General features: G+C 67.4%; 106 protein-coding genes and 1 tRNA gene (1 of these 107 only partly in view). 33 read left to right on the top strand and 74 right to left on the bottom strand.

Going from position 1 to position 113,871, the window contains the following annotated elements; genetic code table 11:
- The 5 genes from ACWDPV_RS19725 to ACWDPV_RS19705 all read right to left on the bottom strand — a co-directional run.
- On the bottom strand, positions 1-322 hold the 5' end (the start) of the coding sequence (locus ACWDPV_RS19725) for an arginine deiminase (protein WP_449744292.1). Its footprint begins 923 nt before the window's first position; only the first 322 of its 1,245 coding nucleotides appear in the window; the start codon lies at positions 320-322; its stop codon lies beyond the left edge, outside the window.
- Positions 323-575: 253 nt separating this feature from the next.
- Positions 576-1,790: an MFS transporter gene (locus ACWDPV_RS19720; protein ID WP_449744291.1), complete on the bottom strand. Its 1,215-nt coding sequence runs from the start codon at positions 1,788-1,790 to the stop codon at positions 576-578.
- Positions 1,791-1,833: 43 nt separating this feature from the next.
- Positions 1,834-2,850: a patatin-like phospholipase family protein gene (locus ACWDPV_RS19715; protein ID WP_348809513.1), complete on the bottom strand. Its 1,017-nt coding sequence runs from the start codon at positions 2,848-2,850 to the stop codon at positions 1,834-1,836.
- Between the two features lie 50 nt (positions 2,851-2,900).
- On the bottom strand, positions 2,901-3,347 hold the full coding sequence (soxR, locus tag ACWDPV_RS19710; RefSeq protein WP_348809512.1) for a redox-sensitive transcriptional activator SoxR: 447 nt from the start codon (positions 3,345-3,347) through the stop codon (positions 2,901-2,903).
- A gap of 16 nt (positions 3,348-3,363) precedes the next feature.
- Positions 3,364-4,227: a universal stress protein gene (locus ACWDPV_RS19705; RefSeq protein WP_449744290.1), complete on the bottom strand. Its 864-nt coding sequence runs from the start codon at positions 4,225-4,227 to the stop codon at positions 3,364-3,366.
- A 205-nt stretch (positions 4,228-4,432) separates the two neighbouring features.
- Between ACWDPV_RS19705 and ACWDPV_RS19700 the strand changes: the two genes are divergently transcribed.
- Both ACWDPV_RS19700 and ACWDPV_RS19695 read left to right on the top strand, forming a co-directional pair.
- Positions 4,433-4,747, top strand: a complete 315-nt coding sequence (locus tag ACWDPV_RS19700; RefSeq protein ID WP_449744289.1) for a hypothetical protein — start codon at positions 4,433-4,435, stop codon at positions 4,745-4,747.
- 128 nt (positions 4,748-4,875) lie between these two features.
- The gene (locus ACWDPV_RS19695; protein ID WP_449744288.1) at positions 4,876-6,612 is read left to right on the top strand and encodes a protein kinase domain-containing protein; all 1,737 of its coding nucleotides are present in this window, start codon (positions 4,876-4,878) and stop codon (positions 6,610-6,612) included.
- Between the two features lie 40 nt (positions 6,613-6,652).
- On the opposite strand, the gene ACWDPV_RS19690 is transcribed toward ACWDPV_RS19695, so the two are convergent.
- The 8 genes from ACWDPV_RS19690 to mrf all read right to left on the bottom strand — a co-directional run bounded on the left by ACWDPV_RS19690 (position 6,653) and on the right by mrf (position 15,826).
- On the bottom strand, positions 6,653-7,483 hold the full coding sequence (locus ACWDPV_RS19690) for a protein kinase domain-containing protein (RefSeq protein WP_348802962.1): 831 nt from the start codon (positions 7,481-7,483) through the stop codon (positions 6,653-6,655).
- A 1-nt stretch (position 7,484) separates the two neighbouring features.
- Complete coding sequence (locus ACWDPV_RS19685; protein ID WP_348802963.1) at positions 7,485-9,578, bottom strand: cation:proton antiporter; 2,094 nt, start codon at positions 9,576-9,578, stop codon at positions 7,485-7,487.
- 28 nt (positions 9,579-9,606) lie between these two features.
- A complete protein-coding gene (locus ACWDPV_RS19680) occupies positions 9,607-11,247 on the bottom strand; it encodes an FHA domain-containing protein (RefSeq protein WP_449744287.1) in 1,641 nt (546 codons plus the stop codon).
- A complete protein-coding gene (locus tag ACWDPV_RS19675) occupies positions 11,244-11,684 on the bottom strand; it encodes a hypothetical protein (protein ID WP_348802967.1) in 441 nt (146 codons plus the stop codon). The genes ACWDPV_RS19680 and ACWDPV_RS19675 overlap by 4 nt, the downstream gene beginning before the upstream one ends.
- A gap of 1 nt (position 11,685) precedes the next feature.
- Positions 11,686-13,506, bottom strand: coding sequence for an FAD/NAD(P)-binding protein (locus ACWDPV_RS19670; RefSeq protein ID WP_425476244.1), 1,821 nt, complete (start codon positions 13,504-13,506; stop codon positions 11,686-11,688).
- A complete protein-coding gene (locus tag ACWDPV_RS19665) occupies positions 13,503-14,048 on the bottom strand; it encodes a hypothetical protein (RefSeq protein ID WP_348802968.1) in 546 nt (181 codons plus the stop codon). The genes ACWDPV_RS19670 and ACWDPV_RS19665 overlap by 4 nt, the downstream gene beginning before the upstream one ends.
- A 111-nt stretch (positions 14,049-14,159) precedes the next feature.
- Positions 14,160-14,468, bottom strand: a complete 309-nt coding sequence (locus ACWDPV_RS19660) for a type B 50S ribosomal protein L31 (RefSeq protein WP_348809507.1) — start codon at positions 14,466-14,468, stop codon at positions 14,160-14,162.
- On the bottom strand, positions 14,465-15,826 hold the full coding sequence (mrf, locus tag ACWDPV_RS19655) for a ribosome hibernation factor-recruiting GTPase MRF (RefSeq protein ID WP_449744286.1): 1,362 nt from the start codon (positions 15,824-15,826) through the stop codon (positions 14,465-14,467). The genes ACWDPV_RS19660 and mrf overlap by 4 nt, the downstream gene beginning before the upstream one ends.
- 121 nt (positions 15,827-15,947) lie before the next feature.
- Here mrf and rpmB point away from each other — a divergent pair, with 121 nt between their 5' ends.
- The 4 genes from rpmB to rpsR are packed head-to-tail and all read left to right on the top strand — an operon-like array spanning position 15,948 to position 16,951.
- The gene (gene rpmB, locus ACWDPV_RS19650; RefSeq protein WP_348802972.1) at positions 15,948-16,184 is read left to right on the top strand and encodes a 50S ribosomal protein L28; all 237 of its coding nucleotides are present in this window, start codon (positions 15,948-15,950) and stop codon (positions 16,182-16,184) included.
- Positions 16,184-16,348, top strand: a complete 165-nt coding sequence (gene rpmG / locus ACWDPV_RS19645) for a 50S ribosomal protein L33 (RefSeq protein ID WP_348802973.1) — start codon at positions 16,184-16,186, stop codon at positions 16,346-16,348. The genes rpmB and rpmG overlap by 1 nt, the downstream gene beginning before the upstream one ends.
- Positions 16,348-16,653 carry a 30S ribosomal protein S14 gene (rpsN, locus tag ACWDPV_RS19640; RefSeq protein WP_348809505.1) on the top strand — a complete coding sequence of 102 codons (306 nt, stop codon included), beginning with the start codon at positions 16,348-16,350 and terminating at the stop codon, positions 16,651-16,653. Before rpmG ends, rpsN begins: the two co-directional genes overlap by 1 nt.
- A 43-nt stretch (positions 16,654-16,696) precedes the next feature.
- Positions 16,697-16,951 carry a 30S ribosomal protein S18 gene (gene rpsR / locus ACWDPV_RS19635; RefSeq protein WP_348809504.1) on the top strand — a complete coding sequence of 85 codons (255 nt, stop codon included), beginning with the start codon at positions 16,697-16,699 and terminating at the stop codon, positions 16,949-16,951.
- A 25-nt stretch (positions 16,952-16,976) separates the two neighbouring features.
- Here the strand turns inward: rpsR and ACWDPV_RS19630 are convergent, their stop codons facing one another.
- A complete protein-coding gene (locus ACWDPV_RS19630; protein WP_449744285.1) occupies positions 16,977-18,767 on the bottom strand; it encodes a cation:proton antiporter in 1,791 nt (596 codons plus the stop codon).
- Between the two features lie 211 nt (positions 18,768-18,978).
- On the opposite strand from ACWDPV_RS19630, the gene ACWDPV_RS19625 reads away from it, so the two are divergent.
- The 3 genes from ACWDPV_RS19625 (at position 18,979) to ACWDPV_RS19615 (ending at position 22,522) form a co-directional block, all read left to right on the top strand.
- Positions 18,979-19,980 (top strand): AurF N-oxygenase family protein, encoded by a 1,002-nt coding sequence (locus tag ACWDPV_RS19625; protein WP_348809502.1) that lies wholly within the window; start codon positions 18,979-18,981, stop codon positions 19,978-19,980.
- Between the two features lie 63 nt (positions 19,981-20,043).
- A complete protein-coding gene (locus tag ACWDPV_RS19620) occupies positions 20,044-21,570 on the top strand; it encodes a 4Fe-4S binding protein (protein WP_449744284.1) in 1,527 nt (508 codons plus the stop codon).
- A 130-nt stretch (positions 21,571-21,700) separates the two neighbouring features.
- Positions 21,701-22,522 carry a hypothetical protein gene (locus tag ACWDPV_RS19615; protein ID WP_348802980.1) on the top strand — a complete coding sequence of 274 codons (822 nt, stop codon included), beginning with the start codon at positions 21,701-21,703 and terminating at the stop codon, positions 22,520-22,522.
- Positions 22,523-22,583: 61 nt separating this feature from the next.
- On the opposite strand, the gene ACWDPV_RS19610 is transcribed toward ACWDPV_RS19615, so the two are convergent.
- Positions 22,584-23,168 carry a helix-turn-helix domain-containing protein gene (locus ACWDPV_RS19610; RefSeq protein WP_449744283.1) on the bottom strand — a complete coding sequence of 195 codons (585 nt, stop codon included), beginning with the start codon at positions 23,166-23,168 and terminating at the stop codon, positions 22,584-22,586.
- 19 nt (positions 23,169-23,187) lie between these two features.
- Between ACWDPV_RS19610 and ACWDPV_RS19605 the strand changes: the two genes are divergently transcribed.
- The gene (locus ACWDPV_RS19605; protein WP_449744282.1) at positions 23,188-23,955 is read left to right on the top strand and encodes an AzlC family ABC transporter permease; all 768 of its coding nucleotides are present in this window, start codon (positions 23,188-23,190) and stop codon (positions 23,953-23,955) included.
- On the top strand, positions 23,952-24,275 hold the full coding sequence (locus ACWDPV_RS19600; RefSeq protein WP_449744281.1) for an AzlD domain-containing protein: 324 nt from the start codon (positions 23,952-23,954) through the stop codon (positions 24,273-24,275). Before ACWDPV_RS19605 ends, ACWDPV_RS19600 begins: the two co-directional genes overlap by 4 nt.
- A gap of 16 nt (positions 24,276-24,291) precedes the next feature.
- On the opposite strand, the gene ACWDPV_RS19595 is transcribed toward ACWDPV_RS19600, so the two are convergent.
- Complete coding sequence (locus tag ACWDPV_RS19595; protein ID WP_449744280.1) at positions 24,292-25,242, bottom strand: esterase/lipase family protein; 951 nt, start codon at positions 25,240-25,242, stop codon at positions 24,292-24,294.
- Between the two features lie 86 nt (positions 25,243-25,328).
- The gene (locus ACWDPV_RS19590; RefSeq protein WP_449744279.1) at positions 25,329-26,339 is read right to left on the bottom strand and encodes a GGDEF domain-containing protein; all 1,011 of its coding nucleotides are present in this window, start codon (positions 26,337-26,339) and stop codon (positions 25,329-25,331) included.
- A gap of 797 nt (positions 26,340-27,136) precedes the next feature.
- Between ACWDPV_RS19590 and ACWDPV_RS19585 the strand changes: the two genes are divergently transcribed.
- Positions 27,137-27,961, top strand: coding sequence for a formate/nitrite transporter family protein (locus ACWDPV_RS19585; RefSeq protein WP_449744278.1), 825 nt, complete (start codon positions 27,137-27,139; stop codon positions 27,959-27,961).
- A gap of 98 nt (positions 27,962-28,059) precedes the next feature.
- Here the strand turns inward: ACWDPV_RS19585 and ACWDPV_RS19580 are convergent.
- Positions 28,060-28,132: transfer RNA gene (locus ACWDPV_RS19580), tRNA-Ala, on the bottom strand.
- A gap of 106 nt (positions 28,133-28,238) precedes the next feature.
- Here ACWDPV_RS19580 and ACWDPV_RS19575 point away from each other — a divergent pair.
- Positions 28,239-29,018, top strand: a complete 780-nt coding sequence (locus tag ACWDPV_RS19575) for a hypothetical protein (RefSeq protein ID WP_449744277.1) — start codon at positions 28,239-28,241, stop codon at positions 29,016-29,018.
- On the opposite strand, the gene sepX is transcribed toward ACWDPV_RS19575, so the two are convergent.
- Together sepX and ACWDPV_RS19565 are read right to left on the bottom strand one after the other, a co-directional pair.
- Positions 28,975-30,246: a divisome protein SepX/GlpR gene (gene sepX, locus ACWDPV_RS19570; protein WP_449744276.1), complete on the bottom strand. Its 1,272-nt coding sequence runs from the start codon at positions 30,244-30,246 to the stop codon at positions 28,975-28,977. The genes ACWDPV_RS19575 and sepX overlap by 44 nt on opposite strands.
- Positions 30,247-30,381: 135 nt before the next feature.
- Entirely contained in the window at positions 30,382-31,032 is a 651-nt protein-coding gene (locus ACWDPV_RS19565) for an SIMPL domain-containing protein (RefSeq protein ID WP_449744275.1), read from the bottom strand.
- A gap of 146 nt (positions 31,033-31,178) precedes the next feature.
- Here ACWDPV_RS19565 and ACWDPV_RS19560 point away from each other — a divergent pair, with 146 nt between their 5' ends.
- The gene (locus ACWDPV_RS19560; RefSeq protein WP_449744274.1) at positions 31,179-31,916 is read left to right on the top strand and encodes a hypothetical protein; all 738 of its coding nucleotides are present in this window, start codon (positions 31,179-31,181) and stop codon (positions 31,914-31,916) included.
- Positions 31,917-32,181: 265 nt separating this feature from the next.
- Here the strand turns inward: ACWDPV_RS19560 and ACWDPV_RS19555 are convergent, their stop codons facing one another.
- The 3 genes from ACWDPV_RS19555 to ACWDPV_RS19545 form a co-directional block, all read right to left on the bottom strand.
- Positions 32,182-32,838, bottom strand: coding sequence for a GNAT family N-acetyltransferase (locus ACWDPV_RS19555; protein ID WP_348802993.1), 657 nt, complete (start codon positions 32,836-32,838; stop codon positions 32,182-32,184).
- 60 nt (positions 32,839-32,898) lie between these two features.
- Complete coding sequence (gene glp, locus ACWDPV_RS19550; protein ID WP_348802994.1) at positions 32,899-34,203, bottom strand: molybdotransferase-like divisome protein Glp; 1,305 nt, start codon at positions 34,201-34,203, stop codon at positions 32,899-32,901.
- 128 nt (positions 34,204-34,331) lie between these two features.
- Complete coding sequence (locus tag ACWDPV_RS19545) at positions 34,332-35,285, bottom strand: UTP--glucose-1-phosphate uridylyltransferase (protein WP_449744273.1); 954 nt, start codon at positions 35,283-35,285, stop codon at positions 34,332-34,334.
- Between the two features lie 74 nt (positions 35,286-35,359).
- Between ACWDPV_RS19545 and ACWDPV_RS19540 the strand changes: the two genes are divergently transcribed.
- A complete protein-coding gene (locus ACWDPV_RS19540; protein WP_449744272.1) occupies positions 35,360-35,944 on the top strand; it encodes a 5-formyltetrahydrofolate cyclo-ligase in 585 nt (194 codons plus the stop codon).
- Positions 35,945-35,995: 51 nt separating this feature from the next.
- On the opposite strand, the gene ACWDPV_RS19535 is transcribed toward ACWDPV_RS19540, so the two are convergent.
- From ACWDPV_RS19535 to nhaA, 3 genes are all read right to left on the bottom strand, one after another.
- Positions 35,996-36,448 carry a hypothetical protein gene (locus ACWDPV_RS19535; RefSeq protein WP_449744271.1) on the bottom strand — a complete coding sequence of 151 codons (453 nt, stop codon included), beginning with the start codon at positions 36,446-36,448 and terminating at the stop codon, positions 35,996-35,998.
- A gap of 173 nt (positions 36,449-36,621) precedes the next feature.
- On the bottom strand, positions 36,622-36,960 hold the full coding sequence (locus ACWDPV_RS19530) for an FmdB family zinc ribbon protein (protein WP_449744270.1): 339 nt from the start codon (positions 36,958-36,960) through the stop codon (positions 36,622-36,624).
- Positions 36,961-37,067: 107 nt separating this feature from the next.
- Complete coding sequence (gene nhaA, locus ACWDPV_RS19525) at positions 37,068-38,426, bottom strand: Na+/H+ antiporter NhaA (RefSeq protein ID WP_449744333.1); 1,359 nt, start codon at positions 38,424-38,426, stop codon at positions 37,068-37,070.
- Positions 38,427-38,690: 264 nt separating this feature from the next.
- Here nhaA and ACWDPV_RS19520 point away from each other — a divergent pair, with 264 nt between their 5' ends.
- The 3 genes from ACWDPV_RS19520 (at position 38,691) to ACWDPV_RS19510 (ending at position 40,935) form a co-directional block, all read left to right on the top strand.
- Positions 38,691-39,347 carry an SAF domain-containing protein gene (locus ACWDPV_RS19520; protein WP_449744269.1) on the top strand — a complete coding sequence of 219 codons (657 nt, stop codon included), beginning with the start codon at positions 38,691-38,693 and terminating at the stop codon, positions 39,345-39,347.
- A gap of 166 nt (positions 39,348-39,513) precedes the next feature.
- Positions 39,514-40,359, top strand: coding sequence for a large conductance mechanosensitive channel protein MscL (gene mscL, locus ACWDPV_RS19515; RefSeq protein WP_449744332.1), 846 nt, complete (start codon positions 39,514-39,516; stop codon positions 40,357-40,359).
- A gap of 123 nt (positions 40,360-40,482) precedes the next feature.
- The gene (locus ACWDPV_RS19510) at positions 40,483-40,935 is read left to right on the top strand and encodes a hypothetical protein (protein ID WP_449744268.1); all 453 of its coding nucleotides are present in this window, start codon (positions 40,483-40,485) and stop codon (positions 40,933-40,935) included.
- A gap of 426 nt (positions 40,936-41,361) precedes the next feature.
- Here the strand turns inward: ACWDPV_RS19510 and ACWDPV_RS19505 are convergent, their stop codons facing one another.
- The 9 genes from ACWDPV_RS19505 to ACWDPV_RS19465 all read right to left on the bottom strand — a co-directional run bounded on the left by ACWDPV_RS19505 (position 41,362) and on the right by ACWDPV_RS19465 (position 51,158).
- Positions 41,362-42,033, bottom strand: a complete 672-nt coding sequence (locus tag ACWDPV_RS19505; protein WP_449744267.1) for an MspA family porin — start codon at positions 42,031-42,033, stop codon at positions 41,362-41,364.
- Between the two features lie 67 nt (positions 42,034-42,100).
- A complete protein-coding gene (locus ACWDPV_RS19500; RefSeq protein WP_449744266.1) occupies positions 42,101-42,760 on the bottom strand; it encodes an MspA family porin in 660 nt (219 codons plus the stop codon).
- A gap of 639 nt (positions 42,761-43,399) precedes the next feature.
- Positions 43,400-44,029, bottom strand: a complete 630-nt coding sequence (locus ACWDPV_RS19495; RefSeq protein WP_449744265.1) for a MogA/MoaB family molybdenum cofactor biosynthesis protein — start codon at positions 44,027-44,029, stop codon at positions 43,400-43,402.
- An 87-nt stretch (positions 44,030-44,116) separates the two neighbouring features.
- Positions 44,117-45,697 carry a S1C family serine protease gene (locus ACWDPV_RS19490; RefSeq protein ID WP_449744264.1) on the bottom strand — a complete coding sequence of 527 codons (1,581 nt, stop codon included), beginning with the start codon at positions 45,695-45,697 and terminating at the stop codon, positions 44,117-44,119.
- Positions 45,698-45,850: 153 nt separating this feature from the next.
- A complete protein-coding gene (locus tag ACWDPV_RS19485) occupies positions 45,851-47,269 on the bottom strand; it encodes a HAMP domain-containing sensor histidine kinase (protein WP_449744331.1) in 1,419 nt (472 codons plus the stop codon).
- 179 nt (positions 47,270-47,448) lie between these two features.
- Positions 47,449-48,135 carry a response regulator transcription factor gene (locus ACWDPV_RS19480; RefSeq protein ID WP_449744263.1) on the bottom strand — a complete coding sequence of 229 codons (687 nt, stop codon included), beginning with the start codon at positions 48,133-48,135 and terminating at the stop codon, positions 47,449-47,451.
- A 103-nt stretch (positions 48,136-48,238) separates the two neighbouring features.
- On the bottom strand, positions 48,239-48,616 hold the full coding sequence (locus tag ACWDPV_RS19475) for a DUF2834 domain-containing protein (protein ID WP_449744262.1): 378 nt from the start codon (positions 48,614-48,616) through the stop codon (positions 48,239-48,241).
- Entirely contained in the window at positions 48,613-50,196 is a 1,584-nt protein-coding gene (locus tag ACWDPV_RS19470) for a 4Fe-4S binding protein (RefSeq protein ID WP_449744261.1), read from the bottom strand. The genes ACWDPV_RS19475 and ACWDPV_RS19470 overlap by 4 nt, the downstream gene beginning before the upstream one ends.
- A complete protein-coding gene (locus ACWDPV_RS19465) occupies positions 50,196-51,158 on the bottom strand; it encodes an AurF N-oxygenase family protein (RefSeq protein ID WP_449744260.1) in 963 nt (320 codons plus the stop codon). Before ACWDPV_RS19465 ends, ACWDPV_RS19470 begins: the two co-directional genes overlap by 1 nt.
- A gap of 167 nt (positions 51,159-51,325) precedes the next feature.
- Here ACWDPV_RS19465 and ACWDPV_RS19460 point away from each other — a divergent pair, with 167 nt between their 5' ends.
- Positions 51,326-52,096 carry an SDR family oxidoreductase gene (locus tag ACWDPV_RS19460; RefSeq protein ID WP_449744259.1) on the top strand — a complete coding sequence of 257 codons (771 nt, stop codon included), beginning with the start codon at positions 51,326-51,328 and terminating at the stop codon, positions 52,094-52,096.
- A gap of 503 nt (positions 52,097-52,599) precedes the next feature.
- On the opposite strand, the gene ACWDPV_RS19455 is transcribed toward ACWDPV_RS19460, so the two are convergent.
- From ACWDPV_RS19455 to ACWDPV_RS19445, 3 genes are all read right to left on the bottom strand, one after another.
- A complete protein-coding gene (locus ACWDPV_RS19455; protein WP_348803011.1) occupies positions 52,600-53,238 on the bottom strand; it encodes a trimeric intracellular cation channel family protein in 639 nt (212 codons plus the stop codon).
- 84 nt (positions 53,239-53,322) lie between these two features.
- Positions 53,323-53,496 (bottom strand): 50S ribosomal protein L32, encoded by a 174-nt coding sequence (gene rpmF, locus ACWDPV_RS19450; RefSeq protein ID WP_449744330.1) that lies wholly within the window; start codon positions 53,494-53,496, stop codon positions 53,323-53,325.
- Between the two features lie 150 nt (positions 53,497-53,646).
- Positions 53,647-54,315 carry a DUF4190 domain-containing protein gene (locus ACWDPV_RS19445; RefSeq protein ID WP_449744258.1) on the bottom strand — a complete coding sequence of 223 codons (669 nt, stop codon included), beginning with the start codon at positions 54,313-54,315 and terminating at the stop codon, positions 53,647-53,649.
- A 148-nt stretch (positions 54,316-54,463) separates the two neighbouring features.
- Here ACWDPV_RS19445 and ACWDPV_RS19440 point away from each other — a divergent pair, with 148 nt between their 5' ends.
- The gene (locus ACWDPV_RS19440; protein ID WP_449744257.1) at positions 54,464-55,396 is read left to right on the top strand and encodes an AEC family transporter; all 933 of its coding nucleotides are present in this window, start codon (positions 54,464-54,466) and stop codon (positions 55,394-55,396) included.
- A 38-nt stretch (positions 55,397-55,434) separates the two neighbouring features.
- On the opposite strand, the gene ACWDPV_RS19435 is transcribed toward ACWDPV_RS19440, so the two are convergent.
- Positions 55,435-56,940, bottom strand: coding sequence for an MFS transporter (locus ACWDPV_RS19435; protein ID WP_449744256.1), 1,506 nt, complete (start codon positions 56,938-56,940; stop codon positions 55,435-55,437).
- 84 nt (positions 56,941-57,024) lie between these two features.
- Between ACWDPV_RS19435 and ACWDPV_RS19430 the strand changes: the two genes are divergently transcribed.
- Entirely contained in the window at positions 57,025-57,669 is a 645-nt protein-coding gene (locus ACWDPV_RS19430) for a TetR/AcrR family transcriptional regulator (protein ID WP_449744255.1), read from the top strand.
- A gap of 9 nt (positions 57,670-57,678) precedes the next feature.
- Here ACWDPV_RS19430 and ACWDPV_RS19425 read toward each other — a convergent pair whose 3' ends face one another.
- A complete protein-coding gene (locus ACWDPV_RS19425; RefSeq protein ID WP_449744329.1) occupies positions 57,679-58,287 on the bottom strand; it encodes a DUF1707 SHOCT-like domain-containing protein in 609 nt (202 codons plus the stop codon).
- A gap of 144 nt (positions 58,288-58,431) precedes the next feature.
- On the opposite strand from ACWDPV_RS19425, the gene ACWDPV_RS19420 reads away from it, so the two are divergent.
- Positions 58,432-59,007, top strand: coding sequence for a hypothetical protein (locus ACWDPV_RS19420; protein ID WP_449744254.1), 576 nt, complete (start codon positions 58,432-58,434; stop codon positions 59,005-59,007).
- Positions 59,008-59,040: 33 nt separating this feature from the next.
- On the opposite strand, the gene ACWDPV_RS19415 is transcribed toward ACWDPV_RS19420, so the two are convergent.
- Both ACWDPV_RS19415 and ACWDPV_RS19410 read right to left on the bottom strand, forming a co-directional pair.
- Positions 59,041-61,026 carry a vWA domain-containing protein gene (locus ACWDPV_RS19415; protein ID WP_348803019.1) on the bottom strand — a complete coding sequence of 662 codons (1,986 nt, stop codon included), beginning with the start codon at positions 61,024-61,026 and terminating at the stop codon, positions 59,041-59,043.
- A gap of 12 nt (positions 61,027-61,038) precedes the next feature.
- Complete coding sequence (locus ACWDPV_RS19410) at positions 61,039-62,484, bottom strand: sigma 54-interacting transcriptional regulator (protein WP_449744253.1); 1,446 nt, start codon at positions 62,482-62,484, stop codon at positions 61,039-61,041.
- 196 nt (positions 62,485-62,680) lie between these two features.
- Between ACWDPV_RS19410 and ACWDPV_RS19405 the strand changes: the two genes are divergently transcribed.
- Positions 62,681-63,157, top strand: a complete 477-nt coding sequence (locus ACWDPV_RS19405; RefSeq protein ID WP_449744252.1) for an OsmC family protein — start codon at positions 62,681-62,683, stop codon at positions 63,155-63,157.
- Between the two features lie 5 nt (positions 63,158-63,162).
- On the opposite strand, the gene ACWDPV_RS19400 is transcribed toward ACWDPV_RS19405, so the two are convergent.
- The 3 genes from ACWDPV_RS19400 to ACWDPV_RS19390 are packed head-to-tail and all read right to left on the bottom strand — an operon-like array spanning position 63,163 to position 64,600.
- Positions 63,163-63,747, bottom strand: coding sequence for a TIGR03086 family metal-binding protein (locus tag ACWDPV_RS19400; RefSeq protein ID WP_348803022.1), 585 nt, complete (start codon positions 63,745-63,747; stop codon positions 63,163-63,165).
- A complete protein-coding gene (locus tag ACWDPV_RS19395; RefSeq protein ID WP_449744328.1) occupies positions 63,744-64,238 on the bottom strand; it encodes an SRPBCC domain-containing protein in 495 nt (164 codons plus the stop codon). Before ACWDPV_RS19395 ends, ACWDPV_RS19400 begins: the two co-directional genes overlap by 4 nt.
- A complete protein-coding gene (locus ACWDPV_RS19390; protein ID WP_348803023.1) occupies positions 64,232-64,600 on the bottom strand; it encodes an ArsR/SmtB family transcription factor in 369 nt (122 codons plus the stop codon). Before ACWDPV_RS19390 ends, ACWDPV_RS19395 begins: the two co-directional genes overlap by 7 nt.
- Before the next feature lie 273 nt (positions 64,601-64,873).
- On the opposite strand from ACWDPV_RS19390, the gene ACWDPV_RS19385 reads away from it, so the two are divergent.
- The gene (locus tag ACWDPV_RS19385) at positions 64,874-65,695 is read left to right on the top strand and encodes a type IV toxin-antitoxin system AbiEi family antitoxin domain-containing protein (protein ID WP_449744251.1); all 822 of its coding nucleotides are present in this window, start codon (positions 64,874-64,876) and stop codon (positions 65,693-65,695) included.
- Between the two features lie 87 nt (positions 65,696-65,782).
- Here ACWDPV_RS19385 and ACWDPV_RS19380 read toward each other — a convergent pair whose 3' ends face one another.
- The 13 genes from ACWDPV_RS19380 to ACWDPV_RS19320 all read right to left on the bottom strand — a co-directional run bounded on the left by ACWDPV_RS19380 (position 65,783) and on the right by ACWDPV_RS19320 (position 83,859).
- Complete coding sequence (locus tag ACWDPV_RS19380) at positions 65,783-66,760, bottom strand: TauD/TfdA dioxygenase family protein (protein ID WP_449744250.1); 978 nt, start codon at positions 66,758-66,760, stop codon at positions 65,783-65,785.
- Between the two features lie 321 nt (positions 66,761-67,081).
- Positions 67,082-67,828 carry a sulfite exporter TauE/SafE family protein gene (locus ACWDPV_RS19375; protein ID WP_449744249.1) on the bottom strand — a complete coding sequence of 249 codons (747 nt, stop codon included), beginning with the start codon at positions 67,826-67,828 and terminating at the stop codon, positions 67,082-67,084.
- 96 nt (positions 67,829-67,924) lie between these two features.
- The gene (gene purH / locus ACWDPV_RS19370) at positions 67,925-69,502 is read right to left on the bottom strand and encodes a bifunctional phosphoribosylaminoimidazolecarboxamide formyltransferase/IMP cyclohydrolase (RefSeq protein WP_449744248.1); all 1,578 of its coding nucleotides are present in this window, start codon (positions 69,500-69,502) and stop codon (positions 67,925-67,927) included.
- Positions 69,499-70,080, bottom strand: a complete 582-nt coding sequence (gene purN, locus ACWDPV_RS19365; protein ID WP_449744327.1) for a phosphoribosylglycinamide formyltransferase — start codon at positions 70,078-70,080, stop codon at positions 69,499-69,501. The genes purH and purN overlap by 4 nt, the downstream gene beginning before the upstream one ends.
- Positions 70,081-70,197: 117 nt before the next feature.
- Complete coding sequence (locus tag ACWDPV_RS19360) at positions 70,198-71,826, bottom strand: cell division protein PerM (RefSeq protein ID WP_449744247.1); 1,629 nt, start codon at positions 71,824-71,826, stop codon at positions 70,198-70,200.
- A gap of 147 nt (positions 71,827-71,973) precedes the next feature.
- Positions 71,974-73,233 (bottom strand): DUF5336 domain-containing protein, encoded by a 1,260-nt coding sequence (locus tag ACWDPV_RS19355; protein WP_449744246.1) that lies wholly within the window; start codon positions 73,231-73,233, stop codon positions 71,974-71,976.
- A gap of 555 nt (positions 73,234-73,788) precedes the next feature.
- Positions 73,789-75,792, bottom strand: a complete 2,004-nt coding sequence (locus ACWDPV_RS19350) for an acetoacetate--CoA ligase (protein ID WP_449744245.1) — start codon at positions 75,790-75,792, stop codon at positions 73,789-73,791.
- A complete protein-coding gene (locus tag ACWDPV_RS19345) occupies positions 75,789-77,438 on the bottom strand; it encodes an AMP-binding protein (RefSeq protein ID WP_449744244.1) in 1,650 nt (549 codons plus the stop codon). The genes ACWDPV_RS19350 and ACWDPV_RS19345 overlap by 4 nt, the downstream gene beginning before the upstream one ends.
- Before the next feature lie 4 nt (positions 77,439-77,442).
- Positions 77,443-78,321 (bottom strand): HpcH/HpaI aldolase/citrate lyase family protein, encoded by an 879-nt coding sequence (locus ACWDPV_RS19340; RefSeq protein WP_449744243.1) that lies wholly within the window; start codon positions 78,319-78,321, stop codon positions 77,443-77,445.
- Between the two features lie 58 nt (positions 78,322-78,379).
- Entirely contained in the window at positions 78,380-78,874 is a 495-nt protein-coding gene (locus ACWDPV_RS19335) for a MaoC family dehydratase (RefSeq protein WP_348803036.1), read from the bottom strand.
- Complete coding sequence (locus ACWDPV_RS19330) at positions 78,871-80,016, bottom strand: acyl-CoA dehydrogenase family protein (protein ID WP_449744242.1); 1,146 nt, start codon at positions 80,014-80,016, stop codon at positions 78,871-78,873. The genes ACWDPV_RS19335 and ACWDPV_RS19330 overlap by 4 nt, the downstream gene beginning before the upstream one ends.
- 61 nt (positions 80,017-80,077) lie before the next feature.
- Positions 80,078-82,213, bottom strand: a complete 2,136-nt coding sequence (locus ACWDPV_RS19325; protein WP_449744326.1) for an acetyl/propionyl/methylcrotonyl-CoA carboxylase subunit alpha — start codon at positions 82,211-82,213, stop codon at positions 80,078-80,080.
- A gap of 50 nt (positions 82,214-82,263) precedes the next feature.
- Positions 82,264-83,859, bottom strand: coding sequence for a carboxyl transferase domain-containing protein (locus tag ACWDPV_RS19320; protein WP_449744241.1), 1,596 nt, complete (start codon positions 83,857-83,859; stop codon positions 82,264-82,266).
- 245 nt (positions 83,860-84,104) lie between these two features.
- On the opposite strand from ACWDPV_RS19320, the gene ACWDPV_RS19315 reads away from it, so the two are divergent.
- Positions 84,105-87,641, top strand: coding sequence for an indolepyruvate ferredoxin oxidoreductase family protein (locus tag ACWDPV_RS19315; protein WP_449744240.1), 3,537 nt, complete (start codon positions 84,105-84,107; stop codon positions 87,639-87,641).
- A gap of 181 nt (positions 87,642-87,822) precedes the next feature.
- On the opposite strand, the gene ACWDPV_RS19310 is transcribed toward ACWDPV_RS19315, so the two are convergent.
- Entirely contained in the window at positions 87,823-88,545 is a 723-nt protein-coding gene (locus ACWDPV_RS19310; RefSeq protein ID WP_449744239.1) for a DUF5336 domain-containing protein, read from the bottom strand.
- 231 nt (positions 88,546-88,776) lie between these two features.
- On the opposite strand from ACWDPV_RS19310, the gene ACWDPV_RS19305 reads away from it, so the two are divergent.
- Positions 88,777-90,270, top strand: a complete 1,494-nt coding sequence (locus tag ACWDPV_RS19305) for a protein kinase domain-containing protein (RefSeq protein ID WP_449744238.1) — start codon at positions 88,777-88,779, stop codon at positions 90,268-90,270.
- Between the two features lie 8 nt (positions 90,271-90,278).
- On the opposite strand, the gene ACWDPV_RS19300 is transcribed toward ACWDPV_RS19305, so the two are convergent.
- The 7 genes from ACWDPV_RS19300 to ACWDPV_RS19270 all read right to left on the bottom strand — a co-directional run bounded on the left by ACWDPV_RS19300 (position 90,279) and on the right by ACWDPV_RS19270 (position 96,023).
- Positions 90,279-90,935 carry a hypothetical protein gene (locus ACWDPV_RS19300; protein ID WP_449744237.1) on the bottom strand — a complete coding sequence of 219 codons (657 nt, stop codon included), beginning with the start codon at positions 90,933-90,935 and terminating at the stop codon, positions 90,279-90,281.
- On the bottom strand, positions 90,932-91,591 hold the full coding sequence (locus ACWDPV_RS19295; protein WP_449744236.1) for a TetR/AcrR family transcriptional regulator: 660 nt from the start codon (positions 91,589-91,591) through the stop codon (positions 90,932-90,934). Before ACWDPV_RS19295 ends, ACWDPV_RS19300 begins: the two co-directional genes overlap by 4 nt.
- Positions 91,592-91,649: 58 nt before the next feature.
- Entirely contained in the window at positions 91,650-92,270 is a 621-nt protein-coding gene (locus ACWDPV_RS19290) for a nitroreductase family protein (protein WP_348809385.1), read from the bottom strand.
- 86 nt (positions 92,271-92,356) lie between these two features.
- On the bottom strand, positions 92,357-92,767 hold the full coding sequence (locus ACWDPV_RS19285) for a hypothetical protein (RefSeq protein ID WP_449744235.1): 411 nt from the start codon (positions 92,765-92,767) through the stop codon (positions 92,357-92,359).
- A 55-nt stretch (positions 92,768-92,822) separates the two neighbouring features.
- Positions 92,823-94,673, bottom strand: coding sequence for a carboxyl transferase domain-containing protein (locus ACWDPV_RS19280; RefSeq protein ID WP_449744234.1), 1,851 nt, complete (start codon positions 94,671-94,673; stop codon positions 92,823-92,825).
- The gene (locus ACWDPV_RS19275; RefSeq protein WP_348809388.1) at positions 94,670-95,269 is read right to left on the bottom strand and encodes an RDD family protein; all 600 of its coding nucleotides are present in this window, start codon (positions 95,267-95,269) and stop codon (positions 94,670-94,672) included. The genes ACWDPV_RS19280 and ACWDPV_RS19275 overlap by 4 nt, the downstream gene beginning before the upstream one ends.
- Positions 95,262-96,023: a hypothetical protein gene (locus tag ACWDPV_RS19270; RefSeq protein WP_348809389.1), complete on the bottom strand. Its 762-nt coding sequence runs from the start codon at positions 96,021-96,023 to the stop codon at positions 95,262-95,264. Before ACWDPV_RS19270 ends, ACWDPV_RS19275 begins: the two co-directional genes overlap by 8 nt.
- Before the next feature lie 111 nt (positions 96,024-96,134).
- Here ACWDPV_RS19270 and ACWDPV_RS19265 point away from each other — a divergent pair, with 111 nt between their 5' ends.
- A complete protein-coding gene (locus tag ACWDPV_RS19265; protein WP_348809390.1) occupies positions 96,135-96,605 on the top strand; it encodes an SRPBCC family protein in 471 nt (156 codons plus the stop codon).
- A gap of 79 nt (positions 96,606-96,684) precedes the next feature.
- Here ACWDPV_RS19265 and sucD read toward each other — a convergent pair whose 3' ends face one another.
- Both sucD and sucC read right to left on the bottom strand, forming a co-directional pair.
- Positions 96,685-97,587 (bottom strand): succinate--CoA ligase subunit alpha, encoded by a 903-nt coding sequence (gene sucD / locus ACWDPV_RS19260; protein ID WP_348803052.1) that lies wholly within the window; start codon positions 97,585-97,587, stop codon positions 96,685-96,687.
- Positions 97,588-97,600: 13 nt separating this feature from the next.
- Positions 97,601-98,764: an ADP-forming succinate--CoA ligase subunit beta gene (sucC, locus tag ACWDPV_RS19255; protein ID WP_348803053.1), complete on the bottom strand. Its 1,164-nt coding sequence runs from the start codon at positions 98,762-98,764 to the stop codon at positions 97,601-97,603.
- Between the two features lie 362 nt (positions 98,765-99,126).
- Between sucC and ACWDPV_RS19250 the strand changes: the two genes are divergently transcribed.
- On the top strand, positions 99,127-100,242 hold the full coding sequence (locus tag ACWDPV_RS19250) for a M23 family metallopeptidase (protein WP_425476229.1): 1,116 nt from the start codon (positions 99,127-99,129) through the stop codon (positions 100,240-100,242).
- A 348-nt stretch (positions 100,243-100,590) separates the two neighbouring features.
- On the opposite strand, the gene ACWDPV_RS19245 is transcribed toward ACWDPV_RS19250, so the two are convergent.
- The gene (locus ACWDPV_RS19245; RefSeq protein ID WP_449744233.1) at positions 100,591-103,071 is read right to left on the bottom strand and encodes a UvrD-helicase domain-containing protein; all 2,481 of its coding nucleotides are present in this window, start codon (positions 103,069-103,071) and stop codon (positions 100,591-100,593) included.
- A gap of 343 nt (positions 103,072-103,414) precedes the next feature.
- Between ACWDPV_RS19245 and ACWDPV_RS19240 the strand changes: the two genes are divergently transcribed.
- On the top strand, positions 103,415-104,998 hold the full coding sequence (locus ACWDPV_RS19240; protein ID WP_449744232.1) for a hypothetical protein: 1,584 nt from the start codon (positions 103,415-103,417) through the stop codon (positions 104,996-104,998).
- A gap of 9 nt (positions 104,999-105,007) precedes the next feature.
- Here ACWDPV_RS19240 and ACWDPV_RS19235 read toward each other — a convergent pair whose 3' ends face one another.
- Positions 105,008-106,996 carry a hypothetical protein gene (locus tag ACWDPV_RS19235; protein WP_449744231.1) on the bottom strand — a complete coding sequence of 663 codons (1,989 nt, stop codon included), beginning with the start codon at positions 106,994-106,996 and terminating at the stop codon, positions 105,008-105,010.
- A 47-nt stretch (positions 106,997-107,043) separates the two neighbouring features.
- Between ACWDPV_RS19235 and ACWDPV_RS19230 the strand changes: the two genes are divergently transcribed.
- A complete protein-coding gene (locus tag ACWDPV_RS19230) occupies positions 107,044-107,418 on the top strand; it encodes a chorismate mutase (RefSeq protein ID WP_449744230.1) in 375 nt (124 codons plus the stop codon).
- A gap of 56 nt (positions 107,419-107,474) precedes the next feature.
- A complete protein-coding gene (gene pgi, locus ACWDPV_RS19225) occupies positions 107,475-109,148 on the top strand; it encodes a glucose-6-phosphate isomerase (protein ID WP_449744229.1) in 1,674 nt (557 codons plus the stop codon).
- 21 nt (positions 109,149-109,169) lie between these two features.
- Here the strand turns inward: pgi and ACWDPV_RS19220 are convergent, their stop codons facing one another.
- Entirely contained in the window at positions 109,170-109,706 is a 537-nt protein-coding gene (locus ACWDPV_RS19220) for a hypothetical protein (protein ID WP_449744228.1), read from the bottom strand.
- Positions 109,707-109,724: 18 nt separating this feature from the next.
- Between ACWDPV_RS19220 and ACWDPV_RS19215 the strand changes: the two genes are divergently transcribed.
- Complete coding sequence (locus ACWDPV_RS19215; protein WP_449744227.1) at positions 109,725-110,405, top strand: hypothetical protein; 681 nt, start codon at positions 109,725-109,727, stop codon at positions 110,403-110,405.
- Between the two features lie 150 nt (positions 110,406-110,555).
- Here ACWDPV_RS19215 and ACWDPV_RS19210 read toward each other — a convergent pair whose 3' ends face one another.
- From ACWDPV_RS19210 to ACWDPV_RS19200, 3 genes are read right to left on the bottom strand one after another with little or no spacing between them, the layout of a single operon-like run.
- A complete protein-coding gene (locus ACWDPV_RS19210; protein ID WP_449744226.1) occupies positions 110,556-111,299 on the bottom strand; it encodes an SDR family oxidoreductase in 744 nt (247 codons plus the stop codon).
- A 17-nt stretch (positions 111,300-111,316) separates the two neighbouring features.
- The gene (locus ACWDPV_RS19205) at positions 111,317-112,087 is read right to left on the bottom strand and encodes an SAM-dependent methyltransferase (protein WP_449744225.1); all 771 of its coding nucleotides are present in this window, start codon (positions 112,085-112,087) and stop codon (positions 111,317-111,319) included.
- A gap of 14 nt (positions 112,088-112,101) precedes the next feature.
- Complete coding sequence (locus tag ACWDPV_RS19200; protein ID WP_449744224.1) at positions 112,102-113,004, bottom strand: DNA-formamidopyrimidine glycosylase family protein; 903 nt, start codon at positions 113,002-113,004, stop codon at positions 112,102-112,104.
- A 25-nt stretch (positions 113,005-113,029) separates the two neighbouring features.
- Here ACWDPV_RS19200 and ACWDPV_RS19195 point away from each other — a divergent pair, with 25 nt between their 5' ends.
- Complete coding sequence (locus tag ACWDPV_RS19195; protein WP_449744223.1) at positions 113,030-113,773, top strand: 3'(2'),5'-bisphosphate nucleotidase CysQ; 744 nt, start codon at positions 113,030-113,032, stop codon at positions 113,771-113,773.
- Positions 113,774-113,871: the final 98 nt, after the last annotated feature.

The following is a 113,871-nucleotide window of genomic DNA, read 5'->3' as shown; positions in this document are numbered from 1 at the left end:
CGAGACGGCCCACGTGCACCGCCGAGGCGATGCCCTGTATCCGCGCCGCGCCGCTATGGGCAATCGCCTCGACGAGCAGATCGCCGAGCAGCAAGACCTCGACTCCGCGGTCACGGAGTGCGGCGGTGAACGCGTCGTGTTCGTCACGGGCCCGGGCCGGGTCGGGAACACCGGCGAACAGGAAGCCCGCCGCGTTGGCCGGGGTGAGCCGATCGAGTTCGGGTCCGGGGCGATGGACCATCACCGCGCGCAGCACACCCACCTCGGAGTCGACCCCGAACGAGGCAGGTTGCGTATGGGAGGAGACCGCCGCTGTCACCATGGGTCAACCGTAGGCCATGTCGCGCACCTCCACCGCGAGGGATGAACGACCGGTGAGCGCTGTCAACGTTCAGGTGAGCGCTGTCAACGGGGAGGTGAGCGCTGTCAACGTTCAGGTGAGCGCTGTCAACGGGGAGGTGAGCGCTGTCAACGTTCAGGTGAGCGCTGTCAACGTTCAGGTGAGCGCTGTCACCGGGGTCGGGATGGTCGCGGAGCGTGCGGCCCCGCGTCGGGTCTCCGGTCGGCGCCAACCGTCAGCGGGCGTCCGGATCGGAGAGTTTGGCGGGAGTGCCGACCACTTCGGGGGCGGTTTCGCGCGCCGCGATCCACATCACGAACGCGGCGGCGGCCACAGCGGAGGTGAGGACGAAGGCCGGGCCGAAACCTAAACGGTCGGCGACGAATCCGACGATCAGCGGACCGCCGATGGCGCCGAGATCCGAGGACATGCCGTAGGCGGCCAACGCCGAACCGCCCTGCCGTCGTGCACCCAGGACATCGGCGAGGGCGGCCTGATGGGTCGGCGCGAACAGTCCGGAACCGACTCCGGCGAACATCGACAGTGCCAGCGCAATCACCAGATTCGGCGAGAACCCCAGCAGCGCCGTGGACACCGCCATGATCGCCAACCCGGGCAGCATCACCCGTCGGCGACCATACCGATCCGAGAATCGCCCCGCCGCCACGATCGCCGCCACATTGCCCACGGCGTAGACCGCCAGCACGACACCGGCCATCGCCGGTTGCTCGCCGAGTCCGTCGGTGATGAACAGCGGAACCACCGCCACCCGAACACCCATCGACGCCCAGCCCTGGGTGAAGTTGGACGCCAGGATCGCCCGATATGCACTGTCGCGCAATGCGGCCCGTAAGGACATCACGCCGGGCTTCTCGCCGGCGGTATCGGCATCGGCGGCGCCGGCGTCGCGGAGTTGCGTGGCCACCACGACCGACGCGATCACCAGCGCGATCGCGTAGACGATGAACGGCATACGCAGACCGAAACCGACCAGGGCCGCACCGACGAGCGGCCCGGTGATGTTGCCGATGAGGAATCCGGCCGAGAAGAACCCCGCGATACGACCGCGGATCTCGTTGGGCGACATGCGGATCAGCAACGCCATCGCCGAAATGGTGAACATCGTCGAACCGATGCCACCGAGCCCGCGGAAGATCAGCAACTGCACGTAGTTCTGCGCGAAGGCGCACGCGAATGTGCTGGCGGCGACGATCAGCAAGCCGCTCAGGTAGATTCGTCGTTCGCCGAGCTTGGTCACCAGCCGCCCGGCGGTGGGGGCGAACAGGAGACGCATCACCGCGAACGCCGACACCACCGCCGAGGTGGCGGTGTAGCCGACGTCGAAGCTGCGCGCGAAGCTCGGCAACGCGGGTGCGATCAGACCGAAGCCGAGTGCGATCACCACGTTCGCGCTCAGCAGCACCCAGATGCCGCGGGGGATCTGCCTCATGATCGGTCGCCCGTCTCGCCGTCCCGCACGCCTCGCGGCCCGCTCACGAGGTTTCGGGCAACTGGTCGAGCGCCTCGGCAGTGAGCGTCCGACCGAGTTCGATCATCTCCGAAGCCTTGTGAAAGTCGAGGGTGCGCACCGCTTTTCGCGGCACCCGGATGAGGATGTCCGGCGGGTAGCCGGCAATCTGATGCCGGGTCAGAGCGATCGACATGATGTCCAACGACCGGGTCAGCACCTCGATACGCCCCATGGACGGGGTGGGTGCCATCAGTTCGGCGTCCGCCACGTCATCGGCCCCGGCTGCGGCCACGTCGTCGGCCGGCGTGGACACGTCCGGGTCGAGCGCCTCTGTGCCGAGGGCGTCGGGATCGGGTGCACCCGACGCATCCAGACCCAGCCGATCACGCATGGACCGGACGAAATCACTGGAGAGGATCGGTTCGACGTTGCGGCGGATGATCCCCTTGGTGGTCGGCTGCCGCGCCGCGCCTTCGGCCAGGCCGTCACCGTCGAGAACCACACCGATCGTGACGTCACTGAGGACGGCGGCGGTGGGTGCCACCGGCAGCGGATCGAGAATGCCGCCGTCGGCGAAGAGGTGACCGTCGTGCTGATACGGGGTGATGACCCCGGGTATCGCTATCGATGCCCGGATGGCGTCGACAAGCTTGCCGCGTTGAAACCAGACCGAGCGGCCGGAGATCAGGTCGGTGGCGACCGCGGTGAACGGGATTGCCAGGTCCTCGATCACCGCGTCGCCCAGGATGTCCCCGACGCGGGCGATGATGCGCTCGGCCTTGATCACACCGCCCGGCTTGCTCAGGGAGACGTCGAGCAGTCGCATCACGTCGAGTTGACCGAGGTCGGTGATCCACTCCTCGTACGCGTCGAGTCCGCCGCCGCAGTACAGCCCGCCCACCAGCGCGCCAATCGACGAGCCTGCGATGCTGACCAGCGAAAACCCCCGCGCCTCGAGTTCGGCGATGACCCCGATGTGCGCGTATCCGCGGGCTCCGCCGCTCCCGAGGGCGAGCGCGACGCGTGATCCACCGGCCATGGATCACACCCTATCGCCACCGGCACCGAGCGGTTCCGGCGCCGGTCCGCTCAATCCGGCATCAGCCGACGCGCCCCCGAGCCCTGCCGGTGGAGTTCGTCGCCGGGATTGAGCAGGTGACACGCGTTCAGGGACAGACACCCGCAGCCGACGCACGAACCGATCATGTCCCGCATCTTCTGCAGCAGCGCGATGCGTTGATCGAGATCATCGATCCACCGCTGCGACGCCGCCTCCCACATCTGGGTCGACGGCGACTCGGTGTCACCGAGTTCACCGAGGACGTCGGCGATGACGGCGAGCGGAATCCCCGCGGTCTGCGAGGCCTTGATGAATGCCACCCGGCGCAGCATCGCGCGGTGATACCGACGTTGGTTGCCCGCGGTGCGGCGGGCGAAGATCAGTCCCTGGTCTTCGTAGTACCGCACGGCGGAGGGAGCGATCCCGGCTCGCTGGGCAAGCTCACCAACCGACAACTCGAGCTTTCGCAGGCCCATGCGAGCGCGCAGCGCCTCAGCTGCGGACGACCATCACCGGCAGCGTCGCGTGATGCAGGATCTTCTGGCTGGTCGAGCCCAGCAGCAGACCCTTGAAGCCACCACGTCCACGGCTACCGACGACGACGAGTCCGGCGTCGTACTTCGCGGCGGCCTCGAGCACGGCCTTGGCCGGCTCCTCCGGCAGCACCTCGCGCACCACCTCGACGTCCGGGTAGTCCGCGCCGTAGCCGGCGAGACGTTCGGCGACGGCGGCGACCGCATCCTCCGACATCCGTTCGACCTCGTCGGGGTCGATGCCGTAGCCGTGCAGGGCGTCGGCGTCGAGAGGGGTCCAGGTGTGCACGGCGATGAGCTTGGTGTTGCGCAGGGATGCCTGGGCGTAGGCCTCCTTGATCGCGCCGTCGCTCACCTTGGAGTCGTCGACGCCGACCACGACCGGCCCGTCCTTGGACGGACCAGCGACCACCACGACGCGGCCGTGCGAATGTGCGGCGACGTTGGTGGACACCGATCCGAGGAACAGTCCCTTGACACCGCCGAGCCCACGGGTCCCGAGAACGATCGCCGAGGCGTCCTTGCCGAGTTCGAGCAGCACGCGGCTGGCGTCACCGTCGACGATCGAGCAGTGCACGGTCAGCCCCGGTGCCGCCTCTTCGGCGACCTTGGCGGCGGCGTGCACGGCGTCGGTGGCGTCCTGACGGATGGCGTCGATGACGTCCTGCGGAATGATGAGGCCCGGCGCGTAATCACTGGTGCTGGCGTCGTAGACACCGACCAGCTTGAGTTCGTCGCCTTCGAGTTGAGCTGTCTTCGCGGCCCAATCGACCGCGGCCGTCGATGCTTCCGATCCGTCAACGCCGACGAGAATCGCGCTCATGTGTTCGTCATCTCCCTCTCGGTGGAAATCCCAATGACACAGCTCTGACGTCTCTATCCTGCCCTCGACGCCGCCGAACAGCAATGAGTCAAAGGTCCCCGGCCAACCGGTCCGGCGACGCGGTGTACCCTGGAATCCACAGTCGTTGGCGCCCAACCCAATTCCGTGATCGTCAACGTCATAATCGACCCCACCCCCGCATGTCATGAGCCCCGATACCACTTCCCCATCACCACGCGGCCCCTCCGCATTCCGACGCGCGGTCATCTACGACGCGGTGATCATCGGACTGGGCATCGCGACCCTCGTCGTGGCGATGGCATCGGCCGACGGCCTGCGCACCGTGCTGGTGATCGCCGCCCCGGTGATCGTCGGCGGCGGCGCGATCGGAGCGCTGTGGCGCGCCTACACCGAATGGCGGGCCGGCGGGCAGTGGCAGGTGTGGCAGGGCGCCGCATGGTTTCTCTTGGCACTGTTTCTGGTGTTCCTCTTCTCCACCGCCCCCTACCTGCTGGAATGACCCCGGTATCCCACCGGCGGTGCGCCGAACGTGGGACATGGCCTCGTCCGGGCCATCCGGTCACCGGCTACACTCGAGGCGGCAATGATGGAGGGACCAACGCCAGGGAATCGGCCGGGAGTGACAACGTGACGCAGGGCGAGGACACTGGCACCCCGACGGGGCCGGCATCGGCCTCCGGACAACTGGCGCCGGGCACCGTGTTCGCCGGCTATCGCATCGATCGGGTTCTCGGTCGCGGCGGCATGGGTACCGTGTACGTGGCGACCCACCCCCGCCTCCCCCGTCTCGACGTCCTCAAACTCCTCAACGCGTCGTTCACCGACGACCCGAATTTCCGCGCCCGCTTCGAGCGCGAGGCGGATCTGGCGGGCAGCCTCGATCATCGCAACATCGTGTCGGTCTATGACCGCGGCGCCGAGAACGGGCAGTTGTGGATCGCGATGCGCTACGTTCGCGGCTACGACGCGTCCTCGCTCATCCGCAGTTGCCCGTCCGGGGTCGATCCCGCTTTCGCCGTCCACATCATCGGCGAGATCGCCACCGCACTCGATCACGCCCACCGCCGCGGCATGGTGCACCGTGACGTCAAACCGGCCAATATCCTGATCGAATCCGACGACGACGGCGGCACCGGCGCAATCATGCTGACCGACTTCGGTATTGCCCGCGCCGTCGACGACGCGATGCACCTGACCGACACCGGACTGACCGTGGCATCGGTTCCGTACGCCTCACCCGAGCAACTGCACGGCCACGAGCTCGACGGGCGTGCCGACCAGTACGCACTCGCGTGCACCTTCGTCGAATTACTCACCGGCGCACCACCATTCCCCCGCGACAATCGCCTGGCCGCGATGAGTGCCCACCTGCACGACGTCCCGCCGTCGGTGCGCGAACGGGTACCGGGCCTACCGGCCGAGGTGGACGCGGTCGTGGCCCGGGCGCTGTCCAAGGAACCCGCCCAGCGCTATGCCTCCTGTGCCGAATTCGCCTACGCCGCAGCCATTGCCGTCGGACTCGCCCCGGCACCCCCGTCGGGACTGTCCGGCGGGATGCGCACCCCGTTCCCCACCGGTCCGGGCCATGTCTCCTATCCCGGTCAGGGCCAGACCTTCCCGCCCGGCCGGCCATGGGCAACCGGCACCGAGAACACCTCCCTGATCGGGCCACGCCGCACGCCGACCTCGGTGGCGTCTGACCCGCGCCTGTCGGATCCGCAGACCGTAGCGAACTCCGGACGCGTGTTCTCCCCGACCGGAAACCCGGACACGGCAACACAATTGGTGAACACAGGGCGGCGCGCCACGTCCGACCGCCCACCCGCCACGCCGGGCACGGCGACGCAGAGCCGCCGGACCACGACCCTGATCTCGGTGGCGACGGTGCTGGCGCTGATCGGCATCATCGCCGGCGTGCTGGCGTTCCTCAACCGCCCCGACGACCCCGGAACCTGGTCGGCCGCACAGCAACCCATCGCCACCCGGTTCTCGCAGCTCCTCCCGGAGGGTCCCAACGCCGACGGGTGGGGTGATGCCGAGTGCGCACCGGCGGCATCGAACGGGATCGACGGGATCACCTGCGTCACCAACTCCGGGGCCGACTCCGGTGTCCGCTACACGGTGTGGCATACCCCGACGACGCAGCAACGCGAGCAGATCGACGCCACCCTGGGCAATCAGCCCGGTACACCTCGAGGGTGGGCCGACGGGCCGGTGCGGGTGTCGGCGGACGCCGTGCGCGACGGCTGGGTGATCACCAACTTCACCGACGCCGCGCGCGCCCCGTACACCATCGTTGCCACCTGGACCGGGCACACCGGCCAGCAGATCCTCGACGAGTGGTGGCGCGACGCGCCGTTCTGACGTCCGGGCGGCCCGGGTTCCGATCAGCCCGGGTTCTCGGTCAGCGGGCGAGCCGACCGATCCGTTCGGCCACCTCACCGGCGGTGGTGGGTCGTTCCCCGGACAGGGCAAGGCAATTGGCGATCAGGGTGCGTTCCTCGCGACTGAGATTCTCCGACAGCGCCGGCGGCGTGGACAGCGCCGCCCGGATCGCCAGGAGAGGTTGCGCATCCGGCACGTCGCCGTAGACCCCGCTGCCGGTGAGCGCCCGGTGCAGCACCGCACCGAGCGACCAGATGTCGGTGGCCCGCGACGGCACGTCACCGGCCAGCAGGGCCGGATCCATGTACTGCACCGCGCCGGGTTGGGCGAAGCTGGTGATCGGCTCGTCGGCGGCCAGCACCCGGGCCAGCCCGAGATCGGAGATCTTTCCGCCCGGGCGGTGTGTGCCGTCGGCGCTCTCGGTGATCATGACGCTCGACGGAGTGATGTTGGCGTGCGCGATCCCGGCCTCGTGCAGCGCGTCGACGCCGCGGGCGGCGTCGGCGAGCGCACCCAGCGCGACCTCACGGGTCAGCGGGCTCGTGGGCGCCTGCAGCGAACCGAGCGGAAAGTACTCCATCGCATACATGAACTGCCCCTGCAGCACCGCGTCGTAGAGTGACGCCAGATATGGCGAGCGCACCGCGGCGAAGGCCCGCAGTTCGCGGACCCCGCGGCGGTAGGCGTCGTCGCTGCAGACCCCGCTGAACACCTTGAGCACCACGCGATCGGTCGACAGGCCGAGGCGGGCGGGCGGCACCGCGACGTAGAAGGTGCCGTTGCCGCCCTCGCCCAGTTTGCTCAAGACGGTGAAGTCCGCGAGTTGTTGCGGGACATCGACTGTGGCCATCTCAGTGCCTCTCGGGTGATGCGACGGTGGTGGTTTCGGTGACCGGTGGTTGGCCGGCGAAGCGTTCCTCGATGCGTTCGGACAATGATCGTTCCGACGTTCCCGTCCGGTCGATGACGGTGTATGCGGCGGGGACCGTGGTCATCTCGGCGTCGTCGGGAACCAGCACCAGCGTGCCCGGCATGATCAGCGCATCGGTGCGGTCGGTGACCGTGACCCGCACGCCGAGATCGGACAGCGCGGACAGATCCGCGGACATGCGGCGACGCGATGATCCGGTGACGACGGTGAGGTCCGAACCACCGCCGTACGCCAGCGACGCGGCCACCACGACGGCGGTGCGCCCGGCGCGACTGTCCGCGGCGACACACACCAGCGCGGCGGTCGACGACGGACCACGCCCGGCCGCCGGCGTCTCGTCGATGACGAGAATCGGTGCGCTGGTAAGCGATTCGACCATCGGCAGCGCACCGGTGTCGACGATGACGACGTCGGCGCCGCTGTTGGCGGCCATCTCCTCGAGATCGGTGGCGGGATCGGCGCTGAACCGGCACAGCACCGACACCGATCCGGCGCCGGGCAGGCGGGTCCCGAGAGCGGTGAGTTTCTCCACCGCCGAGGCCATCGCGGAGAGGTCGGGTACCAGCGGCACACCCAGTTCGAGGCGTTGATCCCGTCCGGGGGTGGCCAGGACCCCGGCCAGCACGACGTCGGTACCCGCACCGGCGGCGAAGGCACGCCGGTGCCGGGTGAGCAGGTCGTCGAGATCCGCGTCGAGGTCGGTGAGCACGATCATGGTGCGTGAGGCGCTGCCGGTGGCCAGGGCCCGGCGTTCGGCGGCCGCGATGTCGCGGGCGACCACCGAATCCGGGTAGACCACCCGCAGCAGCGGTTCGGTGAGCACGGTGGTGACCAGCGCCATCACCACCATCATCGCGAACAGTTCGTCGGAGAGGACGCCCAGTTCCTTTCCGGCCGTGAGGATCACCAGTTCGGTGAGACCACGCGTGTTCATCAGCACGGCGATCGCCGACGCCTGACGGTTGGGTATCGCCGACAGTCGCGCACCCAGGAACGCGCCGGAGAACTTCCCGACGATGGCCACCGCGAGGACCAGCAGCAGTTGCCACCATCCGCCTGCACCGATGTCGGCGAGATTGACGCTCAGTCCGGTGACGACGAAGAACATCGGGAGCAGCAACAGGACGCTGACCTGCTCGAGTCGCTCCAGGATCTCGCGGGTGAGCGCCTCACCGCCCACCTTGGGCATGATGGCCCCGAAGACGAACGCACCGAAGATCTGGTGGATGCCGATGACGTCGGTGGCCGCCGCGGACAGGAACAGGCCGACGAGGATCACCGCGAGGATGTCGGGTGTCATGCGTCCGGCGGCGTCGCGCCAGGTGATCAGCCGCCGCAGCAGTGGCCGGACGATCCCGAACATCACGGCCACGTACACCACGGTCAGGCCGACGATCTTGGCGACCTCGGACATGCTGCCGCCGGAGATGATCGCGATGACGAAAGCCAGTGCGGTCCAGGCGATGATGTCGTCGACGGCGGCGGCGGCGAGGCTGAACACCCCCGGCGGGGTGCGTTGCATGTTGCGGTCGGTGAGGATGCGGGCCAGCACCGGGAACGCGGTGATCGACATCGCGATACCGAGGAACAGTGCCATGCCGAGCAGGCCGATCTGTTCGCCACCGACGACGTCGTGCGTCGGGTAGAGGACCACCGCGAGTCCGACTCCGAGGGCGAACGGCACCACGATCGAACACAGGGAGATGGTGGCGGCGGCCCGTTCGCGGCCGGCGATGAGCCGCATGTCGAGTTCGAGCCCGACGATGAACATGAACAGCACCAGCCCGATCTGGGCGAGTGCACCCAGCAGGGGCCGGACGTCGCTGGGAAACAGCGCTTCGGTCGGATCGCCGGGCAGCAGACCGAGCAGGCTGGGGCCAAGGGCGATTCCGGCGGCGATCTCACCGACCACCGCGGGCTGGCGGCAGGCGGCCGCGATGCGGCCACCGATCCGCGCCGCCACGATGATCACCGCGACGTCGAGGAGCAGGAAGGCCACCAGGTGTTTGTCCATCAGCACACGCCCATGGGGTTCTCGTCCGTCACGTCCGGGCGTGGGGGGATTCGAAGATGAAGTGGCGGCCGCCGATTCGCACATGCGAACCGGGCGAGAGGATGTGCGGCTGACGCGGAGCCAACCGGATCTCGCGGGTGCCCATCGCGGGGTCGCTGACGAAGGTGCCGTTGGCCGAGCCGAGGTCGATCAGGTGCACGTCCCACTCGACCAGCCGGAGCTCGATGTGCCGGCGGGAGAGTTGCCCGGACTCGTCTTGCACGCGAATGGGTTTCGGGTTGGACCTGCCGCGGCCACCACTGGTTCCGGGTTCCCGGCCGATCACCAGGTCCTCGTCGAGCAGGTAGGTGGAACCGTTGTCGAGCAGCAACCAGCCCAGCGGTGGGCGCTCGCCTTCGACGAGGATGCCGGTCAGCTGATCCATCCGGATGCCGCACACCCCGCACAGCCAGGAGCGGGGATGATTGAGATGTCCTCGCGAACATCGGATTCCGTGGACGTGCGCCCGCGATTCGGGCAGTTTGACGACCTCGGTGGCCGACTTCTGCTTGACCTGGACCGGCAGCGGGTCACGCTGTTCGGGCAGGACGTCCTGCAGGGAGTCGACCTTGAAGTCGATCGGCGGCTCTGGCGCCGGTGGGGCGGGTGGCGGGGGCGGGGTCGGCGCCGGGGGTGGCGTCGCCGGCCAGGGCTGGTGGGGCGTCTGCGGCGCCTGCTGTTGCGGCGCCGGCGGATGCGGCGGTTCGGGGTGGGTGGGCTCCGGGTCGGCACCGAGTGCGCTCGACTGGAACGCCCGCGGCTCGGGTGCGGCCGGTTCGGGTGCGGGCGGCTCGGGCGCATGGGGTTCGGGCGCAGGCGGCTTGGACATCAGTGGGGTGGAACGGAATTCGGGGGCCGGCTCGGGTTCGGGGTTCGGCTCGGACTCCGGGGCCGGGGCCGGCTCGGACTCCGGGGCCGGCGGTGCGGTGCGCGGAGGCGCGGACCGCATCGCGTCGTCGGCGCGATCGCCCACCTCGTGCATCTGATCGGCGTGCATCTGATCGTCGTGCATGTGATCGGCGATATCGGCATGGTCGTGATCGCCGTGATCGTGATCGCCGTGATCGTGATCGGCATGGTCGTCGGCCGTCCCGGCACGAGAGCTGAGGTCGTAGACCTCGGTGCCGCGCATCCCCAGCGGGGTGTGCAGCAGGGCGCCGGCGGCGGGCACGTGACCCTCGACGAGGTCGTAGGTCTCCTCGCCGGGCTCGGCGGGCACCGCACCGGCGAGGTAGAGCCCGAGTCCCTCGTACGGCCATGGGATGGCCCGGTCGAACGGTTCGCCGGTCGCGCCCGACTGCAGCCGACGCCCGTCGGCCTCACCGAACACCGATCCACTGAGGTAGATGGCGATCCCGACGCTGTCGGGGGCGGCGAAGCCGATGTCGGCGGGCTGATCCAGATCGGCGGTCGCGACCAGTTGGGCGAGGGCGCGTACCACGTGCCGGCCGCGGCGCGGCATGCGGTCGGGGGTGGCCACGGAGGTCTCGATGGCCAGGATGTCGGGGAGCAGGACGCGTGAGGACTCCCCGAGTACGCACAGGAATGCGGGTTTGCGGATCACGATGCCCGATCCGGGCACCAACGTCACCGTCGGGGTCACACTCGGACTGGGTGCGGGCGCGCTCAAAAGAACCGACCTCCTTGGAATCTCCAGTGCGGGAAGATCGCTCGCAGCGGGCCGTTGAGGATGATCCACACGACCAGCCAGGTCGTCCCGAACTGGATGGCGAACACCCCGGGCGACGGGGGTCCGGTGCCCTCGGGAAAGATCGGCGCGTACGTCACCACGAACCAGGTGGCGATGCCCTCGTTGATGCCGGTGAGCAGACCGAACAGGGTGGGCCAGTCCTTCTCCCACCGGAACTGCTGCAGGAAGTGGTAGATGAACTCCCAGGCGACGCCGAGCACGATGACCGTGGCGAGCACGATGAACGCGCCGATGTAGGTCTTGTCGATGGGTGCACCGTCGGGCAGGAACGGCCCGATGATGAGCGTCCAGATCCCACCGACGATGCCCAGCACCAGGATTCGCGTCTGGATGCGGCCCCACAGGGTTGGCAGCATGTCAGTCGACTCCCTTCCCACGCGCCCATCGCCACCATTGTCGGGTCGACCGCCATGGTGAGAGTTTCTTGCAGAACCCTTGGTCGGCCAGGTCGTCGACGATCTCCAGCGCCGCGATCTGCAACCCGAGGAAGGTGTCGACGCCGGGGAAATAGCCACCGAGGGTGGCCGATCCCGAGGCGTAGATCCTGCCGTTGCCGTTGCGGGTACCGATCAGCTCGAAGTTGCGTTCCACGTCCATCCGGCCCACCGGGTTGATGCCGGCACCGGTGTGATCGAGCAGGTCGGCGAGCAGACGATGTTCGCGCACATCGGCTTCCAGCCCGGTGCAGTCGATGACGTAGTCGGCGTAGAGCTCGAACGTCCCGTCCGGGCCGGCCTCCTGTTTGATCGATGCGTGCGGGTCGACCTTCACCGTCGCCACCACGCCCTGGCCACCGGGTGCCGGGACGAGGGATTGCGCCTTGCCGACCGCCACCCGATACCAGCCCTCCTTGCGGCCGCGTTTGAGTTGTTCCTGCCAGTCGTTGCGGACCGGGGTGTTGGTGCCGCCCATCTGCTTGTAGGCCTCGGCGCGGTCGTGGCCCTCGAGTTTGCGCATCCGGGCCTTGAGCTGACCACCCCACACCGACTTCGGGTAGTTGAACCCCTGATAGGCCCAGCCGTCTTTCCCCTTGCGGCGCATGAAGATATGCGGTCCGTGCGCCTTGTCGACGTAGGTGCGGAACAGGTGCACCACCTGGGTCTGCAGGCCGTAGGCGTCGCGGTCGTCGACGAGTCGTTGCAGCACCCGGGAGGCGACGATGCCCGCGCCGCGGATCATCACGATGCCGGGTCGTCGCCGTAGCGCCTGATAGATGTGCTCATGTGGCTCATAGGCATTGACCACCTTGCTGGCGTCCCGGTAGGTCTCCCGGAAGGCCTGCAGATCGGGCAGCAGCTTGATGCCCGGGTAGCCGATGGCCACGTGCACCCACTGACTGCGGAACGCGACCCGCTTGGTCGGCGAAGTACCCTGCGGCGGTGTGAGGATCGTGAAATATCCGCCGCCGGCGCGGCGTCGGATCATCCGCACCTGCCCCTGCCGCAGGCATTGCAGGTAGCCGATCCGGTTGCACTCCTTCTCCATCGACTCGAACGCATGCCCGGCCTTGGGCGTGTAGTAGTTCGCGAAGATCGGTTCCACCGCCACGTTCCACAGTGGCTTGATCGATTTGGTGGCCCACGCCTCGCGGGTGGCGTACGACGGGAAACCCCAGATGTTGTCGGGTGTCGACGCCGAGTCGGAGCGCAGTCGTTCACCACGCGGGATCTGTGAGACGCGGGTCAGATACTCGTAGGAGTGCCACGGCACGTCCTGGGGGCCGAGCACCGCGATGCGGTCCAGCGGCACACCGCAGATGCGCAGGTAGTCGACGGTCACGAAGGAGCCGATGCCCGATCCGACGGTCACGAACGGGACATCGATCAACGGGATTCCGGCCTGCTCGACCATGGCGTCGGTCCACACGTCGGTGTCGACCAACTCGGGGGTGAGATCGCCGGTCCCCCGGGGACGTCCGATGTGGGCGGTCGCGAAGTCGCCGGGTTCGGGCGCCGGGACCGACGAGGGCCCCGGACCGGGTCCGGGCGGGCCTGCCGGGGGTGGTCCCGGGCGGCGCGGCGGACCGGGCGGATACTGCCCCGGTCGGGGTCCGGGTCCGGGTGGACCCGGGTGCCCGGGACGTTGCGGCGGTGGGTACTGCGGCGCCCCCGGATGGCCGGGGCGGGGCTGACGGGGTTGGGGCTGACCGGGTTGAGGCACCGGGCCCCGGGTGGTCATCGCCGGCTCCGCATCTTGGTGATCAGCAGATAGCCGAGAATGCCTGCGGCGCCGCCGATTCCGATGACCGCGACGACGATGTAGGCGATATTCGACGAGGTCGGCGTCGATTGCGCCACCGGGACGACGTTCTTGCTGAGCGTCGCCGTGGTCGGGGCGGAGGTCCGCGGCGTGGTGCTGCTGGTGGCTTCGGGGATCGGCTGCGTGTAGGTGGGCGCCGCCGTGGTCGGGACGGTCCGCGGGGTCACCGTCGTCGTGGACACCGGCGGCGGTGTGGTCGTGACCGGCGGTGGCTCCTCGGTGGTGGTCACCTCCGGCGTGGTCACCTCCGGCTGGGTGGTCACCTCACTGCCACCACCCGGGTCCGGGGGCACCTCGGTGTCCACCTGGCCGGGTTCACCGGTGTCGACGACGGGCGGCGCCGGTGGGGCCGTCGTCTCGGCGAGCGCCGGGCCGCCGAGCGCGAGCAGAGCGCCGACCATGACCGCGACCAGTACGGCGAGTCGCACCAGATGGCGGTGGCTCGGGACGCGCGGACGCATGTTCCCTCCAGTGAGGTCGAGTGCGGGACGGGTGTAACTCTAACCCGTCCGCGCACTCGGCCGACCGCCAACCAGCCGAACGTACTACACCAAGTCCTTGCTGGTGAAGGCCTATTCGGGCCGGTCTGTGGGCTTCTGCGTGGGCGTCGGGGAACCACCGCGGGGCGCGTGTCGGGGAATGTCGGCGTACCGACGCCGGAACCGCTCGACACGTCCGGCGGTGTCGACGAGACGGGCGGCCCCGGTCCAGAACGGATGGGAATCGCTGGTCACGTCGACGACGACCAATGGGTAGGTGTTGCCGTCACTCCACTCGACCGAGATGTCCGATTCGATGGTGGAGCGGGTGAGGAACTGCTTTCCGGTCGAGGCGTCCCGGAACACGACGGGATGGTAGTCGGGGTGGATGCCTGGTTTCATTGCTGATCCTTTCGGTCGGTATCGGTATCGGTGATGCTGTCGGCGGTGGGCGCTCGCCGATCGGTTTGCTCGAGGTCGTCGCAGGGATCGGAGTGGGCCACGCCGAAGGGATCGGGATAGGCCATCCACAGGGTCTGCCCGTCGGCCATCTCGGCGTCGGTGAGCACGGCCTCCGACAGGGTGCCGGTGATGGTGTCCGGGTCGGCGCGGTGCGCGAGAATCACCAGCGCGCTGTGGCGGTCCCCGTGTTCGGGGTCCCATCGCAGGGCGGCCATCGCCCGGCGTTCGGGGTCCTCGAACTCGCGCTCTTGCACCGACATCGCCGCCAGCCACGGACCGCCGATCGCCACCCGCAGGCCTTCGCCGGCGGATTCGACCCAGAAGGCGTCGTCGGGCCGGTTGGCCAACCACATCCGTCCCCGGGTGCAGACGACACCGTCGAGCAGCACGTCGAGGGCGGCGTGGAGTCGCTGCGGATGGAAGGGCCGTTCGGCGGTGAACTCGACGACGCGGACCCCGCACTCCTCCTCCAGCGGCGGCTGATCACGAAGCAGCGGGTCGTGCGGACCGTCGATGCGACCGCGGCGTGCGCCCTCGGGGATGGCCCGCAACAACTGCACCGCGATGAGCGGGCGGATGGGGCGCTGCGGCAGTTCCATCACCATGGGCGCCCGGGGCGCCAGTCGTCGCAGGACCGCCATCGTCCGTGCCGATGTCCACTGGTCACGCATCGACGGGTCCGCCGCGGCGACCACCAGCGCATCGGCGAATCCGACCTGGGCGACGGCCACCTGGGCGAGGGTGCGGTCCTCATCCTCACCGCTGCCGCCGTCATCAGCGTCGCCGCCGAGGGTCTCGTCCCCGGTCGCGGCCTCGAGCCAGTCCAACTCCGAGACGCAGGCGATGGTCGCGTCGATCACGACGTCGCTGCCGGCCGGTGCGTCGATGAATCCGGGCATGTCGGTGACGACGACCTCGTCGATCGCCCACGCGACGGCCTCGGGTTCGAGTGCCGAATCCAGTTGGATGACAATGTTTTCCACGGAGCTTCGCCGGTGCAGCCGGCGCAACAGCGGCAGCAGGTCCAGTCGCAGGGTGCACGAGACGCATCCGTGCGCCAGGTTGACCTCGGTGACCTGGGTGATCTCGTTGCCGTCGAGGTCGACGGCCCGCACGGTGCGGACCACTCGTCCCGACCCGACCGCGTCGAGGTCGTGATGGACGAGGGTGGTGCCGGCCACCACGAGCGCGTCGGCGGTCCGGGCGACCGCCTCGGGATCCAGCCCCGTCACCAGGACGACCGGCGTGCGGGGCGGCATCAGGTCACCGGATGTCGCCGTCGACTCGAACTCCACCATGACTCCTTGTTGGTAACAATTTCCATTTGGTGATGCCCCACGGTAGCCTGCTCGACGACGTTAATGCCAATCGTTACCAATAAGACGGTTCGCATGGATCGCAAACAGCAAGGAGGTGGGCATGTCTGCCCATTGTCAGGTGACCGGACGCACTCCGGGATTCGGCAAGAAGGTGTCGCACTCACATCGGCGCACCTCGCGCCGGTTCAACCCCAACATCCAGCGCCGGCGCTATTACCTGCGCGCCGAGGACCGCTACATCACCCTCACGGTGAGCGCGAAGGGCATCAAGACCATCGACCGCCGCGGCATTGAAGCCGTGGTCGCCGAGATCCGGGCGCGTGGGGAGAAGATCTGATGGCGCGCAACGAGATCCGGCCGATCATCAAACTCAGGTCGACGGCCGGAACCGGCTACACCTACGTCACCCGCAAGAACCGGCGCAACGACCCCGACCGGATGGTGCTGCGCAAGTACGACCCGATCGCCCGACGCCACGTCGACTTCAAGGAGGACCGCTGATGGCCAAGAAATCGAAGATCATCGCCAACGAGCGGCGCAAGGCCACCGTCGCGCGCTACGCCGAACGGCGTGCCGCATACAAGCAGACGATCGCCGACGCGTCGTCGAGCCCGGAGGAGCGGGCCGAGGCGATGCGGCGGCTGCAGGCACTCCCCCGGGACGCGAGCGCCATCCGAATCCGCAACCGCGACAGCGTCGATGGACGGCCCCGCGGCTACATCGGCAAGGCCGGCCTCTCGCGTGTGCGATTCCGCGAGTTGGCCCACCGCGGTGAACTGCCCGGCATCCACAAGTCGAGCTGGTGACATCACCGGACCCCCATCCCCACATCTGACACCGAGGAAGATCATGCCCAAACCAGCACGACGTCGTTCGCGCGAACTCGCCACACCCGCCCGCCCACGCAACCGGCTGCGGGCGCTCAAGGCCGCCGACGGCGGCCCGGTCACGGTGGACTACAAGGACGTCGCAACCCTGCGCCACTTCATCTCCGATCGCGGGCGCATCCGGTCGCGACGGGTCACCGGCCTGACCCCACAACACCAACGGCAGGTGGCCACCGCCATCCGCAACGCGCGCGAGATGGCGCTGCTCCCGTACTGACGGACCGCCTCACCGAAGGACGGCGTCAGCCCGCCTGGATGTCGAGGCTGATCTCCTCGGCGTCGAGCTGACTCAGCATGCGCGACAACGCCTCCGACGAGTAGCTGCCCTCGCTGCGCAGGCGCAGCAGGCGGCGTCGTTGGGCGGCGATGATCTCGCGGCGGACCACCCGCATCTGTACCCGTTCGGACTGGCTGAGGCCGCTCGTCACGCCGGATCCGGGTCCGTCCTCGGAGTTCTCGGCCTCCCGGGTCGCCTGCTCGATACGGTCACGCATCCACGGGATCGCCCGGATCTTCTCCGACTCGGTCATCGCCTTCTGCATGGCCTCGTCCATCTCACGGCGGAGCCGGACCCGCTCGGCCCGATCGTCGGCGGTGGTGTCGGGCAGTCGGAGCGTGCGGATCAGCCAGCCGAGGGTGCCGCCCTGGATCAACAGTGACGCGGCCGCGACGACGAAGGCCGTCAGCACCAGCAACGAGCGGGCCGGGGTGTCGGTGGGCAGGGTCTGCGCGGCGGCCACCGTGACGACGCCACGCAGGCCCGCCCACACCATGATGACGCCCTCCTTGGGGCCGACCGGGGTGTCGTCGTAGTAATCGATGTCGGCCAGCGCCCGGGTGACGCGGGCGTTGATCCGCCCCGCGGTCTCCGGGGACACGTAGGACAGGTCGGCGAGGTCGGGGTCCTTGTGGCGCCGGAACCGGGCCCGCCAACGCCACCTCGAGAGCCGACGGATCACCACCCCCTCCCCGTCCGGTGGGGAGGTCGGCGACGGTGTCGCGGTGAAACCCTCCAGCACCGGCCGGATTCGGTCGCCGCGGCGGCGTCGTCGTTCCAGCCACCACACCGTGGGCACGACATAGATCGCCCGGATCACCAGCGCCACACCGAGAGCCGCCAGACCGAGCCAGATCGCGTGGGTGACACCGGTGTGCTCCTGCTGCACATCGCGCATCAGCGCGAACAGTTCCAGCCCCATCAGGAAGAACACGCCGCCCTCGGCGAGCATCTCGACCATCCGCCAGTTCTGGGTGTCGGAGATGCGGTGGCTCGGCGTCAGGAATCGGGCCGCGCCGGCGCCGGTGATCAGGCCCGCGGTCACCGCGGCGACGAGCCCGGACGCACCGAGCTGTTCGGCGGGCAGATAGGCCAGATACGGCACGGTGAACGAGATGGCCGTGTTGACCGCGGGATCGTTGACCCGGGCCCGGACGCGCAGGTTGAGCACCCCGACGAGGGCACCGATCGTCACTGCCACGACGACCGCCCAGACGAAGTTGACGACGACCCCGCCGAAGGAGATCGTCGTCGCGATCGCCGCGACGGCCGCCCGCAGCAGCACCAGGGCGGTCGCGTCGTTGAGCATGCTCTCGCCCTCGAGCACCGCGGTGACCCGCGAGGGCACCCCGAGTTTCTTGGCGATCGAGGTGGCCACCGCGTCGGTGGGGCTGACGATGGTGCCCAGCGCGATGCCGGTGGCGATGCCGATCTCGGGCACCACGGCCCAGAAGAAGAGGCCGAGCAGAACCGAGCTGATCAGGACCAGCACCACCGACAACGCGCTGATCGCGCCGAAGTCACGGCGGAACTCCATCGTCGGCATCTGGACCGCCGCCGAGTACAGCAGCGGCGGCAGCACGCCCACGAGAATCCATTCGGGGTCGAGATGCACCTCGGGAACGATCGGCAGGATGCCGATGACCGCGCCGATCACCACCAGCGCCAGCGCGGACGGGACCCGCACCCGGGGGCTGATCTCGATGACGGCGACGATGAGCAGGATGGCGCCGACGACGATCAGGATCTTGTCCATGGGTCACATGTTCTCTCGGATGGTCGCGCCGCGGCCACCGGGTGCGGTGTCGTCCGAACCCGAGAACATGAGGACACCTTCCACACCTGCGACTGTGCCATTGACTGTTGACACACAGGTCGGCTTCCGCCTACCGTCGTGACAACGTTTGTTGTCGAATCGCTGCGGCCGTCACCCACCTGCGCCGCCATCGAAAACAGGAGCATCAGCCATGACCGACGTACTGCGCTACGTGCCCGAGCACGACAAGGCCACCACCGACGGCGACTACCAGCAGGTCCTCGAGGATCTGTCGGCCGCGTCGGTGCACCGTAACTTCGATCCGTACCTCGACATCGACTGGGACGCACCCGAGATGGCGGTCGTCCCCCACGACCGACGCTGGATCCTGTCCTACGACGTCGACCCCATCGGGCGCAGTGCCTGGTATCAGGCGCAGCCGGAGGACACCCAGATCGCCATCGGCATGTGGCGTCAGGCCAACGTCGCCAAGGTGGGTCTGCAGTTCGAGTCGATCCTGATCCGCGGACTCATGCAATACAGCTTCAAGCTCGACAACGGCGACAAGCAGTTCCGCTACACCACGCACGAATCCAAGGAGGAGTGCAACCACACCCTGATGTTCCAGGAGCTGGTCAACCGCATCGGGATGGACGTTCCCGGCGCGAACAAGTTCTACCGCCGCATCTCGATGTTCGTGCCGCTGGCCTCGACGATCTTCCCGACTGTCTTCTTCTTCGGCGTGCTCGGTGGCGAGGAGCCGATCGATCACCTGCAGAAGGACTTCCTGCGCACCACCGACGATCTGCATCCGGCGATGTCGGCGGTGATGCAGCTGCACGTCGCCGAGGAGGCCCGCCACATCTCCTTCGCGCACCATCACCTGCGGGAGACCGTGCCGCAGAAGGGGCCGGTCCAGCGGTTCATCCTGTCGCTGATGCTGCCGCTGACGATGCGCATCCTGCTCGGGGCGATCATGGTGCCGCCGCGTTCCTTCCGCCGCGAATTCGACATCCCCGATTCGGTGATGCGCGACATCTTCTGGCGTTCAAAGGAATCCAAGCGAGTCCGGCGCAATGTCTTCGGTGACGTCCGGATGCTCGGCGATCAGTGCGGGCTGATGAATCCGGTCTCGCGGGTGCTGTGGCGTGCGTTGGGCATCTCCGGCCGGTCGTCGCGGTTCCGCAGCGAGCCGATCTACACCGCTCCCTGAGGCGCGACCGCCGACGATCCCACTGCCGACGATCCACCGACTGAGAAGAAGCACACCTCCCTCATGCCTCATGTCGTCACACAGGCCTGCTGCGGGGACGCGTCCTGCGTCTACGCCTGCCCGGTGAACTGCATACATCCCACCCCGGACGAGCCCGACTTCGGCATCGCCGAGATGCTCTACATCGATCCGAACACCTGCGTCGACTGCGGCGCCTGCGTGACCGCGTGCCCGGTCGGCGCGATCAGCGCCGGGCATCGCCTCACCGAGGGGCAGGAACGGTTCATCGACATCAACGCGAGCATGTACGGCATGACCCGGTCGGGGGCCGCCGGACCCGACATCGGGCTCACCGAGGCCCGCTTCCCGGTAGATCCGGGCCGCCGGCTGCCGCTGGCCCCCATCGCGCATCCCGACGCCCTCGACGTCGACGGCGCGGTGTCGGTCGGCATCGTCGGCTCCGGGCCGTCGGCGATGTATGCCGCCGACGATCTGCTGCGCTATCCGCAGGTGAGCGTCACCATGTACGAACGCCTCGACCGCCCGTTCGGCCTGTCCCGGTTCGGGGTCGCCCCCGACCATCAGTCCACCCGCTCGGTGATGCGGCTGTTCGACGACATCGCCCGCAACCCGCGCCTGGAGATCCGACTGAACACCGAGGTGGGGCGCGACGTCACCCTCGATGAGCTGCGCCGACGTCACACCGCGGTGATCTGGGCCGGCGGTGCGCCGACCGACAAACCCCTGCCGATCGACGGCGCGGATGCCGACGGCGTCACCAGTGCGACCTCGTTCGTCGGCTGGTACAACGATCACCCGGATTTCGCCGATCTCGACGTCGACCTGTCGGGTCGCGAGGTCGTGGTGATCGGCACCGGCAACGTCGCCCTCGACGTGGCCCGCATCCTGGTGCGTGACCCCGACGATCTGGCCGACACCTCGATCTCGGCCACCGCACTCTCCGCGCTGCGCACGTCCGGGGTCCGACGGGTCACCGTCCTCGGCCGCCGCGGCGCCGAACATGCGGCGTTCACGTTGCCCGAGCTGGTCGGCCTCGTCGACGGCGGCATCCCGGTCACCGTCGACGCGCAGGATCTGCCGTCGCCGGGGTCGACGACAGATCCGACGTCACGGACCAAGCTCGAGGTGCTCGCCGAGATCGCGGCCCGGCCGGTACCGACCGGGCCGCACATCCGGTTCGCCTTCGGCCGTGCACCGCGTGAGATCACGGTCGTCGACGGTCGGGCACGTGGGGTCGTCGTCGACCGGCCCGACGGGTTCCAGGAACTCCTGGATGCGGGTCTGGTGCTCACCTCGATCGGCTATCGCGGCCGTCCGGTCCCCGGCCTGCCGTTCGACGCCGATCGCGGCGTCATCCCGCACGACGCCGGGCGGGTTCGCGACGAGTCGGGTCCGGTTCCGGGGATGTATGTGACCGGCTGGATCAAACGCGGACCGTCCGGATTCATCGGCACCAACAAGACCGACTCCGGTGAGACGGTGGCCTCCCTCGTCGACGATCTGGAATCCGGTCGTCTGCCGGTCCGGGCCTCCTCGCGGCGCTCGTTGCTGCGCGTCGGACGACGCTGATCGGCCCGCCGGGTCGCCTCCCCTGCCCCCGGCATCACCCCGATCACAATTCAGACTCAGGTCTGGTTTCCACCGGTGCGATTTGGGCCGGGCACGAGTAACGTTCAGGCGCGATGAGGGGGTGCGCCTGATGAGCGAGACGATTTCTCGCTTCGACTACATTGATGCGGCACGCGGTCTCGGCAGCCAGTTCGCCGAGATGGTGCGTGACGTCGACTCCCCGGATGTGCGTGTGGAATCGCATCGCAACTGGTCGTTGGCCGACTGCGTCGGACACATCGCTTGTGAACCGGGCAGGTATCTCGATCTCGCCCACGGCGTCGACGAATGGCCACGCCACCCGCGGGAACTCGCCGACATCTACGCCAAACAGATCGCGAACCTGACGACCCGGGACACCGGGACGCTCGCCGAGCAGTTCCTCTCCGATCTCGACGAACTCCTCGACACCGTCGGACACTTCGGCGCCCGGGTACCGATGATGCTGATGGATGGGCGCCGGCTCGTCCGCTCCGACACCGCGCTCGGCATTCTGATCGGCGAGATCGCCGTGCGTGGCCGGGACATCGCGCGAGTCCTCGGGGCGCGCTGGACCATCGACCCGTCAATCGCCCCCCTGGTCACCCGCGGCGGTCATCAACTGCTGCGCCCGTGGGCCGACGATCATCTGTGCGGCGGCCACACGGCCACCTACCAGATCCGCATCCGTGGCACCCGCGAGCGGATCGTCTACGAATTCACCGACGGCTACCTCGACATCGATCCGGCCGAGCCGCGTCGGCCCGACGTGATCATCAGCGTAGATCCGGTGTCAGTGGTCCTGGCCGCCCACGGCCGCTTCTCGGCGATGTCGGCGGTGCTGGGTGGACGCGCCGTCTGCTGGGGTTCGCGCCCGTGGCTGGCCTTCGGACTCAACCGCAGACTCGCCGCGGCACGCAGCCACACCTGCTGACACCACCCGGTATCGGCGCCGGACAGTTGCTACGTCGCCTCAGTCCTACATCGCCTCAGTCCTACATCGCCTCACTGATCATCACCGCGACCGTGCCCGGTTCGCGTGCGTCGAAGATGTGCGCGACGTCGCCGGGGTAGCAGATGTAGTCGCCGGGACCGATCTCGACCGGCTCGTCCTGCGGGCCGACGAGCGCGCGTCCCGCACTGAGCACCACGTGTTCGACGACGCCTCGTGCGTGCGGTTCGGATCGGCGCGGGGCACCCGGTTCGGCCCGGATCAGGTACAGGTCGCGGCGCGCGCCGGGTGGCGCCGCCGACAGCAAGGTGGTGAGGTAATCGGCGTCGGCGGCGGCGATCACCGAGCCCTGACCCGCGCGGATCACCTCGACACGACGTTCCGGCGCGTCGAGCAGCGTCGAGAATTGAATTCCCAGTGCGGTACTCAGCGCCCACATCGTCTCCACGCTGGGGTTGCCCTCACCCGACTCGAGCTGCGACAACGTCGACTTGCCGACCCCGGCCAGCCGCGCGAGCTCCCCCAGCGATAGCCCGGCGCGGGCCCGCTCGCGCTTGATACCCGCGGCAACGAGTTTCTTGGGGTCCGGTTCATCGAACGATCGTCCTTCTTGGCGAACATTGACCATAAGGTTCATCATAGCGGCCATGCGTTCATCAGACAGAACGAATGCCGACCGGTGGCGTCCGTGGCGCACACTCGACGCGCCCACTGTGCGTGCCGTCGCGGTGATGTGCCTGTCGGTGTTGGTGATCGGGATGTCCTACGGGGTGTCCGGCCACGGCGCCGGCCTGACCTGGTGGCAGTTGACGATCATCGCGACCGTCGTGCTCGCCGGATCGTCGGAGTTCGTGTTCGTCGCGGTCCTGGCCGCCGGCGGCGCACCACTGCTCGGCGCGGCCGCCGGGTTGCTCGTCAACACCCGCAACCTCGGATACGGCCTGGCGGTGGGTCGGCACCTCGATCGGGGCGTACCGATGCTGCTCGGCGCGCATCTCATCAACGACGAGACCGCCGCCCTGGCCACCGCCGAATCCGATCGGCGACGCGGGCGGGCCGTCTTCTTCCTCTGCGGCACAGGCATTTTGGTGTGCTGGCCGGCCGGGGCGGCACTCGGGTCGGTGATCGGCGACGTGGTCGCCCGACCCGGATCCCTCGGACTCGACGCCGCGTTCCCGGCGTTGTTGGCGGCGTTGGCGATTCCCGCGTTGCGTGATCGCGCCGTCGTCGGCGCCGCCGCCATCGGCGGTGCGGCCGCACTGGCGGCCACGCCGTTCGTGCCGGCCGGCGTCCCCGTCCTCATCGCCTTGGTCGGCGTCGCCGCCACGGCGCGGTACCGGATTCACGATGAGCCGGAGAACTTCTCGGCCGCAAATGATTTCGACCACGAAGTCCCGATGGAGGTGCCGCGATGAGCCACTCGGTGGCCCTGACCGTCGGCGTGGCGGTCCTCGCCGTGGGCACCTACCTACTGCGGATCGCCGGGCCCGCATTGCGGAGTCGGGTGCGGGTCTCCGCAGCCGCGGCCGCACTGCTGGATCGGGCGGCGGTGGTGCTGCTGGTGGCCGTCGCCCTCACCGGGGCGATCTACAGCGGTCACGACGTCGCCGGGTGGGCCCGACCGACCGGTGTGGCCGTGGGAGTGCTTGCCGCACTGTGCAAGGCACCGATCGTCGTGGTCGTCGTACTCGCCGCCGCCACCGCCGCCGGATTGCGGGCGGTCGGGGTGGCGTGAGCTCAGATCGACTGCGTCAGAACGCACTTCCGGTGATCGGTGCGGCCCGGTCACAGGGAACCTGACGAGGATGCGCCGGATCCAGGGCGTTGAGCACGAAATACGCACCGCGCCGCGATCCGGCCAGACCGGCATGCTCGGTGTAGTCGACCGGGCATCCGTCCTGCACGACGATGTTGTGCACGTTGGCGCCACCGGGTTGCTGTCCCGAGGTGTAGGGGACCACCAGTTCGTCGTAGCGGGTGGAGATGTTGGTGTAGGTGATGTTCGGCAGGTAGATCCCGCCGTCGCGCAGCTTGGTCATGAACGGCGACGCCGCGTCGAACTGACCGCAGGCGTTGCAGATCGGAAATCCGTCGGCCGGCACACCCAGTTGCCGGACGAGCGGCAGGATCAGATCGGTTCCGGCCAGCGTGGTCCCGTTCCACAGCGGCGCGAGTGAGACATACTTGTCGATTTTTCCCTGCCCACCATGGTATTTCGCGTAGTAGTCCGGGATCACGGTGCCCTGCGAGTGGCCGACGATGTCCACCTTCTGCGCCCCGGTCGCGTCCAGCACCCGAGCGATGAAGCGCCCCAACTCTGCGGCGCTGTCCTGCATCGGCGCCATGCCTCCGATCGCGGTGAACGGGAACGGCAGCCCGTCGATGGTGCCGTAGGTCAACGCGAAGACACAGTAGCCCTCGTTCTTCAGCAGCGGCGCATACGTTCCCCAGTTGGTCTGTTGCGCCCCACCCGTACCATGCACCAGCACAACGGGATTGGGATGTGCCGCGGACGGCGTGCAGGTGAAATCGTTGGACCCGGGCAGCGATCCACCGGGGTGGGCGAGCTCCGACGGGATGCCGCCGAGAAAGTTGTAGGACACCGGAAGCGCCGCCCGCGCGACACCCCCACCCGGTCCGAGCGCACACACCACGGCGGCAACGATGACGGAAACGGCGACGACGATACCCCTCGACCTCATACCGCCAACCTAACAAGTGCTTGGTCCAGTTGTGGACGAACCAGCCGACCGGCAGATCTCGTCGGCGCGGATCGCAACGATGCCGATCAGAACCCGGGATTCGACCGTTTCATGGACAGCATCGTCAGGTCCGACTCGGCGATGAGCGATTCCAGGGTGCCGGAGTACCCCGGCTCGTGGTGCACCCAGCCGACCGTCACCGGGTGACCGTTCTCCCGAAGCCCCTGCTCGAGACGGGTTTGCAGGGCGCGGACGGTGTCGGCGTCGTCGGCGGCCATCAGCACCGCGAACTCGTCGCCGCCGATGCGTGCGGCCACATCTCCGTCGTCGAGGACCCAGTGCAGCGATCCACCGACCGCGGTGATTATCACGTCGCCGGCCGCATGCCCCTGCGAGTCGTTGATCTGTTTCAGTCCGTCGATGTCCACGAAAGCGAGCAGCAGGTGCCGGCCACGGTGTTCGGCGTCGTTCAGATATCGGCCCCCACGTTCGATGAATCCGCGGCGGTTGAGCAGATCGGTCATGTCGTCGGTCACCGCCATCTGCCGGATCGTCTCGTTGGCGTCGCGCAACCGGCGTTCGGTGCGTCGCCACGTGACGGCGATGATCACCGCGAGCAGGTCGGCCTTGAGCAGTTGCATGGCGACCAGACCGACCGACGCCGCCTGCGGGTAGCGGATCGCGCACAGCACCGCGATCACATTGAGGGTGAGGATCAGCGCCGCGGCGACGCGTGGATAGGGCACGAGGGCACCGATACCCACGATCAAGAGAAGAGTGCCGATCGACGGATAGGCGATTCCGGTGCAGAACGTGTACACCACCGGGTTCGCACCCACCACGATCGCGGTAAATGTCACCGCCCACACCGCATTCCGCGGGGTGATGACGCCCGGCCGGCGCCACAGCACCAGCGTCACCACGCCGAGGACACCGGCGGTGGCCAGCGCAAATATCGACGCGGGGACCGCACCGCGAGTGTGATCGACCGACAGTCGACTCAGCCCGACGCCGAGAAAGAGCAGACAACCGACCAGCACCGTGATGACGAGCCGGTCATCGACGAGTGCATCGTCGTTCCGAGCGGTCCCCTGCACAACAATCCTCGCCCGTGGTCCTGACAGTCTTCGGCCTGGCCGTGGTGCGCACGCCGATCCCAACCCCTTCGTCCATCATGCAACCCGGTTACGGACCGGGCAAACCCTGCCCGGCCTCGGTAGCGCCTGTCCGGTCACATCTCACCGAGATTGCACAACCGGACACAATCCGCTTCGCGGTCGAGTTCACTGAGGGTCAAGTTTCATTGAGGCGCCCGAGTTCACTGGGACCCAGCCGATATCGATCCTTGACAGTCGTCACACGATGAACGCAGCACCCATGTCCATCACCGTGAAGATGGCGGAAATGCCAGCGGCACAGCAACAGTCACCGGGAAAGCGACGCCATCGACGGCGAGATGCTCAGCGGTGACGGCGGCAACGGCGGTTCCGCATCGGGCGGGACCGCGACGCCGGGATCTGGCGGAGCCGGTGGCGCCGGGGGCATCGGCAGGCGCAGACGGGCTGTGAGTGTGGGGACGTGGCCGAGCACGCGGCACTTGTCCGACCGGCCGCTCACACCGTGGCACGACCCGAACTGTCCATTTTCGATGTGATGATTCTCGAGGTGGAAGCTCACTCAGGCTGCGACGAACTCTGGACCGAACGACCTCACGATGGAAGTACTCTCCGTGTGCACCCAGCCAATCCTTCACGGCGTGTTGGGATTTGTTCCGGCGATTCGCCGTCGGTGTCTTCTACGATCGACCTGTGACGTCCGAGAGGAATTGCCGACGATGGCACAACCGGTGTCGACGACGGCGCTGCGGACTCCGGTCGTCGGCGCGTAGGCAACGATGAGTGACGATGCGAAGCGCCGACGGATCGGCCCCAACGACGGACCCGTCGAAGACGAACTCGAACGCAGCTTTGAAGCGGTGGTCACCGAAGGTGCCGAACGCCTGCACCGCACCGGACGCGCCGTCCTTGTCACCGGCCTGTTCGGCGGGATCGAGGTGTCGGTCGGCATCATGGCGATGCTTGCCGTGCTCCACCAGACCGGAAATCACCTTCTCGCCGGCGTGGCGTTCGCCATCGGACTCATCGCCATCTACCTCGCACACAGCGAGTTGTTCACCGAAGACTTCTTGATGCCGATCGCAGCAGTCGTATCACGCGACGGCAGGCTGCGTGACCTCGGCAAGCTGTGGATCGGCACCCTGGCGGCCAATCTGGTCGGTGGTGCGATCATGATGTGGATCGTGACCCGCGCGTTTCCCGAATGGAGTGCGACGCTGGCCGAGTCGGCCGAACACTTCGTCCACGCGCCCCTCAACCTGCAATCCATCTGCCTGGCGGTGCTCGGCGGGAGCACCATGACCCTACTGACGCGGATGCAACAGGGCACCGATTCGCCCGTCGCCCGGATAGTGGCGTGCGTCGGTGCGGCGTTTCTCCTTGCCGGCCTCCAACTGTTCCACTCTGTTCTCGACTCGCTGTTGATCTTCGGCGGGATCTTCTCGGGTGCCGACGTCAGCATCGTCGATTGGCTCCGATGGTTCTGGTACGCGGTGCTGTTCAACATCGTCGGCGGAGTCGTACTCGTGACATCACTGCGGCTCCTGCGGACCAAGGAACTGGTCGAAGAAGAGCGCAGGCACGGCAACTACAGCCGCGGATGAGCACGACCGTGGTCGGCGACGATGCTCCGGAGGGCGTCGGAGAGCAGAAACGGCCCCTCCCGAAATCCGGGAGAGGCCGTCTGAGCTGGTGAGTTCTGTGGAGCTAAGGGGAATCGAACCCCTGACCTACTCGATGCGAACGAGTCGCGCTACCAACTGCGCCATAGCCCCGTGCCGGTCTCGCGACCAGCCTCAGACACTCTAGCAGCACGCGGCACAGTCCTCACAAACAGCTGGTCACGGTACTGACACCGACCCGTTCGCTACGCTCGCAGACGTGGCCTCCATGACCGACAAACAACTCGCGACCGCACTGGACAAGGCGATCGGCGTCATCGATCCGCTCCTGGATCTGCTCGCCGAGCGCGACCCGTTGCACCTCAAGGAACACACCTTCGCGCACGACCCCGAACCCCATGGGCCGGTCGCGAGGGTGCAGCACGCACTGGCCACCGCTCTCGACGTCGCCGACTGGCCGGGCACCCAGGGCTGGACGCAACTGTCCATGAATGAACGTGCCGACTGGTGGATCAGCCGCATCGGCACGATCAACACCATCGCGCTCGCCTACCCCGGGGTGCTTGGTGCGTGGGTGAAGTTCCTGCCCATCGCCACCCCGCTCGGATTCGCCAATCAGGCGATCGTCCTGGTCGCCGTCGCCCGGGAGTACGGGGTCACCGACCGCGCCTGGCAGACACGGCTTCTCGCGTCGGTGCTGTGCGGCCGCGACCTTCCCGATGAGGCATTGCCGTCGGCGATCTCACCGGTGGGACCCGATTCGGCTCCCCGCCAGGGGCGTTCACCGATCCGGATGCTCTGGAACACCGGACAGATCCTCCGGAAGGTCGACGACGAGATGGGCCGCCGACCGCAACCGCGTCGACCCTTTTCGACGTTGTCGTGGATTCCGCTGATCGGCGCCCCGTCACTGTATGTCGGTGAGCGCCTTGCCCTGTGCCGCGCCGTGAAGGCCGGGCGCACGTGGATTGCCGAGCACCCGGAGTCGGTCGACGTCAGCCCGCCGCAGCCTGCCGGAAGTCCGGGTCTTCGCGCATGACCCGACGCCGCTGGAACGGCGGCAGATGATCGAATACCGGGTCCTCGTCGTCGATCTCGAGGACCACCGCACCGCCGGGACGTCGTAGCCGAGCCGGGGCGGGGGTCGCGGCGAACTCCGGTGTCTGCTCCTCACGACGCCGACGCTCATCGTCCTCACGGGCCGCGCGACGGGCCCGGGCGATGCGCTGGGCCCGAATCTGCTGCTCCGCCTTCACCGTTCGACGCAGATAGAACATGTAGGCCAGGAACACGACACCGGTGACGCCGGTGGCGACCCAGCCGTACAGGCCGAACACCACACCGCTCACGACGGCGGCGATGACGAGCACCATCAGTGTGAGGGTGACCCGCTGTCGTTCCTTGTACCGCAGGGCATCTCCCTGCGTGTCGATCGAGTATGCGGCGCGTCGACGAGACTTCCTGTCCGGCTTGATCTCTGGGGCGGGTTCGGTTGCCCGGTCGGCCTTCTTGGCGGCCGGCCGGACCTCCACCTCGTCGAGGTCGTCGTGCGGGTCGTCGAGGTCGACGTCGTCGTCGGCGTACTCGTCCTCGAGATCGTCGTCATACTCGGCGTCATCCTCGTAGTCGTCGTCCTCGTACTCGTCGTCGAGATCGTCCTCGTACTCGTCGTCCTCGCAGTCGTCGTACTCATCGTCGGCGTCGTACTCATCGTCGGCGTCATACTCGTCGTCGGCGTCCTCAACGAGATCGATCTCCTCGATCTCCACCTCGACGACGTCGATTTCGACACGCGTCACCGTCACCGCGGCAGGTGCGTCGGTGTCGGCCGTCGTCGCCGCTTCGGTCTCGACCTCGCCGGTGAGCACGTCACCCTCGGTGTCGTCCTCGTCGGTGTCGGAATCCTGTTCTGCGACTGCGTCGGTGGCGTCGACGGTCACGTCATCGGTGGCGTCGACAGCGGCTACCGCGCTGTCGGTGGCGGTTTCATCGTCGACGTCCTCGTCGGAATCGTCGTCGGCGTCCAGTACTGCGGTGGCCGAGCGGCGACTCGACATGCGCTCGGACTTCCACGACGGGTCATGCGGATGTGCGCCCGATGCACGACGCCGGGCGGTACGAGTGCGGGTGCCGCCGCGGTGCAGCAGGCGGGTCGCCCTGGCCGCATCGGTGGACTTCTTCATCTGCGGGCGGCCCTTGATGACCATCGGAACCAGCACGAAGAGCCACACTGCGACGAGGCAGACCCATAAGACGGAGGTGGGCATGGCTCTCCCTTTCTGTCACTCTGGTTACACGAGGCCACTCCACAATCTAGGGTGATCCGACCTCGACGCTGCGTAGACGCGCCGACGCACACCGAGATTGAGGAGATTCTCAGGTGCGTCCGCTGAGCGAGGAGATCATTCGGCCACGAACCGGGCATCCACGGCCACGGTCATCTCGATGTCGCCCGGCCTCAGATCCAGTTCCGCGCCGGAGTCCATCGGAGCGCCGGCCAGGACCATTCCGCGGGCCGTCGGCGTTGGCCCGGAGAGCATGTCGGGGTCGGCGAGTTGGGTGGCCACCACCGGTCCCCGACCGACCGCGTCGGCGTAGGCCTGAGCTTTGGCCACCGCATCGTCGACGACCAGTCGCCGCAGTTCGACCTGATGGCCACGCCGGCTGTCCTCTCCGAGCGCCCATCGCACGCCACCGACATCCACACCGGGCTCGGTGGCCCAGCGATCCACGAAATGGCCCAGTTCATCGAAGTCGACGAAGGTCGCGTCGATGCCGATGTCGGTCGAATACACGGGATCCTGGAGCTTGCCGTACCGGTCGTAGGGGCGGTGGGAACTCACCCACACACTCTGGGAGGTCCACTCCCGCACCGCCGACTGCTCGGCGCGGTGGGCCACCGCGGCGGTCACCCGGGCGTGCACCTCGACGGCTTGCCGATACACGGCATCGCGCTGCTCACCGGACACATTCACCACCAGGCGCACTCGCGCCAGCTCCGGCTCATACACCTCGCGCGCGTTACCCCGAACCACGATCTCCAACGTCGACATGGCCACACGCTACGTCACCCCGCCGCCGATCGGGCACGATGGAGCGACGACGTCGCGGCCCGACACACAGGAGTCCCCCCACCATGACACACCGCTCATCACACCACCGTGCCGGTGAATACCGGCTGCCCACAACGGCTCTCATCGTGACGACAACCATCGTCGGAATCTGCGCATTCGCCGTGCCCGCCGCGATGGTGGCCGGTGGTGACCTGGCGCCGGCCCGCGCGGCGGCGTCGACGAGCGCCGCGGTCGCCGAGTACTGGCAGTCCGGCCGGTCGGCACCGACCCCGGAGCTGGCACACCTGGTGGCCCAGTGGCAGCACTTCCATGCAGCCAAAGCCGTTCTCGCCGCGGTACTTCTCGCGCTGACGCTGATGCTGTCGGTTCGTCTGTACCGTCGATCGCGGTCACAGCGCCCATCCCGGTGGTCGGCCATCGGTTCCGGCGGGGCCGCGCTGGCGGCGTCGCTGACGACGGTGGTGCTGATCGCCAATCTGCAGGGGACGCTGGCCCCGCTGTCGTCAGTGCTGTCCTTCCTGCCCAGCGGCGATGCCGCGGCCCGCCCAGTCGGTGACGCGCTCGGCGCGTATCCGGCCTCGGGTGCCGCGCATCCTGCGCTGGCCGTCCTCGTCGATGACTTCGCGCGCTATCACGTCGTCGTGGCGGTGGCGGGTGCGATCCTGAGCGTTGCGCTCCTGGCCGTCGGTGCGTACCTCATTCGCCGGTCGAGCACGGCATCCCGGTCATCGCGGCTGCGCCGCACCGCCGCCGTCACCGCCTGCCTGCTCGGCGCAGCGGCATGGGGACTGCTGAGCGCGGCGAACCTGAGTTCGGCACTACACCCGGCCGCGGCGCTGACGGGTTTCTTCGTCGGCGGATGAGCGCTGCCGGACCGACGAGCGTCGAGTGGACGCCCCTTCGCGTCGAGTGTGCGCAGTCGCATGGCCGTGAGATCGGCAGGCGTGCCCAAAGAGGCAACCCGGACGCACACTCGACGAAAAAGCACACCCACTCGACGAGAAACGGCGCCCACTCGACGCGAATCGGCGCCCACTCGACGCGAAAGGGCGCCCACTCGACGGAAAACGGCGCCCACTCGACGGAAAAGGGCGCCCACTCGACGGAGATGAGGCCGACACCGTCAGATCAGAGGAAACTGGCCCGCCCGGACCGCACCAGGGCCTCGGCGACGCTGCCCTCGACCTCCTCGACGGTGAACCCGAACAGGTAGTGATCACGCCAGCGCTTGTTGACATCCATGTAGCGTTCCAGCAGGCCCTCGCGCCGGAACCCGAGTTTCATCAGCACGGCCTGCGAGGCCGCGTTCTCCGGCTGCACGGTGGCTTCGAGTCGATGCAGCCCGACGGGGCCGAAGCAATGGTCGACGCCGAGGGCGACGGCTGCGGTGGTGATCCCCTGCCCGGCATGTGCGGCGTCGATCCAGTAGCCGATCCACGCGGTGCGCACCGCGCCGCGCTGGATGTTGCCTACGGTGAGTTGGCCGACGTATCGACCGTCGAGTTCGATGACGAACGGCAGCAGGGTGCCCCGCTTCGCCTCGGATTTGAGAACCGAGAACAGCGGCGGCCACGAACTGACCTGGTGTCGCGACGCCCATGACCCGGTGCCGGACGGTTCCCACGGCAGCAGCGAATTCTGGTTCCGAATCCGCAGGTCACTCCAGTCCTTGCCATCGCGCAGTTTCACCGGGCGCAGACTGACCGCGCCGGCCCGCGTACCGAGCGGACCGAGCGTCGCAGGCCACCCCGGGCTGACCGGATCACCACTCAACCACCTGAACACATCTGGGAGTCTATGCGGTGACGATCACACAGCGGGCGGGTAACCGCCGTGCCGATCGCCTCAGCCCCGCTGGGCCAGGAACGCCACCTCGACCTCATCGCCGATGCCCAGTTCCTCCACGTCGGATTCGACGATGATCAGACAGTTGGCCTCGGCGAGTTCGGCGAGCAGGTGACTCGATCCGGTGGGTGAGGCGCCGAGCACCTGCACCAGGTACTCCCCCGACCGTTCGTCGCGCATCAACTGACCGCGCAGATATCCCTTGCGGCCCTTGACCGATGCGATGGGACCGATGGTGCGGGCAGTGATGACCCGGCGCATCGGTTGTCGCTTGCCCAGCGCGATGCGGATCAGCGGCCGGACCATCACCTCGAAGGACACCAGGGCACTGACCGGGTTGGACGGCAGCAAGAAGGTGGGCACCTCGTCGCGGCCGAGACGTCCGAAGCCCTGCACCGAGCCCGGATGCATCGCCACCCGCACCACCTCGAGGTCACCGAGGTCCGAGAGCGCATCGACCACCGAGCGGCCGGCCTGACCGCCGATCGCCCCGCAGATCACCACGATCTCGGATCGGATGAGTTGCGCCTCAACGACTTCGCGCATGCGGGAACTGTCGCGTTCGGCGATGCCGACGCGGTTGACGTCGGCACCGGCGTCGCGGGCCGCGGCGGCCAGCGCGTAACTGTTGACGTCGAAGATCTGCCCGGGCCCGGGGGTGCGGTCGATGTCGACGAGTTCACTGCCGATCGAGATCACCGACAACCGCGGCCGCGGATGCACCAGCACACGTGAATGTCCCACGGCGGCAAGCAGTCCCACCTGGGCGGGGCCGATGATGGCACCGGCGCGCACCGCCACGTCACCGGGTTGGACGTCGTCACCGATCCGCCGGACGTAGTCACCGCTGTCGACGCCGTGGCCGACCTTGACCTTGGAGTCACCGCCATCGGTCCAGCGCAGCGGCACCACCGCGTCGGCGAGAGTGGGCATGGGCGCACCGGTTTCGACGCGGACGGCCTGCCGTGGCTGCAGTCGGGTGGGGGTGCGGGCTCCGGGTGCGATCTCGCCGACCACCGGCAGCGACACGATCATCGGTTCACCGGCCTCGAGGTCGATCAGGTCGGCGCCACCGGCGTCGAAGTCCTCGAGGTCCTCCGGTGCCGGTTCGCCGGCCAACACGACGTCGACCGCGCGCACCGCGTACCCGTCGACGGCGGCCTGGTCGAATCCGGGCATCGGCGCCTCGGTGAGGACTTCCTCGGCGCACATCAGGCCCTGCGCCTCAGAGATCGCCACCCGCACCGGACGGGGTGCGACCGCAGCGGCCGTCACCAACGTCAGATGATCTTCAACCGAACGCATCTCACCTCACCTACCGCCGGGCCCGGCTCCATCGCATCGAGGTTAGTAGGCCCGCGATGCCCGATGTGTCAGGCGCGCGGGGACCCGACCGAGGTGACCCGATGCGGCGAGTGTGTCGCGGTCGACTGTCAGTCCTCGGCGAGCCGCTGGGTCAGCCACTCACGCAGGTCGGGGCCGTAGTCGTCGCGGTCGAGGGCGAAGTCGACGGCGGCCTTGAGGTAGCCGCCGGGGTTGCCGAGGTCATGACGGGTGCCGTGATGAACCACCACATGCACGGGCTCGCCCTCCTCGATGAGCAGGGCGATCGCGTCGGTCAGCTGCAGTTCGCCGCCGGCGCCGGGTTTGATGCGGCGCAACGCGTCGAAGATCTTGCGGTCGAGGATGTAGCGACCGGCCGCGGCCAGATTGGACGGCGCGTCCCGCGGTTCGGGCTTTTCGACCATGCCCTTGAGGCGTTTGACGTTCGGGTTGTTGGCGTCGGGCAATTCCTCGACGTCGAAGACGCCGTAGGCGCTGATGCGGTCCGGCGGCACCTCGATGGCGCACAGCACCGACCCGCCGCGGCGCTGCCGGGTGCGGGCCATCACCTCGAGGACCCCGCCGGGCAGCACCAGATCGTCGGGCAGCAGCACCGCGATGGCGTCCTCGTCGTCGTCGAGGTAGTTCTCCACGCATCCCACGGCATGACCGAGCCCGAGGGGCTTTTCCTGGACCACCGAGGCCACGTCGAGCAGCGACGGAGCCTTGCGGACCTTGGCGAGCATCGCGGCCTTGCCCCGCTTGGCCAGGGTGTTCTCCAGGACGAGGTCTTCGACGAAGTGCGCGACGACGCCGTCCTTGCCCGGGGAGGTGACGATCAAGAGGCGCTCGGCGCCTGCCGATTTCGCCTCTTCGGCCACGAGTTCGATACCCGGGGTGTCGACGACGGGCAGCAACTCCTTGGGCACGGTCTTCGTCGCAGGCAGGAATCGGGTACCCAGACCGGCCGCCGGGACGACCGCGGTACGCGGGATCGGCGGGGTGTCCGGTACGTCGCTGTACTCGGGGAACTCGGTGGTCGAAGACTTCGTGCTGGCCGTCATGAAACCCACCCTAATGTTGGATGCTGGCAACCAGCCACAGGAGCAGTGTGAGATCACCGGGCGAAAGGTGTGAGGTGGACGCCACCAAGAAGCAGTTGCGGGAGAAGTTCGCCGCGCAGCGGGCGGCGATGTCGGCGGACGAGCGGGAAGAAGCCGCGGCACGGCTGGCTGCGCACATGACGGCCACACCGTTTGGACTGGATGAGCAGACGACCGTCGCGGCGTACGTGCCGGTGGGGACCGAACCGGGGTCGCTCGCCTACCTCGACGCACTCGTCCACACCGGCGCGACCGTGTTGCTGCCGGTCGTGCCGCCGGGAGATCCGCAACCGCTGGACTGGGTGCGGTACGCAGGTCCCGCGTCGTTGGAGCGTCGACGGTGGGGGCTGCTGGAACCGACCGGCCCGCACCTGGGTACCGATGCGATCCGGTCGGCATCGGCGATCTTCGTGCCCGCGCTGGCCGTCTCGAGGTCGGGGGTGCGGCTGGGCCGCGGTGCCGGATATTACGACCGCTCCATCGGAGCAGCGACGGCGGAACTGGTCGCCGTTGTCCACGACCACGAATTCGTCGACGAATTACCTGCCGATGCGTACGACGTCCTGATGAGGTGGGTGCTCACGCCGGGGGGTGGGTTTGTCGAAATCGAATCGCCATGAACAGAAATGCGCCCCCGACGAGAGCCGGGGGCGCATTTCGACAGAGGTCGGTCAGGAGATGACGATGCAGGTGCCGTCACTCAGGTTCTCGTTGGAGATGGCGAAGGTGCCGACCGTGAGCGCGTCGGTACTGGCTTCGCCTGCTCCCTGCTTTGCAGTGATCTTGTACGAACCAGCGCTTGTCGGCGTCCACGTGGTGCTGACGGTGGCACTTCCAACGGTTGGGGTCACGGGGGCGCCAAGAGACGTGGCCGCCGCACCGTTCTTCGAGACCGAGAATGCGACCTTATCCGTTTCAACCTGACTGTCGACCGTTGCCTCGACCGTGTAGCTGCACCCGGGGCCGTAGACACCTGCAGTCGAGCCATAACCCGACGGAGTGGTGACCTCGACCTTCGAAACAGCCGCCGACGCCGGCGCGGCCAAAGAAATTGCCATAACGCCGGCCCCGGCGATGGCTGCGGCCGCCCCTGCGAGGCGAACGCTGCGACGTGTCTTACCCATTGAAAATCTCCTTTGCGGAACTACCTTCCCCGACTGAAAGGGGTCTCGGTAGGAACCTAGCAAAGCACAAATCTGACGCAAGCCAGCTTAGAGTCTTTAGGAACTAACCCATCGACCAGACGACATGGTTCACCTCGACATTCACAACACTGCACGTGGATTTTCGTGAATGTTCACGCAGACGCCGGCGCGGCTGCCTTCTTGTCACCCGAGGACGACTTGTCACTCGAGGACGACTTCGATTCGCTGCTCGACGAACTGCTGCTCGACTCATTCGAGGCACTGGAGCTGCCGGCCGAGTCGCTCGACGAACTGCTCTCCGACGAGCTGGACCCGCCGCGGGAGTCGGTGCGGTAGAAGCCGCTGCCCTTGAAGACGATGCCGACGGAGTTGAACAGCTTGCGCAGGCGACCGGTGCACTGCGGGCACTCGGTGAGGGAGTCCTCGGAGAACGACTGAACGATGTCGAACTTGTTGTCGCACTCCGTGCACGCATACGAGTAAGTGGGCACCGCAAACCTCCGCCGGGAAACGTTATGACTGTCGCATAGTTTAACCGAAGTTGGCACTCCAGCATTCCGAGTGCCAACGTCGGCGTTCTGTGCAGGTCAGCGGCTGATCAGCCGCCGATGACCTCGATGTCGCGATCGGGGATGCCGTCGCGGTTCATGTCCGCGTCGCGGGCCTGCCGCGCATCCCAGCGCAGCAGCAGCGCCGCCACGCCCGCGGCGAGGACCGACCCGATCAGAATCGCCGCCTTCGCGGGTGCGGCGTGGGTGGCGTCGTCCTCGAACGACAGCTCCGCAATGAGGAGCGCGACAGTGAAGCCCACACCGGTGAGCATGCCGACCGGCACCAGGTCACGCAGGCCGATCGCGTCGGGTAGTCGCAGCGGCGTGAACCGCGTCATCACCGCGGTGGCGGTCAGCACGCCGACGATCTTGCCGATCATCAGGCCGGCGACGATGCCGATGGAGACCGGCTGAATCAGACTCCCCTCACCGCCGACGACGGAGACCCCGGCAGCGGCGAAGGCGAACACCGGCAACGCCACCGACGACGACCACGGCCGGATCGACTCCTCGAACAGTTCTGTGCGACTGAGCTTTTCACCACGAATAGGTTTCGCGGGGACCACGAAGCCCAACAGCACACCGGCGACGGTGGCGTGCACACCCGAGGCGTGCATGAATCCCCAGGCCACCAACGCGATCGGCAGCAGCAACCACCAGTGGGTGTGAGGGGCACGGACCGCGATCGCGAACACGACCACCACGATGATCGCGGCTCCGAGCATCAGCAGGTCGATGGTGTCGGTGTAGACGGTGGCGATCACGATGATGCCCAGCAGGTCGTCGACCACCGCGAGCGTCAGCAGGAAGGTGCGCAATGCCAGCGGCAGACCGCGTCCGCAGATCGCGAGGACCGCGAGCGCGAAGGCGATGTCTGTGGCCGTGGGGATCGCCCAGCCGTGCAGCGCCGACGAATCCCCGGACAGTCCGACGATCAGCAGGTAGATCGCGGCGGGGGTCATCATGCCGCCGACGGCAGCGGCGATGGGCACGCCGGCCAGGCGCATGTCACGCAAACTTCCGGCGACAAACTCATGCTTGAGTTCCACGCCGACGACGAAGAAGAAGATCGCCAGCAAACCGTCGGCGGCCCAATGGGCCAGGGACAGATGCAGATGTAGCGCCCCGGGTCCGACCTCAATGGCCAGCAGGTCGTGGTAGGTATCACGCCAGGGGGTGTTGGCCCAGATGACTGCGACAGCGGCGAAGGCGAGCAGCAGGATGCCGCTCGTTGTATCCAGCGCGAGTGTTCGGCGGAAGCGTTCTCGTCGATTCAGAGTGCGCCACCGCGCCTCACCTGTGTTCGGTGTGTCAGAACCGGTGGCGTCGGCGCCGGAATCGGCAGAGTACGGATCTGTCGAATCGGAATCGGGCAGGTCGATCGGTCCGGACCGGGGATTGATCATGGGACCTGTCACGGGCGGCTCCTGGTAGCTGGGATCGCACGCGGTGACGCTGCGATCGGGGTCATCGAGTAATGCATTCCCGCCCCACGTTGTGGGGCGGAGCCGACCAGACTTCCCGGCACACCTGCCACCATTCTCCCAGTTCACTGCATGCCTCGTCCATTCGATCGGGTGACCTGTGCAGATGTCACCGCTTGGTGGCATCTGTCCACAGGCCCCGAGCTCGCTGGTCCGTGGGCACCACGCCGGACCTACCGTGCCCGCATGCGGTTACCTCTGACCCGGACCCCGATGGGTCCTCGACTACGCGATCGGGCTGCCCACGCGATGCGTCCGGGCTGGGCGCGATCGGTGGCGATCCGACGAATGGTGTCCCTGGTGTTGGTCGCTGCGGCTGTCGCGGTGGGGATACAGGGTCAGCGGACCGAGACCCAGACGTCGGTGCTGGTGGCCGCGCATGATCTGGCACCCGGCCGGACGCTCGTCGCGGCCGATCTGCGTCAGCAGTCGGTGCCGGTCGATCTCGTCCCCAAGGGAGCGCTGCGGCTGTCCGCCGACGGTGAGGGGCACACCGTGACCGGACCCATCGGCTCCGGTGAGATCGTCACCGGGTCGAGGTTGTTGTCGCCGCGGTTGCCCGTTCAGCTGACCGGTGTCGCCGACGCGCGGCTGGTTCCCGTTCGGCTCGCCGACGACACGGTGGCGTCGCTGGTGCGGGCCGGCGACGTCGTCGACGTGCTCACCGCGGACACCGATGTGCTGGCCGGTGGTGCGATCGTGGCGGTGGTACCGAACACCGCCGGTGCGTCACCGACGCGTGCGAGTGCCACTCCCCCGATCCTGCTCGCCATGGGCCGCGCCGCCGCACATCGTGTGGCCGGAGCGGGTCTGGATGTGCCGCTCGCGGTGGTGCTGCACTGAATCAACCCGGCGAAACTCCGGTGTCAATCGACGCGCCCGCGATTCAGCCGGGCAGAATGCGTCGTCTCGTTTACGATCCTGGATAGAGTTCTCTCAAGTCCGTGCCCTCGTTGAGCACTACCGGCATGGATGCCCGGCACCAGTGATCAATCAGGAAGGACCGGAAGTGCTCAAGGGTTTCAAGGACTTCATACTCCGGGGCAACGTCGTCGAATTGGCCACCGCGGTCATCGTCGGCGCTGCGTTCACCGGAATTGTCACCGCCTTCACCAGCGGGATCATCAATCCGTTGTTGGCCGCGATTCCAACAGGATCGGATTCCTGCGGACAGACATCGACCGACCCGGATGCTGTCGCTGCTCCGGTGTCGGTATGTGGACTCGGATTCAAGATCACCGACAACGACGCCACATTCGTGGACTTCGGCTCACTGATCGCGGCGATCATCAACTTCCTGATCGTGGCCGCGGTGATCTACTTCATCATCATCGTGCCGTACAACAAGCTCGCGTCGCTGGGCAAGAAGCCCGACGAAGCCGAGGTCACCGAGATCGCGCTGCTCACTGAGATCCGCGACATCCTCGCTCCCGAGGACACCTCGTCGGCCAAGGAGCAGGCCCAGGCGATCTTGCCGCCACACCTTTCCGATCCCGGTGGTCCGCCGACCGGCGGTCTCCCCGAGGGCGTCGGCGACCCGAACAAGACCCAGGTGATCGAGACCAAGCGGGTTACACCGCCGCCGGCCTCGTTCTCGTCGGAGCCTGCACCGTACTCCGATCCTTCTCCGTCGGGTCCGTTGACGCCGCCCGGATCGACTCAGGGTGTGTCCTACCCCGGCGGCTCCGGCACGCCGACTCCGGCCCCAGGCAGTTACCCACCGCCCGGAAACTATCCGCCCACCGGGCAGCCGGGGAGCTACCCGCCGGGAACCTATCCCCCCGGCCAGGGATACCCCGGAGAGGAATTCCCCGGCGACTATCCGCCAGATGCACCCGGACGACACTCCCGCTGACACCAGCCACCCGACAGGCCCGCGTCACCTTGGTGACGCGGGCCTGTCGCTGTCTCCGGGCGTCGCTGTCTCCGGCCGTCATGGCCATCGACCTCATGGCACCGACCTCATGGCACCGATGGGGTGGCCGGCGAGACGGTTCCCGACGGCGTCACCGGGACAGACGGGGTGACCGTGCCCGACGGAGTGACTGGCACGGCGGGGTTGAACGTAGGAGTGACCGGCACAGCCGGGGTGATCGTAGGAGTAACCGGCACAGCTGGAGTGACCGTGGGAGTGACCGGGACTGCGGGGTTGATCGTCGGTCTGACCGGCACCGCAGGAGTTACCGTCCCCGATGGCGTCACGGGGACCGCAGGCGACACTGTGCTCGTCGACGCTGAGCTCGTCGACGCGGGCGCGGTGACCGACGACGTGGGCGTCGCGGCGGCGTGGCCGTGTCCGACCATCGTGACTCCGAACAGCGCGGCGCCGGCAACGGCCACCCCAGCGATGCCGACAAGTATCGCGTTGCGACGGCGGCGGGAGTCCGGAGCGGTGGTGGGTGTCTCGCCGGAGGTGGGCCCCGGGTTCTGATTGCTGGTTGTTGTGATCATGGTGGTCGCTCCTTGCTGGCCGAATCTCTCTGAACACCATTGAGTTTCGTCGCGCAAGGATCGGTTCGGCATCGACCGGCCGGGGGATGCATCAGGGGAATCGACACTCCCCCAATCGGGGGATGCCCACCCCGGCAGCAATCGCACAGGAGGTAGAGACGTTGCCGCAAGGTGCGATTCGTAGCGTCTTTGGTGTCGACCGACTCCCTGTTGGTCGGCGCGGTCACGACGCTCGACCGCATCGTCGACACACGTGCCCTTTCCCTCTCACCTCAACGCGTGTCGACCACGAGAGCCGCCACAGGACACCCCTGCGCCCTGGCGTCGGCAACAGCAAAGGGCGGGAACCTCTTTCGAGGTTCCCGCCCTTCGTGGCGTGGAGGGATCGGTGATCCCCAGACAGCTATCAGCCGAGGCTGAACGGCTTTCCATACAGGGTCACGACGCCCTTGACGGCGTCGGTGTCGACGGTCACAGTGACCTTCGCCTTGGCCTCTGCGAATCCACCGCAGTTGCTGACCTTGAAGGTCTCGTCGCCATAGGCGACACCACCGGTGTTGCCGCTGAAGGTGTAGTCCGTCACCCCGTCATCATCGCTATCGGTGGTCTGGATGATCGGCACGTAACCGGCTTGGCCGGGCCCGAGTGAAAGCGTGGTGGATGCGCCGGCAGACGGTGTCGCGCTCGTGTCGAGTCCACCACTGGTGCTCGGGGCAGCCGAGCCCTCGACTCCACCATCAGCCCCCGCACCGAGGCCGATATTCACCTGGCAACCAACGATGTAACCGGCTGCGATCGTGCCGCCGGCGGCCTCGCCCCCGACGGTGACGCGGACCTTGCCCGACACCCAGACCTCGCGGACCAAGTTGAAGGACTCGACGATCGAGTTCTGGTACTTGGCGCTCTGACCGAACAGCTCGATCTTGACGGGCGTGCCGTCGACGAGATTCTTGACCAGGGTGGTGTTGGGCACCGGAGCTGCGGCAGCGTCACCCGTGCCGGTCGCGGTGATCGCCATCAACGCGGCGCCGGTGACACCGACGCCCGCCGCTACGCGACGTGTGATGATCTTGTTCATGATTCCCCTTCGTGGAAAGTAGATCTGCCCGGAGCAGATAAGTCTTCAGAGTGTGTTATCTGCTCGGTCAGCTGACGAAGAAGGGCTGGCCGTAGAGGGACGACTTGAGGAAGGTGCCCTCACCGGTGACGGTGTCGTCGTCGTCGCTGATGTCATATCCCTTGCCGCCCACGGCCTGTGCGATGGTGCGAGCGGAGGCGTAGCCACCGCAGTTGGGGAACTCGATCTCGAAGTCGGAGAGCTGGACGTAGGCCTTCTTGCCGGACTCGAAATCCTTGCTGACGGAAACAGCCTGCACGGTTGCCTCACCCGGGGCGATGGGGAGGCTGATACCGCCGGAAACCGTCAGCGAAGGCGACGGAAGAATCGACAGCGTTCCACCGGTAGTGCCGGAGAACCCGCTCACGTCGATCTGGCAACCAGCCAGAACATAGATGGTGAGGGTGCCGTTGACACCCTCACTGCCCTCGGCAGAGAAGGTTCCCGACAGCAGGGCGGTGCGGCCAAGTCCGTTGGCGGCGACGCGGGCGACCGAGAACTGCGAGTTGCCTTTGCTGGTGGTCGTGATCTTCTCGCCCTCAAGACCGGTGACGGACTTGGATCCGTTCGCGAGCGGAGCCGCTGCCGCGTTCCCCGTTCCCATGCTTGCCAGACCGATCGCCGCCACGGCGGTGATGGCGCATGCCCCCGCAGCACGGCGCAGCCCAAGCTTGCTGAACTTGCTCATTCGTTCCCTCTCACAGGATTCGGTGTTATCTGAGAGTTGCACCCGCAATTCTCAGGTTGACCATTGGTGACCGACCCGCCGCACTCGTAATCGTTCCCCCCAGAAACACCAGGAGCCATTACATGTGGACGATGTGTGCCACCACAGCGGGCCGCGATCAGGCGCGTTCCGCAGGACTTGAACCGGCACGCCACGTCGGGCACCGGTGTCGTCCACGCGAACGCTATCTGAGAGGTCACGAAGAGGGCAACAGCTGGAATCAGCCGTGTCTCAGCATTGTTATTGGTGATCTCAAACCGGAAGTCGACCACGATGGAATCCGGAAATGTTAACGGAAGGAAAACTGGCTGAACCTGGCGTCGAGACGGGGCCGAACAATTACAGATAATGCGGCGGACGGTCCCTGTCGTACGACGAACGATCGGATTCACTGTGACTCAGATCACGTTCGTCGGAGGTAACGGTGGGCAGGTCGTCGCCGAAGATCGCGTCCAGATCACGACGCCTGCGCGCGGATCGACGCGACCCCCCGGAATTCCGGAGCGCCGACTGTTCCTCTGTCGTTGGCTCGGGATTCGGCTCCGGACCGTCAGATGCGGACACGCCTATATCCTTTCGCCGTTTGCCGACCCTAGCGGATCAGAAGTCGCTGATATTAGAAATTACATATTTTGCCAGCGGCGCGACGGTGGCCATACCGTCGCGCACCGCGGCCCGCGAATCGGCGATGTTGACCACCAGGGTCTGCCCTGAGATTCCCGCCAGGCCGCGCGAAAGCCCACCGTCGGTGGCGCCGGCCGCCAGCCCGGAACTGCGGACCGCTTCCTCGATGCCGCGCAGACGACGATCCAGGAGTGGTTCGGTGGCTTCGGGGGCCACGTCGCGCGCTCCCACGCCGACGCCACCCACCGACACCACCAGATCCACGCCGCCGATCACGGCGGTGTTCAGCGCGTTGCGGATCTCCACTTCGTCACCGGAGACGACGATCGTCGCGTCGACATGAAACCCGGCCTCCGCCAACAACTCGCCCACCAGCGGGCCGAGCGGGCTGTCGACCTCACCATGGGTGGCGCGGTCGTCGACGACAACCACCAGAGCACGCCCCACCTCGTCGCCCGTCGGTTCGTGCTCGGCACGCCCCTCCCGGGCAGCAGACGCACGCGCCGCGGCGTCGGCCGCGACCACGTCGGCGGGATCCAGATCAACGTCCAGATCAGCACCGTCCTCGGCGGGATCGACCACCTGAAAACCGGAGTTGCTCGTCATTGCCCTCGTCCTCTCCGGCGGTCGATAACCGCCCGTGCGCGCTGTGCTCTGCTGTGCTTCGTGCTCTGCTGCTTCGATTGTGCGTGCTCAGTTGGATTGCAGTGTGGCCAGGGTGACCTGTGCCGTCTTCGACTGGCCACCCGCCTGATAGGTGATGGTCACGGTGTCACCGGGGTTGTAGGAGCGCACCGCCGCCACCAGGGCGTCCCCGGAGGTGATGTTGCGGTCGCCGATCTTGGTGACGATCGCACCCTTGGGAATGCCCGCCTTGTCGGCCGGGCCATTCGCGGTCACCTCGGCGATCAGCGCGCCGGGGATGTCCGGGTCGGTACTGGGTCGGACAGTGACGCCGAGCCCGGCATGAGTGGCCTTCCCGGTGTCCCGGAGTTCGTTGGCGACGCGGATCGCCTGATCGATCGGGATCGCGAAGCCCAGACCGATGCTGCCGGTCTGTTGCTCCTGGCTGCCGCCGAGGGTGGCGATCGCGGTGTTGATACCGATCAGCGTGCCCTTCGCATTGACCAGGGCTCCACCCGAGTTACCCGGGTTGATCGCGGCGTCGGTCTGGATGGCGTCGATCACCGAGGTGGTCCCACCTTCCCGGGACGTCGACACCGGGCGATTCAGGGCGGAGATGATGCCGGTGGTCACCGTGCCCTCCAACCCAAGTGGCGCGCCGATGGCGATCACGTCCTGACCGACGGCCAGGTTCTTCGAGGTACCCACGTCGATCGGGGTGAGTCCGTCCTTGTCGACCTTGATGACCGCGATGTCGGAAATGGAGTCGGCGCCGAGAACCTTTGCGGTGGCCCGGGATCCGTCGTTGAAATTCACCACGACGTTGCTGGCGAGGCGGCCGTCGCTGCCACTGACGACGTGATTGTTGGTCATGATGGTGCCGTCATCGTCGAGCACCACACCCGACCCCTCACCCTGCTCGTTGCCGGCGGTGACATCGATGGACACCACCGACGGCAGCGTCTTGGCCGCCACCTCCTGCACCGACCCGGCCGGCGCCGGAGCGGGTTGGGTGTCCTGCGCATTCGGATCGCCGCCGAGCGGTTGCGAATTGGCGGTGTTGCTCGCCGAGTCGTCGCCGACACGTGAACCGACGTATCCGCCGATCCCACCGGCCACCAGCCCGACGACGAGGGCACCGCCGATCAGCCCGGCGACGAGTCCACCTCGCCCCTTCTTCTTCGGCTGGGACGGCTCACCGGCCGGCACCGGATCGCCGAATCCCGTCGGCGGCGGCGGTGTGGGCGGACCGGGTGGGCTCGACGGACCCGAGCCGGTCGTGCCGTACTCCGGCGGCACCCCACCGGAGGGAGGCTGCGCGCCGTAGGGCGAGGACGATCCGTAGCCGGGACCCCCGTAGCCCGAGCCCGGTGCTCCGTAGGTCTGGGTCGGCGGTTCGTAGCCGGGCGCCGACGCGCTCTGTCCGGGGTCGGCGGCCGAGGATGGGTCCGACGCCCGGTACGGGCTCGTCGACGGCGCGAAACCGGCCGTGCGTTCCCACGGCGCTCCCCCGTAGGCCGGGAACTGCCCACTGTCCGTCGCGTCGTCGCCGCCCGCGCCCTGGCCGTGTCGGCCCGACGTCGGCCACCCGGGTCCGCCCGGATTCTGCGCATCGTCGAAGGGTCCGCGCTGCGAACCTCCACCGGTCATCCTCGTCGTCCCCACATCTGCTTGTTCCTTACGTTTCTGCCTCGACGGCCCGGGCTGGACCGTGGGCGCCGCGCGGCCTGATTCGGCAGCGCAAACAACCCTAGGTGATGGGTACCGCGAACCGCCGGTAGAACGGGGTTCGCGTCCACTGATCTAGTGACGAACCACCTGCGGGGAAGGTTCCACCGGCACCGGATGACCGGGCAGGGTCATTCGGATGAGTGCACCGCCGAGGTCGGATTGTTCGGCACGCACCGTGCCGCCGAGCCGGGTCACCACCTGACGCACGATCGCCAGCCCCAGACCCGATCCCGGCATGGATCGCGACTGAGTGGAGCGATAGAACCGCTCGAAGATGAGGTCGCGGTCCTCCTCGGGGATACCCGGGCCGGCGTCGGCGACGGTCAGTTCGGCCGTCGTCACCGTGATCTGGGTGAGGGTGACCACCACGGCGCGCCCGCGGGGCGACCATTTCGCGGCGTTGTCGAGCACGTTGAGCACCGCGCGCGAGAGGCCCTGCGGTTCGCCGAAGACGTACCAGGGGCTGACCTCGGTGGTGAATTCGACGTCGGTGCGGCGACGACGGACCCGTTCGAGAGCATTCTCGATCACCTCGGCGAGATCGATCTCTTCGAGCACCACTTCCGGCGCATCCTCGCGGGCCAGATCGACGAGGTCACCGACGAGTGTGGACAGTTCCTCGATCTGGGCCATCACATCCGACCGCAGTTCCACCATGTCGGCCACCGGCACCGGCGGTGCCCCGGGTTCACTTGCCGCGATCAGCAATTCGAGGTTGGTGCGCAACGAGGTCAGCGGTGTGCGCAGTTCGTGGCCGGCGTCGGCCACCAATCTCGCCTGCTGGACCCGTGATTCGGCCAGGGCCCGCAGCATGGTGTTGAAACTCTCTGTCAGGCGCGCCAATTCATCGTTACCGGTGACCGGTATCGGCGTGAGGTCCTGGGTGCGGGCCACCCGTTCGGTGGCCCTGGTCAATCGGGCCACCGGTCTCAGCCCGGTGCGCCCCACCGTCATCCCGGCCAGCGCGGCCAGCGCGACGCCGCCGCAGCCGACGACGAGCATCACCCACGCCAGGCGTTTGAGGATGCGGTCGGTGTGTAGCAACGACTGCGCCAGCACCAGGGTGTTGCCGTCGTCGAGTTTGCGGGCCAGCACTCGCTGACCGTTCACCGTGCGCAGACTCTGATTGTTGGTGCCCGGGCTGTTGGTCGACTCCGCGATGGCCCGTTCGGTGTCCCCGAACGGGACGATGCCGATCCGCAGCGCCGAGCCGTCGGGCCGGACCAGGGCAATCGAGATGTTGGTGGAGAACACCGTGCCGGTGATCAGCGCGGTCGGGCGCTGATTGAGCGTCCCGAGCTTGGCGAGCAACGTCATGCCGTCGGCGCGGCTTTCCAGACCGGTGTCGATCTCGTTGTACATCGCCCGATAGACGACGAAGTAGGCGGCGCCGGCCATCAGGCTGACGGCGAGCAACACCACCGTCGCCGACAGCAACGTCACCCGGACCCGCAGCGACACGGTGCGGGTGAGGGTGAGCGGATCGCGCATCTCCGCGTCGTCCTTGCCCTTGGCCTTGCCGCCCCGCCGGAATCGACGCGGAGCAGCGGCACTCACACGATGTGCGCCGGTGATCTCCCCCGACGCGGCGGCGTCGGGTGGGGACACGGGCCGCGGCGTGACGCTGGGCGCGTGATCGGTGTTCACCATGGGATCGTCCGGGCCACCCACTACGGCGGGGTCTCTCGCAGAACGTATCCGACCCCGCGCACGGTGTGGATCAGCCGCGACTCGCCCTCGGCCTCGGTCTTGCGCCGCAGGTAGCCGACGTACACCTCAAGGGCGTTGCCCGACGTCGGGAAGTCATAACCCCACACCTCCTCGAGGATCCGGCTGCGGGAGAGCACCCGACGCGGGTTGGCCATCAGCATTTCCAGCAACGCGAACTCGGTGCGGGTGAGACTGATCTGCCGTTCGGCGCGGTAGACGTCACGGGTCACCGGGTCCAGGGACAGATCGGCGAAGGTCAACGTCTCCGAGTCGGCCCCGTCGTCCGGGGCGGCGCGACGCAGCAACGCCCGCAGCCGGGCGAGGAGCTCTTCCATCGCGAACGGTTTGGGGAGGTAGTCATCGGCTCCGGCGTCGAGCCCGGAGACCCGCTCGGACACCGAATCGCGGGCCGTCAGCACCAGGATCGGCAGGTCGTCGCCGGTGGAGCGGAGTCGGCGGCACACCTCGAGTCCGTCCAGACGCGGCATCATCACATCGAGGATGGCGACGTCGGGGCGTTCGGCGACGATCTTCTCCAGCGCCTCGATGCCGTCGCCCGCGGTGTCGACGGTGTATCCGTTGAACGTCAGCGATCGGCGTAACGACTCTCGGACAGCACGATCGTCGTCGACCACGAGTATGCGCATGTGTCTAGTTTTATCCACAACGTCTGAGATGTGGCTGAGCAACACCCCATGTCATCCGTGCAGGGTGTCGGGTACGGCGTCCGCGCCCGGCACCCCGAGGTGCTCAACCTGCCAGCGCCCGTTCTCGCGCCAACAGGAAGAACGGGATGGCCGTGGCGATCCCGACACCGAAGGTCAGTGCCACCGACGCCAGCCACCACCGCAGAATCCCCAACGAGCGTGCCTCGGCAAAGGCCCAGAGGTGGAAACCGATCACCACGAAGGCCAGGTCGACCATGGCGAACCGGCCGGGCGTCGACCGCAGGATGTCGCCGACGAAGAAGTCCTTCACCGATTCCGGGCCGTTCCTCCTGACGTAGGGCACAGCGATGGCGTTCTGAGTGATGAAGGCGGCCACGAACACCACGAGCAACGAACGTCGATACCACCCCGGGTGGACGTCCGGCGTGGTACCTCCTGCCGCACTCCCCGATACGGTCATCCCCGACGCCTGCCCGCCGCCCCGACCATGTCGGGGATGCGGGTGAACTTGACGCGTGGACGGCCTTGTTCTTGTCCTCGGCGACGTTCGATCCGATCGATGGCCCGCATGCCGCGGTACCCGATGACGTGACGCGTCCGGGCCCGCAGCAGTTTGCCGAAGTCACCGGGTTCCCGGGCACTGCGCGGCAGCACACCATTGGCCGCGTCGGAGATGAAGTCCTCCACCGTGTTCTGCGCGCACAACTTGTTCGCGCCGATGCCGCCGCTGGGGCCGCGCTTGGCCCAGCCGACGACGTACGCGCCGGGCATCACCGCACCGTGCTCGTCGAGCATGCGGCCCTCGTCGTTCGGGAAGACACCCCGCGTCTGGTCGAACGGCAATCCGGCGATGGGCACCGAGCGGTACCCGATGGAACGCACGGCGAGGTCGGCGGCAATGCGGTGGTCACGTGTACCGGTGGTGACGTCCACTCCCTCGACACCGGCGGTGCCGAGGATCGCGGTGGGCGCGCTGTGGAACAGGAATACGATGCGTCGCGTCGACGGGTCGGCCGGACCCGACAGATCCGGCAACGGGGCCTCCGGGTCGTCGTGGACGACCACCTCCACTCCCGGAATGGTGGACAGCGCACGGTATTCGGCCGAGGTGTAGGCGGCATGGGCCTGATCACGACGACCCAGCACGACGACCTCGTGAACGTTCTGCTGTTCCAGGATGTGCAGTGCGCGATCGGCGATGTCGGTGGTGGCCAACAACTCCGGCGGCGACACCAGGATGCGGGCGACGTCGAGCGCCACGTTGCCGGTGCCGACGATCACCGCGCGGCCCGATGCCGAGTCGTCGTGGCGGATCGGCGGGGCGACGTCCGCACCGGGCACCGCGTTGTACCACGCGACGAGTTCGGTGGCCGACGTCGAACCGGGCAGGTCTTCACCCGGAATGCCCAGGCGCCGTGACTCACTGGCGCCGACCGCGTAGAAGACGGCGTCGAAGTGCTCGGCGAGTTCGGCCGGCGTGATGTCGTTCGGGCCCTGTCCCACAGAGACATTGGTGGCCATCGTGACCCGCGGATCGCGGTAGAGCAGGTCGAAGCCGTGCAGCACGCCCTTGGTGCCGGGATGGTCGGGGGCGACGCCGGCGCGGACCAGTCCGCCGGGGGTGGGCAGCCGGTCGATGACGGTCACGTCGGCCTCGGTGCGATCGAGCAGAGTGCGCAACGCGTAGCCACCCGACGGCCCGGTCCCGACCAGTGCAACACGCAGTCCCGCAGGCAGTTTCGGGATGTCGGGGTAGGTGACGTCACTCCAGCCCGACGTCACGTCCGGGTTGTTCTTGTAGTAGTCGGCGTTGATGTCGAGGAAGACCTTGTCACGGGTGCCGAGCTTGTCGGCCGGGAAGATCGCGTCGACGGGGCAGGCGTCGGCGCAGGCACCGCAGTCGATGCAGGCCACCGGGTCGATGTGCAGAATGTCGGAGCTGCCGAAGCCGCGCTCTTCGGGGGTCGGGTGGATGCAGTTGACCGGGCAGACCGACACGCACGCCGCGTCGCTGCAGCAGGATTGAGTGATGACAAACATCAGAGCATGTTGGCTTTCCGGTAGTAGTACATCGCCGGACGGGTCAGCAGGCCGACCTCGTCGAGGAACTCCATCAGGTGCGCGCAGCTGCTGCGGATCATCGAGTGGAAGTGCGAGTTGGCGTTCATCTCGGCCACGGCGCGGTCGGCGTCGAGGCCGGCATCAACAAACGCCTGACGCTGAACCAGATTCGACACGATGGTGTAGGCGCCGATAGAGATGTAAAGGGCGCTGAAGGCGCGTCGCGCGCGGCCCACACCCTCGAGGGCGTCACGGACTTCCTGGCGCGCGAACTTCATGTGACGGGACTCTTCGAGGACGTGGATCTCGTTGACGGTCCGGATGAACGGGAGCACCCGATCGTCGCGCATGCACCCGCGCTGGAACACGTCGAGCACCTCTTCGGCCACGAGTATGCCGGCGTAGGCGACCTCATTCTTGGCGGTGGCCTTGAAGAACTTGCCCAGTCGGCCAACGAATTTGGACGGACGGTAGGAGGTGCCGACCATCTTCTCGCTGGCCTTGGCGAACATGATGGAGTGGCGGCATTCGTCGGCGATCTCGGTGAGCGCGAACTGGAACTCGGGGCTGTGGTACTCGCCGAGGTACTGGTCGCGGATGACCATCTCCTGCAGGATCATCTCGAACCAGATGCCGATGTTCATGATCGACGCGAACTCGTGGCGGGTCACCGAGATGCGCTGCTCCTCGGTGAGCTCATCCCAGTACGCGGTGCCGTAGAGCGACGACCATTCCGGGCTGCACCCGTACTTGGTGGGGTCCATCGGGAGGTCCCAGTCAATCTCGGTCATGGCGTTGCGCGAGAGACGGGCGGCCGACGCCAGCAGCCGAGCCGACACCTCATCGGTGTCCTGATCCTGCATGCTCACCACGACCGCATCCTGCTCGTCGCGGTCGCGGTTGTCGTGATCATGTGCGGCGTGTTCCATTGCGGCGGTCATATCGCGTGCCTCCGAATCATTTAAGTTGATGACAACAGACGTTGTCTTATCAACGCTTGTTGTCAAGATAGCAGGGCTGTGTGACGGAGTAAACAGACACGGACATATACTCGTGAGTAAGTTCTGCGGAGCGAAGCATCTATGCAGTTCAGACGCTAGGAGAGCGCATGTCATCGATCTTCATCACCGGCGGTGCGGCCGGTATCGGGCTGGCCACGGCCGAGCGATTTGAGCGGGCCGGCTGGACCGTCGGGATCTACGACGTCAATCAGGACGCCGTCGACAAGGTCAAGGCCAATCACCCCGACTTCATCACCGGGGTGATCGACGTTCGCGAGCCCGAGCAGTGGCAACAGGCATTGGCCGAGTTCACCTCGCACACCGACGGAACCCTCGACGTGCTCGACAACAACGCCGGCGTGCTGGTGGCCGGTCGCCTCGACGAGATCTCCCCCGCCGCGATCCGCGCGCAGATCGACATCGACGCCCTCGGCGTGACCCTCGGTGCACAGGCCGCCTACCCCTACCTCAAGGCCACCCCGGGCGCCCACCTGGTGAACATCGCCTCGGCGTCGGCGATCTACGGCCAGCCGGGCATCGCCACCTACAGTGCCGCGAAGTTCTACGTCGCCGGGCTGACCGAGGCACTCGAGCTGGAGTGGGAGCCCGACGACATCCGCGTCGTCAGTATCTGGCCGCTGTGGGCCAAGACAGCCCTCGCCGACAACGACGCCAAGACCACCAAGACCCTCGGCGTGCACATCACCCCAGAACAGGTGGCCGACAAGGTCTTCGAATCGGTGCATCCCAACCGCGTCGATCGGCTGCTGCATCGCACCAGCTACTCGGTGGGCACCCAGACCCTGGTGCTGGGCAACGCCGCCAAGTTCATCCCGAACGTCGTCAACCGGACCGTCAACAAGTTCCTGGCCCAGTAGTTCTCACCCCTCGTCGCCCTATCCGCCGTTGAACGCACGCCTGCGTGACGCTCCCGGCGCCCGTCCCCACCGACGGCGCGGCGTGCGCCGGGGTCACCGACACGACCGCGATCCCGATCCCCAGCAACAACACGACGACGGCGACATGACGCGGCCCACGACGCCCCGACCCATCTCGCTCGCCATGCATGGCAACGACAGGGAAGGCCGGGAAGCGTGTTGATCGTCCGATTCACTCGCGCAGAATGAAAACCGGCCCCGTTGGCCTCGCTCGCGTCGACGTTGACAGCGCTCACCTCGACGTTGACAGCGTTCAGCTCGACGTTGACAGCGCTCGCCTTCCGTCGGTCGAGCCCGTGGAGACCCCTCCACACGACGCCGTTGGGCCGGAACCAGCAGCTTTACAGGAGGTCTCGAGGCTCGTCGCCGGCGCTCCTCACACCTCGACCAGCGGGTAGTGGGCAGAGCCGGCCGCCGGGCGGGAGCCGGCGAGCGGGCGGTCGTCAGGGCCGGCGGCGCCTCGGCCACCGGACGATGTTGGGGGCGGTGGGCAGTCGCCACCGCCACGCCAGCCCGGCCAGACGCAGGGCGGTGGCGGTGATCGCCGAAACGATGAGGACGAGGTTGTGAAACTGTGGCAGCCATGTCTCGCCGGCCACGTACAGGCACGCGCCCACCAGCGCGGGCACCGCGTAGAGGTCGGCCGGCTGGAGCAGCAGCGGGATCTCGTTGGCGAGAGCGTCACGCAGGACTCCGCCGCCGATCGCGGTCAGCATTCCGACCAGGATCGCCGCGAATACGCTGGCGTCGACGTCGAGTGCAATGCCGGCGCCCGTCGTCGCGAACAGACCCATACCGAAGGCGTCGAGCACCAGGATCGTGCGTCGGAGTTCGGCGAAGGCGGGGTGAAAGAAGAACACGACGAGACTCGCGATGACCGCGGTGAGGATCGGTGGCCAGTTCTGCACGGCCGTCGGCGGGGTGATGCCGAGCAGCACGTCGCGCAGGATGCCACCACCCACGCCGGTGAGCACGCCGACGGTGAGGATGCCCCAGAGGTCGAAATCCTTGCGGACACCGAGGAGTGCGCCCGACGCGGCGAACACCGCGATGCCGGCGATGTTGAGTATCTCGAGAAGCATGGGAAGCCTACGACCAAACAAAACGACCGCCCCGGTTTCCCGGAGCGGTCGTGGTGTCAGTGACCGGTGACCGGTCGGCCCAACTCAGCGGCGGTCGAGATCGATGATCCCGGCCTGCGCGGCCTTGGCGTAGCGGCGCGGGATGCGCTGCGCAACGCCGGCGACCTTCACCTCTTGGAGTGCGGGGTTCTCCGCCTTCCACTGCGAACGACGGGTACGGGTGTTCGCCCGCGACATCCGGCGCTTCGGTACAGCCATGATCGTGCCCTTCTCTACGTGGTCTCGCCGACCATCCGCTCCGCGAAGGGGATGGTTGCTCTTGGTCAGCGCGTCGGCGGCCATGGGGCGCGACACGCAACCCGACCAGACTACAGGCCGGATGGGTCGGGATCCAAAACGGCCGGGACCTCAGTAACCGGAGGACGCGACCAACAGGATCGCGAACACGTACCAGAGCACCGTAACGACCAGCCCGAGCAGGTTGAGTGCACCGATGACGATGCCCGCGATCGCCATCCCGTCACCGTCTTCGGCGCCCTGGGACTCCCGGATCTGTTTGCGGCCGATCAGCCCGAAGATGATGCCCAACCAGCCCAGACACATGAACGCTCCGATGATGGACACCACCAGCGCGGCCGTTGCCATGCCGTTGGTCCTGCGTGCCGGCGCGCCGACGACCAGGGGTGTCACATAGACCGGCTGCCCGTACACGGGAACCCCGATCGGCGGCGGCGCCGACGGTGTGCCGTAGGTGGGCAGCGGCGGTTGCGGCGCGCCGTACACCGGTGGCGGCGTGGCCGCGGCGGGCGGTGGCAGCGGCGGGAGGGCCGGTGGCGCAGGTGGACGGGGCGGCTGCGGCGGCAGCGACGGTGTCGGCGCCGACACCGGATTGAGCCGGGTCGGCTGCCACTGCGACGAGTCAGCACTCGGCGGCGTTGACGATCCGTGCGAGGACGACCCCGGCGACGACTTCTTGGAGAAGTCGATACTCGGCCGCGGCGCGATGGTCGTCTTCTCGCTCTCGGCGAGGTCGAACGGACCCGACCCCGGCACGGGATTGTCGGTCGGTTCGGGCATGGAACGGCCTCCCTGCGTCACTGTCACACGTCGTGTGTGCGCGCCCAGCGTAACCAGCACCCGGCGTCTCGCAAGCGTCGGAACCGTCCGATTCATCCGAACGCACGCGTTGCGTCCGGCCCGGACGGGCGGTCATAGACTCACTCGAGTGTCAGGAGTCGTGTCCGGTTTCACCGCCATCTTCATCATGGTCGGCGTCGGCTTCCTCCTCGGCCGCACCGGCGCGCTGGGCGAGCACGCCCACGAGGTGCTCTCCCGCCTGGTCTTCTTCGTGTCGACTCCGGCGTTGCTGTTCTACTCGCTGGTCACCACCGATCTGTCGACCATCTTCTCGGCAACGCTGGTCATCGCGGGTAGCTCGGCACTCGCGGTGGGCGCGCTGTACGCCGTCATCGCGAAAGTGATCCTGCGGCGCGACACCCCCGACCTGGTGATCGGCGCGCTCGCGTCGTCGTATGTCAACAGCGTGAACCTCGGCGTCCCGATCGCGATCTTCGTGCTCGACGACGCCTCGTTCATCGCGCCCCTGCTGTTGTTCCAGATCCTGATCTACTCGCCGATCGCGCTCGCGGCACTGGACATGACGGCCCTCGAACGCGGCACCGGGCACCCGTTCCGGGACGCGGTGGTGTTGCCGCTGACCAACCCGATCGTCATCGGTGGGCTCGCCGGCGTCGTCATCTCGGCACTCGGATGGCACCTGCCGCAGGCGGTTCTGGAACCGCTCAAGATGCTCGGCAACATGTCGGTGCCGGGTGCGTTGCTGGCGTTCGGTCTGTCGTTGACGGGCGCGGCGATCTTCAGGAAGGGTGAGAGTCCGCGTCGCGACATCGTGCTGGCCACGGTCCTCAAGATGGTGGCGATGCCCCTGCTGGTCTATGTGATCGCCCGCTGGGGTTTCCATCAATCCGGTCACCAGTTGTTCGCCCAGACCGTCATCGCCGCCCTGCCGACCGCACAGAACGTCGTGGTGTACGCCACCCGCTATCGACGAGGCCAGATCCTGGCCCGCGACACCGCGTTGATCACCACTCTGGCGTCGATCCCGGCCATCGCCATCATCGCGTGGCTGTTGGCCTGAACCGCCGGCGCCCGCCGACAGCTCACTGTCAACGCATGTCAGTCGACGTCGACGGACGCGGTCGCGAACTCGCCCGCCGCCCCGAGGGCGATCTCCTCCTCGCGCTGATGGGCCGTGAGTTGATGAGCCGCGTGCCGTGGGATGGCGAATGCCGCCAGCAACGCTGCGAGAGCGAACGCGCCCGCCCCCAGCAGGAACGCCACCCGGTAGGCGTTCTCGGTGGGCAGTGATACCGACACCGGCCCCATCGAGTGGACGGCGACCTCGGCGGCCAGCACCGTGATGATGACGGCACTGCCGACCGCCCCGCCGACGGTCCGCATGATCGAGTTGATCGAGTTGGCGATGCCGGTTTCGTGTGGTTCGACGTTGCCGACCAGCAGCGCGGGCATCGCCGCATACGCCGCCGCGACCGCGACGTTGGCGATCACCAGCCCGACGATCATTTCGCCGGTGTTGGCGTGCAGGAAGGTCAGCAGCAGCATCCCGATGATGCCGACGACCGCGGCGACCAGCAGCACCACGCGCGGACCACGCCGGGCCACCGCCGCACCGGCGACGGGTCCGACCAGGATCGAGACCACCGCGCCGGGAAGCATGAACACCACGCTGGTCGTCAGCACCGACGCACCGAATCCGTATCCGGCGATCGCGTCGGGGGTCTGCACGAAGTAGGTGGCGCCGAGGAACACACTGAACATGGCGAATCCGACGCACAGCGAGGCGGTGTTGGTGGCGAGCACCGCGCGCCGGGTCAGCAGGTCCACCGACACCAGCGGAGAACGCTTGCGCGACTGCAGAATCCAGAAGCCAACCAGGACGACGACGGCCGCGAGGTAGAGGCCGATGACGCGGGCCGAACCCCAGCCCCAATCGTGGCCCTGCGACGTCGGCAGCAGCAGACACACCAGCCCGACGGCCAGGACCAGGGCACCGACGTAGTCGACACTGCCACCGGCGCCTCGACGATCCGGAACCGCGAACACCATCATCACCAGCACGATCGCCGTCATCGCGACGCACAGCCAGAAGATCCGCCGGTAGTCGGCGTCGTCGCGGGTCAGCAGTCCGGTGGCGACCAGCGCCAGACCACTGCCCACCCCGAGTGCCGAGGCGGTGATCGCCATGGCACCGGTGAGGCGTTGGTGGGGTAGTTCGTGCCGGAGCACGCTGATCGCGAGCGGGAACAGGCCGAAGCTCGCGCCCTGCAACACCCGCGCGACGATCAGTACTCCGATCGAATGGGTCAGTGCCGCAAGCAGACTGCCGACCAAGGTGATCACCAGCGCGATCAGGATGATGCGCTTGTGGCCGTAGACGTCACCGAGACGTCCGAGCAGCGGCGTCAGCGCCGACGCCGAGAGCATCGTCGCGGTCGTCACCCATCCGACCGTCGTCAACGAGACGCCGAGTTGCTCTCCGATCTGGGGGAGCACCGGCACCGCGAGGGTCTGGATCATCGCGAGGAGCAGCACCGACGACGCGGCGGCAACGAGGATCAGCGTCGGCGACGACGCCCTCGTGGAGGTCTGAGATGCGGTCATGACGACCACCATAAGGCGGAAGTCGACACTGTGTCGATTCGAGTCGACACCGTGTCTGTTTTGGGTGGGTTCTACGATGATTCCATGGCCAGTAGCACCGCGCGGACCGCCTCCGCCCGTCGCCGGGGTACCCCCTCCAAGGGTGACCAACGCGAGGCGCAGATCCTCACCGCCACCCGGTCACTGCTGGCGCACCGTCCGATGGCCGACGTCACGATCGACGAGATCGCCTCGGCCGCAGGTATTTCACGAACAAGCTTCTACTTCTACTTCCCCTCGAAGCAGGCCGTGCTCGCGACGCTGATGGAGCAGACCTGGGATCAGTTCTCCACGACCCACGAGTGGTTCGACTCCGACGGCCCGCACCCCGATCTGCTCCGCGCCCAACTCGACGCGGTCGCCGACATCTGGCGCGCCAATGGCCCGATCCTGGCATGCGTCGGCCAGTCCCCCCAGGGTTCGGGCTATCCCCCACTCGAGGACTTCATCGATCGTGCGCGGCAACGGTTCATCGAACGACTGGCCACCAAGATCGACCGCGACCGGGCACTCGGGCTGGCGCCGGACGGCCCATCGGCGACCGAACTGGCCACGTTGGTCTACATCGTGCGTGACGGACGTCTCGCCGATCTGACGGCCACCACCACGACGCCGGAGACGTCCTACACCGCCACCCGGAATGCTTTGGCGGAGGCCATCATCCGCATGATCTACGGAATGCTCGACTGACTCACCCGATCAGCCACAACCCCAGAACTTCTTGGGCCCCTCGCCCCGTTCCCTGCGTTTCACCTCGACGCCGCCCATCAAGGCGAATCCGGTGATGTGCACGGTCGGGGCGCCGGGCACTCCCGGTCCTGCGGCCTTGCCACCGAAGCCGCCCATCACCGCCGCACCGCCGATCTCGACGGCGACGTCGGGCGGCACGGTGATGTCGACGCCACCCATGATGGCCACGCACTGGATCGTCAGGTGGGGCTCGGTGAACTCGACCTCACGCAGGTCGATCTCGACGCCACCCATGATGGCCGTCGCCGACAGATGCTCGGCTACGGCCGCCTGCCCCTTGAGTTCACTGCCGGACATGATCGCCAACCGCGACCGCACCGGCTCACGACCACTGTGCGGAGTGACCCGCGACGGATAGGGCGCCCCGGCGGCCGGCAGCCGCACTCCGAGCTGGGTGACCGGCAGATCGTCGGTCAACGCGTCGAGGTCACCGAACGTTTTCGCCGTCAACGCTTTTCCCGCTCGGTCGGAGTACTCCTCGGGAGACAGACTGCCCTGTTCCATCGCCGCCGAGAGGATCTCGTGCACGAGTTCCCGATCGGCGTCGGCGGCACGCATCCGCGCCGCGCGGTCGTCACCGAATGCCGTCGAATCGTCAGAAGTGGTCACGTCCACCAGGTTAGGCGGGTCGGTCCCCGCAACGCATGAGTGATCACCCTGAGATACACCCTGAGTCGGCCGGTTTTCTGGCACGATCGCCTGATGACACGAGTCGGCAAGGTCCTCACCTTTCTGGGCGTCGTGGCGCTGGCCCTCAGCGTCGGTGCCGGAGTGCTCCTCGCGGTCACCGGCATCTCCAAGGTCACCGATCAGACCAACAGCGCCTTCGAGATCCACGGCTCGACCACCAAACATTTCTGGGCCGATGAGAGCCTCGCCCTCTACGCCCCCGGCACCCAGAACGCCTTCGAGGACGCACTGCCGCAGTGCACCATCACCGGACCCGGTGTGCAGAGACAGGCTTCGAACGTCACGTCGTCGTTCACCTACAACCACACCACGGTGCGTTCCTTCGCGCAGTACTCCTTCACCGAGACCGGCGACTACGTCATCGACTGCGGCGACGGCTACGTCGTCGGCGCACCGCCCCTGGCCGTGGGCGGCGTGCTCTCCGGGGTCGGCGGTATCCTGCTGGCCGTCTTCGGCGGACTGTTCGGACTGTTCATCGCCATCGTCGGGATCGTCCTGTGGGTCGTCGGCCGTAATCGCGACCGGCGCACTCCACCACCCCTCGGTCCGCCCGAAGGTCCTGCCGCCCGGCCGGGATTCACGCTCTGACCCCGCTTCACGCTCGTCCCCGCGACTGCCCGCCTAGCCGCGTCGACGACCCCGCCGTGACTTCAGGTAATCGCCGACGACGGCCGCGCCGAGTCCGTCGACATCCGGGGCCACCACTCGCCCACCGATGCGCCGAGCGATCTGATCCATGAAATGCGCGAGACCGGGATCCTCCCCCAACCGGAAGAAGGTGACCTGCGCACCGAACCGGGCGACGTGGTCGAGTTCGCGGACAGTCAGCGCGATCGTCTGCGGATGCGGCGGATAGAAGAAGAACGGTTCGCCGCTGGGATCGAGGTGGGCGGTCGGCTCGCCGTCGGTGACCACCAGCACCACCGGCTGGGCGTTCGGGAATCGCCGCAGATGCCGCTGCGCGAGCAGCAGCGCGTGATGCAGGTTGGTGCCCTGCTCCATACGCGGTTGCAGCCCGGTCAGCTCGGCGATGTCGATGGACCGCGCATACCGCCCGAACGCGATGAGGTGCAGCTCATCGCTGCGGAATCGGGTGGAGATCAGGTGATTCAATGCGATCGCCGTGCGCTTCATCGGCGTCCAGCGACCCTCCATCTCCATCGAGAACGAGGTGTCGACCAGCAGCACCACCGCCGCCTGGGTGCGCGCCTCGGTCTCGGCCACCTCCACGTCGCGGACGTCGATCCGCACCGCCGGCTGCCCGGCGGTGCTCGGCGCGCCTTCGGCCGCCGTCCGCAGCACGGCGTTGGACACCGTCCGCGACACATCCCACGGATCGGTGTCACCGAACGCCCACTCGCGGGTGGCTCCGGTCGGTTCACCGAGCAGCCCACTGTTGCGGGTCTGACGGTCGCCGCGGCTGTGCATCTGATCGGCAATGTCTTTGAAGATCGACTGTCCGAGTTGACGCATCGCCTTGGGGCTCAGGCGAAGTTGGCCGTCGGAGGTGCGGTCGAAGAAACCCTCCTCGCGCAGCGCCTTCTCGAGTTCTTGCAGCGTGCGCGCGTCGACACCGGCCTGCTCCCCGAGCTGACGTTCGAGGGCGTCGATGTCGATGTCATCCATCTGCGCACCGGCATACTGCTGCGAGAGTTGTTCGGACAGCGCCTCGAGTTCGGAGATGTCGCGTAAGGCCGCGGCGCCCTGCCCGAGGCCCATCTGCTGATCCCCCGAGAACTCTTGCGAGCCATCCCAATCCAGCCCGGGACGCGCCTGCCGCAACGCCGAATCCATCTGCGCGAGTTGACTCATCAGCTCCGGTGAACCGAACGCCTGCTGGGCGAGCTGGTCGAGTTCGGCGCGTTGTTCAGGGCTCAGCGAGTTGTAGAACTGCTGCGCCGCCGCGGCCCGCTGCGCCAGCGAATCGATGAGTTCTTCGGTGTTGCCGGGGTTTTCGGGAAAGTGGTCGCCGTGTTTGTCCATGAAGTCGGCGAACTGTTCGGTGGTGTCCTCACCACGGTTGTGGGCGTCGAGGAGTGCGTTGAGATCCGACAGCATCTGCGAGATCTGTTGACGGTCCTGCTCGGTCGCTCCTTCGAGCGCTTCCTTCATGCCGGCGAATCGTTGGTCGAGCAGTTCCCGGCCGAGCAGATCCTTGATCTTCTCGTAGTCCTCGCGGGCCTGCGGGCTGCGCCACCGATAGTCGGCGAGTTCCTCGACGGCCTGCGCGGTGGACGGCGGCAACGACCCGATCTGCATCTCGGCGAAGCGCGCATCGTCGTCGAGGTCGCGGGCGAGTTGTTTGCGCTCCTCGAGTACCGCACGGTCGAGCAGTTCCCGGATCTCGGTGAACGTCCCGTCGAGGTTGCGCTTCTTGAGCAGTTCCTGGCGTCGCCGATTGACCTGCTCACGCAGCTTGTCCAGCCCGGTCATGTTCTGCGACCCGCGGCGCAGGAATTCCCGCAGCGCCCGCTGCGGACTCGCGCCGCTCATCACGTCGTCGCCGATCTCGCTCAGCGCCTCCCGCAGATCCACCGGTGGCGCAAGCGGATCCGGCCCACCGGTGTAGCGCTGATAGCGGGACCGGTGAAAGTTCTTTCCCACCACGGGGTTCTCCCCTCAGCCGTAGATGGTCTGCCCCGACTCATCGGCTTCCTTGCCGATGCGTCGGGCGAGGAACAAGCCCTCCAACGCGAGTTCGACGGCGCTGGCACGTTCACCGTCGGAGGTCGCCTCAAGCCGTTCGGCGATGTCGTCGATGACCTTGCCGGTGGTCTCCGGCGACGGCAATGAGTCGAGGAAGTCCGCGGCGGTGATCCGGTCGCCGGTGACGACGAGGTCACCCGATTCCAGCGCGGACACCAACGGCGCCATGTCGATTCCGCCCAGGTGCGCCCGCACCGTGTCGGCGACCGACTTGCGCATCAGGTGTTCGAGGATCTCCAGTTCGCGGCCTTCCTCACCGGATTCGAATTCGATCTTGCCGCGCAGTACCTCGATCACCGACTCCAGGTCAACGACGCGGGCAACGGGTGTCTCTTCGCCGGCGACCGCGGCGCGATGCAACGCGGCGGCGGCGACGGTCTCGGCGGCCGCGATCGAGAAGCGCGCGGACACACCGGATCGCTGGTCGATCGACGGATGATCGCGGGCGTAGCGGGTGAACCGCGCCAGGATCTCGATCAGGAAGGTCGGCACCGTCGCGGTGAGGTCGGCCTCCTGCTCGATGACGGCGATCTCATCGTCGAGTTCAAGCGGATAGTGCGTGCGGATCTCCGCGCCGAAGCGGTCCTTGAGCGGGGTGATGATGCGCCCGCGGTTGGTGTAGTCCTCCGGGTTCGCACTCGCCATCACCAGGACGTCGAGGGGCAGGCGCAGCGTGTAACCGCGGACCTGGATGTCGCGTTCCTCCATCACGTTGAGCATGGAGACCTGGATACGTTCGGCGAGGTCGGGCAGTTCGTTGATGGCGACGATGCCGCGATGGGCGCGCGGGATCAGCCCGAAGTGGATGGTCTCCGGGTCACCGAGGCTGCGGCCCTCGGCCACCTTCATCGGGTCGATGTCGCCGACGAGGTCGGCCACCGACGTGTCCGGGGTGGCGAGTTTCTCGCTGTAGCGCTCGCTGCGGTGTCGCCATTCGATCGGCAGGTCATCGAGCAGATTGGCGGCCTTGCGGATCGACGCCGGGGTGATCGGCTCGTACGGATGCTCACCGAGTTCGGAGCCGGCGATCACCGGCGTCCACTCGTCGAGCAACCCGACGAGCGTGCGCAGCAGGCGCGTCTTGCCCTGACCGCGTTCGCCGAGCATCACCACGTCGTGACCGGCCAGCAACGCACGTTCGAGCTGCGGCACGACGGTGGCCTCGAAGCCGACGATGCCCGGCCACGGATCGTTCCCCGCCCGCAGCGCGATCAGGAGGTTGTTGCGGATCTCATCGCGCACGCTGCGCTGAATGTGACCGCTCGCGCGGAGTTCGCCCAGCGTCCGGGGTGAGGGGTGGCGGGTTTCGGTTCTCTGAGAGGTGGTGGCGATGGTGTTCTCCTCTGGCACCTTTTCCACGGTACTCCCGTTGCCGAGGCGGGCAGGCGGTTCGCGAGCGGCCCTCCCCTCGGGGTGCGGCGGGCCGCGGAGACGCGGGCGGACCGGACGGCTTGCGCCCAGCACGCGCACAACCCTGGGCGCGCAGCCGCCTCCCCGGGAAACTCGTGACGTAACCGCCACCCACTTGCTACCCCATCGGCCCCGAGGAGCCCATATGACATCAACCATCCGTACGTCCGTCGTCCCGTTCGTGGTGACTGCCACGGGCACCGGGGTCGCCCAGCATCTCGTCGTCGACGGCGACGCCGGCCACGAGTTCGACACCGACGCCTACCCCGCCTTCGGTGGTCGCGACGAGGCGCCGAGCCCGCTGTTCTACGCCCTCGGCGCCCTCACCTCGTGTAATCAGGTGACCGCCGCGCTGGTGGCCAAGGACCTCGGAATCAGGCTGGGCTCATTCAACTTTCGCATTCAGGGCGATCTGGACACCGCGGTGCTGGTCACCGGCGCCGACGGCAACGCGAACTTCGAGGCGGTCACCGTCGAGGCGACCGTGAGCTCCGATGCGTCTCCGGAACAGTTCGACCGCTTCGTCTCCGAGGTGGAGCGTCGGTGCCCGGTGAGTCAGCTGTTCATTCGCAGCGGTCTGCGTTTCACCAATCGTTGGACTCAGGCGCCGCTCGACATTTGAGCGTGTCAGGTGCCCCGACGCCACTGCGGATCGCGGCCGATGAACCCGACGAGACGGGTGACCGGGTCAGCGTCGGGGTCCACCGGCACCGCCGGTCCGTACTGTCCGGATGATCGCAGGATGTCCTCCATCCCGACCATCCCGTCGAGGAGGTGTTCGGCGAAGCGGGCGTCCAGGTCGGGTGTGATGCCGACCGCTGTGGCCAGGTCCCAGGTGTGCATGAAGACGTCGGCGGTGTAGAAGGTGTCGATGGCATCGGCGAGTGGGAACCGCCCCACCATCGGGTGGCTGAAGGTCTGGCGCGCCGACGGCCCGTCGAGCAGGTCCTGCACGGCGGCGGCGTGCGCTCGCCAGGCGGCGACCGGGCGGTCGGCGGGGTGCGGCGTCGGCGGCAGCGTGATACCGCCGCCGGCAAGGAATCCGGGGAACCATTCGACGAGGTGGGCGACGACATCGCGCGCGGTCCATTCCGCCACGGGCGTCGGCGCATCCCAGTCCGAAACGGCGACAACCACATTGGTGAATCCGTCGGCGATGAACCGGTGGCGTTGCGCCGCAGGCAGATCGGTCACCGCCGGTGGCGCGTTCACATCTGTCCCGATTCGATCAGCGACTGGAGGGCGGCGTATCCCTCGTTGACCCCGACCTCCATCCCCGACGCCAGCCAGCCGTCGCGGGCGGCGAACGAGTCGCACAGCGACTGGGCGTGCAGGCGGGTCATCCCGTCGCCGAGGTCTTCGAACCAGAGTGTCTCCAGCGCAACCTGATCGGGCATGCCCTCGAAGGTGAAGGTCTGAACGATCGTGTCGTCGGAGACGGTGTGGAAGCAGCCACGGAAGCCGAACTGCTCACCGTCGCGTTCGGAAATGTAACGCCAGCTGCCGCCGTCGCGGACATCCCAGTCGATGATGCGACTGGAGATCGACGACGGCCCGACCCAGCGCACGAACAGTTCGGGATCGGTGTGGGCGCGCATCAATTGCGCTGGGGTACCGTGGAAATCGCGGGTGATGTGGATGATGGGTACCTCGGCGTCGGCTTCGATGACGGCTTCGGGGTAGCGAGTGGACGTGCTCATGATGCGCGGCCTTTCTGGTGGTGGGGTGATGCGTCGTCGTTCATGTCGTTCATGTCGTCCAGAAGTGCGTCGAGGCGGCGGTAACGCTCCTCGGCGGCATGCTGGTACCGGTCGATCCACGCGGCCATCAGATCGAAGACCTGCGCCTCCAGGTGGACCGGACGTTTCTGTGCCTCACGGGTTCGGGAGACCACCCCGGCGTCCTCGAGCACCTTGAGGTGTTTGGAGACCGCCTGGATGCTGACGTCGTAGGGTTCGGCGAGTTCGCTGACCGTCGCATCGGAGACCGCCAGCCGCGCGACCATGTCGCGTCGCGTCGGATCCGCCAGTGCGGCGAACACTTTCGAGAGCTCGTCGTCGGCCACCGTGTCCTCCTCAACCGTTTGGTTGAATACGACTTTGCGCCGGTACGGCCTGTTTGTCAACCTTTTGGTTGAATTCGACGAGTCTGGTCGGAGCCGGACACCCGAGACCGAAGGGCATCGGCGCCGATGACCACAAACGTCCCCGTGGCACCGGCTCACCGGAATATTGCGACGAGACCGCGTCACCGGGACGTTTGTGGGCATTGCGCGTTGCGCCACCTTTTCCCACGGTTCCGACGGAACCGTCGCGGCCCGCCGCGCGTCCAATCCCGCATGAACCTCGGAATCTTGTCCCGCGCCGAACTACTCGCATCCGACCTCACCGACAACGACCTGCGCCGGATGGTGCGCAGAGGCGAACTGACACAGGTGCGGCGCGGTTGGTACGCAAAGCCCGATGCCGACACCACCGCACTGTCCGCATGCCGACGCGGCGGAAGCCTGAGCTGCGTCTCGGCACTGAAGAAGCACGGGGTATGGGTGCCGCCCGGCTATGACTCCCTGCACGTTCGGGCCACCAAACACGCTCAGTGCCGTCGCCGTGACTTCTGCGTACTGCCCGGACGACCGCTGCCGATCGACACGATTCTGGACTCCGTCCCGGTCGCACTGGCCTGCGCCGCGAGATGCATGACGGACGAGGACTGGATCGCCTGCGCCGACTCCGTGATGAACTCCCAGGGCATCAAGGTCGCCGAGTTACGCTCCCAGTTGCCCTACGTCAGCGCCCACATCGACCGACTCCTGCTCCGGTCCGACCATCGTTCCCAATCCGGCACCGAGAGCCTCGTTCGGGATCGCCTGTATCTGAGAGGCTTTCATGTGGAGGTGCAGCCGGCGATCGACGATGTCGGCCACGTCGACCTCAAGCTCGGACGCTTACTCCTCGAGTGCGACAGCAAACTGCACCACACCAGCCTCGAGAGCTACCGAAAGGACCGGCGACGTGATCGAAAATCGGTCGCGCAGAACCTCATCAGCATGCGCCTGACCTACGACGACGTGCTATACGGCTGGGACGAGACACTCGAGGACATCCTCGCCATCACCAAGCCGGGGAAGCACCGTCTGTCACGACCGAAAACGTCCCCCTGAGCCGGTCTCACCGCAATAATCCGGCGAGACCGTCCCACGGGGACGCTTTCAGTCACTCGAGTTGGCGCCTCGCTCGGGTGGACCGGATCAGCGTGCGACCCCGCGCGGCTCATCGCCACGCAACGTGATGCGATGCATGACGCGGCGGTTGTCGCCGTAATCGCGGTTGGCGTAGTGCAGGGTGTTGCGGTTGTCCCACAGCACCAGGTCACCGGCACGCCAGCGATGGCGCACAATGTGTTCCGGTTTGGTGAGGTGGGCATATAGCAGATCGAGGATGCCGCGGCTCTCGGCGTCGGACACATCCTCGATGTGGGAGGTGAAGCCCGGGTTGACGAACAGCGACTTACGTCCGGTCTCCGGGTGCACGCGCACCACCGGATGACTCACCGGCGGAAGCTCGGTGACTTCCTTTCCGTCCCACACATTTCCACGCCCGCTACGCCGTTGCTTGAGGTAGTATCCGAATTCGCGGCTACCGTCGTGTACCGCCCGGAGCTGCTCGACGAGCGCTCTGACCGGCTCCGACAACGACCGGTACGCGAGTTCGGCATCGGCCCAGTTGGTATCACCGCCGTTGCGGGGCAACACCACCGGGCGCAGGATCGATCCCATCGGCGGACGCGGCATGAACGTGACGTCGGTGTGCCAGACGTCGGCGAAACCGTTGTCGGCGCTGTCGAGGGCGTACACCTCGTCGGGCACATCCCCGCTGTCCCACACCGGATGTCCGATCGTGAGATCGCCGAGTCGGCGACCGAACTCGATGTGCTGGGCGTCGTCGAGGTGCTGATCGCGCAACACGATCACCTTGTAGTCGATGAGTGCCGCCCGGATGGCGCGGACCTCGTCGTCGGTGGCCAGCGCCACGCTGGTGCCGCGGATCTCGGCACCGAAGCTGGGACCGAACTCGTCGATGTCGAGTTCGACACCGGAGGTGACGACGGGATCGGTGACGGCGTCGGTGGCCCCAGAACCGGTGAGGTCAGAGCCGGTGAGGTCGGTGCCGGTGAGGTCGGTGCCGGTGAGGTCAGTGGTGGGCTTGCCGGGTATGGAGATGGTCATGCGGGTTCCTTCTCGGATGCAGGTGAGTGATTTTGGGGATTCCGAGAGCCCGCGGTGGTGATCCGTGATGGGAACCGTCCGACCAGTTCATGCGGTGGCCGGTGTCGTACCGAGTCATCGCGCACCTTCCCTGCCGCCGTCGAAACGCGTATCGAGATCCGCATCGACCGACCGCTGGTAGTGCGAAGTGTCGCACGGATGACGACTGGCGGCACGTCGAGGCGGGTCGGCTGGATCGGGTCACCCCACCTGTCTATCCGGTGGCGACGCATCGGCGAAGGGTTGGCGTCAGCGTGGGAAAAACCCTCGAACACCGAACCGTCAAGGATTGACGGCGAGCCACACCGCCAGGCCGAGTCCGCCGATCCCCACCGCGATCCGCAACGGCCCCGCGGGCAGGCGTTTGACGACGGGGGGTCCACACCACCCACCGATCAGACATCCGATGGCCATCGCGAAGGCCGCCAGCCAATGCACCGGCCCGAAGAACGCGAACCCGATGGCGGCGACGAGATTGGCAACGCCGAGAAATAGTGACTTCAGCAGCGTCGCCCGCCAGAGCGGTTCATTGGTCACCACCAGCGCCAGGGCCAGCAGCAGAATCCCTGCGCCGGCACCGAAATAGCCCCCGTACACCGAGATCAGACCGAGCCCGAGGAACCAGATCCACGGGCGGTCGACATGCTTGGCGGCGATGCGCCGCAGTTGCGGCTGGATCAGCAACGCCACCGCGGCCAACGCCACCAGGTAGGGAACGATGATCTTGAAACTGTCGGCCGGGGCGAGCAGCAGGATGAGCGCACCGACGGTTCCGCCGATCAACGACGCGACCACGCCGGTGTACAGGCGCCGACGGTCACCGTCGAGCAGAATCCGGCCGGACTGCCCCATACTGCCGACGCCGACGGTCACCAACGCCACGGTGTTGGTGACATTCGCGGCGATCGGGCTCAGGCCGACGGCCAGCAGCGCGGGATAGCTGACCACCGACGCCAGGCCGGTGACATACCCGATGAGACCCGCCCCGAAGCCCGCCAGAATCAGCAGACCGAATTCGAGAACGCTCACCCGCAGTCCCGTCGAGTGGGCGCCATTTCCCGTCGAGTGGGCGCTATCCCCCGTCGAGTGGGCGCTATCCCTCGTCGAGTGGGCGCCACAAGTCGCTCAGTGTGCGAAATGTCGTGCACCCGTGAGGTACAGCGTGATCCCGGCCTCGTTCGCCGCTTCGATCACCTCGTTGTCGCGAATCGACCCACCCGGCTGGACCACGGCGCTCACTCCTCCGGCGATGAGGACCTGCAGGCCGTCCGGGAAGGGGAAGAACGCGTCGGACGCACCGACGCTGCCCACCGAACGCTCACCCGCACGAGTGACCGCGAGGTGTGCCGAGTCGACGCGGTTGACCTGACCCATGCCGACACCGACCGACGCGCCATCCTTGGCCAGCAGGATTGCATTGGACTTGACCGAACGGCATGCCCGCCAGGCGAATTCGAGATCGGCGAGGGTGTCGTCGTCGGCGGGGGCACCGGCCGCGAGGGTCCAGTTGCCGGGATCGTCACCGTCGGCGTCGAGGATGTCGCGGTCCTGCATCAGCAGACCGCCGGTGATGGGACGGGTCTCGATACCGCCGCGGACCGGGGGAACCGCACGCAGGATGCGGATGTTCTTCTTACGCTGCAGAACCGAGAGTGCACCGTCTGCGAAACCGGGGGCGATGATGACCTCGGTGAAGATCTCGGCGACCTGTTCGGCCATCTCCACGGTGATCTCACGATTCGCCGCGATCACACCGCCGTAGGCGCTGACCGGGTCGCAGGCGTGCGCCTTGCGGTGCGCCTCGCCGATGTCGGCACCGACGGCGATGCCACAGGGGTTGGCGTGCTTGATGATCGCGACCGCCGGGACATCGAAGTCATGCGCACTACGCCACGCCGCATCGGAGTCGGTGTAGTTGTTGTAGCTCATCTCCTTGCCGTGCAACTGTTCTGCCGACGCCAGACCCTCGTAGTCGGAGGTCGACAGATATAGCGCGGCGGCCTGATGCGGGTTCTCGCCGTAGCGGAGCACCGCCGAACGACGGTAGGTCGCACCGGCCCACTCACCGAACTTCGAGCCGTCCGCTGCGGGCGAGACCACCTCCGACATCCAGGACGCCACCGCCACGTCGTACTCGGCGGTGTGCCGGAATGCCTTGGCGGCGAATCCCCGACGCTCGGCGAGGGTGAATCCGCCCGCCCCGGCAGCGGCGGCCACCGCGTCGTAGTCGTTGGGGTCGACGATCACCGCGACGCTCGGATGGTTCTTGGCCGCACCACGAACCATCGACGGCCCACCGATGTCGATCTGCTCGATGCACTCGTCCGGCGTGGCACCGGAATTGACGGTGTCGGTGAACGGATAGAGGTTCACGACGACGAGATCGAAAGCGGCAACCCCCAATTCGGCAAGTTGCTCGACGTGCGAGGGCTTTCGACTGTCGGCCAGGATGCCGGCGTGGACCTTGGGGTGCAGGGTCTTCACGCGACCGTCGAGGCATTCCGGGAAGCCGGTGACGTCTGCGACCTCGATCACCGGAATGCCCTCGGCGGCGATCGTCTTGGCGGTCGAACCGGTCGACACGATCTCCACGCCCGCAGCGTTCAGCGCGGCCGCGAGGTCGGCGAGTCCGCTCTTGTCGTAGACACTGACCAGTGCGCGGCGGATGGGGCGACGAGTCGCGTCGGTGCTCGGTGCGTTCACGGAATGTGGGCCTTTCGTCCGTCGATGACAACTCCTCGGGTGACAAGTTCTGTCACCACGTCGGTGAGCAGCACGCGCTCCACCGATTTGATGCGTTCGTGCAGGGATTCTTCGGTGTCCCCGGTGTCGACGGTCACCGCGACCTGCGCCAGGATCGGGCCGGTGTCGACGCCGGCGTCGACGAGGTGCACCGTGGTACCGGTGACCTTGACCCCGTAGGCGAGTGCGTCGGCCACACCGTGCGCCCCGGGAAACGCGGGCAGCAATGCCGGATGCGAGTTCACGATCCGGCCGGCGAACCGTTCGAGAAAACTCGGCCCGAGGATCTTCATGAAACCTGCCGTGACAACCCAGTCGGGTCCGACCCTGGCCACCGCATCGCGCAACGCGACGTCCCACGCCGCGCGATCAGGGTGGTCACCGACCTTGCAGGTGAGGACGTTGATGCCGGCCTGCGCGGCGAGGTCGCCTGCGCGGCAATCGCGGTCGACGACGACCGCGGCCACCGTGAACGGCGCCGCCGGACCGGCGGCCCGCGCCAGGATCGCCTCCAGCAACGACCCGGTTCCCGAAGCCATCACGACGATCGCCGCGCGTGGGGCGAAGGTGCCGTCGGATGGAGCAGGTGTCACGACGCAAAGCCTAGTGGGCGGGCGCGGTCCCGGATGCGCCGGGGCGGCATGATGATCGTTCGATCAAGATTGGGTCGGGGCCTGCCGGTCGCCGGTGGAACGGCCGAGATCACGTGTGGTGGCGTCCCACTCCCCATCGCCGTCCTCATCCCACTCGTCGGCGGGATCGGAACGCGGACCCGCGCGGTGCCGGGCGGCGTCGACGCGGTCGTCGGCCCTCGGGGCCGTGTCGCGCGGGACCCGATCAGCGGCGACATCATCTGGCTCGTCATCACCGTCGAGCGATTCCGCATCCAGGACGGCTTCGTCGTCCGGGTCCTCATCGTCCGGATCCTCGTCGTCCCAGTCCTCATCGCCCCAGGCCTCGTCGTCCCGGAGTTCGTCGTCCGCGGCCGCCTCGTCGTAGTCCTCGGGCAGGTAATCCTCGTCGGAGTCCTCGACGAGGTAGTCGTCGTCGAAATCCATCTCGTCGAGCCAGTCATCGTCGTCGGCGACAGGGACGGAACCACGGCGCAGCATGGGCACGATGTTGTGAATCAACGCAACGATGACTCCCGCCGCGGCGAACCATCCCAGGGTGAACACGCCGGCGGTGACCACCGTGATCCCGGTCGTCCCGATCTCGCCGAGCGATCCGCCGGCCAGCCACCCGAAGAACACCATTGCCGTGGCGGCGAAGGCGGCGGCCATCCCTACCGACCGCGCATACCCGGCCAGATCCGCCGACCGGCATTTCCACGCCACGAACATCGCGATGGCGGCCGGCACGACCAACCCGAATGCGGCCCACCACACCGATTCCGTCGGGAGCACGGCCAGGACAGGAAGCGGGGGTACCGAACCACCCCGTACCGCGAAGAGGTCCGCGGACACCGGGCCCACGTGTACCTGCGAGCCCACCAGCACCGCGGCGGCCCCGATCATGATGTTGGGCAGGTACAGGATCGACAGCATCGTCAGACCGAGATGGCCGTCGAAGTCGACGCCGGTCTCGATCAGGTCGCACAGAACACGGAATCGCAGCACCAGGCGGAGGACGACGAACAGTCCACCGGCCGCGAAGAGCGCGAGTACGGCGACCACGCCGTAGCGGATTCCCCGCCGATCGGCGGCGCTCGCCCGGTCGCGCAGATCGCGGTGTCCCAGGATCACACCGAGTCCGGCGGCCAGCCCTTGGATCAGCACGGTCAGCGCGAATGCCTTGAGCGGGCTCGGACTCTGGATCGGCAGCGACGACGACCCGTCCATCACCACGGCCAGCGCAATGGCCGTGACCAGCAGTGACCCGCCGACCGCGGCTGCTCCCGCGGAAACGAGCTCCGGCAGGCGACGGCGACTGCGACCGCTGGACGCCACCACCTTCACGGTGCCCCCAGCGACGAGGAAGGTGGGCAGGAGCGGGAGCACCCCGACGGTCACGCCGCTCACGGTGATCGGGGTCTGGTTGATCGCCAGCCAACAGGTGGCAACTGCCGCACCCACGCCGGACAGTCCACTTCCCGCCATCAGCAGCACGGCCAACACGATGACGAGGCATGCCACGGTGGTGATCACCGGTACGGCGAAGGCGATCAGAACCAGTTCGCGTGGCCGGTGTTCGGTCGCCTCCGTCTGCGCGCGACGGGCCCGCCGCACATCACGGAGACGGGATGCGAGGTTGTCGGCAACCGGGACGGATTTGAGCGTGGGCATCGAATCGAGAGTGACATGTGTGACCAGTGAGGTCCCGTAGACGCGCCGCGTCGTCGGCAGAAAGCGACCGACGACACCCGTGGAGAAACGAGTCGGCCCCCGATCCCAGCGGGATCAGGGGGCCGATGTCGATGCGTTGAGCGTCGCTCACGGGGCCTTCGGCGGCTCCGGCTTCTGGAAGATCGAGGTCGCGTTATCCGAACCGGGCGGGGCCTCGCCGGCGGCCTGCGGACTCGCCGACGCTCCCGGGGTTCCGGGGAACGACGCGCCGGGAATCGAGGCGTCGGGAACGGAGGCACCGGGGACCTGGGCTCCGGGCGTCGATGGCGATGCGGCCGCGTGCTGGCCGCGGCCGAATCCGGCATACGCCGACGGGTCGTAGGCGGACGGCGCGGGGGTTGCGGCCGTCCCCGGTTGCGAGGCCGTGGCCGGCGCGGCCGCTGCCGGGGTCGACGCGGCCGGAGCCGACGCTGCTGCGGACGGGTACACCGTCGTCGCCTGCTCGGAACCAGCCGGGATCACGCTGGTGGCCTGCGGCTGCGACACCGCTCCATAACCGGCCGGCTGGCCGTATGCCGACGCGGCGGGTGCGGTCGGGTCGGTGGACGCCTGGTCGGTGGCGGTGCCCGGGGTGGCTCCGGCGGCGGCCGCGTCGGGCACGGGTGCGGTCTTGATGACCTTGAGGTCGAGCAGCAGCCAGAAGATCGACAGCAGGAAGATCAGGATCGACAGCACGAGCAGGATGATGGCGCCCGCGCCGTGCTCCGTGTTCGCCTGCAGATCGGAGCCGACGTAGGTGAGGATCGTGATAAACACCCCAGCGACCGACGCCGCGGCGACGGCCGGAGCAACACGGTAGGACTTGAGCAGCCCGGTGAAGGCGAGAAATCCGGTGAGGACGACGAGGACATAGGCCGCGTTCAGATAACTCGCGAACAGTTCGATGGACCCCTGGACTTCCTGGCCGGTGAACGGATCCGTCTCGCTTCCGGTCAACCCGGCGGCGAAACCGCAGAACAACACGACGACACCGAGGACGCCGATCGTGGCGGCGAGCACGGGGGCGACGATCGGCGGCAGGCCGGCGAAGGGCTGTTTGGGAGCGGCGGGCTGACCGTAGCCCTGCTGGCCATACCCTTGTTGGCCGTATCCCTGCTGGCCATATCCCTGCTGGCCGTACCCTTGCTGGCCATAGCCCGACTGCTCGCCGTAGCCCTGCTGACCGTATCCCTGGGGATAGCTCTGCTGACCGTATGTGGACGGATCGCCGTAGCCCTGGCCGTACTGCCCGTAGCCCTGAGACGCGGATGCGTCACCGGGCTGGGAGTATCCCCCGCCTTGCTGTCCATAGGACTGTCCCGGCTCGGGTTGTTGCCCGTAACCAGCACCTCCGGATGGGTAGGTCATCTACTTCTCCTGCCACAAAGACGTCTTGGTTTCGCTGCACCCCCGAACGCCATGCGTTCACCGCACCCCGGGGCACACTTTTGACCACGCTAATACATCTCGCGCACGGGCCACAGGGCCGACGTCGACGTTGTGGATCATTCCGGCAATCCCGACCCCCATTCGGTCGTGTGAATGACCCCATGCTCGTTGACAGCGCCCTTCTGCTCACTGACAGCGCTCTGGACCCCACTGACAGCGCTCCCCTCCTCACTGATCAGGGCTCTCGTCAGCGTTGACAGCGCTCCCCTCCTCACTGATCAGGGCTCTCGTCAGCGTTGACAGCGCTCCCCTCCTCACTGACAGCGCTCTCGTCAGCGTTGACAGCGCTCCCTCGCCGTCACCGGACGTCGGCAGTGCTTGTCGCACAGGCGAATGAGCAGCAGTCACCGTCGGAACGTCAACGCGGCAAGCGCTGTCAACGGAGTACAGGGCGCTGTCAACGAGATTCAGAGCGCTGTCAACGTCGTGGCGAGCGCTGTCAGTTGGAGAGAGGGAAGCCCGCCGGCCGCGGGCTCACCACCGGTGCTCGGCGCCCTGCTGTGCATACCAATCGATCAGCGAATGATCGTCGACGGACCGCGGATCGATGTCGACGGGACGACCGGCCAGCACCGAGGTCACCGGCACCTCGAGCTTCTTTCCGGTCCGGGTGTGCGGAATGCCCGGTGCCAGGATCACCTCGTCGGGGACGTGGCGCGGCGATAGCCGCCTCCGGACGTCGGCGGCGATGCGCGCGCGCAGGTCGTCGTCGAGTTCGGCTCCGGGGACGAGGGTGACGAACAGCGGCATCCAGTAGGCGCCGTCGGGTCCGTCCACTCCCAGGACGAAGGCCTCGGCGATCTCGTCGATGCTCTCGATGACCTCGTAGATGTCGGCCGAGCCCATCCGGATTCCGTGACGATTCAACGTCGCGTCACTGCGCCCGTGGATGATCAGCGATCCGCGATCGGTGACGGTCACCCAGTCGCCGTGCCGCCACACCGGGGACGAGTCGGCCCCACCGTCGGTCCACTCGTGCTCGAAATACGCTGCGCGATACCGCTTTCCTTCGTCATCGCGCCAGAATCCGACGGGCATCGACGGCATCGGTGCGGTGATGACCATCTCGCCGACCTCACCGATCAGCGGCGTCCGATCCGGCGCCCAACTCTCCAGTGCCACACCGAGGTAGCGCACCGAGAGTTCACCGGGAACCACCGCCACCCCGACCGATCCGCCGGCGAACGCGGTGACGACGTCGGTGCCCCCACTGATGGACGAGACGGGAAGTCCGTGTGCCACATTCTCTTCGACCCAGTCGAACAGGTCTCCGGCCAGCGACGATCCGGTACTTCCCAGGGCACGCAACGCCGACAGGTCGTGATCACGTCCGGGCACGAGTCCCGCCTTCCGCGACGCCTGCAACTGTCCGGGGCTCGTGCCGAAATACGTCACCTTCTCGTCGGCGACGATACGCCACAGATGGTCGGCGTCCGGGTGGAGCGGAGATCCGCTGTAGCACACGATGGTCGATCCGCACAGCAGACCGGCCACTTGGAAGTTCCACATCATCCAGCTCAGTGCGGTCTGCCAGAAGAACACGTCGGATTCGCCGAGCCCGGCATGCAGACCGGCGGCCTTCAGGTGCTCGAGGACGACGCCGCCGTGTCCGTGCACGATCCCCTTCGGTCGTCCGGTGGTACCCGAACTGAACAGCACCCACAGCGGATGGTCGAAGGGCACCGGCTCCGGCCGCACCACCTCGCCGGCGGCGACCGCCTCCGCGTAGGAGAGCACCCGAGCATCCGAGTCCTGGTGACGTGCGGCATCTCCCACCACGATGTGGGCCACCAGCCCGGGCAGCGACGACGCCAGCGCCGCGCTGTCGGCGACCTTGTCGACATCTTTGCCGTTGTAGCGGTACCCGGAGGCAGTGAACAGGACCTTGGGTTCGAGCTGGCCGAGTCGGCCGGCGGCTCCCTCGGGTGCGTAGTCCTGTCCGCAGCCCGACCAGATGGCACCGAGAGAGGCGGTCGCGAGGAAGGCCACCACCGCCTCGGGGACGTCGGGCAGGTAGGCGGCGACGACGTCACCGTCGCCGACTCCCAACCCGCGCAGCGACGAGGCCAACCTCCCGACGAGATCCGGCAACTCCGCCCACGTCACCTTCGACCGCACGCCGTTCTCGTTGAGTCCGACGATCGCGGCGCGCGCGCTGTCGGCCGACCCGATGGTCGCCGCATGACGCAACACCTGATCGACGTAGTTGAGACGAATGCCCGGAAACCATTGCGATCCCGGCATGTTCGTGGACGCGAGAACCGCGGCATCGCCGTCGTCGAGCGCTCCGCCGATCTCCGCCAATGCATAGAACTCCCACACCGCCCGCCAGAACTCGGCCGGCCTCGCCGTCGACCACTCCCACAGCGACGCGTAGTCGTCGACGTCGACGCCGAACCGGTCGGCGACGTCCGCCGCGAAGGCGTCGAGTTGGGCGGTCGCCCCCGCCTCGACCACGTTCGGGACGCTTCCGGTCATCGCAGCAGTCCCAAAATCTCGACGGATTCTTCGCGCATCTGCACCTTGCGGACCTTACCGGTGACCGTCATCGGGAACTCCTTGACGACGTGGACGTAGCGCGGGATCTTGTGCCGGGCGATCTGTCCGGTCGCGAAGTCCCGGACGTCGTCGACGGTGAGTTCGGTTGCGCCCTCCCGCAAACGGATCCACGCCATGAGTTCCTCGCCGTACTTCGCGTCGGGAACGCCGATCACCTGGGCGTCGAGGATGTCGGGATGGGTGTAGAGGAACTCTTCGATCTCACGCGGATAGATGTTCTCGCCGCCGCGGATCACCATGTCCTTGATGCGGCCGGTGATGCGCACGTACCCGTTCGGATCCATCACCGCGAGGTCGCCGGTGCGCATCCACGGACCACCGTCGGGATCGTCGGCGTCGGGCACCAGCACCTCGGCCGACTTGTCCGGCTGATTCCAGTATCCCTTCATGACACTGTAACCGCGCGTGCAGAATTCGCCGGTTTCACCGCGCTGCAGGGTCTCTCCGGTCACCGGGTCGATCACCTTGATCGACAGGTGCGGACCCACCCGCCCGACGGTGCCGACCCGCAGCGACAGTTCGTCGTCGACGCGGGTTTGCGTGGACACCGGCGAGGTCTCGGTCATGCCGTAGCAGATGGACACCTCGCTCATGTGCATGCGGTCGACGACCTGGCGCATCACGTGTTCCGGGCAGGGCGAGCCCGCCATGATGCCGGTCCGCAACGTCGACAGATCGAACTCCGCGCCCGAATCCAGCAGTGCCAGCTCGGCGATGAACATGGTGGGGACGCCATACAGGCTGGTGCAGCCGTATTCGGCGACTGCCCGCAGCGACGCCTCCGGATCGAAGGTGGGTGCCGGGATCACCATGGCCGCACCATGACTGGTGGCGGCGAGATTGCCCATCACCATGCCGAAGCAGTGATAGAACGGCACCGGGATACAGATCCGGTCATCGGCGGTGTAGTTGAGCAGTTCACCCACCAGGTATCCGTTGTTGCCGATGTTCGCATGCGACAGGGTGGCGCCCTTCGGGAACCCTGTTGTGCCGGAGGTGTATTGGATGTTGATGGCGTCGTCGGGACGCAACGACGCGGCCCGCTCGGCCACCGCGTCGAGCTCCGCATCGGTCGGAGCGCTCGTCACCGACGTCCACTCCGGCGAGTCGAACAGGATCACCTCTCGCAGATCGGGTGCGTTCGGCCGGGCGGCCGCGAGCATCCCGGCGTAGTCGGAGTCCTTGTATCTCGACGCGGCGACGACGACGCTCGCGCCTGACTGGGTCAGCGCGTACTCGATCTCGTGTTGCCGATAGGCGGGGTTGAGATTGACCAGGATCGCCCCGATCTCCGCGGTCGCGTACTGGGTGAACACCCATTCCGCGCGGTTGGGTGACCACAGTCCGACCCGGTCACCGGCCTGGACACCCAGCCGAACCAGCCCCGCCGCGAGGGCGAGCACATCCCGCCGGAACTCCGCGTAGGTCCACTGCCGACCGCTGGGCGCATCGATGAGGGCGATGCGATCACCGTGGTCGGCGGTGATCCGCGCCAGGGTCTGCCCGATCGTCTCCGTCAGCAGGGCGGGCTCGGATTCGCCATGGGCGTAGGCCAGTTCGGACATCGGTTCACTCTTCCTTCGTTGACTCGGTGGTGGTGGCCGCACGCGAGAGAACCGCCTCGGCCTGGCGGAATACGGGACCGTCGATCATCTGCCCGTCGATACTGAAGACACCGCCTCCGAAGTCCGCCGATCCGTCGATGACGCGCCGGGCCCAGGCGACCTCGTCGTCGGTCGGCGTGTAGCCGGCACGGATCGTCTCGACCTGCGACGGGTGGATACATGCGGTGGCCACATATCCGAGTGCCACCGCGTCGGTGACCTCGAGGGCCAGGCCCTCGGTGTCACGGAAATCCAGATGCACCGCGTCGACGGCGAACTTGCCGGCGGCCGCGGCGGCGAGGCGGACCACCGACCGGGTGTAGCGGGCCACGTCGCGGTAGGTTCCCGGGTTGCGTTCCTCCGGGCCGAAGCGGCTCGACTTGCCGCCGAGCCCGGCGACCAGATCCTCGGCGCCCCACATCAATCCGATGCAGTTGACGGCGGCGGCGATCTCGTGGGCGCGGACCGCCCCGGCCGGTGTCTCGATCAGGGCGATCGTCTGCAAGGCGGTCTCGGTGATCGACTCGGCCGTCTCCGACTTCGCCTGCATCACCACCCGGTAATTGGTGTCGCCGAGCGCCGCGAGGTCACGCCGGTAGTCGCCGGTGCCGGCGGGATTGATGCGGACCACCACCCGATCGGGGTCGAGCGGATTGGCGACCAGGGCCTCGCGGGCGGTGACCCGGTTCTCCGGGGACACCGCGTCCTCGAGATCGAGGATCACCACATCGGCCCGTTCCAGGGCCTTCTGATAGCGTTCGGGCCGGTCGGCGGGACAGAACAACATCGCCGGTCCCCCTGGCAGCCAGGACTTTCCGAACGCTTCCACCGGTTGCGAGGTCATGTTATCGGGCGCTCCTCCGTCGTCGTCATCGTTGACACTTTTCTCCGACGCCCCGTCGTCACTGGAGGGGACGCCGCCGAACCAGCGTCGCACGAGCGGCCCGCGCCACCACCACCCCGTCCTGGTTACGCCCTACATGCAGCAGGTTCACCACGCCCTCACCGGGGCGGGACCGCGATTCGCGAATACCCGTGCATTCGGTCTCCGCGTACAGCGTGTCACCGGCGAACAGCGGTGCCGGAAAAGCCACTTCGGAGAACCCGAGGTTGGCCACCAACGTGCCCTGGGTCAACTGCGACACCGACAATCCCACGATGGTCGACAGCGTGAACATCGAGTTGATGAGCCGCTGTCCACCGAAACCCGGTTGTTGCGCCGACCACGCGGCGTCGAGGTGCAGTGCCTGGGTGTTCATCGTCAGCGTCGTGAACAGGACGTTGTCGGCCTCGGTGACGGTCCGCCCGGGCCGGTGCTCGTAGATGGTGCCCTCCTCGAACTCCTCGAACCACAGTCCGCGCTGCACGATTCGGGTGGGTGTCTGCTGCTCGCTCATGCGAACCCCAGTTCCCGGGCGATCAGCATGAGCTGCACCTCGGTGGTGCCCTCGCCGACCTCGAGGATCTTGGAGTCACGGTAGTGCCGCGCCACCGGGTACTCGTTCATGAAGCCGTAGCCGCCGTGGATCTGGGTGGCCATCCGCGCATTGTCCATCGCCGCCTCACTGGCCACCATCTTGGCGATCGACGCCTCCTTCTTGAAGGGCTTGCCCGCCAGCATCTTTGCCGCGGCGTCGTAGTAGGCGGTGCGGGCGACGTGCGCGCGGGCCTCCATGCGTGCGATGGCGAACGACACCGACTGGTACTCCCCGATCGGCCGGCCGAAGGACTGACGTTCCTTGGCGTACTTGACGCTCTCGTCGACGCAGCCCTGCGCGGCGCCGGTGGCCAACGCGGCGATCGCGATGCGGCCCTCGTCCAGGATCGACAGGAAGTTCGCGTACCCGCGTCCGCGCACCCCGAGGAGGTTCTCCTTGGGGACTCGCACGTCGGTGAAGGTCAGCGGATGGGTGTCCGAGGCGTTCCAGCCGACCTTGTTGTAGGCGGGTTCGGCGACGAATCCCGGCGTGTCGGTGGGGACGATGATCGTCGAGATCTCCTTTCGTCCATCGTCTTTCGTCCCGGTGACCGCGGTGACGGTGACCAGCGAGGTGATGAGAGTGCCGGAGTTGGTGATGAACTGCTTGGAGCCGTTGATGATCCAGGAGTCGCCGTCGTCCTTGGCGGTGGTAGCGGTGGCACCGGCATCGGAGCCGGCGCCCGGTTCGGTGAGTCCGAACCCGGCCAGATTCTCACCGGCGGTCAGTGACGGCAACCACCGCTGCTTCTGCTCGTCGGTGCCGAATTTGTGGATCGGCATGGCGCCGAGGCTGACTCCGGCCTCGAGGGTGATGGCCACCGACTGATCGACCTTGCCGAGCTCCTCGAGGGCCAGCGACAGCGCGAAGTAGTCGCCGCCCATTCCGCCTTCCCCTTCGGGGAAGGGCAGTCCGAACAGTCCCATCGCGCCCATCTGGGCGACGACCTCATACGGGAAGCTGTGTTCGGCATCATGTTTCGCCGCGACCGGTGCCACCACGGATTGTGCGAAGTCACGCACCGTGTGGATCAGGTCGAGGTAGTCCTGGGTCAACTCCATGGCTGGGGTTCCTTTGTGCGTGTGATGAACTCGGGCGAGCATGCAGTAGCGGCCGCGATCGTCATGACCGATCCGCCGCGGGGTCGTGATGGGCGTCGTCGTGATGGGCGCTGTCGTGATGGGCGCTGTCGTGATGGGCGCTGTCGTGATGGGCGTCGACATGCGCGAGGAGTTGGCCCGCGGACACCTTGTCGCCCACCGCGACCGAGACCGTCACGGTCCCGTCGACGGGCGCGGTGAGGCTGTGTTCCATCTTCATGGCCTCTACGACGACGATCGCGGTTCCGGCGGTGACCTCGTCGCCGTCGGACGCCGCGACGGCGACGACGGTGCCCGGCATCGGCGAGGCGATGTCGCCGGCCGCCTCACCCGTATCTGCATCGAGGGTGGTGCGCGTCAGCTGGACGATCCAGGTTCCCTGTGGCCCGCCTGCCCACCACTGGTCGCCGATCTCGGCGAGCGACCATTGCTGGCTGATGCCGTCGACGATCAGCCGGGCGGTGCGACCGGAGGTGGTCGCATGCGCGGCAAGGTATTCGACATGCGCCGACCACGGTGGCGCCGCGTTCTCCTCGTCCGCATCGACGATGGTGACATCCGCGGTCACCCACCGATCGTCTGCTCCGTGCACCGCCGCGGACACCGTCCGCGAATGCGTTCCCGCCGACAGCCTGCTGATGACCGGCGCGTGGTCGCCGATCCGGAAGCCCACCGCCGCATCCCACACGTCGTCGGTACGTCGTTGCCCCACGCGGGCCAGGCCGACCAGTGCGAGCGCCTCGGGAACCGGTTCCGGGGCAACGTAATCGGCCGCCAGACGGTCCAGCAGCTCGGTGTCGAGGCGGGCCGCCTGAACCTCGGGGCGGGCCAGGACGTAGCGACAGAAGTCGATGTTGGTGACCACTCCCAGAACCCGGGTGTCGCTGAGCGCGTGGTCGAGTCGTTCGATGGCCTCGGCGCGATCGGCCCCGTGGGCGATGACCTTGGCCAGCATCGGGTCGTAGTCACTGCCGACCACCAGTCCGGGCAGCATGGCCGAGTCCAGTCGCACGCCCTGTCCCGCACTAATATCGGGTTCGGCGAGTGCGACGATCTCACCGCCGGTGGGCAGGAAGCCGTTTGCAGGATCCTCGGCGTACACCCGGGCCTCGATGGCGTGCCCGGTGAAGGTGACGTCGCTCTGCGCGATGGCCAGCGTCTCACCGCGCGCCACCCGGATCTGCTGCTCCACCAGGTCGATTCCGGTGACCATCTCGGTGACGGGGTGTTCCACCTGCAGTCGGGTGTTCATCTCCATGAAGAAGAACTCGTCGGGTCGGTGCGCCGACACGATGAACTCGACGGTCCCGGCGCCGGTGTAACCGACGCTGCGCGCGGCGTCGCAGGCAGCCTGCCCGATGCGATCGCGGGTCGCGGCGTCGAGCAACGCCGACGGCGCCTCCTCGATGACCTTCTGATGGCGCCGTTGCAGCGAGCATTCCCGCTCACCGAGATGGATGACGTTGCCGTGGGTGTCGGCGAGTACCTGCACCTCGATGTGCCGGGGCGTGTCGACGAAATGTTCGAGGAACAGGGCGTCGTCGCCGAAGGCGGCGGCCGCTTCGCGTCGGGCGCGGGTCAGCGCATCGGGCAGTCCGGCAGCCGATTCCACCCGGTGCATGCCTTTTCCGCCACCACCGGCGCTCGGCTTGATGAGCACCGGGAAGCCGATCTCGGGGGCGGCGGCGATGAGGTCGGCGTCGGTGAGCCCGGGACGAGACAGACCCGGTACCACCGGCACGCCACGTTCGGTGACGGCGGCGCGGGCGGTGATCTTGTCACCCATCGTGGCGATGGCCGATGCCGGCGGGCCGATGAAGGTGATCCCGGCGGCGGCCAGCGCTGCCGCGAATTGCTGGTTCTCCGAGAGGAATCCGTAGCCCGGGTGGACGGCGTCGGCTCCGGTTGCCTGGGCGGCACGCACCACCGCGTCGATGTCGAGGTAGCTGGCGGTCGCCGCGGCCGGTCCGATGCGTACGGCGGTGTCGGCCTCCCGCACATGACGGGCGTGGGCGTCCGGGTCGGAGTAGATGGCGACGCTGCGCAGCCCGAGCCGACGCAGGGTGGCGATGACGCGGCAGGCGATCTCGCCGCGATTGGCCACCAGGACGGTGCGGATCACGCGCGGCCGCGCGATCACCGGTTGACCGTCCTCGATGTGTTCGCTTGTTGTCGAACGAATTTCAGAAGTCACAGACATTGCCTGCCTCACATCCGGAAGACGCCGTAGCGCGGATCGGTCAACGGGGCGTATCGGCAGGCCTCGAGTGCCAGGCCGAGGATGGTGCGGGTGTCGGCGGGATCGATGATGCCGTCGTCCCAGAGTCGCGCCGTCGAATAGTAGGCGTCGGATTGGTGTTCGAACTGCTCACGGATGGGTTGTTTGAAGGCGTCCTCGTCGTCGGCGGACCACTCACCACCGGAACGTTCGATCTGGTTGCGGCGCACCGTCGCCAGGGTGTCGGCGGCCTGCGGTCCGCCCATGACCGAGATCCGGGCGTTGGGCCAGCTCCACAGGAAGCGGGGCGAGTATGCCCGTCCGCACATCGAATAGTTGCCGGCGCCAAAGGAGCCGCCGATCATCACGGTCAGCTTGGGGACGCGTGCGCAGGCAACGGCGTTGACCATCTTGGCGCCGTTCTTGGCGATGCCGCCTTCTTCGTAGGCCCGTCCGACCATGAAGCCGGTGATGTTCTGCAGGAAGATCAGCGGGATGCGGCGTTGGTCGCACAGTTCGATGAAATGCGCTCCCTTGAGCGCGGATTCGCTGAACAGCACCCCATTGTTGGCGATGATGCCGACCGGGTGCCCGTGCAGATGGGCGAAGACGGTGACCAGGGTGGTGCCGTAGTTCGCCTTGAATTCGGTGTACTCGCCACCGTCGACGAGGATCTCGATGACCGAGCGCACGTCGTAGGGGATGCGCGGGTCGGTGGGGACGACGTCGTAGATGTCGGTCTGGGGCCGCGCGGCGGGTTGCGCCGCGGTCAGTTCCCACTGGGCCGGGTCGCGCGGGCCGAGGGTCGCGACGATCTCCCGGACCTTGGCCAGGGCCTGCTCATCGTTGTCGACGAGGTGATCGGTCACCCCGGACACCGACGAGTGCATGGCGCCACCACCGAGATCCTCGGCGGTGACGTCCTCGCCGGTCGCCGCCTTCACCAGGGGCGGGCCGGCCAGGAAGATGGTGCCCTGGTTGCGCACGATGACCGTCTCGTCGCTCATGGCGGGCACGTATGCGCCGCCGGCGGTGGACGATCCGAGCACGGCCGAGATCTGCGGGATGCCCGCGGCGCTCATGTTCGCCTGATTGAAGAAGATCCGGCCGAAGTGCTCGCGGTCGGGGAACACCTCGTCCTGCTGCAGCAGCATCGCGCCACCGGAGTCGACGAGATAGATACACGGCAGCCGGTTGGCGGCGGCGATCTCCTGGGCACGCAGGTGCTTCTTCACCGTCATCGGGTAGTAGGTGCCGCCGGAAACGGTGGCGTCGTTGGCGATGATCATGCATTCGCGGCCTGCCACCCGCCCGATCCCGGCGACCACACCGGCGGAGGGCACCTTGCCGTCGTACATGTCGATCGCGGCGAGTGGGGCGACCTCGAGGAACGGCGATCCGACGTCGAGGAGTCCGTCGACGCGGGCGCGCGGGAGGAGTTTGCCGCGGGATTCGTGGCGCGCCCGGGCGCGCTCGCCGCCCCCGGCGGCAGCCACCCGGAGCTTCTCGCGGAGTTTGGCGACATTGTCGAGGTGGACGGCGCGAGGACCCGTGGTCGGGGCGGAGGTTGTGACTGTCGGACCCACCAGCTCCCTTTCAGTTAGTGACAATTAACTGAAGCGACTGTAGCGTACGTCACTGCCCACTGTCACGCGCCCGCCGTTTTTTCCTCGGCTCTGCTTGCGCCTCGACCATTCTCCACCCGGACGTGACGGCCATCACGATTTTTCGTATGGTGTGGGTGAGCCCACCACCCCCGGGCCCATCACGCACGACGGCGGACCGACACCCACGGTTCGCGCGCCACAACTACAGAAGGCCAGGTAAACCCATGACCCTCGCCCCGCATGCCCCCGCGACCAGCGGTCTGGAAGACCGTTACGTCCGCGAGTCGGGCACCGTCTTCCTCGGCGGCATCGCCGCCCTCGTCCGCATGGTGCGCGATCGCGCTCTCGTCGATCGACGCATGAATCAGCGGACCGCCTCCTTCATCTCCGGCTACGAAGGGTCACCCCTCGCCGGATACGACCTCGAGCTCGCCAAGCGCCGGGCACTCCTCGAACCCCTCGACATCGTCCACCGCCCGGGCCTCAACGAGGAGCTCGCCGCGACCTCGGTGATGGGATCGCAGGTCGCCGCGCAGGTCACCGGCCTCGCCCCGGACGCCGCCGGTCAGGCCCGATCGGGCATCGTCGGCTACTGGTACGGCAAGGCACCCGGCCTCGACCGCGCATCCGACGCCCTGCGCCACGCCAACATCATCGGCACGCATCCCGACGGCGGCGCCGTGGCACTGGTCGGCGACGATCCGGGCGCGAAGAGCTCCACGGTGCCATGCGCATCGGAGATGGCCCTGGCCGATCTCTACATCCCGATCCTCTATCCCGCCGATTCGCAGGACATCCTGGATCTCGGGGTGCACGCGGCGCACATGAGCCGGGCCAGTGGTCTGTGGACCTCGCTGAAGATCTCCGCACATGTGGCCGATGGCGCGTCGACCGTCCAGCTCGATCCCACCCGGGTCGATCCCCGCCACGGCGCCCTCGGACGCAGCCCGCACGTCCCGTCCGGCCGCCTGCTCGGCGCGAATCTCATGGAGCTGGAACAGAATCAGCTCACCACCCGCCTCCCCCGTGCCCTGGAGTACGCCCGCCTCAACGGCCTCAACCGGATCACGGTGCGCAGCAGCGATGATCGCATCGGGATCGTCGCCGCGGGCAAAACCTATCTCGACGTCCGCGAGGCGTTGCATCTGATGGGGTTGACCGAGGCCGACCTCAATCGCCTCGGTATCCGGATTCTCAAACTCGGCATGGTCTACCCGCTCGAGCAGGACATCTTGCGGCGCTTCATCACCGACACCGCCTCGGGACACCTCGACGAGGTGATCGTCGTCGAGGAGAAGCGTGACTTCGTCGAGACGATGATGCGCGACATCCTGTTTCGTGACCCGATCGCCCCGCACATCGTCGGCAAGGTCAACGAGAACGGCTCAACGCTGTTCTCCCGCTTCGGTGAACTCGACGTCGACGCGGTCACCCGCGGACTCGCGATGCGCCTGGCGCGCCATCATCACGTCGACGAGGCCATCGACTGGCTCGACCGCTCGTCCCGTCGACGTACCCGCATCGAGTTGCCACTGGCCGTGCGCTCCCCGTACTTCTGCTCGGGGTGCCCGCACAACAGCTCCACCAAGGTCTCCGAGGACACCCTCGTCGGCGCCGGAATCGGTTGCCACGCCATGGTTCTGCTGATGGACCCGCACCAGGTCGGCGATGTCGCCGGCGTCACCCAGATGGGCGGCGAGGGTGCACAGTGGATCGGCATGGCACCGTTCGTCACCGCCGACCACTTCGTGCAGAACCTCGGCGACGGCACGTTCACCCATTCCGGCTCACTGGCCATCCGCGCGGCGGTCGCCGCGGGTGAGAACATCACCTACAAGCTGCTGTACAACGGCACGGTGGCAATGACCGGCGGTCAAGATCCGGTGGGCGAGTTCAGCCTCGGGCGCATCACCGCACTACTCGCCGCCGAGAATGTCGCCAAGATCGTCGTCACCTCCGATGACGTGACGCGCACCCGCAAGGCCGGTCTCGCCCATGGCGTCGAGGTGCGTCCGCGGGCCGATCTCGCCGAGGTGCAGCAGGAGCTCGCCGCGATCAGTGGTGTCACCGTCCTCATCCACGATCAGGCGTGTGCCGCGGAGAAGCGCCGTAAGCGCAAGCGCGGCACCGTCGAGACCCCGACGACGCGGGTGATGATCAACGAACGCATCTGTGAGGGGTGCGGTGACTGCGGTGAGAAGTCCAATTGCCTATCGGTGCATCCGGTTCCGACGGAGTTCGGCCGCAAGACCCGAATCGATCAGAGTTCCTGCAACCTGGACTACTCGTGCCTGAGCGGTGATTGTCCGTCGTTCGTCACGGTGACGCCGGGCACCGCGACGCGCGCCGTCGGGGCCGTGGCCGCCGACCTGGACGCACATACCGTTGCCCCACCGGCACTTCAGCGCCCACGCCTGGGTGTCGACACCGACGTCGCCACCATCCGGATCACCGGTATCGGCGGCACCGGCGTGGTCACCCTGTCCCAGGTGCTGGCGACCGCGGCCAATCTCGACGGTCACGCCGCCCGCACGGTCGATATGACCGGGCTCGCGCAGAAGGGCGGCGCGGTGGTCAGCGACATCAAGATCTCTTCCCGGCCCATCGAATTGGCCGCCAAGGTGGCCGGCGGCACCTGCGATGTGTATCTGGCCTGCGATTCGCTGGTCGGTGCCGACGCCACCAATCTCAAGGTCACTTCGCCGGAGCGCACCACCGCGGTCGTCTCCACCACCCGCATCCCGACCGGGTCGATGGTCGTCGACACCTCCGTCGGATTCCCCACCGACACGCAGATTCACGACGTCATCGAGCCACGGGTGGCCCGCACCGTCTATCTGGACCCGGGAGCACTGTCGACGGACCTGTTCGGGCATGAACAGTACGCGAACATGCTCGCCGTCGGTGCCGCCTATCAGTCCGGGGCATTGCCGATCACCGCGGCCTCCATCGAGCGCGCGATCGGCCTCAACGGCGTCGCGGTGGCCGCCAACATCCAGGCCTTCCGGCGCGGCCGCCAGGCCGTCGCCGATCCGGATGCGGTGAGCACCGAGATCGCCCGGCTGCATCCGCAGTTGACGTCGACGCAGCCCAGCGATCGTGCGCGCGCATGGGTTTCGACGTTGGGCACCATCACCGACGAGTTGGCGCGAACCATCGCACTCCGCGCCGACGATCTCGTCGACTATGCCGACGAGCGCTACGCGCGTCGCTACGTCGACGACATCGCGCGGGTGCATCGTCTCGGCGCCGGTGAAGCGCTCACCGATGCGGTGGCCCGCAATCTGTACAAGTTGATGGCCTACAAGGACGAGTACGAGGTGGCCCGCCTGTCCGCCGATCCGGCCTTCGCCGCGCAGATCGCCGACCAGTACGGCCCGGACGCCAAGGTCGCCATCCGGCTGCATCCGCCGACGCTGCGGGCGTTGGGGATGAAGGAGAAGATGTCGCTGGGCGGATGGGCGAAGCCCGGGATGACCGCGCTGAGCCGCATGAAGAAACTGCGCGGTACCAAGCTGGACCCGTTCGGCCACAACGAGATCCGACGCACCGAACGCGCGCTGATCGTCGAATATCGTGAGCTGCTCGACGCGATCGACGACGCGTGGGAGACCGGGACGGTTGAACAGCAGCAACTTCCGGCACTGGTTGAACTGGCCGACCTACCCGACATGGTGCGCGGCTACGAGCACATCAAGATGGCCAACGTGGAGAGGTACCGGGAGGCGATGGCAGAGCGACGCGATGCTCTCGGGATCTGACCAACGCGGGTGGTGGGCTCGGTGCCCACCACCCGCACAACACCCCACCCGCCGGCCCCCGCTCGTCGGCCGAGCCGTGCGGAGCGCAAGCCGCCGCGTTGAGCTCCGTCGAAACGACGAGCCGGGTCGAGACCCGGTGAGGTGACGCTCCGAACTCCACCCAGTCCCCCGCGACCCTGCCTCACTCCTTGCGCAAGCCGTCCAGAACCGCCGCTCCGAGGAGCAACCCCACCTGGAGGAAGCCGAAGATCAACGCCACGATGGCACCGGCGCCGATGCCGATGACCGGAACCGACGTCGTCGTCACCGCGGCGGAGAACAGCGCCAGCCATGCCCCGGCGGCGGCCACCGCGAGGAACGGCACGGCCTTGCGGAATCGGGGTATCAGGACCAGCGCAGCGGCAATCGCGATGGCGCCCAACACGATCAGGAACTTGCCCGGGTTGAGCACGATCTCATACGACGCGAATCCCGGGATGCCGGAGCTTCCGTTCTCGTAATTCTCCGCCCAGTTCTCGATTTCCGAGTCCGGGATCGAGTTGTCGGGAACCACCCAGCTGACGAAGCCCATGAAGTAGGTGATCAGACCGGCGACACTGGACGCGATCAGCAGCAGTGACGGCATCTGTGCCCGCGCGTCGAACTGACGTGCCGGGCCCGGCGGTGGCGTCGCACCCCAGCCCTGCGGACCGGGCTGGGCACCCCACTGTCCCGACGGCACGGGTTGCGACGGCACCGGCTGCGAGGGCGGATAGGGCACCTGTCCGGGACTGGAGTACTGACCAGGGGCGGCGTACTGACCGGGCACCGCACCCGGGACCCCCGGCGCGGCGGTCTCGGGTGCCCCGGCCGGTTGCCCGGCAGCCCAGGTCTGTTGCGGTTGGTTCGGATCGCCTGGATTCACGTCGTCGTCTTCCCTTCGCCTCTGTCGCGGCCCTTACATGGCACGGCCTTCACGTGGTGGTCAGAGTAGAGGCCACGTGCCGTTCGAGTGCACCCCGAACGCGAGATTCATTCACCTCGACCCGTCCTTTTCGTCCGATTGGACGATCCCCACGGACGACCCTCAGTGGTAGTGTCCGAAGCTCCTCTGGCCGCCCTGTGCCCGAGATGACTCCAGGAGCGACACCCCGATATGTTCCCGTCAGGAACCGACCGCGCGGGAACCATGCTGGGGCAGTATCGGCTCGAGGAATTGCTCGGTCGCGGCGGGATGGGCGAGGTGTACCGGGCCACCGACACACGACGCGGCCGTGTCGTCGCGATCAAACTCCTCAGCCGCACGGTCAACGACGACCCGACCGCTCGGGACCGTTTCATTCGCGAGACGCACATGGCTGCGGCGCTCAATGATCCGCATGTCATCCCCATCCACGACTGGGGCACCATCGACGGGCAGCTCTTCATCGACATGCGGCTGGTCAACGGCCGCGATCTACGCCAGGTGCTCGCCGAGGACGGCCCGCTGCCTCCCGAACGCGCACTGCACATCGTCGAGCAGATCGGCGCCGTCCTCGATGCCGCGCACCATGAGGGCCTGACCCACCGGGATGTCAAGCCGGACAACATCCTTGTGGATCGGAACGACTTCGCCTACCTCGTCGACTTCGGACTGGCGGTGACCTATTCGGATACGCGCTTCACCCAAGCGGGCCATACGATCGGATCGTTTCGCTACATGGCGCCGGAACGATTCGCCGACGACACCGTCGGCCCGCCCGCCGACATCTACGCGCTGACCGGCGTTCTCTACGAATGCCTCTCCGGCCAAGCACCTTTCGCGCAGCTGACGAATCCGGAACAGATCATCTCCGCTCACCTTCATCAGCTCCCGGCGTCGCTGAACTCACCGGTCGACGCGGTGATCCGGCGGGGCATGGCCAAGGATCCGGCGGATCGCCATCCCGATGCCGCGACGCTCGTGGCCGATGCCCGGGGCGCTGTGCACCAGCCCCCGGCGGCAGCCATGCCAACCGCGGGCAATCCGGCGGGGCTCCATCCGGCTGGTGTCGTCAGTACCCCGACCCAGGTACCCACAGCGCGACCCACGACGGAGTTCAGTCACCCCACGGTGGTGCGCACCGCCCGCGATCCGGTGGCACCGATACCGACGCAACCGGTCCGGGGAGCCTCCCGAGCGTCGACCTACGGCTTGATCGCCGTCATCGCGGTTCTCGTGATCGCCCTGCTCGGCGTCGGCGGATGGTTCCTCACGACCACGGCCTCCGACGAGCCGTCGGAGAATGCGGCAGCGCCATCCCTCCCCGAATCCTCGGTGGCCGCCGCGCCGTCCGTCGTGCCGTCGCAGGTGCCTCCACCGCTGTCGGCCGCGCCGTCGGCCCCGGTCCTGCCCGCCAACGGTCGACAGGTCTGGCGGATGCCCCTCGGCAATGCGGTGGTGATCCTGTATCTGTCCCCGTCGGGGGATAACTGGCTCGAGGTCGCCACACCGGGCGGCCTGGCCGGTAGTGCCCGCATCTGGTCGCAGACATCCGGATGGCAGGCGTCACCCTCCTATTCGGCTGCGCCGCAACAGTTCTTCACGCCGGCGGTGTACGCGCCCGCCAACACCTGCATTCGAATCATTGTCACCTACGCGGGCGATACGATGAACCGGCAGATCTGTTAGGCCGCGCCTCAGCTGTACGTCGACCCGTTCCACTGCAACGTGCGACGAGTGATGGTACCGCTCGCGCAATCCGGCTCGCAGTCGTTGGCGCTCGCCTCAATCGCATAGCGACCACCCTGCGGGCCGACCAATTCGGCGTAGTAGTAACGGTTTTGGCCGGTCTGATAGGACCGTTCGATCGGCGCGAAGCCGTCCGCGGTGGGGACGAGGACGATCACCCCGTCGTAGCGGCCGGGGTTGTAGATGACGAAGGTGTTGCCGGTGTTATCGGTGGCCGGGTTGGCGAACCGCCACTTCACGGTGGTCGGGCCGGAGTCCTCGGCGTGGGTCCATTGCACGCCCGCCGCGTTCTGCGCGACGAGGCAGGCCTGACCGCCACCGGAGCCGCCGGCAGTGCTGATCGCGAAGATCCGGGTCGGTCCCCAACCCGGATGGGTGATGTCGGTGGTCCCGACGACCGATCCACCCGAACACACGATCGCGGCCCCGGAGAACTGCGGGGTCACCGGCAACGGCGCCGAGGCGTTCCCACCACCGGCGGCATCGTCCTCACTGGTGGCCGACCCCGAGACCGAACAGCCGGTGACACCGACGGCGAGGGCGACGAACACGGCAACCCCGGCCCCGCGGAGTGCCCGGATCGGTGACGACAGGCGGCGCGTCACGGTCGACCCGTCTCGTCTCGGGGCGGGGTCGCCGGGACATGCAACGCCGCCAACGCCATCGCAGCCAGCAGCCGGCGCAGGCGGCACGGATCGAACTCGGGAAGTCGCGGTGAGGAGTTCAGCAGACCGAACATCGCATGGACACGCACCCGTGCCTCGTCTCGTTCCAGACCGTCGATGCTCTGCGCGGATTCGGCCATCAGCACATCCACCCACCGCTCGACGTACCGACGCTGCAGACTGCGGACCTCGTGGTTCGCCTCGGGCGTCAACGACGACAGGTCACGGTCCTGCACCGCGATGAGATCCGGCTTGGTCACCAGCACGTCGATGTGAAATGCGATGAGCGCGTTGAGGGTTGCGGCGGGCGGATCACCACGCTCGACCACCTCGGTACCGCCGGCGTAGAGCCGCCGGCTGATGTCGAGCAGCATCTCGTCGAGCAGTTCGGATTTCGAGGCGAAGTGACGGTACATCGCCGGTCCACTTATCCCGACGGCGCCGCCGATGTCTTCGAGCCGCACGCTCGCGAATCCACGTTCGGCCATCTGCCGGGCGGCCGCGGTCAGCAGATCGGCGCGACGTGCCGCCTTCGCCGCGGATCGCCGATTGGGCGGGCGATCGGCAGGCGGGCGCGGGGTCTCGGAGTCGGCCATGGTGTCTGTGAACTCTACCGGCCACAACCGTACGGGTCCGGTAGCCGCCTGAAACGGCTCACCATCCGTCGATGTGCAGGACGTCATCGAGCGGTTTGCGACCGGCGGGTTTGAAGTCGGTGCCCTTGGTGTAGGCCACCGGCAGCAGCACCCCCTGGTGCACGGTCGACGGGATGCCGAGCAGGTCGGCGATCTCCTTCTCGTAGGTCAGGTGCAGCGTCGTCCACGCCGAACCCAGCCCGCGGGCGCGCAGCGCGAGGCTCAGGCTCCACGCCCCGGGCAGCAGCGATCCCCACACTCCGGCCTGATTGCCGGCCGGCAGGTCACCACCGGTGTAGATCGCGCCGATCACGAGCACCGGAACCTCCCCCATGACGTCGGCGAGGTACTGGGCACTCGACGCCACCCGACGTGCGGTGTCATCGGGCAAGGTCTTGGCGGCGGAGTAGGCGGCGAAGGATCGGGCGTAGAAGTCGCCGACCTTCTTCTTCAGTTCCGGATCGGTGAGCACGATCCAGTGCCAGGTCTGACTGTTGCTCCCGGTGGGCGCCTGCATCGCCACCTCCAGGGCCTCCCGCACCACGTCGATCGGGACGGGTCGCTCGAGGTCGAGGCGTTTGCGCACCGACCGGGTGGTGGTGAGCAGTTCGTCGGGATTCAGTGGCAGTAACTCGGTCATCTCACTCCTCGGGTGGTGGATGGTCGACGACGCGGTGGCCGTCTTCCCCATCTTGCACGCCCGAGGCGAGGTGCCGGCCCGGGAGGTCAGTCGCGGTGGAACTGCGCGGTGACATCGCCTCCGGTGGCGGTGATCGACGTGTCGGTGATGGTGATCGTCCAGTCACCGGCCGGGCAGTTCCCGTAGGTCACCGTCGACGTCGCGGTCACGGTGGAGCCCTCACGCGACGTCTCCTTCCAGGTGGCGCCGCACGAGCCGGCGACGTCGACCGTGGCGAGGAACGGGTTGTCGGAGACCACTCCGAGGTGCGCCTCGCTCGAGCGTCCACCGGCCTTCCAGGTCCCGGTCCACGATCCGGACAACGCACTCGATGCGGGCACGTCGATCGAGTTGGAATCACCCGACACCGGTTCCGATGCGTCACTGCCGCAGGCGGTTACCCCGATCGCCAGACCTGCCGTCAACAACACCGCCGACATCCACCGACGCTTGTCCATCCCCCACTCCCATCCGTTCGCGTTCGCGACCCGCGAGCCTATCAGTCCAGCAGCCTCAGTCCATGAGTCCGTGCCGGTCGAGGTAGGTGATGAGTCCCGGCGTCAATGGCAACTCGCGCATCTGCTCGGTCGTGAACCACCCGGCGTCCGCGGCGTCGTCGGCGGCCGTCACATCAGTGGTCAGCGGCGTCGCCACGAAGTCGTGAACCTCGAAGACCGCGCCCATCCCATCCGGGATGTCGACCACCCACGCCTCGTCGAGCACCTCGATGACGATGCCGGTCTCCTCGGCGATCTCCCGGATCACCGCCTGCTGCAACGACTCTCCGGGCTCGACCTTGCCACCCGGGACCGTCCACAGACCGGCTTGCGGTTCGTGTGCACGCTGCACGAGCAGGAATCTACCCGCGTCGTCGCGCACGATGGCACCGACCGCGGGGATTCGCGGGGCGACGGGTACTCGCGTCCGTGCCGCCGGTGACGGCCGCGCGATCCCGTCGAGTGCGGCTCCGATCGCCGCCCGAATCCCGGGCATCGACGACGGGGACGGCGCGTCGACGATGGTGTCGATCACCGACCTGCGCGCGAGGTCAACCGACAGAACATGTTGTTGTGCAGCCATTTCCGCGGCGTGCTCGATATCTCGGTGCACGATCAGACTCGCACCCTCCGGTGGCAGCGGCGACAACCAGGAGTCGACGGTCGCGATGCGCCGATCCGCCGGGAACAGTGACAGCGCCGCACCGCCACCACCTTGGCCGAGCAGCACCGATACCGTGGGCGCCGGCAGCGCGATCAATTCGGCTGTGCACCGGGCGATCTCACCGGCGATGCCACCCTCCTCGGCGGAGGCCGACAGCCGGGCTCCCGGGGTGTCGATGACGGTCACGACCGCAATCCGCAGGTCCCGGGCGAGGGCAAGTCCCCGTCGGACCATCCGGAGATGTTCGGGTCCGATGAACTCTCCGGTCCGCTGCCGGTCGGCGTCCTGGCCGATGACCAGTGCGGTGCGGACACCGAAGCGGCTCAGCGCCAGCACGATCGGACCATGATCCGCGATGATCACGGCGTCTTCCGGCAGGAGTTCGCGAACCCCGGGGCGCCCCGGGTGACGGGTGGCGGTGATCGCGTCCCATGCGGACAGCGGCGTGCCGAGAGCGGCGGGTCCGGTCGATGGTATCTGTTGCGGCGCAGGTGAATCTGCGGATTCCCGGATCGCCGACATCAGGATTGTCACCAGCCCCGCGAGCCGATCACGCAGCTCGTCCGCCGGCACGACGTCGTCGATCAGCCCGTGCCGCAGGAGGTTCTCCGCGCGCTGCACACCGTCGGCGATGGGTTCGCCGGTCAGTCCTTCCACCACTCGTGGGCCCAGGAACCCCACCAGCGCATCGGGTTCGGCCCAGGTGACGTGGCCGAGCGAGCCCCACGACGCGAACACTCCGCCGGTGGTCGGATGCCGGAGGTAGACCAGGTAGGGCAGCCCGGCGGCCCGATGATCGACGACGGCGCCGGTGATCGCGGCCATCTCCAGGAATGCCGGTGTGCCCTCCTGCATTCGGGTGCCACCCGAACACGGCAGGCCCACGACCGGCAGCCCGTCGGCCGTCGCCCGTCGGATGGCGGTGGCGATGCGATGGCCGGCCACCCGGCCGATCGAGCCGCCCAGGAAGGCGAATTCACTGACGATGAGCGTGACCGGTTCGCCGGCGATCTCGGCCCGGCCGGTGATCACCGACTCGTCGGTGCCGGATCTCGTGGCGGCACGGCGCAACTCGTCGGTGTCGACGTGCTGCGGGATGTCGTCGGGAGTGTCGTTCCACGCCGTCCAGGTGCCCGCGTCGACGAGGCCGTCGATCAGCTCCAGAGCACGGGAACCCTTGTGCCCATTGGTTTCCCCGGTCACCGCGAGTACATCACCCGGGTGCGTACGACGAGGTCGGCCGCCGAACGCCGCTTCCGGTCGACGGCCACCCACAGCAGCCCGACGGAGAAGAACACGCAGATCAGCGCACGGACGAAGGCGACCGACGGACGTACCCGCGGTTTTCCTTTGCGGCTGACCAGACGCAAGCCCATGACCACCGAGCCGGCGGTTCGCCCCGAGACCGCCCAGCAGGAGGTCAGATACAGCAACGACACCAGGACGAAGGCACCGACGGTGAAGAACGGGTTGGCCTCGGGCAGGGAGAAACTCTGCACGTTGTAGATCAGCCGGGCGACGACGAAACCCACATACATCCCACCCATGATGATGACGACCACCAGCACATCCACGATGGCCCCGATTCCGCGACTGACGATTCCGGCCGGTCGGTCGGTGTCGAGAATCTGGTTGGTACCGGGCTCGGAGACCGGGACGTGATGCGCATGCGACTGTCCGGCACTCGGTGTGGCGGACGACGCGGGGCGCCCCGGATGCAGTGGCGTCACCGTGGCCGGTGGCGTGGGGTCGTCCGGCTCCGGATTCGGGGATACCGAATGTGGTTGGGGTTCAGCCATTTCGGCGTTCCTCCACACTCTTGCGGCGAAGCATCCGGTTGACGAGTTCGGCGACGGCGTCGTCGGCCCGCTCGCTGGTGCCGCGTACGTCGGTCATCACGTCGGCGGTGACCGAGGTGCTCGCCTCCCGGATGATGTCGGGGAGGTCGACGCCGTCGATGATCTCGTCGGCCAGCCCGATGAGATCGATGCGGTTGATGATGGCGTCGATGTCGACGCGTGTCACCGCCCGGTCGAGGTCCACCTGGGCCACGATCGCGTCGATGTCGACGGTCTCGACGACGGCGCCGATGTCGACCTTGTCGACGATGGCCGCCACGTCGAGTCGCCCGATGAGGGCGTCGAGGTCGATACCGGCGAGCAGGGCGTCGAGATCCAGGCGCGCCAGGATCGCGTTGAGGTCGAGGCGCCCGAGCAGGGCATCGAGATCCACCTGGGCGAGGACGGCGTTGAGATCGACCGCCCCGAGGAGTTGATTGAGGTCGACGTTGTCGACGATGACCTCGGTGACGTCGACGGCCGCGGTCACCTCCTCGACGACGGTCCGGATGGTGGCACGCAGCGATGTGCGAGACGCCTCGAGGGCTGCGGCGCCGGCGCCGTCGACGACGTCGTGCGCGGTACGGCGCACCGATGCCACCGCACCACCGGCCACCGGGACCCGCTCGGCGATGTCGGCGGCGGCGGACGCGATCTGCCGCGGAATGCCCAGCACGGCGAACACGCCGGGCCGCGCGGATCCATCGTCACTCACCGACGGATTATCGCACGCGCCACGCCTCGAATCCGACGATCACCGATGACTTTTCAGCGACCCGACGGTCATAATCGCCGACAACACCGCACCGATGACAGGAGCCCTGCCGTGGCCGATTCCTACTCCGTGACCCGCCGCACGACGATCGCCGCATCACCGTCGGAGATCTATGCGCGCATCAACGATCTGCACCGGTGGGTCGACTGGTCACCCTGGGAGGGGCTGGATCCCGAGTTGCAGCGCACCTTTTCGGGATCCGAGGCCGGGGTCGGCGCACGCTACGCGTGGTCGGGCAACCGCAAGGCCGGGGCCGGCGAGATGGAGATCATCGAGGCCACCGAACCGTCGCGCGTCGCGGTCGATGTGCGGTTCGAGAAGCCGATGAAGTCGACCAGCGTCAGTTCCTTCGACATCGTCGGCAGCGGAGCCGACGGACCCAGCGAGGTCACCTGGACGATGACCGGCAAGCACTCACTGTTCAGCCGCGTGGCCGCACCGCTCGGCTTCTTCGACAAACTCCTCGGCAAGGACTTCGAGAAGGGGTTGGCGCAGCTGAAGTCCGTCAGCGAGAACGGTTAGGCACCAGAAACACGAAAAACTCCCACCTGCACGGGAAACATTGTGTGCAAGTGGGAGTTTTGCGTGTGGGGGGTGAGGCTTACAGCGCCTCGTACAGCTCCCGGGCCAGCTTGGCGGTCTCGGACGGCGTCTTGCCGACCTTGACGCCGGCGGCCTCGAGGGCCTCCTTCTTGGCCTGCGCGGTTCCGGAGCTACCGGAGACGATGGCACCGGCGTGACCCATGGTCTTGCCCTCCGGTGCGGTGAAGCCCGCGACGTAGCCGACGACCGGCTTGGAGACGTTGGCCTGGATGTAGTCGGCGGCACGCTCCTCGGCGTCGCCGCCGATCTCGCCGATCATCACGATGACCTTGGTCTCGGGGTCCTTCTCGAAGGCCTCGATGGCGTCGATGTGGGTGGTGCCGATGACCGGGTCACCGCCGATGCCGATGGCGGTGGAGAAGCCGAGGTCACGCAGCTCGTACATCATCTGGTAGGTCAGGGTGCCGGACTTGGAGACCAGGCCGATCGGCCCCTTGCCGGTGATGTTGGCCGGGGTGATGCCGACGAGGGACTCGCCGGGGGTGATGATGCCGGGGCAGTTCGGCCCGATGATGCGGGTCTTGTTGCCCTTCTCGACGTTGTAGGCCCACGCATAGGCGCTGTCCTGCACCGGGATTCCCTCGGTGATGACGACGAGCAGCGGGATCTCGGCGTCGATGGCCTCGATGATGGCGTCCTTGGCGAACTTCGGCGGCACGAAGGCGATCGAGGTGTCGGCCCCGGTCTCCTTGATGGCCTCGGACACGCTGCCGAAGACGGGCAGCTCGAGATCCGAGCCGTCCTTGGCGGTGTGGGCGACGGTGGTGCCGGCCTTGCGCGCGTTGACACCGCCGACGATGTTGGAGCCCGCCTTGAGCATCAGTGCGGTGTGCTTGGTGCCCTCACCGCCGGTGATGCCCTGCACGATGATCTTGTTGTCTTTGTTCAGGAAGATCGACATGGCTACTCAGTCCTCACTTGCTCGCCAGTTCGGCGGCCTTGTCGGCGCCGGCGTCCATCGTTTCGGCGAGCGTCACCAGCGGGTGATTCGCATCGGCCAGGATCTTGCGGCCTTCGTCGACCTTGTTGCCGTCCAGACGGACGACCAGCGGCTTGTTGGCCTCGTCACCCAGCTTGTTCAGCGCGCCGACGATGCCGTTGGCGACCGCGTCACACGCGGTGATGCCACCGAAGACGTTCACGAACACGCTCTTGACCTGCTCGTCGTTCAGGATGACGTCGAGTCCGGCGGCCATCACCTCGGCGGAGGCACCGCCACCGATGTCGAGGAAGTTGGCGGGCTTGACGCCGTTGTGGGCCTCACCGGCGTAGGCGACGACGTCGAGGGTGGACATGACCAGTCCGGCGCCGTTGCCGATGATGCCGACCTCGCCGTCGAGCTTGACGTAGTTGAGGTCGTTCTCCTTGGCCTTGAGCTCCAGCGGATCGGTGGCGTCGCGGTCCTCGAAGGCCTCGTGGTCGGGATGCCGGAAGTCGGCGTTCGCGTCGAGGGTCACCTTGCCGTCGAGGGCGAGGATCTGATCGTCGGGGGTACGGACGAGCGGGTTGACCTCCACCAGGGTGGCGTCCTCACCGACGAAGACCTCCCAGAGCTTCTGGATGGTCACGGCCGCGGCGTCGAGCACCTCGGCGGGCAGCTTGCCCTTCTCGGCGATCTCACGGGCCAGCGCGAGATCCACACCGGTCACCGCATCGACCGGCACGCGTGCGAGTGCGTCCGGGTTCTCTTCGGCGGTCACCTCGATCTCCACGCCGCCTTCGACCGAGCACATGGCCAGGTAGGTGCGGTTGGCGCGATCGAGCAGGAAGGAGATGTAGTACTCCTCCGCGATGTCACTCGCCTCGGCGACGAGCAACTTCTTGACAACGTGGCCCTTGATATCGAGGCCCAAGATGTTTTCGGCATGCGACTGTGCGTCATCAGGGGTCGCGGCGTACTTCACGCCGCCGGCCTTGCCACGTCCACCGACCTTGACCTGAGCCTTGATCATCACAGGCTTGCCGATTTCCTCGGCGATCGCCCGCGCGTCGGCGGCAGTATCGGTCACCCGCCCGGGTGTGGTGGGAACCCCATGCTTGGCGAACAGTTCCTTCGCCTGGTATTCGAAGAGATCCATTCAGCTCACCATTTCGTAGATTTGCCCGCTGGTCTGGGTGTAACGCGGGCCATATCGGACTCTAAACCTGCCGCAGATCGGCGTTTCGGAGACCTCCTCACCTTGTGCGACAGATCACTCGGTCGGTCGCCCCGATGCCCTCGACGCCCGATCTACATCTCATCGCATTGATGCTTCGCCAGATCTCAATTCTGCAACACATCCTGTGACCCAACTCACTTTCGGTGCCGTTTCTTGTGCGCAGGGTTGGACTTGTCGCAATCATTTCGTTACCGTCGGCAGGCAGTCAGGGTCATTCAGGGGGTACAAACGCCCGCGGGACAAAGGTTTTTCGGAGCCCTGAACTCACACAGGTAAGCGAGGTGGACGACTTGGCGGGACATGGTTTTCCAGGCGGGTCGTCTGCCGGCAGCACCATGACAGGTGGGCGCAGGCGTCTCGACGATCGATTCGACGACGTCACCGCCGATGAGATGACCACGATCATCCCGATCGACGAGTCCGACGCCGCCGATCTCGATTGGGACGTCGACACCGAGCCGGCCTCCTCGCGCCGCACCCGCCGAACCACCACCTCGGAGATCACCCAGGACATCCTCATCCCCGAGGGTGAGTTCGACGAGTACCGCCATGACGAACCGTTCGACGTCGTCGGTGCCGCCGCCGACGATTTCGACGACGACGCCGACCGCGGCGCCCTCTCCGATGAGCCGGCGTTCCGTCGCAACCCGGCGAGCGCCCCGAGTCGCTCCCGCGGCAAGCACCGCATCAGCGCGCCCCCCAAGGCCCTGCGTGGCGGTCGCGCCGCATTTGTCGCCATGGCAGCTGGCGCAGCCGTCGCCGCCGCGGTGACGCACTCCGAAGCCTCCGATGACGCCGCACCGGCCACGTCGCCGATGCCCGCGGCCGCCACCGGCGATGCCGCAGCCGCACCGGCCGTCACCGGCCCCGGGATCGCGCCGTCGACCCCCGATCAGGACATGAGCATGTACGCCGACCAACTCGTGGTCGGCAAGCAGCTCGCCGATGCCGAGGCCGCCCGCGTCGCCGCCGCGAGCAAGCCGCTGTTCGCCTCCCCGCTTCCGCTGGGGTCCTACCAGTTCACGTCGACCTACGCGATGCGCTGGGGCAGTTTCCACGCCGGCGTCGACTTCGCCGCCCCGCTGGGCACCCCGATCCACGCCGCCACCGACGGTGAGGTGATCGCGGCCGGACCGGCGTCGGGATTCGGCAACTGGATCAAGGTCAAGGCCGCCGACGGCACCGTGACCGTGTACGGGCACATGTATTCCAACGGCGTCCTCGTCCACAAGGGACAGCACGTCGTGGCCGGAGACGTGATCGGCCTGGTCGGCAACGACGGCCAGTCCACCGGCCCGCACTGCCACTTCGAGGTGTGGCTCAACGGCACCACCAAGATCGATCCGGCCCCGTGGCTCGCCTCGCACGGTGTGCGGATGGCCGCCTACACAGGCTGACGGCAGCACCACCCCCGCATCACTGACAGCGCCCTCTGCACCACTGACAGCGCTCTCTACCGCGTTGACAGCGCCCTCCGCACCACTGACAGCGCTCTGGTTTCCGTTGACAGCGCCCTCATTTCCGTTGACAGCGCTCTGGTTTCCGTTGACAGCGCTCTGAATTCCGAGCAGGGCGCTGCCAACGTCCTGTAGAGCGCCGTCAACGTCGAAGCGAGCGCTGTCAACGTCGAGCAGAGCGCCGTCAACGTCCAGCAGAGCGCTGTCAACGTCCTGTAGAGCGCTGTCAACGCAAAACCGAGCGCCGTCAACGGAATTCAGAGCGCTGTCAACATCGCGCGGTCGCGGCTACAGCTTCTCCCCCGGTATCCCACCGATGGTCAGCAGGGTCATCCGTCCGGTGTTGCCGCCGTAGTCGATGACGACACGCTCGGTGGCGCCACTGCCCTCCTTGGCGACGACCTTGCCCATCCCGTACTTGGGATGATTGTGGCGGTCGCCCACCTCGAGGTGAATCTGCTTGTTACGCCCGCGATTCGGGTCCGCGGAGAACGACGACCGGCCCAGGCCACTGCGTCCCTCATCCCGGCCGAACACGCCGCCGGAGGAGCCGAAGCCACGGCCGCCCCGCTTCTTCTCGGTCTTGCGCCAATCCACCAGGTGCTGCGGAATCTCTTGCAGGAAACGGGATTCCGGATTGGACACCGGTTGGCCCCAGGACGCCCGGGTGAGCGCACGACTCAGGTACAGCCGCTCCTTGGCGCGGGTGATCCCCACATAGGCCAGGCGGCGCTCCTCGCTGAGCTCGTCCGGGTCGCCGAGGGCCCGCAGATGCGGGAAATGCCCGTCCTCCCAACCGGTCACGAAGACCACCGGGAACTCGAGGCCCTTCGCGGTGTGCAGCGTCATCAGGGTGACCACGCCCTCACCCTCGTCGGGGACCTGATCGGCGTCGGCGACCAGCGACACCCGCTCCAGGAACGCCGCGAGCGATCCGGGTGCCGGCTCACCCTCACGCAACTGCGCGCGCTCGGAGTCGTCATCGTCGTCGAGGTCGTCCGCCTCGGCTGCATCGCGACTGAATTCGATTGCCACCGAGATCAATTCGTTGAGATTGTCGAGCCGGGCCGCGTCCTGCGGATCGTTCGAACCCTCCAACTCGGTGCGGTAGCCGCTGCGGTCGATGATGGCGTCCACCAACTCGCCGATGTCGGCTCCGTCGCCGGTCGCGTCGACGACAGCGGCGTCCGGGTCGTCCGACTCGGCGTCACCGAAGGTGGTGAGGAAGTCGTTGCGCAGTCCCTCGATGAGGTCGACGAATCCACCGATCTGTTTGACCGCGCGGGTGTTGAGAAGCGGAACCCCGCCCTGGGCGCCCTCGATGAGTGCCTGATAGAACGAGATCCCCCGGTTCTCCGAATGCACCGCCACACAGGCCTCGGCGCGATCGCCGATCCCGCGACGCGGCGTGTTGAGAATGCGGCGCAGACTCACCGAGTCCTCCGGGTTGGCCACCACGCGCAGGTAGGCGACGACGTCGCGCACCTCCTTGCGCTCGTAGAACTTCGTGCCACCGACCACCTTGTACGGGATCCCGTGGCGGACGAACACCTCTTCCAGGGCGCGGGAGCCGGTGTTGGTGCGGTAGAAGACGGCGATGTCGGAGTAGGTGTTGGACTGCGCGCCGCCGATGGTGTGATCGGTAAGCCGCTCGATCTCGGTGGCGATGAACATCGCCTCCTCGCGATCGGATTCGGCCACATAGCCGACGATCAGTTCACCGTCACCCGAGTCGGTCCACAGTCGCTTGTCACGACGGTTCGGATTCTGCGCGATGACCGCGTTGGCCGCCGACAGGATCGTCTGGGTCGAACGGTAATTCTGTTCCAGCAGAATCGTTTCGGCATTGGGGAAGTCGCGCTCGAATTCGACGATGTTGCGGATGGTGGCACCACGGAAGGCGTAGATGGACTGATCGGCGTCACCCACCACACACAACTCCGACGGCCCCACCGCCGACTCGTCGTCGTCACGCCCGACCAACTCCCGGACCAACACGTACTGTGCGTGGTTGGTGTCCTGATACTCATCGACCAGTATGTGCCGGAATCGACGACGGTAGTACTCGGCAACCGACGGGTGACTCTGCAGCAGTGCCACCGTCTCGCCGATGAGGTCGTCGAAGTCGAAGGCGTTGGCGGTCTGCAGGCGCCGCTGGTACTCCGCGTAGATCTCGGCGATCGTGCGCGCGGTCGGCTCCTCCCCCGCTGCGGCGTGCGCGTCGTCGGGGGCGATCAACTCGTTCTTCAGATTCGAGATGCTCACCGCCACCCCGCGGGGACTGAATTTCTTCGGATCCAGATCGAGATCGCGGATGATCATCCCGAGCAGGCGCTTGGAATCATCGGAGTCATAGATGGAGAAGTTGGAGTTGCGATTCTCCAGCAGTCCGGACTGCGCGCGCAGGATGCGCACACAGGTGGAGTGGAATGTCGAGACCCACATGTAGGCGGCGCGCGGTCCGACCAGATCGATCACCCGCTCGCGCATCTCGGCGGCGGCCTTGTTGGTGAAGGTGATCGCCAGGACCTGTCCCGGCGTGACGTCACGAGCCGCGAGCAGGTAGGCGATGCGGCGGGTGAGCACCGCGGTCTTGCCCGAACCGGCACCGGCCACGATGAGCAGTGGCGGGCCGCTGTGCAGGACCGCGGCCCGCTGCTGCGGGTTGAGCCCGTCGAGCAGACGGGCAACACGGTCGTCGGCCGCCGCACCCGCGGAATCGGGCCGGCCGGGAACGACTCGGGCGGGGGGAACAGAGCTGGTGGTCATCGGTAGTTCAGGCTACTCCGGGGCTCCGACAGGACTCGCGGGGGCGAAATCGTCGCGATCCCGCCGATTCGCCATGCGGCAAACCGGGCATCGGTCGGTGCGGATACGATGACGGAGCACCGCGGGGGGCGTCGATGCGAGATCGGTCACCTTCTGCCACCGCCAGGGAGGAACGAGCAGGAATGTGGTCGCATCCGGATCCACCCGTTACCGGGCCGCGGCCGTCATTCGGTCGTCGCATGCCGAGTGCCGGTGACGCCTCACTCGTGCTTGACTCCACCCGAATGACTCAGGATGGTCCACCCGTCCGCCGGCCGATGCCGACTGCGCAGGGAAGCGAGCTATGAACACCTCGAAGATCACTGGCCTGGTACTCGCCGCCGTCGGCGCAGTCGCCGTCATCATCGCGCTCATCTTGTCGTTCATCCCGTGGGGTATCGAGGGCTCCGGCGGGCCGACCGCAGCATTCGCGGCACAGAACGACCTGGACGACACCGCGTTCCAGTACGGCACCAGCCCGGGAGCCAAGTACAGCGGTTCGCTGACACGGACCTACTCCGACGGCGACGTCGTCAAGGTGGAGTTCACCGATCTGATCGTCACGCTGTCGGAGAACGCCAGCGGGACGATCACGGTCAACAATCAGCAGGCCGAGTACACCCAGATCGGCAACTATTACTTCGCCAAGGGGCCGACGGCCTTCTGGAACGGCATCCTCACCGAGCAGCAGAAGGAGAATCTCGACCTCGGTCCGGTGGACAACAAGTGGGCCAGCGCCGAGGCCGCGTTGCCGAAGCTGGGATACGTGCTGTCGCCGAACATCCTGGCCGGGCGTCTCAACGCCGACCTCGTCGACGCCCCCGACCTCGGCGCACAACTGTCGACGCCGAACAAGGACACCCCGGACGCGCGGTTCTGGCCGACCTCCGATCCGCCGATCACCGCCATCGGTGACAACCAGGTGAAGACCGGCGAGTGGACCATCACCTTCGATCCGTCGACCAAGGCCATCACCCACATCAAGGGCTCCTACAAGGTCGAATCGACGACCACCGCCATCGACGCCGATGTGACACCGTTGCCGTTTGCCGAGGTGTCCTCGGTGTTCACCGAACAACATTCCCTGGTGGCCGATCTGACGTCGGTGCCCATTCCGGGCCTGCGGATCGACGACGTGCCCGGCGGTCAGGCCGGTCAGGTGGGCTGGAAGCAGACCGGTGGCTGCACCACCGCCGCATGCGGATACGACTTCACCGTCGGCGGTACCCCGAAGGCGGGCTCCGACGGCCGGCCGGGCCACGTCAACTACGGATTGAAGGTCAACTTCGAGGTCAACGATCTGCCGGCAGGTGCGCTCGGCGGTACCTGCACCCCGGTGGTCCGCACCGACTTCGACCGCACCGCGGGAACCCGGTGTACGGCCACCAACCTCGGTAGCGGCGACGGCAGCATCCGGCCCAACGTCACCTACACATACCTGCCGTTCCTCGACTACACCGCCGACCGGCTCAACTCATACATCGATGACAACAGCACCGCCACCCAGCGCCAGTTCACGATGGTGCGCACCGGGACGAAGAAGCCCGAGGCCGCCGATTATGGCTTCAGCGTCACCGCACTGCCGAGCAGCTACGCGGTCAAGGCCGGCGACTATCTGTTCGACGGATACGGCCCGGCGGGCGACTACCTGGTGTCCTTCGCCGAGGGGTATGCCCAGCACGTCACCGGAACGACCTTCGATTCGAGTTGGCCGGGTACGCAGACGTTGCGTGATCAGATGCGCCGGCAGGTCGAGGCCGCCGGTGACAACGGGACCATCGCGTACTACGCGGCGGAGCAGTCGACCACCGATGCCCTCAAGGCGATGGTGGCCGAGGCCGGGTACGGCGACAAGATCCTCGTGTTCTACAGCGAGCCGGAGGACTGACCGACTCGCCTATTGCCCCAGCAGCCGGGCGTCGACGACCTCACCGACCCGGCCGTCGCCGGTATGCAGTGCCAGCCCCGGGGTAATCGGTGCGATCGCGACGGCAGTGCCCCGTCCGTCGAGCTGGACGTAGACGACGTGCAGTCCGGCCTGGACGGGGACCCGCACCGCCGGGCCGCCCTGCAGTGACAACTCGACCGTGCCCGCCGCGTTGGCGCAATAGCCGAGCGCGACGGTCCAGCGCCACTGGATGAGCGGGCCGTCGAGTTGCAGGCGGTCGGCACCGGTGAGCTCCGGGCGGGCGCAGGTCCCCGACCCGGCCGCGAATGTGCGGCGCGGGGTGACCGCGCCGGGCGTGAGGTTCCCCGCGGTGTCGAGTACCGAGAGCTTGTCGGTCCACGAGCCGAAGTCCGGGCGGTCGGCCAGCCGCCCGAACGTCGCACTGATCTGGTTGTACGGATAGGCAACGGGCAGAAGCACTTCCAGCGGTAGTGCCTGATCGAACATCGGATGGTTGCGGTTGGCGGCGAGCGATTTCTTCGCGTTGGCCAGGTACGGACCGGTCGGGTCGTCGCTCCACGACGACTGGTACGACGCCGTCGAGATGAGCGAGGACGCGACGGCCAGCGCAGCGAGCACGGCCACCCCGACCGCCAGGATCGGCCCGCGCTCGGAGTGCCGATCCCGGTCGAGGTCGGTTGTCGCCGCCTCGTGTCGGTGCCGACGGGTCGACCGGGCCGGTGCCGCGATCACCAAGGCCAGCGCGGCGACGATCACCAGCGCGGAGTCCGGCAGGTACCGCATCGTCTGAGCCAGTTCGAGGGCGGTGTTGGCCGAGGACCGGTTCCACATCACCGGGACCTGCGCGATCACCACGTAGAGCGCGGCACAGACGAGCACGGCGATAACACCGCGACGGGCGCGCACCGCCCACACGGTGAAGGCGGCCACCACCACCCACCCGGCCACGATCATCCACACCGCGGGGAAGCCCATCGGCGGGCTGGGGATCCACCGTTCCCAGTCCCACGGGCCGCCGACCAGCGACGGGACGACGGCCCGGTTGATCGAACGCCAGACCAGCTGGGCGGTCTGCGACAGGGAGTGCGCGCCGGCGGTGGCATCCGACACCGACAAGAACAACAACACCCACGCCACGAAGATCGCGCCGAGAGCGGCCCACAATGCGCGGGCCCGGACGACTGCGATCCCGAGTGGCCCCAGGTGGGCGTCGCGATCCGGTTCGTCGTCGGGCGTCGTCGGCGGTGATGTCGGCCTCGGTGAGGTCGGCGCCGGTGACGATGTCGGCGAAGCGAACCGGGCGACCAGCACCGCGACCACCAACGCCACCGGCACGATGTACAGCGATTTCTCGAAGAACGCCAACGCGACAACGAAGATCACCGCGGAGCGGATGACGATCAGCCGTCGGCGACGTGGAGTCGGATCGTCGCGCACGGCGATCACCGCGTCGGCGATGATCCACGCCATCGCCGCCTGGAACGGCAGCGAATTGAGCCCGGCCGACCACCAGATGAAGGCCGGCACGGTCATCGGGGTGACGAGGTAGAAGGCCAACGCGCCCAGCCCCGCCAGGTCGCGCGTCACATCGCGCGGTCCGTCGGCGGATGCGAGCAGCACCCGGATCATCCGCCACACCGCCAGCGATGCGAGTGCCTGAAGGATCACCAGGGTGAGCGCAGGCGCCACCCACTGCACCGGCGCCACGACCGTGGAGATCCCGGCGACCAGGAAGGCCGCGGGCATGAAGTGACCGTCGTGGCTGTTGCCGAGGAACTCCCACGACAGGATCGGCATGGTCGAGGCGCGCCCGATGAGGATCAGGTCGTCCCAGTAGAAGTTCCCGGTCGCGACCAGCCAGCCGCGCACGACGAGCTGCGCGATGATCAGTGTGAACGCGGCGGGCATCACCAGGGCGGCCAACCGCGCAGCGGTGGCAGGTGCGGGGGCGGACGGCGACGTCACGGCACTCGGCATGGCGACCAGTGTCCCTGGCGCGGCGAGCGCGTGGCAAAATCGGCACGATGACCGACCCCAGCAGCCAGCCGTCGCCCGGACCCCGGGTGCCCGGAGCCCAGTCGAGCGGCACGGGCGCTTCGTTCGCCGATTCGATCGACCTGTCGTACTACGAGCTGTCCGCCGATGTCTCCGAACTCTCCGACGACATCGATGTGCTGCGGGGCGAGATCGATCGTCTCGACGCGATCATCCTGGCCGCGGTCAAACGTCGCTCGGCGGTGTCGAAGAAGATCGGCGCCGCGCGGATGGCCTCCGGCGGACCGCGTCTGGTGCACAGTCGCGAGGTCAAGGTCCTCGACCGGTTCGCCGAACTCGGCCAGGAGGGGCACACCCTCGCCATGCTGTTGTTGCGCCTCGGACGGGGCCCGCTCGGCCGCTGAGGCCTCCTCCTCGGGAGGTGTCGCGGGGCTCGGCATCAGCACATAGGGTGGTGTCCATGAGTGACCTCGATGGCACCGAGCACGACATCACCGCAACCCCGTCCTGGCAGGCCCTGACCGCACATCAGGATCACGTCGCGTCCATGCATCTGCGGGAGGTGTTCGCCGCCGACCCGGACCGCGGTCGCGAACTCGTCGTCGACGTCGGCGATCTGCACATCGACTACTCCAAGCATCGCGTGCTGCGCGAGACGCTGGAACTGCTGTTCAGCCTCGCCCGCGACGCCGGCCTCGAGGACAAGCGCGACGACATGTTCGCCGGCGTGCACATCAACACCTCCGAGGACCGCGCTGTCCTGCACACCGCACTGCGCCTGCCCGCCGATGCCGAACTCGTCGTCGACGGTCAGAACGTGGTCGCCGACGTCCACCAGGTCCTCGACGCGATGGGCGCCTTCACCGACACGCTACGCAGCGGAGAATGGAAGGGCCACACCGGAAAAGCCATCACCGACGTCGTCAACATCGGTATCGGCGGCTCCGATCTGGGGCCGGTGATGGTGTATCAGGCGTTGCGGCACTATGTGGATTCGCCGATCCGGTGCCATTTCGTGTCCAACGTCGATCCCGCCGACATGGTGGCCACCCTCGACGGCCTCGACGCCGAGACCACTCTGTTCATCGTGGCGTCGAAGACCTTCAGCACGCTGGAGACGCTGACCAACGCAGCCGCGGCCAAGCGGTGGCTGCTCGAGGCGCTCGGCGCCGGCGAGGATGCGGTCGCGAAGCACTTTGTGGCCGTGAGCACCAACGCCGATCGGGTGTCGGCGTTCGGTATCGACACGGTCAACATGTTCGGTTTCTGGGATTGGGTCGGCGGCCGGTACTCGGTCGACTCGGCGATCGGACTGTCGGTGATGGCGGCCATCGGCAAGGACCGATTCGGTGAGTTCCTGCACGGCTTCCAGCTGGTGGACGAGCACTTCCGCACCCAGCCACTCGAGCAAAACGCCCCGGTCATCCTCGGCCTGATCGGCTTGTGGTACTCCAACTTCTGGGATGCCCAGTCACGGGTGGTGCTGCCCTACTCCAATGACATGGCGCGATTCGCGGCGTATCTGCAGCAGCTGACGATGGAGTCCAACGGCAAATCGGTGACCGCAGACGGCCATCACGTCACCGCCGACACCGGCGAGGTGTTCTGGGGCGAGCCGGGCACCAATGGCCAGCACGCGTTTTATCAACTGCTGCACCAGGGTACGCGGATGATTCCGGCCGACTTCATCGGATTCGCCGATCCCACAGACGATCTGCCGACCGTGGACGGCACCGGTTCGATGCACGACCTGCTGATGAGCAACTACTTCGCACAGACCAAGGTTCTCGCCTTCGGCAAGACCGCCGACGAGATCGCCGCCGAGGGTGTCGCACCAGAAGTGGTGCCGCACAAGGTGATGCCGGGAAGTCGGCCGTCGACGTCGATCATGGCGCCGACACTGACGCCGTCGGTCATCGGCCAATTGGTCGCTCTGTACGAGCATCAGGTGTTCGTCGAGGGCGCCATCTGGGGGATCAATCCCTTCGACCAGTGGGGCGTGGAACTCGGCAAGACCCAGGCGATGGAACTCCTCGGCGTGATCACCGAGTCCGATGCGCCTGCGGCACTAGATGATTCGTCGACCGACGAGCTGGTGCGCTGGTACCGCACGCACCGGGGCCGGAAGGTTTGAGACTTGCCGCTCCCGCCCGGTTCAGTCCCAGCGAGCCGAATCGAAGACCTCGTCGGGAATGACGTCACCGGGTTGCAGATCGAGGGCCTCGATCCGCGCCATCAGGGCGGCGCACGAGGCGATGTGGGAAATCAGATCGGCGGGTTCGGCGGCACGTTCGGCCGGGTCACCACCGATGAACTCGGGGACGGTGGGCGGCACACACTGACCCAGCGCGAGATCGTCGACACCGGTGGCCTCCCGCCACGCGTCGAAACTCTCACCATCCACCGCCTCGGCGATGTCACCGTCGGCGATCGCGGCCAGCACCTCGTCGACGGTGGCCAGCGGACCCGAACTCCCGCTGGAGGCGTCGAATCCGACGACCGTGTCGGCGTCGAGTGTCTCGTCGTCGGCAAGGGTGAAGTACACGATGCCGCGCCAGTCGGCGGCGAAGGCGGCGAGGTCCTCGCGCCCGAAGACATCGCGCAGCAATTCGTTCACGCTCCCGGTCACCTCCGACGAACCGAAGACCTGAAACACCCCATGGGCCACCACCTGACTCGTCGTATTCGACACATCGGCTACCTTACGCAGGTGACCACGTCTGCGCCGTCCCCTTCCCGGGGGTGCTCACGCATCCTCGGCACGGTACTGGCCGCTGCCGCGCTCGCCGTGACCGCGACCGCCTGCTCGTCGTCGACCCCCTCGTCGGCGCCGGGCACATCGTCGTTCCCGACATCGGTGCCCGTGTCGGTTCCCGCCGGTGCCCCCGCACGTACCGGGCCCGGCACGACGCTGGACTTCGGCGACTCCGCGGTGCTTCCCGTCAACGCCTTCGCACCGTCCGGGGCGACCGCGATGTACACGGTCACCGGGATCACGCCCGGTGAGGGCGTCCCGGACACCTCGACGCAGGGCGGTAAGGCGTACTTCGTCTACCTCACCGTCACGTCGCTGGCGGCGCGTCCGTCGCCCGCTCCCGGGGTGGTCGGGTTCGCCGGCAGCCCGGACGGCCATACCGCCGCGCTGACGCTGCCGCCACCCGTGCCGTTGACGGCATGCGCCAACCCGGAACCGCCGGAGACGATGAAGCGCGGGGACTCGTACGCCACCTGCCTGGTCGCCTACGCCGACGCCGACCAGGAACTGACGAGTGTCATCTACTGGGCCGACACCACCGGCGATGAGGGCTTCGACTTCAAGTCCTCGCCGGTGCTGTGGGGGACGCCGGTCGTCCCGTCGGGCAGTTCGACGGCACCGTCGGCGCCCGCCTGACAGCTCAGTCGTCGATTCCGAGCACTACGACGTCGCCGGTCGCCGGCAGCAGATACGCCGTCGCCCGCCAGTCGTCACCGGTGAACGCCGCGTCGACCCCCGCTCCGCCGAGCACTTCTCCGGCCGGGAGGTCGGCGGCCAGTTCGAACCTCAGATCATCCGGCGGGTGATCGCCGACGGCAGGAACTTCAGGGCCGCGGCGATCGGCACCCACGGCCACGACGGCACCGGAGCGTAAGCCTTCTCGGCCTCGATGGCTGCGACCATGGCGCGCACACCGTCGTCGGTGTCGGCCATCAGTGAGGTCTTCACGCCCCGGTTGATGTCGGTTTGGATGTAGCCGGGCAGCACGATCGACACCGTGATCGGTGAGTTCGCGAACTCCGCCTGCAGGCCCTGTCCGATCGCGGTCAGTCCCGCCTTCGACGCCGAGTACGCGGTCTGTGCCTTCGGCATGCCGCGGATGGCGCTCATCGAACTGATCAGGACGAGGTGGCCGTGATTCTGTGCGCGGAAGATCTCGAGTGCGGCCTCGGCCTGCGCGAGCGCGCCGATCAGGTTGGTCTGGATGGTCTCGATGTTGGCGTGCATCTTTCCGGTGCCCAGTGGCGCACCCTTGCCGAGGCCGGCGTTGACGATGACGCGGTCGAGGCCGCCGAGGTCGTCCCGCAGTTTCCCGAACGCCACGGGCACGGTGTCGACATCGGTGACGTCGAGTTCGGTCACCGCCACCTGCGCGGCCGCCGGCCGCAACTCGTCGGCGAGGGTCTCGAGCCGATCGATGCGGCGGGCCGCGAGCCCGAGGGACCGGCCCTTCGCGGCGAACTCGCGGGCCATCCCCTCGCCGAGTCCCGAACTCGCGCCGGTGATGATGATCTTGTTGCGTGCACTCACATCGGCCAACCTACCGATCACCACCGCATCACGAGTACCGCGGTCTGGCCGTCGGGTCCCTCGATCACCTCGGTCCGTGCGTCCGGGGCGAGTGCGGCGGCCACGGGGACCTGCGCGAGATTCATCTCCAGCGCCAGCACGCCGTCATCGGCGAGATATCCGGACGCGGCGGAGACGAGTTCGCGGATGTGATCGAGGCCGTCGGCGCCCGCGGTCAACGCGGCACGGGGTTCGTGGTCGGCCGCTTCGCGGGGCATGAGGTCGATCGCCGCGTCCGGGACGTAGGGCGAGACGGCCGCGATCACGGTGACGGCTCCGACGCAGCCCGTCGGTAGCCCCGACAGGCCGTCGCCTCGATGAACGTGACCGTGTCCCAGCAGGTTCTGACGCGCGTACCGCAGCGCCCGGTCGTCGATGTCGGTCGCATGGACGTCGGCCTCGGGCAGCCACGCCTGCGCGGTTGCCGCGACCGGGGCGACCCCGCTGAACGTCTCCACGATGAGGGGGCGCCGGACGGTTGCCCCGCGCGCGATCGTCACCGCCGCGAGCACCTCGGATCGCTTGCGCGGCACGAAGACACCGGGGCCCACCGAGAGGCGTCGGCCGGCGAACTCCACCCAGCCGACGATGTGCTCGAGTGGTTCACCGGCGATGCGACGCGCGACGAAGCGCTCGAGTTCTCCGGTGTCGCGGGCGGATTGGCGCAGTATCGTCGCCTCCTCCTCGGCGAAGACACATCCCGCCCGACGCAACGCGGCGACCAGCGAATCCCGTTGGTGCGCCGCCACTGTCGTGCCGGCTCTCACTTGAGTAGTCGGGACATGCGACGGTCGGCGAGGATCTTGCCGCCGGTTTGGCAGGTCGGGCAGTACTGAAAGGAGCGATCCGCGAAGGACACCTCGCGGATCGTGTCACCACACACCGGACAGGGCAGACCGGTACGTGCGTGCACCTTGAGTCCGGTTCGCTTCTCGGACTTGAGCTTCGCCACGCCCTGACCTTCGAGCCGGCCGATGGCGTCGGTGAGGACGTCCCGCATCGCCGCGTACAGGGTGTCGACCTGTTCTGCGTTCAGGGTTTTCGCCGACGCGAACGGTGACAGTTTGGCGGCGTGCAGGATCTCGTCGGAGTAGGCGTTGCCGATGCCGGCCATGACCCGCTGATCGGTGAGGACGTTCTTGATGCGTCCCGTCGCGCCCGCCAGGATGTCGGCGAACTCGTCGCGGTCGAGCGCCAGCACGTCGGGCCCGAGGGTGGAGATGCGTTCGACGTCGGTGATGTGGCGGACGATCCACACCGCGAGACGTTTCTGGGTTCCGGCCTCGGTGACGTCGAAGCCCTCCCCACCGCCACCGGCGGCCGGCATGCCGCAGTGCACCCGGAGCGCGATGGGGCTCTTGCCGCCGGGGCGCAGCGGCCGCGGCGAGAGGTCGTCACTCCAGCGCAGCCAGCCCGCCCGGGAGAGGTGGATGACCAGGTTGATCACCGGTTCGGGGTCGTCGGGCGTGCCCGGGATTGTGCGGATGATGACGTACTTTCCCACTCGGCCCACCGATTCCACGGTCCGGCCGACCAGGGCGGTGTACGGCGGATCGGCGGTCTTGAGGACCGACAACGACGCGACGTCGACGCGGCGGATCGGCAGTCCGGCGGCACGACCGTCCACGAAATCGGCGATCGCGGCAACCTCGGGCAGTTCGGGCATGGCTCCAGTGTGCTCTAGTAATCAGATGAGTTCCGCTCTTTCCGACGCCGAGTTGGCCGCTCGTATCGCGGCGGGTGCCGGTGAGATCCTGCTCGGCGTGCGGTCCGGCGGTCTTCTCGGTGGTCGGCTTCTCGGTGATGCGGGTGATGCGCTGGCACAGGCGTGGATCGGGACGGTGCTGCAGCGTCACCGGCCGCGCGATGCGGTGCTGAGCGAGGAGGCCGTCGACGTCGGCGACCGGATGAGCGCCGATCGTGTCTGGATCATCGACCCGCTCGACGGCACCAGCGAATTCGCGGCCGGCAGCAGTCACTTCGCGGTGCACGTCGCCCTGACCCGGCACGGCGTGGTGACCGATGCGGCCGTATCCCTGCCCGCGACCGGCGAACTCTTCCGCACCGACACCGTCGATCCCCCGCCGACGCAGCCCTCCGGCCGGATCGCGACGTCGCGCTGGGGAACCAGTTACGAGGTGGCGGTGGTGGCGCAGCGTCTACATCTGCACACGACGCCGATCGGGTCCGCCGGGGCGAAGGCGATGGCCGTGGTCCGCGGCGACGCCGATGCGTACGTGCACTCCGGCGGGCAGTACGAGTGGGATAACGCCGCACCCGTCGGGGTCGCGCTGGCCGCCGGTCTGCACTGCAGTCGCCTCGACGGGTCGGAGATCGTCTACAACCGGCCGCAGCCGTACATGCCGGACTTCGTCATCTGCCGGCCCGAGCTCGCCGCGCCCATCCTCGACATCATGGGTGAGACCTGGTGGTGAGACCACTCAGCCCTTGCGGATGAGGTAGATGTCCATGATCCAGCCGATCCGCGGGGGGGGGGCGGGGCGCGCGGGGTGGGGTGTAGACACACCTCAAA

This window comes from Gordonia sp. NPDC003504, from assembly GCF_053587995.1.
Note: the sequence above shows the minus strand (reverse complement) of the source record. Positions and strands in the feature narration are given on the sequence as shown.

What these genes read in the sequence shown, in the direction of transcription:
- ACWDPV_RS19720 (WP_449744291.1), bottom strand. Translation starts at nt 1,790, where the DNA reads ATGAGGCAGATCCCCCGCGGCATCTGGGTGCTGCTGAGCGCGAACGTG.
- ACWDPV_RS19715 (WP_348809513.1), bottom strand. Translation starts at nt 2,850, where the DNA reads ATGGCCGGTGGATCACGCGTCGCGCTCGCCCTCGGGAGCGGCGGAGCC.
- soxR (WP_348809512.1), bottom strand. Translation starts at nt 3,347, where the DNA reads ATGGGCCTGCGAAAGCTCGAGTTGTCGGTTGGTGAGCTTGCCCAGCGA.
- ACWDPV_RS19705 (WP_449744290.1), bottom strand. Translation starts at nt 4,227, where the DNA reads ATGAGCGCGATTCTCGTCGGCGTTGACGGATCGGAAGCATCGACGGCC.
- ACWDPV_RS19700 (WP_449744289.1), top strand. Translation starts at nt 4,433, where the DNA reads ATGAGCCCCGATACCACTTCCCCATCACCACGCGGCCCCTCCGCATTC.
- ACWDPV_RS19690 (WP_348802962.1), bottom strand. Translation starts at nt 7,483, where the DNA reads ATGGCCACAGTCGATGTCCCGCAACAACTCGCGGACTTCACCGTCTTG.
- ACWDPV_RS19685 (WP_348802963.1), bottom strand. Translation starts at nt 9,578, where the DNA reads ATGGACAAACACCTGGTGGCCTTCCTGCTCCTCGACGTCGCGGTGATC.
- ACWDPV_RS19675 (WP_348802967.1), bottom strand. Translation starts at nt 11,684, where the DNA reads ATGCTGCCAACCCTGTGGGGCCGCATCCAGACGCGAATCCTGGTGCTG.
- ACWDPV_RS19670 (WP_425476244.1), bottom strand. Translation starts at nt 13,506, where the DNA reads ATGACCACCCGGGGCCCGGTGCCTCAACCCGGTCAGCCCCAACCCCGT.
- ACWDPV_RS19665 (WP_348802968.1), bottom strand. Translation starts at nt 14,048, where the DNA reads ATGCGTCCGCGCGTCCCGAGCCACCGCCATCTGGTGCGACTCGCCGTA.
- ACWDPV_RS19660 (WP_348809507.1), bottom strand. Translation starts at nt 14,468, where the DNA reads ATGAAACCAGGCATCCACCCCGACTACCATCCCGTCGTGTTCCGGGAC.
- mrf (WP_449744286.1), bottom strand. Translation starts at nt 15,826, where the DNA reads ATGGTGGAGTTCGAGTCGACGGCGACATCCGGTGACCTGATGCCGCCC.
- rpmB (WP_348802972.1), top strand. Translation starts at nt 15,948, where the DNA reads ATGTCTGCCCATTGTCAGGTGACCGGACGCACTCCGGGATTCGGCAAG.
- rpmG (WP_348802973.1), top strand. Translation starts at nt 16,184, where the DNA reads ATGGCGCGCAACGAGATCCGGCCGATCATCAAACTCAGGTCGACGGCC.
- rpsN (WP_348809505.1), top strand. Translation starts at nt 16,348, where the DNA reads ATGGCCAAGAAATCGAAGATCATCGCCAACGAGCGGCGCAAGGCCACC.
- rpsR (WP_348809504.1), top strand. Translation starts at nt 16,697, where the DNA reads ATGCCCAAACCAGCACGACGTCGTTCGCGCGAACTCGCCACACCCGCC.
- ACWDPV_RS19630 (WP_449744285.1), bottom strand. Translation starts at nt 18,767, where the DNA reads ATGGACAAGATCCTGATCGTCGTCGGCGCCATCCTGCTCATCGTCGCC.
- ACWDPV_RS19625 (WP_348809502.1), top strand. Translation starts at nt 18,979, where the DNA reads ATGACCGACGTACTGCGCTACGTGCCCGAGCACGACAAGGCCACCACC.
- ACWDPV_RS19620 (WP_449744284.1), top strand. Translation starts at nt 20,044, where the DNA reads ATGCCTCATGTCGTCACACAGGCCTGCTGCGGGGACGCGTCCTGCGTC.
- ACWDPV_RS19615 (WP_348802980.1), top strand. Translation starts at nt 21,701, where the DNA reads ATGAGCGAGACGATTTCTCGCTTCGACTACATTGATGCGGCACGCGGT.
- ACWDPV_RS19610 (WP_449744283.1), bottom strand. Translation starts at nt 23,168, where the DNA reads ATGGTCAATGTTCGCCAAGAAGGACGATCGTTCGATGAACCGGACCCC.
- ACWDPV_RS19605 (WP_449744282.1), top strand. Translation starts at nt 23,188, where the DNA reads ATGCGTTCATCAGACAGAACGAATGCCGACCGGTGGCGTCCGTGGCGC.
- ACWDPV_RS19600 (WP_449744281.1), top strand. Translation starts at nt 23,952, where the DNA reads ATGAGCCACTCGGTGGCCCTGACCGTCGGCGTGGCGGTCCTCGCCGTG.
- ACWDPV_RS19595 (WP_449744280.1), bottom strand. Translation starts at nt 25,242, where the DNA reads ATGAGGTCGAGGGGTATCGTCGTCGCCGTTTCCGTCATCGTTGCCGCC.
- ACWDPV_RS19585 (WP_449744278.1), top strand. Translation starts at nt 27,137, where the DNA reads ATGAGTGACGATGCGAAGCGCCGACGGATCGGCCCCAACGACGGACCC.
- sepX (WP_449744276.1), bottom strand. Translation starts at nt 30,246, where the DNA reads ATGCCCACCTCCGTCTTATGGGTCTGCCTCGTCGCAGTGTGGCTCTTC.
- ACWDPV_RS19565 (WP_449744275.1), bottom strand. Translation starts at nt 31,032, where the DNA reads ATGTCGACGTTGGAGATCGTGGTTCGGGGTAACGCGCGCGAGGTGTAT.
- glp (WP_348802994.1), bottom strand. Translation starts at nt 34,203, where the DNA reads ATGCGTTCGGTTGAAGATCATCTGACGTTGGTGACGGCCGCTGCGGTC.
- ACWDPV_RS19545 (WP_449744273.1), bottom strand. Translation starts at nt 35,285, where the DNA reads ATGACGGCCAGCACGAAGTCTTCGACCACCGAGTTCCCCGAGTACAGC.
- ACWDPV_RS19535 (WP_449744271.1), bottom strand. Translation starts at nt 36,448, where the DNA reads ATGGGTAAGACACGTCGCAGCGTTCGCCTCGCAGGGGCGGCCGCAGCC.
- nhaA (WP_449744333.1), bottom strand. Translation starts at nt 38,426, where the DNA reads ATGATCAATCCCCGGTCCGGACCGATCGACCTGCCCGATTCCGATTCG.
- ACWDPV_RS19520 (WP_449744269.1), top strand. Translation starts at nt 38,691, where the DNA reads ATGCGGTTACCTCTGACCCGGACCCCGATGGGTCCTCGACTACGCGAT.
- ACWDPV_RS19505 (WP_449744267.1), bottom strand. Translation starts at nt 42,033, where the DNA reads ATGAACAAGATCATCACACGTCGCGTAGCGGCGGGCGTCGGTGTCACC.
- ACWDPV_RS19500 (WP_449744266.1), bottom strand. Translation starts at nt 42,760, where the DNA reads ATGAGCAAGTTCAGCAAGCTTGGGCTGCGCCGTGCTGCGGGGGCATGC.
- ACWDPV_RS19495 (WP_449744265.1), bottom strand. Translation starts at nt 44,029, where the DNA reads ATGACGAGCAACTCCGGTTTTCAGGTGGTCGATCCCGCCGAGGACGGT.
- ACWDPV_RS19490 (WP_449744264.1), bottom strand. Translation starts at nt 45,697, where the DNA reads ATGACCGGTGGAGGTTCGCAGCGCGGACCCTTCGACGATGCGCAGAAT.
- ACWDPV_RS19485 (WP_449744331.1), bottom strand. Translation starts at nt 47,269, where the DNA reads ATGCGCGATCCGCTCACCCTCACCCGCACCGTGTCGCTGCGGGTCCGG.
- ACWDPV_RS19480 (WP_449744263.1), bottom strand. Translation starts at nt 48,135, where the DNA reads ATGCGCATACTCGTGGTCGACGACGATCGTGCTGTCCGAGAGTCGTTA.
- ACWDPV_RS19475 (WP_449744262.1), bottom strand. Translation starts at nt 48,616, where the DNA reads ATGACCGTATCGGGGAGTGCGGCAGGAGGTACCACGCCGGACGTCCAC.
- ACWDPV_RS19470 (WP_449744261.1), bottom strand. Translation starts at nt 50,196, where the DNA reads ATGTTTGTCATCACTCAATCCTGCTGCAGCGACGCGGCGTGCGTGTCG.
- ACWDPV_RS19465 (WP_449744260.1), bottom strand. Translation starts at nt 51,158, where the DNA reads ATGACCGCCGCAATGGAACACGCCGCACATGATCACGACAACCGCGAC.
- ACWDPV_RS19460 (WP_449744259.1), top strand. Translation starts at nt 51,326, where the DNA reads ATGTCATCGATCTTCATCACCGGCGGTGCGGCCGGTATCGGGCTGGCC.
- ACWDPV_RS19455 (WP_348803011.1), bottom strand. Translation starts at nt 53,238, where the DNA reads ATGCTTCTCGAGATACTCAACATCGCCGGCATCGCGGTGTTCGCCGCG.
- rpmF (WP_449744330.1), bottom strand. Translation starts at nt 53,496, where the DNA reads ATGGCTGTACCGAAGCGCCGGATGTCGCGGGCGAACACCCGTACCCGT.
- ACWDPV_RS19445 (WP_449744258.1), bottom strand. Translation starts at nt 54,315, where the DNA reads ATGCCCGAACCGACCGACAATCCCGTGCCGGGGTCGGGTCCGTTCGAC.
- ACWDPV_RS19435 (WP_449744256.1), bottom strand. Translation starts at nt 56,940, where the DNA reads ATGACCGCATCTCAGACCTCCACGAGGGCGTCGTCGCCGACGCTGATC.
- ACWDPV_RS19430 (WP_449744255.1), top strand. Translation starts at nt 57,025, where the DNA reads ATGGCCAGTAGCACCGCGCGGACCGCCTCCGCCCGTCGCCGGGGTACC.
- ACWDPV_RS19425 (WP_449744329.1), bottom strand. Translation starts at nt 58,287, where the DNA reads ATGCGTGCCGCCGACGCCGATCGGGAACTCGTGCACGAGATCCTCTCG.
- ACWDPV_RS19420 (WP_449744254.1), top strand. Translation starts at nt 58,432, where the DNA reads ATGACACGAGTCGGCAAGGTCCTCACCTTTCTGGGCGTCGTGGCGCTG.
- ACWDPV_RS19405 (WP_449744252.1), top strand. Translation starts at nt 62,681, where the DNA reads ATGACATCAACCATCCGTACGTCCGTCGTCCCGTTCGTGGTGACTGCC.
- ACWDPV_RS19385 (WP_449744251.1), top strand. Translation starts at nt 64,874, where the DNA reads ATGAACCTCGGAATCTTGTCCCGCGCCGAACTACTCGCATCCGACCTC.
- ACWDPV_RS19380 (WP_449744250.1), bottom strand. Translation starts at nt 66,760, where the DNA reads ATGACCATCTCCATACCCGGCAAGCCCACCACTGACCTCACCGGCACC.
- purN (WP_449744327.1), bottom strand. Translation starts at nt 70,080, where the DNA reads ATGGCTTCGGGAACCGGGTCGTTGCTGGAGGCGATCCTGGCGCGGGCC.
- ACWDPV_RS19360 (WP_449744247.1), bottom strand. Translation starts at nt 71,826, where the DNA reads ATGCCCACGCTCAAATCCGTCCCGGTTGCCGACAACCTCGCATCCCGT.
- ACWDPV_RS19355 (WP_449744246.1), bottom strand. Translation starts at nt 73,233, where the DNA reads ATGACCTACCCATCCGGAGGTGCTGGTTACGGGCAACAACCCGAGCCG.
- ACWDPV_RS19350 (WP_449744245.1), bottom strand. Translation starts at nt 75,792, where the DNA reads ATGACCGGAAGCGTCCCGAACGTGGTCGAGGCGGGGGCGACCGCCCAA.
- ACWDPV_RS19345 (WP_449744244.1), bottom strand. Translation starts at nt 77,438, where the DNA reads ATGTCCGAACTGGCCTACGCCCATGGCGAATCCGAGCCCGCCCTGCTG.
- ACWDPV_RS19340 (WP_449744243.1), bottom strand. Translation starts at nt 78,321, where the DNA reads ATGACCTCGCAACCGGTGGAAGCGTTCGGAAAGTCCTGGCTGCCAGGG.
- ACWDPV_RS19335 (WP_348803036.1), bottom strand. Translation starts at nt 78,874, where the DNA reads ATGAGCGAGCAGCAGACACCCACCCGAATCGTGCAGCGCGGACTGTGG.
- ACWDPV_RS19330 (WP_449744242.1), bottom strand. Translation starts at nt 80,016, where the DNA reads ATGGAGTTGACCCAGGACTACCTCGACCTGATCCACACGGTGCGTGAC.
- ACWDPV_RS19315 (WP_449744240.1), top strand. Translation starts at nt 84,105, where the DNA reads ATGACCCTCGCCCCGCATGCCCCCGCGACCAGCGGTCTGGAAGACCGT.
- ACWDPV_RS19305 (WP_449744238.1), top strand. Translation starts at nt 88,777, where the DNA reads ATGTTCCCGTCAGGAACCGACCGCGCGGGAACCATGCTGGGGCAGTAT.
- ACWDPV_RS19295 (WP_449744236.1), bottom strand. Translation starts at nt 91,591, where the DNA reads ATGGCCGACTCCGAGACCCCGCGCCCGCCTGCCGATCGCCCGCCCAAT.
- ACWDPV_RS19290 (WP_348809385.1), bottom strand. Translation starts at nt 92,270, where the DNA reads ATGACCGAGTTACTGCCACTGAATCCCGACGAACTGCTCACCACCACC.
- ACWDPV_RS19285 (WP_449744235.1), bottom strand. Translation starts at nt 92,767, where the DNA reads ATGGACAAGCGTCGGTGGATGTCGGCGGTGTTGTTGACGGCAGGTCTG.
- ACWDPV_RS19275 (WP_348809388.1), bottom strand. Translation starts at nt 95,269, where the DNA reads ATGGCTGAACCCCAACCACATTCGGTATCCCCGAATCCGGAGCCGGAC.
- sucD (WP_348803052.1), bottom strand. Translation starts at nt 97,587, where the DNA reads ATGTCGATCTTCCTGAACAAAGACAACAAGATCATCGTGCAGGGCATC.
- sucC (WP_348803053.1), bottom strand. Translation starts at nt 98,764, where the DNA reads ATGGATCTCTTCGAATACCAGGCGAAGGAACTGTTCGCCAAGCATGGG.
- ACWDPV_RS19245 (WP_449744233.1), bottom strand. Translation starts at nt 103,071, where the DNA reads ATGACCACCAGCTCTGTTCCCCCCGCCCGAGTCGTTCCCGGCCGGCCC.
- ACWDPV_RS19240 (WP_449744232.1), top strand. Translation starts at nt 103,415, where the DNA reads ATGAACACCTCGAAGATCACTGGCCTGGTACTCGCCGCCGTCGGCGCA.
- ACWDPV_RS19235 (WP_449744231.1), bottom strand. Translation starts at nt 106,996, where the DNA reads ATGCCGAGTGCCGTGACGTCGCCGTCCGCCCCCGCACCTGCCACCGCT.
- ACWDPV_RS19230 (WP_449744230.1), top strand. Translation starts at nt 107,044, where the DNA reads ATGACCGACCCCAGCAGCCAGCCGTCGCCCGGACCCCGGGTGCCCGGA.
- pgi (WP_449744229.1), top strand. Translation starts at nt 107,475, where the DNA reads ATGAGTGACCTCGATGGCACCGAGCACGACATCACCGCAACCCCGTCC.
- ACWDPV_RS19200 (WP_449744224.1), bottom strand. Translation starts at nt 113,004, where the DNA reads ATGCCCGAACTGCCCGAGGTTGCCGCGATCGCCGATTTCGTGGACGGT.
- ACWDPV_RS19195 (WP_449744223.1), top strand. Translation starts at nt 113,030, where the DNA reads ATGAGTTCCGCTCTTTCCGACGCCGAGTTGGCCGCTCGTATCGCGGCG.